Source organism: Ferdinandcohnia sp. GQ5 (assembly GCF_059759275.1).
The window spans coordinates 57672-163907 of the sequence record NZ_JCAXEW010000015.1 but is presented as its reverse complement, the minus strand read 5'-3'; the positions used below and the strand labels follow the sequence as shown (position 1 = coordinate 163907).

The following is a 106236-nucleotide window of genomic DNA, read 5'->3' as shown; positions in this document are numbered from 1 at the left end:
AGGAGCTGAGTTAGCAATGAAAAAACATATAGAAAATAGTTTATCTTCTGCTATAACGGCAATTGGTATATATGAAAAAAATAACTCTACATGGTAATTTAGTTTTCCAACTACTTTTGCTTACAAATGACTTGAAATTAAACACAATTGAGAGGGGTATAAAAAGGTATGATGAAACCATGGAAATTTAACACTCAAGCTGTTCACAATGAACAACAACCAGATGAAATGTCTGGAGCAGTATCACAGGCAATAATACCAGCCGTAGCATACTCATTTGAAAATGCAGAATCTGCAGTTGAAGTTGTTACAGGGAAAAAAGAAGGAAGATATTATGGTCGATATGGCAATCCAACTACTAGAACATTAGAGAAAAAAATAGCCTCTTTAGAAGGAGCTGAAGATGCCTTGGGAGTTAGTAGTGGCATGGCAGCGATAAGTGTGGCATTAATGGCTCATCTTTGTTCAGGTGATCATGTTATTGTAACTAAGGATGTATATGGAGGGACTCACAAATTTTTATCAACTATTGCTAGCAGGTACGGTATTGAATACGATTTTGTAGATTGTACTAATTTAGCTAACGTTGAAAGCGCTATCAGAGTAAACACACGTGCTGTTTATATTGAAACACCTTCGAACCCAAGCCTTACTATGATTGATATTAAAAAGGTCTCAGATATTACTAGAAGATACAACCTTGTTTTAATAGTAGACAATACGTTTATGACACCATATTTACAAAAACCGTTGGAACTAGGAGCAGATGTAGTTGTTCACAGTGCTACAAAATATTTAAATGGGCATGGTGATGTTATTGCAGGGATTATTTGTGGAAAAAAAGAAATGATTGATTTTATGCGAAAGGATATTATGGGAGACTTAGGACAAAATCTGAATGCTTGGGAATCATTTCTAATCTTAAGAGGAATAAAAACACTCGGAATACGTCTAAAACAACATTGTCATAATGCACAAAAAGTAGCAGAATTTCTTGAAAGCCATCCATCTGTAGAAAAAGTTTACTATCCAGGCTTAAAATCTCATCCTCAACATGAACTAGCAAAACAACAAATGAAAGGTATGGGGGGGATTGTATCATTTGAGGTTAAGGGAGGTGTTAAAGCAGGAAAAGAGTTTATTAGTACCTTGAAAATTGCCATGATCTCTTTTAGTCTAGGAGATCCGGAGACATTAGTACAACACCCAGCTTCAATGACTCATTCATCAATTCCGGAAGAAAGACTTGCAGATTTTGGTATTGCAAAAGGCCTAATTAGATTATCTGTTGGTCTAGAGGATGTCGAGGATATAATTGCAGACATAGAGCAAGCGTTAACGTCTATTACTGTTACTGTTAATAAGTAATAAATGAGAGATATGCTTTATCATAAATGAATGATATATTTTTTTATTATAAAATTTCTGAATATTCCATCTTGTGTACAGTTATTGTATACAAATCGACGCGTAAATTTCTAATGAAAGGGAGGATAACTTGATGCTAACCTTAAAAAATCTTCGGATATCATTTGATAATAACGAGATTCTAAAGGGGATAAATCTAACAGTTAATAAAGGGGATGTTGTAACTTTTATTGGACCTAGTGGAACTGGAAAAACAACATTGTTGAGATGCTTAAATTATTTAGAAAAGCCAAATGATGGGGAGGTGATTCTTTCAGGACTTCATATAGATTATAAATCAGTGCATAAAAAGGATATCCTTAAACTTCGAAGAAAAACAGCGATGGTTTTTCAACAATTTAATCTATTTAAACATAAAACAGTCATTGAAAATATAATGGATGCTCAGATAGTGGTACAAAAAAATTCTAAAAAAGATGCATATGAAAAAAGTCTTTTGGAATTAGAACGCGTAGGGTTACTCGATAAAAAGGATATGTATCCCTCACGTTTATCTGGAGGTCAGCAACAAAGAGTAAGCATTGCTAGGGCGTTAGCTTTAGAACCAGAGGTTATTTTATTTGATGAACCTACTTCTGCACTTGATCCTGAATTGGTAGATGAAGTTTTGAAGGTAATCGAAAATGTTGCGAAATCTGGTGTAACAATCCTTTTGGTAACTCATGAAATGAGGTTTGCAAAAAATATTTCTACAAAAGTTGTATTTATGGATAAGGGGCATATCGCAGAAGAAGGTCCGCCCTCCCAAATATTTGAAAACTCAAACAACATAAGAACAAGAGAATTTTTAAAGAGTTTTTATGAGGAAAATTTAATTTCAAATAATGGATGAAAAGGGGATGAAACAAGATGATTAAAAGAACGAAGTTACTTATTTTTTTAGGCTTAGTCCTATTATTAGCAGCATGTAGCGGTGAAGCCTCATCGGAAAAATCAGAATCAGGTGTTAGAACAATTGAGGTTGCTGTTCCTCCGACTTCAAAACCATTAAGTTGGGAGGAAAATGGAAAACTAGTAGGATATGAACCTGACATTCTTAGGCTTGTAGATGAAAAATTAGCAGATTATGAGTTTAACCTAGTAGGTGTTGCTGATAGTGCAGCTGAAATAGGTCTTGATACAGGTAAGTACGACATGATTGCTCAAGGATTATTTAAAAGTGCGGAACGTGAAGAAAAATATCTATTACCTTCTGAAAACAATGGTGCTAGTTTAATGAAAATATATACGAACAATAAAGATATTAAAGATATGAAGGATCTAGTTGGTAAAAAAATAGTTCCTACAACACCTACAGGAGGAGTTTTCAACTTCTTAATGGCCTGGAATGAAGAAAATCCTGAACATGAAATTAAGTTCCAGACGTCAGACGCAGGTTTATCGTATGCTGATCGTTTAAAAGAAGTTGATTCGGGAAAATACGATGCTTTAATACTTCCATCAAATTTGGGGCAAAGCAAAATTATTGAAAATGAGAACTTGAATATTCATGTAACTGATCCGGTTAAGGTTTTCCCAACATATTTTTTAATCTATAAAACAGAAGAAAATAATAAATTGGCTGAAGAAGTAGGCAATGCATTAAAGGAGCTAAAAGAAGAAGGTAAACTATCTGAAATATCAATTAAATATTATGACGAAGATGTATTTATATATGAATAAAGTAGACTTAAGGGAAAAATAACTGGACCCTATTGTGAAGAGACAAAATGAAGAACTTATTAGGAATGATATGAGGTCTATGTAACAATTTTTTAAGTTTCAAATATACCAACATAGAATCTACCATTGTTCTAATCTAAAGAGAGAAGGGTTGTAGATACAATGGATTATAAATTTATGATTGAAATACTTCCGGAATTTTTAAGTGTCCTTCATGTAACCATTTTGATCATCTTTGCATCCTCAACATTAGGATTAATTTTAAGTGTTTTTGTAACAATAATACGAATAAAAGAGATAAAATATATTAGTAAAATTATGACTTTGTATATTTCTTTTACAAGAAGTGTGCCAATCGTCCTTCAATTATTCTTGGTCTATTATGCTCTTCCAGTCCTTTTTTCACTGGTAGGAATTAATATTAGTAATATTAGTGCTGTGATAGCCACAATCATTGCGTTAACTCTGTATAATGGAGGTTATTTGGCTGAAGTTATACGTCCTGCTTATTTAGCGGTTGAACGAGGTCAACATGAAGCTGCGCTAAGCTTAGGCTATACCCCATTTCAAAAATTCATAAGAATTATTGCACCTCAAGTCGTACCAATAGCTTTACCAGGTTGGGGAAATGCTTTGATTTATCTCATTCATGATACCTCACTAATATTTGTTATCGGAGTCCTCGACATTATGGGTGTTGCAAATTTATTAATTTCTCAATCCTATGGATCTAATCAAGTAGAAATTTTCTTAACAATAGCCATATTATTTTGGATTCTATGCCTTATATCAGATAATATTGTCCGTTTCCTTGAAAAGAGAGTCAAGTATTCTCAAATAGGTAGTGGAATCAAACAGTAAGGGGGGGGATGATGTTCAAATTTGATATTCTTGTAGAGGATTTTGTAGGGATTTTAACAGTTGTCCCTAAGACATTATTATTAGCTTTAGCTATACTCCTAATCTCAACGCTCCTGGGGGGAATCATTGCAATCATTCAACAATATAAAATCCCTATAATTTCCCAGTTAATCACGGTATTTAAATCGTTTTTAAGGGGCACCCCAGCGGTGGTATTACTTTATATTATGTATTACGCCTTGCCTCAAATCAGTCATCTTCTATTATCGTTGATAGGAATAGAATTTAATCCAAATAATTTAAACCCAGTAATCACAGTTATCGTTACCTTTTCATTAACTTTATCTGCATTTCAGTCAGAAATTATTAGAGGTGCATTTCTTTCAGTAAATTATGGGCAGATCGAAGCAGCATATTCATTAGGATATAACTTTTTACAGACTCTTTGGAGAGTCATCGTCCCACAAGCATTAACCGAAGCCCTGCCAGATTTCTTGAATTCTTATATGGTTATCATTAAAGCGCTTTCGCTTGCTTTTTTGATTACTGTAGTAGACATTTTTGCTAAAGCGAAAATAGTAGGAGCAATGACATTCAGGTATTTAGAAGCATTTGTTGCTGCAGCTCTGATATATTGGTGCATTAGTGCACTATTAACTTATCTTGTAAGTAGATATGAGATTAGTCTAAGAAAGGGGCACTAATTCTATTATTCTGTAAAAAAACTATATATCAAATGGTTAAATATACTTAGTGAAGGAGATCTGTAATATGAATAAATTTGAGCGTATTAAATCAGCATTGAATTCAAAGGAAGTAGATCGAGTACCAGTTAGTTTGTGGATGCATTTGTCGAAGGATGATATCAACCCAGGTATTTTGGCAGAATCTCAAATAGAATTTACTAAGAAATACGACTTTGATTTTATAAAATTGATGCCCTTCGGTTTATATTGCGTGGAGGATTGGGGAGCTCAGGTACAATATTTTACAAGAACGAATCGTCCTCCAATCATCAAAAAATACGGAATTCACTCAATTGAAGATTGGGGGAGATTAAAGGTCTTACCAGCATTCTATGGGACCTATGGAAAACAACTTCAATTGGCACAATTTGTTAGCGATAAAGTGAAAGGTGAAATACCATTTGTTCAAACTATATTTAGTCCGTTAACTGTTGCAAGAAAACTTGCTGGGGATCGAATACTGTTGGATATGAAAGAAAGACCTGAACTAATTAAAAATGCGCTTGAAATAATAACAGAAACGACAATTAATTTTGTTAAAGCAAATATAGAAGCAGGTGTAGATGGATTCTTTTTTGCGACTCAATGTGCATCGTACGATCTTTTGACAGAAGAAGAATACAAAATATTTGGCGAACCTTTTGATTTAAAGGTAATAGAAAGCTATAACAAGGAAACGTTTTTAAATATTGTGCACATTCATGGTGATAAAATTATGTTTGACATAATTAAGGATTATCCAGTTAATTGTTTGAATTGGCACGATCGTTGGACTGCTCCTTCGTTAGCTAAAGCGCGAACACTGACTAATAAGTGCTTACTTGGTGGAGTAAGGGAAGTTCCATATTATGGTGAGAATAATAGAATGATAAGAAATAGCTTATTAATTGATGGTACTGTAAATGAAGTAGAAAACCATGTAAAAGAGGCTATAGAAGAGGTTGATGGAAAGGGGTTAATTATAGGTCCAGGTTGTGTAATAGACCAGGCTACACCAGAGAAAAGTCTTTTTGCAGTACGAAGAGCCGTTACTGCAAATCAGCGTACATTCACGTAGAGAGAAAGTTAAATATGAATAAGGGCTTCGTCCTCTTACGGAGCTCTTTCAAATTTATAAAGGAGTATTTATCTTGCAAGAGTGGAGTAATCGTATCATTTTACTACTTATTATTACCTATATTATCACCCAATTTTATTCACCTCCTGTACTTTATATTGTTACCGTAATTTTAACAACTTTAGTGATGTTAGTTAGTATGATATTTAGCAAGAATCTCCCTCGTATATTTAGTGGTATTATGGTAGGCATTGGTATTATTATTTTGTATGTACAAAAGGCTGGTTTTGAAGTTTGGGCAGAGAGCATTACAAAAAACCTACCACTTGTGTGCTTAATAATTGTCGTTCCAATTTTAATTATTCCTATTGAAATAGGGAAATACGATGACTGTATTAAACAATTTGCTTCAAAGTTTAATGGTAAACCACAATTGCTTTATATATTTTTATCAAGCACATTCTATATTTTAGGCCCAATAACCAATTTAGGATCCATCCATATTATTCATTCCATAGTAAAAAGATTGAACCTTCCAGTAGAATTTTTAGGCAGATTATATATTAGAGGGTTTTCTTCAATTAATACTTGGTCCCCTTATTTCGCATCCGTTTTTTTAGTTGTTTATTATTTGAATATACCCATGCTATATTTCTTACCATTTGGATTGTTGCTCAGCTTTTTTCAATTCTGGACAGCAAACATCGTATTTTCATATAAAGAAAAACACACTATTATTTTTGAGGCTATAGAATCGAAAGCCAATATTTATACAGAAAAACTATATGAACTACTTTTCTTCCTTCTTTTATTAAGTGGAACAATCCTTTTTCTGGAGGCTAAAAGTGCAATTAATGTAAGTGTAATAATAATAATTGCGGCAATCGTATATTCTTTCATTTGGGGAAAATATTTAAAAGAATTTAGACGATTTATAAAAGAAGCGATCCTTTTTCGTAAAAATATAATGCCATCCCAGGCAAACGAGATTTCCTTGTTTTTATCTGCTGGTTTCTTTGGAGTTGTACTGTCCAAAACAGCTATTTCCGATTTTGTTAGTGATTTGTGGACTCACATTTCTCATCTATCTATTTTGTTATTGATTCTAATTACGATCACACTCGTTGGTGTTTTATCATTTGTTGGTATTCATCAAATTGTAGTAATAACCTCAATTCTTTCTAGCGTTTCACCAACGAATTTAGGTTTGCATGATATTACGTTTGCGATGATTTTACTAAGTTCTTGGGCAGTTGCGGGTACTGTATCACCAATAACCCCTACAAATGTAGTTACTTCAAATATAATTAAAGTTGATGTATACGAAATTATCTTGAAATGGAACCTATTATATACAGCTTTAATTATATGTGTTCATACAATGGTTATATATTGTGTGCACTTGTTGTTATAAATCATGGTTATAGAATTATTAAGAAAAGCAGCTAATCCTATACTGTTACCACTTTATAAAAAAGGCGCAGCTCTTTTAATAGAGCTTGCGCCTGTTTTTTTATTAGTACACAAAATAAATCAAAATCGAAGTCACAATCCCAATCCACACACTTAGTAAAATGCAATAGCCCATAATATGGCGTATATGAAGACCAACAATACTTAAGATAGGCAATGCCCAGAATGGTTGGATGAGGTTCGTCCATGCATCTCCCCAGCCGACCGCCATCGCGATAACGGCAGGATCGGCACCTAGTTCCATCCCCGCAGGTACTTGAAGTGGACCTTGTAGTGCCCACTGTCCGCCACCTGATGGAGCTAAGATATTGACGAGTCCAGCGGTCCAATACGTAAAGACACCGAATGATTCTGCACTTGAAATAGATGTCATACCCCTAATAATTGTATCAGCAAGTCCGGAGCTACCAAGTAGTGCGATAATCCCCGCATAGAAAGGAAATTGGAGAATGATAGGTGAAATCGATCCGGCAGCTTCCTTAAATGCATTTCCATATTGCGCAAGCGAGCGATGGAAGAGCAGTCCTAAAGATAAAAATAAAATATTAATAAGGTTCAAGTTGAGGTCCACACTTTTAGCAAATTGTAATAACACATAGACGATACCAACTAAGCCAATTAAAATCCCCAAAATTGGTGTGTTTTCTAAACGTATGGCTGGTGAATTAGTGTCTTCTTTGGTAACAACTTCTGCTTGTGGTGGTTCCACTTTTGCTGTATATGGAATGATATTCTTTTTTGGAGCCATTAATAGGATAAAGATAGGAATTGTAATAAGTAGTGCAAAGAAAATGATTACAGTACCCGGATGGAAGATAGTTTCAGAGGTCGGGATAACGCCCATAACATCGGCGAGAAAGTGATCTTCTGTTGCAATCGTTAGAAGGATTGAGCTCGAAAGACCAGCTGTATAAAGTACAGTAGGAGCATAGGCACAAGCGACCAAAAGTGGGAAATGAGCGTTTTTATTCCTTTTTCCTACCTCACGAGCGACGATGGCACCAACAACAACAGCGAGCCCCCAGTTGACATAATACGCAGCAGCCGAAATTAAGAACGTGAATAAATACGCCTTTGTTGCCGTATTAGCTTTAGCTGAGATAGTCTCTAAACCCTTTCGAACAAAAGGAACCGAAGCAAGAACCATCCCTGTCATGAGCAGGAGTACCATTTGCATCGTAAACGCTAAATAAGTCCAAAATCCATCTCCATATGACTGAAACAAATTAGCCGGATCAGCAGGAGCTGTAAAAAAGGCCAAGACAAACACAAGCAAAGTCATCAACACAGCAATAACAAACGCATCAGGCAAATACCGTTGAATTACACGTGAAAAACGTTCTGACACTCTGTTTAACATTTTCATCCCTCCTTTTTACTACAAAAGGTATGAGGGGTGGAGATATTGTATGACTTGATTTCAATAAGTCTCTTTGGAGTATCTTTCTTTAACTGAAAAATGAACAAGCAAGGCCAAAGGGCCTTGCTTGTTGTTTAATTTTCTCTTATTTTAAAGACTGCTCATGATATAACTCAGGGTCTGCTTTCACTTTCGGTCCTTTTTTAGGTTTTGGCCCCATATTGTCAAAACGGGCTTGATCATAGATGGCAGAACCTACGATTTCAGCAACATCTTGGAGTTTTTCCTTACTTATTTTGTCTATGGAATCTTCAGGTGTATGATACCAAGGTTCTGTTGGACTGTGAATGAATAATGCAGCTGGGATTCCAGCTTCAGCAAATGGAACATGGTCACTTCTACCACCAGCATAATATGGAGTAGGTTCGCCATTCAGTCTTGTACTTGATGCTTGGGCAAGCTCAGTTACTAGATTTGGTTTACCATCAAGTGTCGCCATTGTTAGATTTCCGGCATCACGACTTCCGACCATATCTAGATTAAAGTTTGCGATAATACGATTGAGGTCGTCTTCAGGTAGGTTTGCTACATAGTGTGCGGAGCCAAGTAGCCCATTCTCCTCAGCACCAAATGTTATGAAACGAATTTCAGTATCTGTAGGTAGGTTTTTAAAGACACGAGCGAGCTCAAGTGTCATAGCGGTCCCTGAAGCATCGTCATTTGCTCCAGGTGCACCAGCAACGGAATCGTGGTGAGCCCCAACAACAATGACATCATCCGTATCTTTTTTCTTATTGGTTGGCTTTTTCGTTGCAATTACATTATGAGAAATACTCTCACCTGCTCTAGCACCTTCAACTTGGAGTGAAGTATGTAGGACCTCTCCACTTATAAGTGCTTCATGCAGTGCATCACCTTCTGCTTTCGTTAGCGCAACAGCAGGTACATACTTGTCGTTCGCTTCTCCAAGTGTTCCATTAACTGCTCCTGAAGTATTGTTGAAAATAATAACTCCTATTGCTCCTTTTTCAGCAGCATTTAAGACTTTCTCCCCAAACGAGATCTCGCCACGCTGAATAAGCGCAATTTTTCCAGTAAGGTCAGTGTTTTGAAGTTCAGCAACTGTCCCTAATCCTGCATAAACTAGTTCCCCTGAGACATTTCCATTTACAGTATAGGTGAAAGAACTTGGGTTGAGGGTACCATCATAGCCATTAACTGAAAGTTCAATTGCACTTGGAGGTGTATAGCCATAGAAGGTAAATGGTTGAATTTCAGTTTCGTAACCATAGGATTCGAATTGTTCTTTTATGTATTGAACAGCGTTGTGTTCTGCTTCAGTCCCTGCGACGCGTGGTGTTTCAGAAAGGTATGAAATATTGTTATAAATATTGTCTACATTAAGTTGATTAATCACCTTGTGATCAAAGAACTTCTCCTTCTGAGATTGCGTCACTTCGATTGGTTTTGCAAATACTGCAGGTGTAGCAATGGCACCAAATGCAAGTGTTGTAGTGAGTCCAAACGATACTACTAGTTTTTTCATGAAATTCCTCCTTTTACTAGATTCATAGTACAAGGTAAAGTTTATATCATTTGGAAAATTCTAATAAGTGTAGGAATCCTTAGACAAACATAGTCTTAAACTCATATTTATACTTCAAAGTGGCTAGAAAAGGACTTACTCCCTATGAGGAAAATACTTCCAAAAATAATTCGAGGTTTGGGTATTGTCACATTGAAGAAGGTAGCATGCTGGGAGGAGTTTAATGGTTTGTCAAAAATCTTCATCAGCATTCCAGCAAGTTTCCGTTTCATTTGCCTCCACCAAAATGCAGTCTGAATTAATTCTTCTAGATTAATACTGTTTTCAATCCCCATTTTTTTTATAAATCTTGTCAATATCTTCGGTACATACTTTCTACATCTTTATTGGCAAATGGACTCCTTCAAATTCATCATTTGATGAATTATAACGATGAACTCCAGCCTGTGTATCCTGCAAAAAAATTCGGTTGGAATTTGTTGGGGTGGCGATTGGACGTCATATTTGCTTAAAAAAAGAAACTAGATTTAGCTTTTCAAATTTCTAGTAGTCTTTTAATAATAATTAATGAATAAAATGGCAATACGTAAATAATTGTTAAAATCAGCGGATAGGAAATTAGGACGTGCAATTAGTTCAACCATACTCAGTAATAATAATAGGGAGGGGAAGACATGAGTTCAATATCAAGTGTTTATATGCCTAAAGCTATTTTTTATGGATCAGATTCCTTTAAACAATTAGGGATTGAAACTAGGAAACTAGGAACTAGAGCTCTTATCATTAGTGATAGGGTGATGGAGGATATTGGGTATGTTAATGAATGTAAAAATATATGCAATGAAGAAGGAATTGAGCATTCAACCTATTTGGATATTACATCCGAACCGACTGACATATTCGTTCATGAAGCTTTGAAAGTATTTAAACAAAATAATTGTGATGTCATTATTGCACTAGGTGGAGGAAGTTGTATTGACACAGCAAAAGCTGTTTCAGTAATTGCTACAAATGGGGGAAGTATTAGTGATTTTATAGGGAATAAAAAAATCGCTGATAAGAAGGCTGTTCCACTAATTGCAATTCCGACCACTGCGGGTACTGGATCTGAAGCAACAGATGTTACAGTCATAACAAATACTAAAAATGATGTTAAAATGATGATTAAACAACCGGCTTTTTTACCAGAAGTCGCTATAGTTGATCCTTTGCTTACACTTTCTTCTCCAAAACATATTACTTCAGCAACCGGGATAGATGCCCTAACACATGCAATCGAAGCATACATTTCAAGACGCTCACATCCATTCACAGATACCCTTGCATTATCGGCGATCAAAATGATTTACGATAACATTGAAGTAGCTTATAAGAATGGTAACAATATATTAGCAAGAGAAAAAATGTCTTTAGGAGCCTTAAAAGCTGGCATCGCATTTTCAAATGCATCTGTTTGTTTAGTTCATGGAATGTCCAGACCAGTTGGAGCTTTGTTTCATGTACCACACGGAGTTTCAAATGCAATGTTACTACCTGCAATATTAGAATATAGTAAATCAGCTTGCATTGATAGATTAGCTAATATCGGACTGTTTATTAGACCAGAGTTAAATGGTTACTCAAATGAAGAAATTGCAAATATCGTTGTACGAAAAATAAAGCAACTTTGTTTGAATTTGAATATCCCTAATATGAAGGGGTGGGGGATAGACAAACAAGAATTAGATAAAGTAGTTGGAAAAATGGCGAGAGATGCTATTACAAGTGGTAGTCCTGGAAACAATCCAAGAATTCCTACAGAAGAAGAAATTATTGAATTATATGAACTTTGTTTTGATTACAAGATGAATGAAGGTGTTAATGAATCAACCTTTTAATTGGTCAATTTCAATTGAAACGGAAAGCCGAAGAAGTAAGAAGGGCCAAGTAGCTCTTCTTTTTTTACAGTAATATTTTACCATATTTTTGCATTTTTTTGTAAAATATTGTGATATAATCTTGAAAAATAGGGAAAATTTGTTTTGGGAATTTACTGTATCAACTATACTTGAGGTGAAATATGCTTGAATTTTTATTAATTTTTACAGTTGCAATCCTATTCATCCTAGGAATACCAAAAGTAAAAGGGTTCCTAGGAGAAGCATCAGTGCGTCTTTATTTAAACAAACTAGATAAAGAGAAATACCAGGTGTTCAATGATGTTCTCATTCCGTTAAAAAACAGAAAATCGTCACAAATTGATCATGTTGTAGTGTCTCCTTATGGAATTTTTGTAATTGAAACGAAAAATTACAAAGGGTGGATTTATGGTGATTCTAAGAGCAAATATTGGACTCAGGTCATTTATAAACGCAAAGAGAAGCTTTATAATCCTATTTGGCAAAACTATGGCCATATTAAGGCATTGCAAGAATACTTAGGAATGGAGAACGAAGAACCCTATCATTCTATTATTTCCTTTAGTAACCGGGCTAAACTAAAAAAAATTGAAACTAGTAGTTCAAATGTAAGTGTCGTGTATTCTTCACGCCTTGTAGGTACTATCCTGGAACATAAACAAGTACATTTGTCTGCAGGAGAAACCAAGAAGATTGTTAATAAACTTGAGAAAACATTGAATGCTGATGGAGACAAGAAAAAGCAGCATGTTAAAAACATTAAAGATTCACAACGATTTTATCAATATAAAATTAACGCAAATATGTGCCCAAAATGTGGTTCGGAACTGGTCGAAAGAAAGGGAAAATACGGAACTTTTTTGGGTTGCAGCAGCTATCCAAAATGTAGGTTTGTTGAGAGTAACAAACAGGCAAATTTGTAATAGACAGCTTTTATTCGTCTTGTCTACACTGGCTACTAGTCAAAGCAGGCAAAAGGAGTTTCTATTAAATGGCAACATATTTTAGAATCCATAATAATATTTAGCCAAACATGTTATTGTAGAATGACAGGAGGTGTCCATGTGAATCAACAAAAGACGTTACATATTTTAAATGGAATGGAAATGTATACATATTTTAAAAGGACTTCATTCTTAGAAGACGAGTTAATGATCCCGTTTAACGAAGCAATGTGCTATGGAAACACCTGTGAAGAATTATTTTCTGAAAAATTTACTGAGATAAGGTCGAAAGTTCATCATGTTACACCTTCACAATATGCTGAAATTACCCTAAACCCATTGCAGCCTCTTTTTGATGGAGATTTTAATCGGATCATATTATGGTTTGATGAAGATATGTTTTGCCAGATTAATGTTCTCACCATTTTGGCTTGGTTAGACCTAACTGATTATAAAGGAGCAATCGAAATTCATATCGTCGGTGATGCTTTTCAAGCTGTGGATTCCTTTACATTAACGCCGAATGGATATTATAAACTCTACAAACAGGTAGTAATCGACAAAAAACTTCCTCAGGGTGTTTACCCAAATTCTCTACAGAAGGGGATTGGATTATATTTCAGTTATCTTACTAGTAATAGTGATCTGATGATGTATATTCAAAAGCATCAAGATATCCCAACAAATGAACTCGTTCAACTACTAATCCAACACTTTAAACATTATGGGTTGGGGGATACACAATACGTTGAAATTATTGAGGCCACTTGCAAACATTAAGCAATTTGATATGTTTTATAGATTCAATCATAAATAACGAAGGAATCTTGAATGCTAGCTGTAACTTGTTTTGATGAAAAATTTGGGTATTCTTTCCTATAATCTGGGCAGTGTATTAATAGGATTACACAAGTGGGATATTTAGAATAATTGGAGGTATAAGCATTGAGTCAGAAAAATCCTATTAATGTTTCAGAAGTAGGCACCCTTTGGCAGACATACCTAGAAAAGACGCTTATTATGAGGGTTTTGGAATACTTTATTGAAAAAGCGGATGATCATCAAGCTCGGAATATACTAGGAGGTCTGTGGCAAGAGCTAGATTTTTATGTGAAAGAGATGGAGGAAGTTTTTAAGGAACAAGGTATGGTAAAACCTGCAGGGTTTACAGCTGCAGATGTCCATTTGGATGCGCCTAAGCTGTATGACCACGGATTTGATATTATGTTTGTTCGGGTTTTAAAGGAAGTTAGCATGGGTTTATATACTTTAAATATGAACATGTCTTACAATAAAAGAGTGATGGCTATCTATGAAGGTCTTACATCGATCACCCAAAAAATTTATAAACTTGCAACTGCATATTTACTTGAAAATGGGATACTTTCTCCACCTCCATTCGTTACCATGCCGAAAGAAGTAGAATTCATTGAAACAAAGAAGTACTTAGAGGGCTTTAAGATTACCGGTGATAAACGAGCATTTAATAGCCTCGAAGTCGGATTCCTTCATCACACGCTCGAATCTAATAATATAGGGATGCAGCTGATTACAGGGTTTGCCCAATGCGCTCAAAACAAAGAGGTGAAACAATACTTTCTGAAAGGGAAGGAACTTGCAAAGAAGCAAATCAAATTCATGGAAGATATGTTACTAAAAGCAGATATTCACCTTTCTGCTAACTCTGGTGCAACGGTCACGAAGTCAACGGTACCTCCTTTTTCGGATAAGTTAATGATGCACTGCATTTATATTCTCAACGGATTTTCAATTGTTGGATCAGGAAGTGGTGTTTTTTTCAGTTTACGGAATGACATTGCCATGAAATCAATGATAATTGCTAAAGATATCTACTTATATGCAAGAGAGGGAATCGAACTTAAGATAAAAAACGGTTGGTTTGAAGAACCTCCCCAAACAGAGAACAGAGCAGAAATTATAAAGGGGAATGAATAAGTCGTAGGGGAAATAACGAACCTTGGATGATAATTAGAAAATATGTACATAAAAGTACGGAAGGCGTTGATCCAAGGAGGGATTAACGCCTTTTATGTGGAAATATTTATACTACAGAACGGGATTAAAAAGAAGCATTTTATGTTATAGGAGAATTATGATGCTTTTGGGAAAGGTTGTAGATATAGTGAGCTATGAAATTATTACATTACCAGGCTATCGGGCAGTAGGATTAAGATGGGAGGGTACATTTTCTGAGATTGTACCTAGTTTGAAAAACGTGATTCGACAAGTTGAAGAACGTGTTAAGGAGATAGATCACAAGGTGAATCCAAATGTTCAATTAGGTCTATCTTATCATGTAATTGAAAATGGATTTGTGCACTATGCAATGTATGAAGTAAGTGATAAGCAGGAACTTCCTAAAGGGATGATCGAAATAGAAGTTCCTGAACTAACGTATGTGAAGACCACACATAACAAAGGGGAAGATATAGAACAGACATATACGGATCTACATAAATGGTTATTTGATAGTGAGTATATCCCATTTAGGGAAGAGGGTGTAGATTACTATGATCCATATATGCCAATAAAACATGAACGTTATCCAGTTGATCGTGACCCTATTGATCCGCATTTTGATATCTATATTCCGATTGTCAAAGAATAATATATTCTTATTACCCGGAAATGATTCGAGTACCTAAAGGCAACAATTGAAGGTTTTTAAAAGTCTTTCGAAAAAGGCAGGGTTATTAATAGGAATCTCCTTCGAAACGCTAATCCGTAATTATAGATACCAAATACACCCAAAATGTAATCGTTCCGATCACAGTATCTACACGATAAATTAGTAAATTTTATCCAATGTCCTTAGAAAAAAGGCTTTATCAATTCATATAATATGACACGATGTCATATTTTTATTGACAAGTGACATGGTGTCATATAAAATTTTTATTGTAAATGACACTGTGTCACTACATTGTGAGTGAATATGGTTTAGAAAAGTAGCCCATAATGTACGTTAATTGAAAAATAAGAGATTAATTGGGAAAGAGGACATAATATGGAAACCAATTCTAAGCAAAGAGGAATGAAAGGGCTTAAGACGGTTGCGCGAGCATTAACCGTTATGATCGGGGCATTTATAACTGCATATGGACTGGAAGCGATATTAATCCCAAACAACGTTTCAGATGGCGGTGTAACTGGCCTAAGTATCGTTGGATCACAATTAATGGGAATTCCTTTAGGCCTATTAATTGCAGTATTAAATATTCCATTCATATTCCTAGGTTATAAACAAATTGGGAAAAGTTTTGCTATTTATTCTGTTATTGGAATTGCTTCATTAGCTTACGGGACAAGTATTATGCATCATATTCCAACCATTATTGAGGGAGATACACTGTTAGTAACTGTCTTTGGTGGTATTATCATCGGTTTCGGTATGGGATTGGCTTTACGAAATGGCGGTGCATTAGATGGCATTGATATGTTAGCTGTATTGCTATCAAGAAAATTACCTTTTGGGACAAGTGACCTCATTTTATTCTTAAATTTATTTGTATTTATCATCGTTTCGACTGTTTTTGGGCTACAAGGCGCCTTCCTATCGGGAATTGCATATTTTATTGCTTCCAAGGTGATCGAAACTGTTGAAGAGGGGTTAAGTGGTTCTAAAAGCTATAAAATTATTACAAGTGAGCCTGAATTAATGGTAGAAACCATACGTGACCGTTTAGGTCGAAGCGCAACATATAACCTAGCTGAAGGCGGTTATTCAAACGAAAAAATCAAAGAAATTACTTGTATTATTAACCGTTTAGAAGACAGTAAAATGAAAGAAATCATTTATCAAATTGATAAGCATGCCTTTGTTGTTGTATATGATGTAGCGGAAGTTAAGGGTGGCAACTTTAAGAAAAGGGACATACATTAATAAATAGTGATTCCATGTATTGTTTCGAAGGTAATGAGTGGATCCCTTTGTGAGAAAATATCGATCGAATTGAAAAGGTGAATTTTAACTAGCTAAAAAGTACCATACTTTAAAAGAAGTATGGCACTCTAATTATGAGCCTTTTCTAGGGCGAGTTTGATTCCGAATCCAATCAAGATCGTACCAGTGATTGCTTCAATGATCTTCTGTGATTTAGGTTTTTTCATAAAGGCACTGACCTGGTTGATTAGTAAGACATAGAGAAAAAACCAGATAGCGGTCAATACAGTATACGTAATTCCCATCAGGAGAAATGGAATGAACGTGTGGTTTCCTGCGTCTACGAATTGAGGTAAAAAGGTTAAGAAAAAGACAGCAACTTTGGGATTTAGGATATTGGTTAGGAACCCTTGTTTAAAACAAGATGTATTTGCAAACGGTCTTTTTGCGTTGGAATCAATGGTGGCAGCTTCTTCCTTCTTCCTCAATGACCATAACGTTTTAATCCCTAGATAAATTAAGTAAATAGCCCCTACATATTTGAATGCAGAGAATAACAATGCGGACTTCACAATGATGGCTGAAAGTCCGAATACAGCAGCAGAAGTATGGATAAGGAGGGCACAACATGTGCCTAAAGCCGTTTTTAGGCCTCCAATTCTCCCAACTGTAAGAGTATTCTTTGTAGCAACGGCAGTATCAGGACCAGGTAATATAATTAGAAAAATACACATAAGAACAAACAGATAAAAGTTTTCCATTTCCTTATCCCCATTCTTATTAAGGTCAGATATGTAATTCTTACAGTATATTATATAGAATGCGTGTTGTTTATTGAACAGAAATATTTGTTTAATTGATTTGATTTTTAAGATTTTATATAGAATTACAACCCAAAAATACAAAAACTCACCAAAAACGGTGAGTAAATTTTTTGAATCATTCCTTAATCTCAATTTTACGATTTTTAAATGAACCTGAATGCTCTAATATGATATGTGCTTCAATCGATTTTATACTATCCTCGCGAAGTAATGTATCTTGACTTTTTAGCTTTTTCCAATCAGCATTATACTTTCGGAAAAGCTGATGTTCGAAGTTTAAAAAATCGATATCATGCTCCAAACCTAATCGATATAATTGTCTGATTTCAGAAATGATGGCTTTTTGTACGTATTCTTCCATGGCATTTACATGAAGTGTGTTGTTTTTAATGCGATTGCTGACAATCGCGTTAGCCAGAAAAAGGACTGTAAAGCGAAAGTTTCCGTTTTGTTCTTCGGGAATGATATTTACCGATTGGTCTTCAAGTACCGCAATAAATTCTGGATTTCTTTCATTTGGTAAAAGTAAGGAGGCACGTACAGTTTCAGGAGCTATCCACCGCATGCCTTTTAGTTTCTCATACGGAAAATAGCCTTTATATTTCTGGTTATCGAGAAAAAATGCTCCATCAATCGCTAGTTTTGCCTCATCTTTTTTATTTTTCTTCCATTGTTGGTCATCGATCGTGAGTGATGGAATATATGTAGTACGACCAGGATCAAAAAACTCACGTGCAAATTGATTTAACTTTAGCGGCCTAATGGTCGATCTTTGTTCGTATGAACTTTCTGGACTATGAAGAATCGTATTTAATGAATTTTGATTAAAGAATCCATTTGTCGATAAAATATCCAATATGGAGTTCTTTGTCCCAAAAATCCATGGAGTTGGGCGAAACTCATAATATCGTGTTAAACCATCAAAGATACTATCCATCCCTTGTTCAAGTGCATTTTCACTCAGAACAACAGCTGTCACATGTGCCCAAAGAAACCGTTCTTGCGAAGTATGATATGCTTTGAAGAATGCATCAATAAAGGTTTTTCCGCTTGTTTGAGAGACATACACTTGAGGTGCCCCTCTATCACCGTTTTCTGTTTTTGCGACAGAGGTTAATCCAATCATCTGAATCGAGACATAATACTCCCCATCTCGGTAATCAACACCAATAGCAGTAGCAAAGTTTTGATTTTCAATTTCTCCTATGTCATTTTCACAAGCTGTTAAAACGAAAAGACATAGTACAATTTTTATTAAGCAAACTATCATTGTTTTAAGTTTCATGCTATTTTCTCCGCTTCTGAATGAATGAGATTCCAAATTTTTTTCGGTCAAGTGGATTCAAAAACAGGGCTGCTAAGTATTCTTTGAATGTTAACGAAGCAACGGGTTCAAGATAGGCTACTTTTAAAGACTCTAATGTTGATAGATAAATAAGAACGCTAAAAAATCCTATAAAAAGTCCGTATATTCCTAAAAAAATAGAAAGTAACAAGTTATACACCCTTAGGATACTGACGGTTCCAACCAATGATTGATTCACAAGTGTGTAGCTTGCGACTGCTGTTAACGCAATGACTACAATCATCGTGGGGGAAGCAAGACCAGCTCGAATCGCTGCATCACCGATAATGATACCCCCGACAATCGAAACTGTTTGTCCAAGAACAGTTGGCATCCGAACTCCTGCTTCTCTTAATATCTCAAACAACCCAAGAATAAATATTGCTTCCAGTCCAAGTGGCAATGGCAAACCTTCACGGGAGACTACGACGGTTGCTAATAGGGCAAACGGTAGTTGGTCAATATTGACAGAAGATAACGAAACCCAAAAGCCCGGTAGGAAAATAGCGACGATTAAGCCAATGATCCGAATAAGCCGTCCAAAGAGAACAAAATAGTATGGAAAATGCACATCTTCAGGTGATTTTATTAATTCAAAAACATTTATTGGACCAATCAATACAGAGGGTGAACCATTTACAATAAGAAGGAATCTTCCGCGTAACATACATTCAATGACATAGTCAGGACGTGTCACATAATCAAATAAAGGAAACAAAGAGAACGAACGATCAGATAGCCATTGCTCTAATTGACCACTGCTGACCACGCTTTCGCTTTGAAAGTCCTCGAGTCGCTTCCTGACTTCCTCAATGATTTCCGGGTTGGCTTTATCATTCAAATAAAGCAGAGAAACCTCTGTTTTACTTAGCGAACCAAGGGTGAAAGATTCGGAATAGAGCTGATCGGTCTTCATTCTTTTACGAATCAATGAGATGTTGACATTCATCTCTTCAGTAAAGCTATCTTTAGGACCCTTAATCGAAACCTCTGTCGTTGATTCTTGCGGTTTTCGTTGTGGCACATTGCTAATATCGAATACATGAAAAAACGGGGTACCTTCCCGATAAACAATTAAAGAACCAGAAAACACAAGATTGACCATTTCCTTCATGGTTTTTATATGTTGGACTGGTGGAAGATCTTCAGAATGACTGCGAGATTCTTTTTTTTGGATGCTCAGTAGAATTCGATTAAAGTATTCATTTAACTGTTTGGAATCCAGCATACCTTTACAATAAAAAGCTTGAATATACTCATTATTTTCGATTGGAATAAATTCAATATCAGCATAATGACTGAAAAAACATTTAATCACACGGCTAGTCAATATTCCGTTTTCTAACAATTCGTCTAATTGTGTCATGTTCATATCCGCAGGGTTCCTTTCTTCTTCGGCAAATAGCTAATAATGAATAAAGCAGTTAACATGAACACCGCACTAATAAAAGCAGCGGGATAAAAGTACCGTCCGATTAATGTTTGAACCCACATGTCACTTAACGGAATTAATGTCAGTAATCCTAATGAAAGCGAAGCAACGATGAATATATGCTTTTTTTTCACTGGTTGTAAATGACCTTTCACCATATCTGAAAGAAGAAATAATCCTAATGAAACACGGATGAGTTCACCGCTTAATAATTGAAACACCGCTAAAAAATCTACATGTGAAATATAATTCCCCAAGGTAATAAGTCTCCATTGTTCAAAAGCGGGGAACCGCATATCTGATGCAACTGCTGGGCCAAATGAAGACAAAGATCCCATGGTAGGGCCAAGGATCAGAATAACTAAAATGGTAATCAATAAAAAAAGGTTACCTTTTGTAAACGACTTTTTTAAGTGGTGTTGAATGAGCAACAATACAAGGAAATCTGCACTTCCTCCAAGAATAATAATGCTTCCTTTAATAACGGGTTGATATCCTTCAATAAGAACAGGGAATAGATACGAATAATCTTTTTCTTTAAGAGTAAAAGTTGCTACAAAAATTCCAAGCATCCAAACAACCGGCAATAAAACCGCGGAAGTATAAATAATTGATTTTAAGCCAGTATAGGCGGACCAAATACAAATCAAAAGGAAAGGGAGCATCACGATAAACGATGGTGTTCTCGGCAGAAAATAAATATTAATAGATTGGATCAGATCATAAAAAGAAATGGCAGTTATCGTGAAAACATAAACCCAAAGGAAGGCTATTAAGACACGAGATATAGCGGCGCCTGCACGTTCCGTAATCCAGTCATAAAGACATATTCGTTGTTCGTTTTTTTTCATAATCAAATAAAGAATATATCCCCAAAACAGTAATAAGACATAGGCAACAATTGCACATAGCCAGGCATCCCGTCTTCCCGTACTAAGCAAATGAGGCATGATGAGCACATGATTAGAAATTCCAATAAAAAGAATAAGGACAAATAATAACTGAGTACGTGAGAAATACATTCTTAACACCACCAAATTAATTCCCGATGCTGTTAGGATTTGTTTGTGTTACCAAATTATGCATATGTTAGTAAGGGATAAAACGAGTACGAAGTATATTCAACATGGTTTAACGCCTTTTTTCGTATAAATCATACAAGTCCTAAATATTATCTATTAAATGGTTGTGAAATACGGACTATAGATGAAGGGAGAAGGAACTTGTATGGGAAATGTAGGATTTCGGATTCAGGGTGAGTTTGATAGACCACCTCGTAGACTAGTTGTTGCCTTTAAAGGGATTCCGGTTTCAAATATTGCAGATAACATGAACCGGACATCCTGTATTGGTAGAAAAATAAGGCCATACAATTCAGCACCACTCATTGGATGTGCTTTTACAGTTAAAACTAGACCAGGTGATAATTTGCTGCTACATAAAGCAATTGACTTAGCCTCTCCTGGCGATGTCATTGTGGTTGATGGGCAGGGCGATATCACTAATGCCCTAATTGGTGAATTAATGATTACCTGGGCACAAAAGCGAGGAATCGCCGGGTTTATTATCAACGGAGCGATTCGCGATGTGGGAGTTATTAAACAAATGACGATTCCAGTGTACGCAGTGGGTGTAACGCCGGCTGGTCCGTATAAGGATGGCCCGGGTGAAATCAGTATTCCGATTTCTTGTGATGGTGTAACCGTCCACCCAGGTGATATTTTGGTTGGTGATGACGATGGTATTGTGGTCATCAATCCTAATGATGCACCTGAAATCCTTGAGAAAACCCGTAAAACGGTAGCAAAAGAGGCTGAAATAATGGTGGCAATCAAAAAGTACATGGGACAGAACGTGGGTGGATGCAGCGCTTCTTGAAAAGGGGTGTGAGTTTATTGATACTACTAAAAGATAAAGGCAGTTTTTGGTAACACAAGTGTATTAAATTCGAGAAAGAAGTATTAGATGTGGATCAACAAATGTAGGATTAAAGCATATAAATTCGAAATCATGATCAGTGAGTAAAATAATTTTTTTAGAACTGCTCTCAATAAGAGTAGCTTTTTTGGGGGAGGACCTTCATTTTATACTGACATATAATAGTAACCTAATCGTTTTTTTGTTCAACAAACGCACCCAGATCATTTAGAAAAATGCATCTTCATTTATTTTAGATATTCTATTGTTAGTATACTAAGACTATGAATGCAAAACACAATGGATAAAATATTTTGCATTCTCTGCGTCTTTTTTTCTTACAGAAACAATATATTGTTTTTCGTAATTTTTATTCATTCCGAAACTTCCAAAGTTTCCTCTTATGGTACCAGGACCCAACCAATTTTCTGAAGGGTCAAAAATTTTATAGGTATATTTAATGTTTTCTCTTTTAAGTATTGCTCTTATTTTTAGTAATTCTTCCATTGAAAATCCTATATAAACATCTACTAAATTAAAGAAAACCATATCCATCCCCCTTAAATACTTACAATATATACTTTGCTTTTTATAAATATTTCGCAATGTTAGCATAAGAAGTGATAGTAAGGTCAAACACTAAGAGCTAAGAAATTTCTCTCTTAAAGTAAAAAATTGTTCCATTAACACCTGTTAATTCCCAACCTTCTTTACCAAGTGAATTCAACTTTTTAGTCATTGCTGTATTAAAATCAATATCGTTATTCAACTGAATCTGGATGTTTTCGATTTTATATTCAAATTGCTTCATCTAAGAACCTCCTTAATTATTTGCTAGGGAATCTTATTTATATTACGATCCATATTAAAAATGGTTTCACCTTCAAATATCTACTTGTTAATAAAATACAAAAGCTCTTATTTGTTTCTATTTTTTGATTAGATTTCCTTTTATTTTCTAATTTTTTATTTAAAAAGTTCTTTTATTAACTTTTTCAATATTAACTTTTGTTATATTTATACATTTCCTTAGCAAATGATTGTATATGTAATTGTAAAGATATGTTTAAATAAAGTAGAGTAGACTTACAAAGTATATGTCTGAAAGGGAGGAAACTATGAAACAAGTAAATATCGGTATGATAGGTTATAAGTTTATGGGGAAAGCACATAGTCACGCCTATCGTGATCTTCCGTTGTTTTTTCCAGATCGGCTTCGTCCTGAAATGAAAGTGATATGTGGCAGAAATCAAGAAGCGGTTGCAAAGGCAGCTGCACAGTTTGGTTGGGAAGAGTATAAGAGTGATTGGCGCGCACTTGTTGAACGTGATGATATTGATTTGATCGATATTAATGCACCAAGTGATGTACATAAAGAGATTGCGATTGCTGCTGCTGAAGCGGGGAAACACGTTTTTTGCGAAAAACCGTTAGCGCTTACACTACAAGATTCTAAGGAAATGCTGGCGGCTGTAAAAGACGCGGGTGTCAAGCATATGATTGGCTTCAATTACCGTTTTACTCCGGCTGTTAGACTTGCGAAGAAACTGATTGACGAAGGTGCATTAGGGGACATTTATCATTTTCGTGCTTGGTTTCTTCAGGATTGGTTAGTGGATCCGAATTTTCCACTTGCTTGGAGACTTCAAAAAGAGATTGCGGGTTCTGGTTCACATGGAGACTTAGGCGCTCATCTCATTGATTTGTCCCATTACCTAATCGGTGATATCACTGAGGTGATTGGTATGAGTGAAACTTTTATTAAAGAAAGACCATTACCAACCAATATGACAGGGCTATCAGCAACAGGGAGTACCCAAGGGAAAAAAGGTCCAGTAACAGTCGACGATGCCACATTATTTATGGCGCGATTCGCTAATGGTGCATTAGGTAGTTTTGAGGCAACTCGTTTTGCAACAGGGCATCGCAGTACGAATTCGTTCGAAATTAATGGTAGTAAAGGGAGCGTTATTTTTGATTTTGAAAGATTGAATGAGCTTCAGGTTTATTTTACGGATGACAGAGAGGATGCTCAAGGTTTCCGTCGTGTTTTAGCAACAGAACCGAGTCACGACTATATTGACCGCTATTGGCCAGCAGGGCACACGATTGGCTATGAGCATACATTTATTCATGAAATCGTAGAATTTATGGATGCGATTCAAGAAGATCGTCAGCCAGTGCCTAATTTTGAAGATGGTGTTAAATGCCAAGCGGTCTTAGAGGCAGTGGAAAAGTCAATTGAAAAACGCCAATGGATTACAATATCTGAATGAGTAAGGAGCGTTCATCTATGCAAAAAAAAGCATTAATTGTTTGGGGTGGCTGGGATGGTCATGAGCCGGAACAGGTTGCCCAGCTTTTTAAAAACATGTTGGTAGAAGAAAACTTCCAAGTTGAGGTCTCACATTCACTAGATACATATGCTGATGCTGAAAAACTACAATCACTAGACTTATTGGTTCCTCATTGGACAATGGGGGAGATTGAGAAGAAATATGTTCTAAATATTTCTCAAGCGGTAGCCAGTGGAGTTGGCATTGCTGGTTGTCATGGGGGAATGTGTGACTCATTCCGTAATAATGTCGATTGGCAGTTTATGACGGGGGGAAATTGGGTGGCTCACCCCGGTAATGATGGGGTTGAGTATATGGTGAATATCAAACATAGTTCAAGCCCATTGCTTGAGGGCTTGTCTGATTTTAAAGTCGTGAGTGAACAATATTATCTTCACTTCGATCCAGCTGTGGAAGTATTAGCCACAACGAGATTCCCGGTTGTAGATGGACCACATGCGACTAATAAAGCAGTCGACATGCCTGTTGTTTGGACAAAACGGTGGGGGCAGGGAAGAGTTTTTTATAGTTCTTTAGGTCACCATGCCGATATCATTGAAATGCCGGAAGTGTCTCTTATTATGCGTCGTGGATTTTTATGGGCAGCAGAAGGAAAGCAACTGGCTAATGAACGAGCAGATTCAGGAGATGTGCGGACATATACAGGTATGGGAGATAGTCAGTAAAAGGGAAATCACGTACAGAGCGTAAGGGGGAAGAATATGAGTAAATTGAAACTTGGCATTATCGGATGTGGAACCATTAGTTCGATCTATTTGGAAAATCTTCAAAAATATGAACATCTTGAGCTAGTGGCTTGTGCCGATTTAGATGTGGCCCGCGCAAAGCAGCAAGCAGAAAAATTTGGAGTGCCTAATGCATTTTCTGTTGAGGAGCTATTGGCGGACGATGAAATTCAGTTGGTGGTTAATTTAACAATTCCTCGGGCGCACGCGTCAGTTAGTCTCAAGGCATTAGAAGCAGGTAAGCATGTGTATACGGAAAAGCCCCTTACTGTGTCTCGCGAAGAAGGGAAACAAATTTTAGAAGTAGCCAGAAACTATAATTTACTCGTTGGTGGTGCTCCAGATACTTTTTTAGGTGCTGGTATTCAAACTGCCATTGATCTGATTGAGAAGGGTGAAATTGGTGTTCCGATTGGGGCATCTGCATTTATGATTAACCGAGGCCACGAACATTGGCATCCCGATCCAGCATTCTACTATGATCATGGTGGCGGGCCGATGTTTGATATGGGGCCCTATTATTTAACGGCATTGGTGGCATTATTAGGTCCAATGAAGCGGATAGCGGGTACAACAAGAATCAGTTATCCGGAGCGAACGATATTAAGCGAACCTAAGAAGGGGACAACAATTGATGTTGTAACACCAACTCATATTGCAGGAACCGTTGATTTTGCTTCAGGTGCTATTGCGACGATTACGACAAGCTTTGATGCTTTTGGAGGAACGTCTTTACCACCGATTGAGGTATATGGAAGTGAGGGAACACTACTTGTCCCAAATCCAAATACATTTGGCGGTCCAGTCAAAATCAGAAGAAAAGATGAAAAGGAATTTGTAGAAATTCCACTCGCTTTTGAAAATCCTACTAATAACCGAGGCATGGGTGTCGCTGATATGGCAAACGCGATTCTACATAATGAATCTTTCCGTGCAAATGGTGAGTTAGCTTATCATGTTTTAGAAGCCATGCATGGTTTTCATGATTCTTCGGATAGTGGACAGCATTATCAACTGGAGAGCACGTGCGAGAAACCGAAAAAATTCGACTTGTCGACCTATTCGTATATCTAATTAACTGTTAAAAGAGAATTATACCAAGAACGTCATTTCCCCCCATTGTTGTCTGAAATAGTATGACAATGTCGGGGGGTGTGTTTTGTTTAAAATGTTATGTATGGAAATATATGGTGGGACAAGGGGCCTGTCCCTGTGACCCAAAATTTTTGTACCACTGTATTGACTTTTGTGATACTATAATTTTTAGTTGAATAGAAAAATCCGTTTTTTAGCGGTAGAGGTTCTAGCACCCCTCTTTAAAAAAACTAAGATGAAGCAGTACTTCTCTTGGGGTACTGTTTTTTCTTTTGTCGGAAGGAGTTTTAAACATGTTAAAAGATGAAAAGGCGGTAGTGGTATTTAGTGGTGGGCAAGACAGTACCACGTGTTTATTTTGGGCCTTAGAAACTTTTAAAGAAGTTGAGGTTGTGACTTTTAATTACAACCAACGACATAAGCAGGAGATTGAGTGTGCAAAGGCGATAGCGAGTGAGATAAGTGTTACCCAGCATATTTTGGATATGCAGCTTTTAAATCAACTTGCTCCAAATGCGTTAACTCGAAATGATCTGGAGATAAAGGAAGGAGAAGAAGGCGGGTTACCATCTACATTTGTACCTGGCCGTAATCTACTCTTTTTATCATTTGCTGCTGTTTTAGCAAGTCAAGTCGGTGCGAAACACATCATTACCGGTGTTTCCGAAACTGATTTTAGTGGGTACCCGGATTGTCGCGATTCGTTTATTAAATCTTTAAATGTAACGATTAATTTATCAATGGATCAACAGTTTGTCATCCATACTCCGTTAATGTGGTTGGATAAGGCACAAACATGGAAGCTTTCTGATGATCTCGGTGTCTTGGATTTTATTCGTGAAAAGACATTGACTTGTTATGAGGGTGTCATTGGAGACGGCTGTGGTGAATGCCCTTCCTGCAAATTAAGAAAAAATGGATTAACTCTTTACCTTGAATCACGTAAGAGAGTTGAGGAATTCAAATAATATACAATTTATGTAAAACAACAAGAATGTAACTTAGGGGGATTATCATGAGAGTCATTTTATATCTTTTATCTATTATTCTAGCGAATGTGATAACAGCAGCTTTTCAACCGATGACACTAGGTGTTTTCATCGTACCGATGGGGACACTTCTAATCGGAGCAACATTTATTTTTAGAGACTTTGTTCAAAATCGTTATGGGAGAAAGTTGACTTACGTCTTTATATGTATTGCCTTGTTATTATCAGCGCTTGTATCATTTTTATTAGGTGATACATTATTGATTGTCTTTGCATCTGCGATTTCATTTTTACTTGCAGAAACAACGGACACTGAAATTTATACACGACTTAAGTTGCCAATGAGTTGGAGAGTTTTTTACAGTGGCTTAGTGGGTGGATTACTCGACTCAGCAGTCTTTGTCATCATTGGTTTAAGTCCACTTGGTGCTAACTTTTTGCCATGGGAAGCTGTTCCAGCCGCTATTATTGGTCAAGTTCTAGTGAAAACAATTATACAAGGGATTGGTGCGTTTATTCTTCATCAAATTAACCCATCAATAGATAAAGAAATCGTATCACAATAAGAGAATTTATATTTACAGGAAAAGCTTGGATTAGAATATTATATATCCAAGCTTTTTTATGTTTGTTGTGATGTAACTTACACATTTTTTTGCACTTTCCCCATACATTATAGAATTATAGAGCATTACTGTAACACTTTAGGGCGCTAGCACATAGGGTAATAAGTCTAATAAATGGAGGAGTCTACTAAAAAACGCGGACTCCTGCTTACATTCTCGGAGGTGAATGGACAATTACTTCTATATCATTACAAGGTGAATACAAATCAGTGTTGGATATTCTTCATACACAAGCTGCCATTAATGAATTAAAGAATTATTTTGAGAATACGTTTTCGAAGTCAATGCGTTTATTAAAGGTATCAGCCCCATTGCTGGTTCAGAATGGCGAGGGAATCAACGATGATTTAAATGGGTATGAGCGTGTCCTGTCATTTGATGCGGCTGATATTAAAAATAAAAACATTGAAGTGGTTCAATCGCTTGCGAAATGGAAAAGAGTAGCTCTAAGCAGATATGGGTTTGCAAAAGGAACTGGGCTATATACTAATATGCATGCGATTCGAAGAGATGAAAAGCTAGATAATCTCCATTCGATTTTTGTGGATCAGTGGGATTGGGAGAAGGTCATTTCCAAAGAAGAGCGCAATCTGGGGACGCTGAAGCAAGAAGTTAGAAAAATTTATCAGGCAATCAAGTCGACCGAACTCCACATGTTTGGTCTGCATTCGCAACTGACCCCGAAATTACCTAATGACATTTTCTTCATTACAGCCCAAGAGCTTGAGGATATGTACCCCTATAACACAACAAAGGAACGAGAATTTATCATAGCCAAAAAACATGGTGCGGTTTTCATAATGCAAATTGGTGGAGTGTTACGTTCAGGCGAGCGACATGACGGACGTTCTCCAGATTATGATGACTGGGCCTTGAATGGGGATATGCTCTTTTGGAGTCCATTATTACAAACCGCGATTGAAATTTCTTCAATGGGGATACGAGTCGATGAAAAAGCCCTCCTCAAACAGTTAAGGTCATCTTTTTATGAAGACCGGAAAGGATTACCTTATCATAAAGCAATCCTCGAAAAGAAGCTCCCTTATACAATTGGGGGAGGAATTGGGCAGTCACGATTATCTATGTTTCTGCTAAAAAAGGCACATATAGGCGAAGTTCAAGCTTCGGTATGGAATGAAAAAATCAGAACTGAATGCAAAAAACAGAATATCTTTCTGTTGTAGAGTGCAATAAATGGTAAAAGCTTAAATGGAGGAAAGGAACATTCCCCATTTAAGCTTTATTAAATCTATCAATCATTTGTCGCCATTCTCCCAAGGGGTCCATCTTCATCAATAATATCTTGAATGTCATAGACGGATATTGGAAACATCGGGAAACCGAATACATATGGTGTCAGGTCATACAGTTGAAAATAGAGGACTAGCGTTTTGTCAGCGATATAAAATTCTTGGTTTGGGCTTATCGTTGTGAATTCAGATAGTAAATCAATATTACGCTCTTTGATTTGTTCGGAAACAAGGGTGGATAATCTTTTTACATAATCACTGCCTGGTTTAAATAGATCCTTGAGATCGCAGCGTTTCCCCTTTTTAAGATCAAATGTTAATGATCGGATAAACGTCATGCCGTGGGCGGCCCTATCATGGTAGGTATAGTTTGTTTGTGTAAGGCTTAAAACCTGTCGCTGGTTATTTTTAATTTCGTAATATCCGAGCATCTCTGCCACGGTAGAGGGCATATTTCCAACCTGAAATGAAATCAGTCCTTGGGCTTGTTGTAGAATCGACTGGTTAATTAATTGCTGGAGTTTTTGATTCCGCATCCTTTCAACTTGAGGATAATAGACTCTTTTTTGAGGGCCAAATCTGACAGCTTGTGTTCTTATACTAACTGGAAATGAAATAGGCATACATCACAGTCCTTTTTTCCATATCATATTCTTAAAGGAAAAGAGTGTGAAAAAAAGGAAATTGCCTTTTATAAACAATTTCCTCAAAAAAGTAATCTATAGCATTTTATTTTGAATAACTGTTACGACCTTACTTCCAGCTGGAATGCTCCGAGTAAGCCAGACGTTTCCGCCAATAATGGAATCTCTTCCAATCACGGTTTCTCCTCCAAGAATCGTAGCCCCTGCATAAATGGTCACATTATCTTCGATGACCGGATGACGCCTTTTGCCACCTTTGATGATTTCGCCATTTTTATCGCGGTCAAACGAAAAGGCACCGAGTGTCACACCTTGATAAAGAGTTACATCGTTACCAATCAGGGTAGTTTCCCCGACAACAATGCCAGTTCCATGGTCCATAAAAAAACTATGACCAATTGTTGCACCAGGGTGGATGTCAATTCCTGTTTTACCATGTGCATATTCAGAAATACCACGAGATACTAACGTATATCCCATTTTATGAAGTTCATGAGAAATTCGATGAACAATGATTGAGAGAACACCTGGATAAGTGAGCGCAATTTCTTCATAGCTTTTCGCTGCAGGGTCTTTTCGAAATGCTGCATCGACATCCTTCATAATGATTGATCTTAATGATGGTAATAATTCAAGAAAGGTATACGTGTCTTGATTAACGACATCCTCGTCGTTTTTATGTGATAAGATTTCCTGTAACAGGCTTTGAAGCTTTTCCAGATTGTTTAATTCGTACTCCATATTCCGTTCTTTACTTGTACAATAGTATTCTGGTAAAAGTACTTCTCTAATGGTGTCAATAAAAGTAGGAATCAGCTTTAAACTATGATTTAATCGAGAACACAAGTGTTTTTTTGTATTTCCGATTTCTGTATGCAATTTTTTATAGATATGTAATAAGTCATTTTGTTCCATCTGTATCATCCCCATTTGTATCATTAATTATAAAGTAACGTAAAATTCAAATTATTGCAAAGCTATTACCTTATTAAAATTGTATCGTTCTAATTGGTTTGATATCACATCTCTTTTTTCATTCAAATGCATGATTTGTCCATTTTTCGAATAGCTATAAACAAGGTGAAAAATGGACGTGCAATGAAGGAGGAGAATGAATGGTTGAAGCAATCTTGAGGTTGTTTGTGAGTGAGCAGCAGGCAGAGGCTGTCTTGACTAGTCCACTGATTGAATTAATTTTTATGGCGCTTTTTGTGGGATTTGTGGTGGCAATCCTGGTTCATTTTACGTTGTACAGCAAACTTAGGAGAATTCGTAATTATATCCGTGACACCAATTCGTTAGAGATTGACCCACTGAATCGAATTCAGACGGATTTTGAACAAATGAAACAAAAGGAATCGGTGAAGGTGGAGACTTTTGTTCAGAATAAAATTTCCGGCTGGCGTGTGTTTAATGTGCCAGTTATCAATCTGATTAAAATTGTTCAGATGACGGTTTCCATTTTTATTTTAATAGGTGTACTCGGGACGTTCATTGGGCTTGCAATGTCACTCGGCAGCATAGACACAACCGGTGACATGCTAGTGGAGAATGTCGCAACCGTCCTTGCAGGAATTGACGTCGCATTTTACACAAGTATTGCTGGGATGGGACTTTCGTTGATTATGACGATTGTTACTCGGGTTGCGAATACGGAATTTATGATAACCGATATTATGCTTAAGACTGAGTCCATTCTAGAAGGAAATGAACAGGATGGAATGGGGCGTCTTATTGCTGTTTCGGAAACCATTAATACCTCTATTCTTGAATTACGTAACTCGAATCAAGAATCCCTACAGAGTATTGTAAATTCGTTTAAAGGGTTTCAGGAGTATACAGTTGGTTTGCAGCAATCTGCGAAGGATTTGGCGAAATTTAATGAAGGGCTTACGGAAAATCTAAAACAGTTTTCGGCTATTTTTCATGGTGTGCAGGAATTAACGGAAGGCTTTGATCAAGGCGTGAAAAAGTTGAACCAAAACTTTGATCAATTGTTTATTTACTTTCAGAATATGGACCAGCGCAATGAAAAAATGAGAAGTGCTTTTACAGAAACCTATAAAAAGGTAGCGGAATTAACAGCTGATCAAAAGGAAACGATGAATCATTTTCAGCAGTCAGTGGTTGATATACGAGAGTATTTTTCTTCCATTGCCCAGAGGCAGGAAGCAATTTATGGTGCGTTTGATAAAATGAATGAACAAAGTGAGCACTCTATTAATTTAATGAAGGAGAACAATCTACAGTTTGAGCGAGTGTTTGGAACGGATGTAAGTTCTAAGTTAACCGATATTATTTCTTCAATACGTGACGTCCGCAATGATTTTAAGGCCCTTGGCAACTCGATAGGTCGCTTGCCTCATGCGCTTGATTCGATTAACAAAGCCCAAAGTGAATATAAAAATCTTTTAACCTACCGTTTTGATGAATTGACACAGTTTACCCATGAATTTAATTCGCATCTGCAGGTTCATTTGACAAATGCCCAGGCGATTGAAAGTTACCTGAGTGAAGCCTCGCGTTCAAATGAGCAGGTAGGCATGAAATATATGAAGTTATTAAATGAAATCAACCGGACCATTACACAAATGGGGGATTCCTTCCAATATAAAGAAAACCAGATTGACTCAAGTGTGAATGCTTTACGGGATACGCTTTCGAAATATGTAACAAATCTCGAGGGAACACTTGGAGAAAAACTCGATAAAGTAAGTCGAAATATTAATGAGTACATGCTGGAAATGAATGAGGCTGTGAAAAGAGAGTTTAAACAAATTGGTGAAATAACAGGGGATGTGGGCCAGAGAAATGCTCGCCAATTGCAGCAAACTTTGGGTGATATTGGTCAGGAATTTCAGCAGTTGAATCGGCAACTTCAATCAATTGCTCAGAGTACGGTTCAAGAAAACAGCCGGGTAAGGATTGGAACCAATGATTAGTAAATACCAAAGGCTTTTTCACCGTGAACAAGAGGAAAGTTCATTTTGGCCGTCATTCACCGATTTACTGACATCAGTACTGCTGTGTTTTATTTTGATTTTTATCATCATGATGGTAATTAAATCCTTTCAAATTCAAGAAATGAAAAAAACAATCGATCAAATCATGGGTGTCAGAGTGGGGCTTATAGAGGATCTCAATCAAAAATTCAGCGACGCTAGCATTGAAATTGATGAGAAAACTGGGGCCTTGATTTTTAATACAGATATCCTGTTTGAGTATGACTCATCTGTACTGAAACCGGAAGCTTTTACGTTTTTGGATGAATTCGTTCCAGCTTACTTAGATGTACTCCTTGAAAATGGATATGAAGAGTATATTTCAGAAATTATTATCGAGGGGCATGCAGACAGGGATGGCACATATTTGTATAACCTAGAACTTTCCCAACAGCGGGCATATAGTGTAGCAGAATATATACTAAGTAGTGAGTTTCCATATAAAAACATTCAGGAGCATCTAAAAACAAAGCTAACCGTAAATGGGAGGTCCTTTACCGATGGCCGCTCCGACTCCGATGGAAACTATAACGGCCAAGCCTCCCGGAGAGTCGAATTTAAATTCCGGTTGAAGGACCAGGAGATATTGGAGAAGACAAGAGAATTGTTGGGGAACTGAAGGGGATGCGGTATTGTGCCGTGTCCTTTTTTGTTGGGGTTGGGACACAGGAGGTCCCTTGTCCCAGATTTTTCAGTATTGGCTGCTCTCGCGATACGTCCTCTCAGAGACGAGCGTGTCCTGCTAGCTGGTTTTCGCTTGACAAGCTAGGGATAAAACAGATTAAGAACTTTATTAGAATTGCTTAATAAAATTATAGTCGTTTTCGAAATTACTTTTTCCTTTTTCTTGGATTTTAAGAATGTAAATAGACTACTGATCTATCTAAAAGCATATGCAATTCATATTTTCGTATGCTTTTATTGCATTTTTCCTTATAAAACATGCGCGAATGTATAATTTTTACAATTTATAACTCTTTTTAGTTCATTATTACCTTTATGTGGATCTTACGAATGTAATAACACTACCAATCTATCTAAAAGCATACGCAAATCATATTTCTGTATGCTTTTATTGCACTTTTCCTTATAAAACATGCACAAATGTATAATTTTTACAATTTATAACTCTTTTTAGTTCATTATTACCTTTATGTGGATCTTACGAATGTAATAACACTACCAATCTATCTAAAAGCATACGCAAATCATATTTCTGTATGTTTTTATTGCACTTTTCCTTATAAAACAAGCATAAATGGGTAATTTTCACAATTTATAACACTTTTTAGTTCATTATTACCTTTATGTGGATCTTATGAATGAAAATACACTACCGTTCTATCTAAAAGCATACGCAAATCTTTTTAAAAGCTGGGACAGACCTGTCCCCGTGACCCACAAAATCAGAAACGGGTCCTAGCATGCTCCTAGGGCTTTCCTCATGGTGAAAACTTACAACTAAATTCCCTGTGTCGATTCTTGTAAAATATAGTAGAATGGTAGGTAGAGAAAAAAACAGAGATAGACGTAGGGAAGAGGAATTATATTGAAGAAAGTCATTATCGGATTGGTACTGGTACTAGTGGCGTCCTCGATTTTTTTTACGAGGGAAGCTTTTTCTGATATTTTACAAGAAAGCTATGCCTCTATTAAAGAAGTAGTGATTGGGAAAATTGCGTTAAGCAAAGAAAACGATGGGGAAGTATTGCCGGAAAAAGTAGAGGCACCAGAAACCCAAACAGCTGGTGAGCAGACTGAAGTAGTGAAGCCAGAGGATGTAAAACCAGTCATAGATCCAAATGATCCATTTTTACTCTTAGTCAACAAAGAAGTAGGAGTATTGGATGCAACTTATGTACCGCAAAACCTTGTTGTGCCAAATGTTGATTTTTCAACTTCTGTTTCAGAACGTAAACATATGGTAAAAGAAGCAGCAGAGGCATTGGAAAAATTATTTGCACAGGCGAGCGTCGACGGAATTGAGTTACATGCACAATCGGGTTACCGCTCGTATGCAACACAACAAGTAATCTATGATTCTTATGTACGTGGATATGGTGAGACTGAGGCTTCTACCTTTAGTGCAAAGGCCGGGCAAAGTGAGCATCAAACCGGTCTTGCGATGGACGTGACAAGTGATAGTGTCGACAACCAGCTTGTACAGGAATTTGGTGAAACGGTTGAAGGCAAATGGGTTGCTGAGCACGCAGCGGAATTTGGTTTTATTGTTCGTTATACTTTAGGAAATGAAGACATCACAGGTTATATGTACGAACCATGGCATATTCGCTATGTCGGTGTCGAGCATGCAAAATATATCACGGAACATGAAATTACATTAGAAGAATATCTTGGAGTCGTAGAATATTAGATTGAAAGAGCTCATTTGGGGCTCTTTTTTCTTTGGAGAATAGACTAGGTTATTTCGTTAATAAAAATGCCAGGACCCCTAAGTAAGAAGGGACCTGACATGCTAAAATGTATGAATCTAGCTTACACTTGCCTGTAAATTTGAACTCTCTGATTTTCTTGCAGTAGTTATTTGTCTTCGCAATATCAATATATACGCAAAAAATGCGAGAATAATACTTACTGCACTGTAAAGGAAAACAGCTTTGAATCCTGAATTCAGGGAGATGAAACCTAAACAAATCGCTCCGAGTCCGCTACCTAAATCCTTTGCTGTAAAAAACGTCGAATTCCCTGCTCCTCTTCGATCAGGGGGACATAGCCTGATCATGACAGCATTTAAGGCTGGCTCAACAAAACCTAACCCTAATCCATAAAGGATACCTGTTAGAATAAAGTCTCCGAGAGAATTGGCGTATGCCAAGACCACAAATGATATCGTCATAATCACTAAACCAGGGATTACCACGATGGAACTTCCATATTTATCAGCCAATTTTCCTCCCATAATTCTCGTGAATAATAGAGCAAATGAAAACACTGTAAAATATAAACCAATGTCTTCAATGCCTAAGGAAAGGGCAAAGGTTGGAATGAAAGTTAACGATGCGCCCATTCCAACATAAACAAAAGCGGTTACTAAACCTGTTGGTAGTGCTGTTTTTTCAAAAAGCAATTCGGAGATTTTTCGATTCTTTTTTGTTGATTTTATCACAAGATTTGGATTCTTTTTTTCATACGTCATAAACAAGCTACAAATGATTGAAATCAAACCGATTAAACCGGCAACGATGAATAAAACTTGATAATTATACTGTTGAATTAAAAAGATGCTAAGTGCAGGTCCGATTGCTGTAGACAGTGTATTTGCTAAACCAAAATACCCAATCCCTTCTGCTAACCGTCTTTTTGGTACGATGTCCGAAACAACAGTACCGGAAGCATTGGTAGTAGCACTGAACCCTATACCGTGTATACTTCTCATTACAATCAGTAGACTAATCGAAAAGGCTACAACATACGAGAAAGTAATAAAAGCTGCGATCACAGCACCAATAATTAAGACGATTCTACGGCTCTTTTCATCTATCAATTTACCAAAATAAGGTCTGAAAAGAATCGCTACAAACATGAAAAAACCAAAAAGCATACCTGAAATCGAATTATCCCCGCCTAAATAAATTGCGTATAATGGCAGTCCTGTCATTAGCATGTTGTTGGAAATTTGAGTAGACATCGCATAAATAAACGCTAGAAAATAGTTTTTTGTCCATAACTTATCTGAAGTATTTTGTTGTTGCTGCAAAGTAGATCCTTCTCTCTATAAAATGCTGTAATTGATTATACAAGCAAGTATATATCAAAAATCGATTAAAAACACTTCAAAATCATCATTATTAAGTAATAACAAACTTTAAGGATAGAGGTATTTTTTTAATAAAGTATAGCGATATAATTATGTTAGAAAATTCAAAATAATGTTGAAATTCATGATTGGATACAGTATCCTATTTATAGGAGTTAAATTATAAAGTAGCTTACTGGAGGAATATATTCAATGAATGTAGTTAATCAGGTAAGTATTAATGAAGTCGGTCTAAGAGACGGTCTTCAATTAGAGCCGAAAATTCTAACAGTCGAAGAGAAAGTAGAAATTTTTCATTTACTAAAGGAATCGAAAATTCCAGAAGTTGAATTTGGGTCTTTTGTTCACCCAAAACTTGTACCTCAGATGGCAAATACTGCAGAATTCTATTCAAGATTAAAGGATCATCTTGGTAATCCCAAATTAGTTGCTCTTATTCCGAATAGTAAAGGATTAGAGTTAGCTAATGACAGTGGTGTTACATCTGTCAATTATGTGCTGTCAGCGAGTGATTCACATAATTTACAAAATGTAAGACAAACAACTGAACAATCACTAGGAGGATTTAAATACTTAGTGGATTACGCAACCCAACAAAATATGAAAATGAATGTTACAATTGGCACTTCGTTTGGCTGTCCATTTGAAGGGACGGTTCCCCCAGAACGCATTTTAACGATCATAGAAAATTTACTTCAATACAACATCAATCGAATCACACTTGCAGATACAACTGGTATGGCTAACCCAAAGCAAGTATATCTCTTAACAAAAAGGGTACTGTCTGAATGGAAGCATTTTGAATTTGGTTGCCATTTTCATAATACACGTGGTATGGGATTAGCAAATATTATTGCTTCACTTGAATCAGGGATTACCGTGTTTGATGCCTCATTAGGTGGTATAGGTGGTTGTCCTTTTGCACCGGGAGCTACTGGGAATGTTTGTACTGAGGATGTTGTACATATGTTCGAAGAAATGGGCGTGAAGACATCTATTGATCTTGATAAATTGATACAAGCGTCTCAAAGGCTGAGTGATATTTTAGAACATGAACTACCAGGTCAAGTAGCCAAAGCTGGAAAGAGTTCTAAAATGTATCCGCTTCCAAGTTGACCAAAAAATAGAGGAGTGATCTTATGTCAGTAAAAACGTTTGAAACAATCCAACTTGAAAAAAAACAAAATATTGCTATTTTAACTCTTAACAGACCTGATTCTATGAATGCAATGAATACAAAGATGGCATTAGAGTTAATCGATATTCTACAAGACTTAAAATATGATGAGAATATTCGTGTATTAGTGCTTACCGGTGCTGGTTCAAAAAGCTTCTGCGTAGGTGCAGATTTGAAAGAACGGAATGGCATGTCTCAAAAGGACTGGAAAATTCAGCATGATGCTTTTGAAAAAGTGACTGAAAGTCTAAGAGACTTTCCATTTCCGGTAATTGCTGCAATTAATGGCTATGCGCTTGGCGGTGGTTTGGAAATCTCATTGAGCTGTGACCTTAGAACAGCATCTGAAAACGCTAGCCTAGGATTGCCTGAGTCAAAACTTGGAATTATTCCCGGTATTGGAGGAACACAGTTATTATCCCGCCTTGTTCCAATTGGAATTGCGAAAGAAATTCTATATACAGGTAAAAGAATCACTTCGAATGAAGCAAAACAATGGGGCTTAGTAAATAAAGTCTGCTCAGTTAACAATCTTCTCGAAGAAACGTTAGTTCTAGCAGAAAGCATCGCTAAAAACGCGCCATTATCGTTAATTTCATTAAAAAAAGCGGTAAATAAAGGCACTGAGACGGACTTAACAACAGGAATTGCACTAGAGCTTGAAGCGTACTATAAGTGTGCGAATTCTGAAGACAGGGTGGAAGGAATACGTGCTTTTAATGAAAAACGTGCTCCGCAATGGATGGGTAAATAAAATATAGAGTCTATAAAAATATCATTTTAATAAAAACGAATATTTTTGGAGGGTACTAATATGGTAAAAACATTTGTAGCTGAAACAGATGAACAGGAATTGATTCGTAAGAGTGTTCGAGCTTTATGTGAGCGCTTTCCAGAAGACTACTGGAGAGAATTAGATGAAAGGGATGCATACCCAACTGCATTTGTTAAGGCGCTGACAGAGGAAGGATGGCTTTCAGTATTAATTCCCGAAGAATACGGTGGTGCTGGTCTTGGGATGAAGGAAGCCGGAATTATTTTAGAAGAAATCAATCGTTCTGGTGGGAATTCAGGTGCTTGTCACGCTCAAATGTATACAATGGGCGCAGTTCTTAGACATGGGAATGAGGGTCAAAAGCAACGTTATCTTCCTAAGATTGCTAGTGGTGAACTTCGCCTACAAGCCTTTGGAATTACAGAGCCAACGGCAGGAAGTGATACAACAAGCATAGAAACATTTGCAGAACGTAGAGGAGATAAGTACATTGTAAACGGTCAAAAAATATGGACATCAAGAGCAGAGCACTCAGATTTAATGCTTTTACTAGCAAGAACAACGCCAAAGGACCAGGTGAAAAAGAAAACAGATGGCTTAAGTCTCTTTTTACTAGATATGAAGGAGCAAGCTGCCAACATTGATATTCGTCCAATTGATGCCATGATTAACCATGCAACAACAGAGGTATTTTTCGAAAATGTAGAGATCCCAGTTGAGAACTTAATTGGTGAAGAAGGGAAAGGATTCAAATATGTATTAAGTGGAATGAATGCAGAACGTATTCTCATCGCTTCTGAATCTGTAGGTGATGGCCTTTACTTTATTGATAAGTCTGTACAGTATGCAAACGAACGTGTTGTATTTAATAGACCGATTGGACAAAACCAGGGTGTTCAATTCCCTATAGCTAAGGCATATATGGATATCCAAGCTGCAAAATTGATGAGAGATAAAGCGGCTGAAATGTTTGACGCTGGAATTAATTGTGGTGAAGAGGCCAATATGGCTAAATATCTTACTTCTGAAGCGACTTGGCGTGCAGCAAATGCTGCAATGGACACGTACGGTGGGTATGGCTTTGCAAAAGAATACAATATTGAGAGAAAGTTCAGGGAAGCTCGTCTCTTCATTGTTGCACCAATTTCAAATAATCTAGTCGTTAGCTTTGTTGGTCAGCATGTTCTTGGATTACCACGCTCATATTAAACCTTAAATTTACCCAGTGGGCCTAACAGGTCCACTGGATGGAGGGAGGAACTAAGAATGGCTGGGCCATTGAACGGAATAAAGGTAGTAGATGTAACAACAAATATTTCTGGTCCTACATTAACTATGATTTTGGCGGATCTAGGTGCTGAAATTATTAAAATAGAACGTCCGAATACAGGGGACGATTCTAGAGGAATGGGCCCGTTTATGGAAGGCGAAGGAGTTTATTTCCTCTACATTAACCGGAATAAGAAATCAACTGCAATCGACCTTAAACAAGAAGAAGGTCGAGAAATTGTTTATGATTTGGTAAAAGACGCGGATGTATTTGTGGAAAACTTCCGATATTCGAAGGCTGAAAAGATGGGATTAGGATATGAAAAGTTAAAGCAGATGAATCCTTCTTTAATCTATTGCTCACTTTCGGCATATGGCCAGGACGGTCCAATGCGGAACCAACCTGGATATGACGCAATTGCACAAGCGGATGCAGGTATTATTGGAATTAATGGAACAGAAGGTTCTGATTTAGCACGGGTTCCAGTTTCTGTACTCGATCAAGGTAGTGCGATGTGGGGGGCAATCGGTATTATTTCAGCTCTACTTCACAAGGAAAAAACTGGAGAAGGCCAATTAGTTACGACATCTTTATATGAAACAGGTGTTTTCTGGGTCGGATATCATATGCTTTCTTGGCTTGCAACAGGTAATGAACCTAAAAAGAATGGGGCAGGTCATACAGCTTTTGCACCATATGGAGCGTTCCTTGCAAGTGATACTCATATTATGATTGGTATTTCAAATAACTCATTGTTTGCTAAGTTATGCAAGGTTATAGGGAAAGAAAAGTGGATAACAGAACCACGGTTTTCGAGTAATTCAAAGCGTGTTGAAAACCAAGAGGAATTAAAAGAGGCTATTGAAAATATTTTACAATCTAGGTCAGCAGATGAGTGGATTGATTTATTGGCTGATGCAGGAGTTCCAAGCTCAAAAGTAAAGAAGATTTCCGAAGTTGCAGAGGATGAACAAGTGAATGCATTAAACATGTGGAGTGAAATTTCACATTCAAACATACCAGATTTAAAGCTTCCAAGATTGCCTTTTGAATTAAGTACTTCAGAGGTCAAAATCATAAAAGCTCCACCGTCATTGGGTGAAGATACAAGAAACATAATGGAGAGTCTTGGCTATAGTCAAGACAAAATAAACCAGCTATTAATGAGAGGGATTATCCAGAAAGAAAAAGATAGTAGTAAAGCACATTAACAATATCCCTTTTTGCTAAACGAAAGGTTTGAGGTGCTTAATGATGGAAAAAATGCCATTGCGATTAAGTAATCAAGACATGTTACCCACGAAGGTAGTAAATATATTGCGTAATAAAATATTAAATGGGGAATATCAACCAGATGAAAAATTGGTCCAATCGACTTTAGCAGAACAATTAGGTGTTAGTCGAATGCCTATTAGGGAGGCTTTGAAAAAGTTAGAGTTAGAGGGGTTAGTGACGATTGAACCTCACAGAGGTGCGATTGTTAAATCAATCACCATCGAGGATATAAAGGAGATTTATACACTTAGAGCAGAATTAGAAAAACTTGCTCTTTCTCTGAGTATTCCTAGATTATCAGAATCGGATCTAAATCAATTAAAAGAAAAGCTTTCAGAAATGGAACAAAGTGAAAATGTAGAAGACTTTGTTTCAGCAAATATAGAATTTCACCGTTTAATGATTAAAGGTTGTCGATGGAATAGGCTACTTTCTTTTATCGAAACGTTGTGGAATGGATTCCCACAGCACACACCTCATTTACTACCTGAACAAGTACAAAAATCCAATGCTGAGCATAAAGAAATATTAACCGCAATCCTTAATAAGGATAGCGAAAAGGCATCTATATTGCTAGGAATGCATATTGAAAGAACAGGAAACAGTCTTGTTGGAAAAATTCTTGAGAAACGCTAGCGAGGAATAGATAAATGACAATATTTCGATCATGGATGTTCATTCCTGGAAATCGGCATAGAAGGGTCAGAAAAGTAAAAGAACTAGATGCAGACGTTTACATCTATGATCTTGAGGATTCAGTCCCATACACAGAAAAGGATCGAGCACGACAGATTGTTGCAAATAGTATTCTAGAATATAGTCATTTGCAAAACTTTGTACGGGTAAATGATATAAATACAGAGTATTTTGTAAAGGATATCCAATCAGTTTTTGTAAAGGGTTTAAAAGGTATCGTCCTTCCTATAGTAAATGGTCCGGAAGATATACTACGTGTTGAAACGATTCTAGATGAATTTGAAGATATCCATGGAATTATGAAAGGCTCTACTAGTATTGTTCCACTTATTGAGTCAGCACTAGGAATTTATTATTCTGTTGAAATAGCAAAATCTTCGACAAGAATTAATCATTTAGCCTTTGGCGCAATCGATTATACACTTGATATTAACGCAACAGTAACTCCATCAGGTATGGAGTTACTATATGCCCGCTCACAATTAGTTATTGCTTCAAGAGTAGCAGGTATTGAAGCCCCAATAGATACTGTTTTTATGGATGTTAATGATAATACGTCATTAAAACATGAGTCTAAATTTGTCAAAGAGTTAGGTTTTCAAGGGAAATTGTCAATCCATCCTAACCAAATCTCAATAATAAATGAGGTATTTACTCCGAGTGAAGCTGAAATTATGGAAGCGAAAGAAGTGATTTCAGCTTTTAATAGAGCAAATAAGGAAGGAAAAGCTGCTATCCAATTAAATGGTAAAATGATAGATTATCCTGTAGTTAAAAGGGCCCAAAAGCTTTACGCAAAGGCTAAATTACTCGGATTAACAGTATAAGTGAAATGGGAGTGAAATTAAGATGCTAAGTGAAGCTTTGGCGAAGTTTATTAAGAATACCACATATGAAGATTTGTCTTCTGAAGTTGTAGAGTTTACAAAACTATGTATTCTAGATTGGTACGGTTCAGCAGTAGCGGGAAAGGATAAAGTACCGATTCAGATGATTGCTGAGTTTGTGGATGAAATGGGTGGAAAACATCAATCTTCTCTCGTAACAGGTGGAAAGTCGTCGATGGTAAATGCTGCCTTGCTTAATGGTGCCGCTAGCCATATTGTCGAATTAGATGATATTCATAAACAATCGATTGTACATGCTGGTACAGTAGTTATTCCTGCTGCATTAAGTATCGCTGAGGCGAAAGGAAAGAGCGGTAAAGACTTAATTACAGCTGTAGCATTAGGATATGATGTTTGTTACCGAATCGGGGAAGCAGTTTCTCCGTCACACTATTTTTATTGGCATAATACTGCAACTTGTGGAACTTTTGGTGCCGCTGTGGCAGCTGCGAAACTATTAGAATTAAACGAGGACCAAATTATTTATTCACTCGGTAGTGCAGGAACACAAGCTGCTGGATTGTGGGAATTCATTGAAGACGGGGCGATGTCTAAACAGCTTCACACTGCGAAGGCGGCAGCTAATGGTGTAACCGCAGCTCTATTAGCTGAGAAAGGTTTTACTTCAGCAAGTAAAATCCTAGAAGGAAAAAGAGGATTCTTTCATGCCATGTCCTCTGAATTTGATGAATCTCGAATAACTGATGGTTTAGGAGAAACTTTTAAAATTATCGAGAACTCATTCAAGATTCATGCTTCATGTCGACATACGCATCCTTCAGTCGATTTAATAATCGATTTAAAAAATGGACACCAGCTTCAATCTAAAGATATAAAGAAAATTAGAGTGAAAACGTACCAAGTTGTACTAGATATTACAGATAATCCTAATCCAACTACCATTTATGCAGCGAAATTTAGCGTGCAATATTGTGTTGCCTTAGCATTAAAAAACGGAAGTGCAGGACTATATGATTTTACTCAGGAGGCTTTAGAAGATCAGGAAATCCGTCAAATTATGGAGAAAATCGAAGTTTCCGCGGATTCTGCTATTACTGAGGCATATCCGGAAAAATGGGGTTCAAAAGTTGAAATTGAACTGAACAATGGAAACTTGTTATCTTTAGAAACGAATTATCCAAAAGGTGATCCTGAAGTGGGTATTACTGCCGACGAAATAATAAGGAAATTTCGAACGCTTGCCAGTGCATTGTCTATAAATGAACAAGAATCGATGGTTCAAAAAATAATGAATGTAAATGAAGTCCCAAATGTGGAGACGTTTTTCTCTACAAATGAGGTGCTAAGTTAAAAGATAAAAAAGAAATACAATTTTCTGCATGGAGGAAATTGTATTTCTTTTCTTTTATTGATATGGATAAAGGAAAGTAGGGCAAATATGAAGAAGATTCTTTATCAAGATATTGTCGAAAAAGTAGCTGAATTATGTATCAGCGCAAACTACGATTTAGGCAAAGATGTATTAGGTGCATTTAAAGACGCCATAAATAAAGAACGTTCAGAAATTGGGAAAGACGTGCTTAAACAACTCATTCGAAATGCAGATTTAGCTACTTCTAATCGTGTTCCAATGTGCCAAGATACTGGTGTTGCGGTATTTATTGTTGAATATGGACAAGAAGTCATCGTTGAAGGTGGAACCCTTCAAGATGCTATAAATGAGGGAGTGAAGAAGGGGTATAGAGATGGATTTTTACGAAACTCTATTGTTAGCCATCCATTAGAAAGAAAAAATACAGGTGACAACACACCTGCTGTAATCCATGTAGAATTTGTTCCAGGAAACCAATTAAAGATTATGATGACTGCCAAAGGCGGCGGTGCGGAAAATATGAGCCGGTTGGAAATGCTTATGCCCGCAGATGGCATAGAGGGAGTAAAAAAGTTTATCTTAGAAACAGTTGAGGAGGCAGGACCCAATGCGTGCCCACCTTTAGTAGTTGGTATTGGAATTGGCGGCAATTTTGAGTATTGTGCATATCTTGCTAAGAAAGCTTTATTCAGACCAATTGGTGAAAGAAGTAAACTGCCAGAGATTGCTGAATTAGAGGAATATTTAATCGTAGAAATAAATAAGTTAGGAATTGGGCCACAGGGATATGGAGGTTCTACAACAGCACTTGATGTAAAAATTGAAATTGCTCCTTGTCATATTGCTGCACTTCCAGTTGCAGTGAATCTGAATTGCCATGCGAGTCGACACAAAGAAGCTATACTTTAAGGAGAAAGCGAAAATGTCAGTCAAAAAAATAAAAGTTCCATTTGGGGATGGAGTCCTCCAAACATTAATTGCTGGTGATCGTGTTTTACTCACGGGTACATTATATACAGCCAGGGATGCCGCACATAAAAGAATGATAGAATCATTGGAAAAGAATGATCAACTGCCAATGCCCATTGAAGATCAAGTAATATATTATGTTGGTCCAACACCCGCAAAGCCCGGGCAGATAATTGGATCAGCTGGCCCAACAACCAGTGAAAGAATGGATAAATATACTCCTACATTACTAGATTTAGGATTAAAAGGCATGATCGGTAAAGGATCCCGAAATGAAGAAGTCATTCAATCAATCAAGAAAAATAAAAGTATTTACTTTGGTGCTATTGGTGGTTCTGCAGCGGTAATCTCGGAAACGATAAAAAGTGTTGAGGTAATCGCATACGACGATCTTGGCCCAGAAGCCATTCGAAAAATTGAAGTTGTTGATCTTCCAGTGATTGTGATTAATGATTCATATGGTAATGATTTGTATAAGAAGGGGAAGCAACAATTTAAATAATAAAGAATTCATATTAGTACTCGTAAGAAAGAAGGAAGTGTATATAAAGGGAACTTGGTTAGTAAGACTAACTAAGTTCTTTTTTTTCTTGTTTATTTTGTAGAAATATAAGGAAAAAAATCTAATTATGTAACTATTTGAAAAATTTTTAAAATTAAAAATAATCTGTTGACGGGCTACTGTACAATGTATACAATGTGTAATATACAAATACTTTTAATAGGAAAGGTGATATTGATGAATGAAAGATTTGAAGAAGGTTTAAAAGTAAGAAAAAGTGTATTGGGAGAAGAGTACGTAAATAATTCCATAAATAATGCGACGGATTTTACAAGACCTCTTCAACAATTAGTAACAGAGTATTGCTGGGGAGAGGTATGGACTAGGCCAGGCTTAGAAAAAAAGACTCGTAGTTTACTAAACTTAGCAATGTTATCAGCTCTAAATCGCCCACATGAATTGAAAATTCATACCGCAGGTGCTCTCCGAAATGGTTGTACACCAGAAGAAATTCAAGAGGTGTTTTTACAAGTAGCCATTTATGTAGGTGTCCCTGCAGCAGTAGATAGTTTTAGAATTGCAAAGGAAGTAATCGAAGAAGCAAAAGTCGAAAATTAAAAGGGGAGTTACAAAATTGAATACTTCGAGAATTGGATTTATCGGCTTAGGGGCAATGGGCTTCCAAATGGCTACTAGGTTAGCAAATGCCGGTCTACCACTCGCAATTTTTGATATTAATAAGGATGTCTTGCATTCTTTCCAAGGTGATGATGTATTGGTTGAGACTTCACCTCTTGAAGTTGCAAATCATGCAGAAGTCGTTTTGGTAAGTTTACCTTCACCTAATGTAGCAAAGGAAGTAGCTCTTGGGGACAATGGGATTATTTATGGTAATCGTGTAAAAGTGTATATTGATTTGTCAACGACCGGAGAAATTGTAGCAAGTGAAATTGGAGAATCCTTACTTGCAAAGGGGATACAAGTTCTTGATTCTCCAGTCAGTGGAGGCGTCATTGGTGCGAAAAATGGTACATTAGCCATAATGGTTGGTGGTGACAAAGATACTTATGACAAATGCACTTCGATCCTCTCTCATATTGGTAAGAAGATCTTTTATGTGGGAGATAAAGTAGGGCAGGGTCAGGCAATGAAGGTCATTAACAACTTACTTTCGTCTGCTGCACTAGCACTTACTTCTGAAGCATTAGTTCTTGGGGTCAAGGCAGGGTTAGATCCAAATATAATGGTAGATGTACTTAATGTAAGTAGTGGAAGAAATTCTGCTACAGAGGATAAAGTGAAAAGTTCAATCTTAAGTAGGAAATTTGATTATGGTTTTAAAACTGGCCTAGCTTACAAAGATATGAAGTTTTATCTTGATCTAGCTGAAAAGTTAAAAGTACCAACACTTGTAGGAGGACCTATCATAAATTTTTGGAATTATGTCCTATCACAAGGGGGGGAAAAAGAAGACAATACCGCTGTAATTAAATATATCGAACAATGGGCTGGTGTTGAGGTTAAGAATAAAGACAACAGTTACACACATTAAGTCTTTTATATTTTTCATTAAAATGTAAGCGTAAACAAAACTAAAACTAGATGCCAATAGAATTCTAGAGGTGGAACTTCATTACTTACATACAATACCACATACAATTCTACTTTATTTCTACTTTCTGTCGTTGCACAATCCATCTCTCTACTACCTCGCAAATATATTTTAAAATAGAAGATTCTAAATTTAGAATGGAGGAAAATGAATTGACAAAGAAAGGTCTCATTATAGGTGGTCAAGAAATATTCACAGATACTGACTTTCCGGTTTACCATAAATTTTCAGGCGAAGTAATAGCCAACATTGCAAGTGCTGAAAAACAGCATGTCGAACAAGCAGTTACTATTGCACAAGAAACATTTAAAAAGGACCAACTCACTCCTTATCAACGTTATGAGATTTTACATAACGCGGCTATGCTTCTACAGGAAAGAAAAGAAGAGTTTGCAAGAACAATTGCTTCAGAGGTTGGCAAAACGATTACGGAGGCAAGGGTAGAAACTGACCGTTCCGTTCAAATCTTAATTTTGTCTGCAGAAGAAGCAAAAAGAATTGCAGGCGAAATGGTTCCAATTGAAGCGAGTCCTGGTAATCAAAATAGAATGGGATATTATGTTAGATGCCCAATTGGTGTTATATGTGCAATCACGCCTTTCAACCTTCCATTAAGTTTATCTTGTCACAAAATTGGCCCTGCAATTGCCTCCGGAAATACAGTTGTTTGGAAGCCGGCTTCAGAGACTCCATTATCCGCTTATTTATTAATGGAAGTTTTAAAAGATGCAGGTCTTCCTGTTGGATATGTCAACTTAGTGTGTGGTTCAGGCTCAAAGGTGGGGAATTGGTTACTAGAGGATGAGAGAATTGGAAAGTATACATTTACTGGAAGTTCTGCTGTTGGCAGACATATAAAAGAAAATAGTGGACTGCGAAGTGTATCTCTTGAACTAGGAAACAACTCTCCAAATATCGTACACCATGATGCTGATTTAGACCTTGCTGCAAAAATGTGTACATTACGTGGATATACAAATGCAGGCCAAACATGCGTATCCGTTCAACGAATCTATGTTCACAAAGATGTAAAGGATGAGTTTCTCAATAAACTTGTAAAATATACGTCTGAATTCAAAGTAGGGGATCCATTAGACGATTCAACTGATATAGGGCCGCTAATCAATTTGAAAGAAGCAGAACGTGTGAAGCAATGGATTGATGAAGCAGTAGATCAAGGTGCAAAGCTAGTTTGTGGTGGGGATAGAGATGGAGCATTTATTTCGCCAACAATTTTAGACGCTGTAACATCTGAAATGAAGGTTGTTTGCCAAGAAATTTTTGGTCCTGTTCTAACAGTCTTAACATATGAGGATCTTGATCAGGCGATTGACCAATCAAATGATACTCCATATGGTCTTCAGTCTGCCATCTTCACAACAAATCTGAACACTGCGATGTATGCAGTGAAGCGATTAGAAACTGGTGGAGTTGTTATTAATGATGCATCCACATTTAGAGTAGACTTAATGCCTTATGGAGGAATTAAAGCAAGTGGTATAGGTAAAGAAGGTCCTCGTTATTCAATCGAACAAATGACAGAAATGAAGATGGTAGTTATTAATTTATAACAGATGCTGATTTGATCACTCATTTGGAACATTAAGGATTTCCTTAATGTTCCAAATGAAGTCGATATTAGAAAGGGGAAGGGAATGCCAAAGATTGAAACACTGACTTTATCTCAAAAAATAGCGAAAGATATAGCAAGCAAAATCGTAGACGGAACCCTCAAACCCGGTGAACGATTAATTGAAACCGAATTAACAGAACAATACGGTATAAGTCGCTCTCCAGTAAGGGAAGCCTTGTATTTACTTGAAAACCAAGGAATTGCGGAACGAATCCCGCGAAAAGGTGTGATGGTAAAGAGGCACACAAAAAAGGAAATCTTTGATTTATATGATACCGTGTATGGCATTCAAGAATTTGTCTTAAAATGTGGGATTTTAACATGTACGAAAGAGCAGATTGCAAAACTAAAATTTATTATCGCAGAGACGGAAGAGTCGTTTAATGATCAAAACTTTAAGTCTTGTTTTCATTTAATTGAAGAACTCCAGCTTAACATCTTCCAATTATCGAATAATACGGTTATAGAGGATTTGTATGATCGATTAAATAAGCAGTGGACAACGTTTAGATATCTAACGTTATCTCATCCTGATAGTTTAATCCAATCCATTCAAGAATATAAGGAAATAATTAAAGGGATTGAAGAAAAAGACATTGATTTAGTACTTGAAAAATTAAATATAAAAAAATATAGAGGCTTAGCAATCTTAGAAAAAATTGTCCGAAATATGTAAGTGTTAATAGGTGTTATGGGGGGATTAGATGGGAAGTTTTGGCCATTTAGGTATTGTTGGTGTTGGAAATATGGGCTATCACTTTGCTAAACGTATGTTGGATCATGGACATAAACTTGTAATTTATGATAAAAACCAAACTGCTTTGAGTTCATTTATAGATTATGACAATGCATATATTGTTAACTCACCTAGGGAGGTAGCAGACCTTGCGGAGATTGTATTCGTATCACTGCCCACTCCTCCTATCGTAAAGGCTGTTATTAATGGTGAAAATGGCCTCAAATGGGGAAGGAAAATTGAAATATTTGTGGATTTATCAACTACGGGGCAAAAAGTCGCTATTGAAAATGCTAACAGCTTACAAGAAAAAGGGATTAAGGTATTGGATTCACCTGTTAGCGGTGGTATCCAAGGTGCTGAAAAGGGCTCCCTGGCTATTATGGCCTCCGGTAAAAAAGAAGTATTTGAATATGTACTTCCAATTTTGGAGCTGCTCGGCAAAAATATTTTTTATGTGGGAGAAGAGATTGGTCAAGGACAAATTGTAAAACTATTAAATAATTTATTATCAGGTACAGCAGTTGCAATAACATCGGAAGCAGTTGTATTTGGTCAGAAGGCGGGGATTGACCCCGAAGTATTAATCACAATTTTTAATGCTAGTAGCGGAAGGAATACGGCTACAACTGATAAATTTCCTAAATCGGTGTTACCTAGAACATTTGATTATGGTTTTACAACTGAACTTATGTATAAGGACTTAAAGCTTTGTATGGAATTAGCTGAAAATAATCGTGTTCCAATGTTTCTTGGTTCAAGTGTAATGCAATTGTGGAAGTATGTTGTGACAAAGGGTGGCGAAAAGAGAGATTTTACAACCATCATTCAATATTTAGAAGATATGGTTGACATCCCAAATGAAATGAATAGAAAGAAAAATGAAGAACAAAATGTTAATTCAAAAATAGGGGATTAAATCGACAAATATAGTAGTTACATTAAGATATGAGTAACGTTATCTAGCTACAATGTGTTGAATTAGAAACTATGAAAACATGAAATACGAATAATTAATATTCATTTTTAATCAGTTATTTCGAAGGAGGATGAACAATTTAATGAAGACAATCACGAAAACAATTATTCCAAATTGGGAACAAAAGCTTCAACAAGACGAAGAACTACAATCACTTATTGGTACGCATTCGTTCTCAGTTCTGCTGAAATTGGCAGATGAAAAACTATTATGTAGCGTACAAGATAAGTCAGTAAAATTTAAGAATGAGATTACAATTGATGATGTTTGGGATTTTTCGATTACAATTCCTGAACAAGCTTGGGAGAACTTTTTATCACCTGTTGCACCAGCATTTCATAACACCCTTCAAGCTATGATTTTTACACAAGAAGGAGTTTCGATTGAAGGGAACCGACTAGTTTGGGCACAATCTATTAATATTATTGAGAGAATCCTATTATTAGCACGAGAATTCGAGGTTGAAGCTGTTGATGGTGAAATTGACTTCTATCCCGAAACGATCAATGGCCACTATGTCACGATGAACGTAGATGGTGAAGAATATGTGACCTATTATGAAGTTGCAGGTCAGGGTCAACCTGTTATCTTTTTACATACAGCTGGTTCAGACTCACGTCAATATAAGCATTTATTAGGGAATAAAGACCTTCAAAAGAAATGGCAGATGTTTGCGTTTGATTTACCCTATCACGGAAACTCAGAACCTCCTAAAGGCTGGTGGAAAAAGCAATATAAACTAACAACAGATTTATATACAAAATGGATCCTTGAGTTCATGAAGGCTACAAATTTATATGATAAAAAGCCAATTATCTCGGGTTCTTCTATGGGTGGAGCTATCGTATTATTTCTAGCTGACAAGTATGGAGATCTCTTTAAAGGAGTTATTTCGTTAGAAGGGGGTTTTGGAAGAGAAGGTAGAAAGGTATCGTGGACAAATCATCCTCAAGTTCATGCAGGCCAATTCCTCCCATCATGGGTTAATGGGTTGATGTCTCCAGAAAGTCCTGAATATTATCGTCGCCTAACACTTTGGGAGTATTCTCAAGGCGGACCTGGTGTGTATCAAGGCGACACCTATTTTTATAGTGTTGATTTCCCTGAGGTATCGAAAACGATTGGAAAAGCGAATTGTCCACTTTGGATATTATGTGGTGAATATGATTATTCTTGTACACCAGAAATGAGCGAAGAAGCTGCGAAACGAATGGGTGGTAAATTTATAAAAATGGAAAGAATGGGACATTTTCCAATGTCTGAAAATCCGATTGGATTTTTAAGATATTTTCAGCCTGTTTTAGAGGATGCAAGCAAGTAATCTTTGTAAAGGAGGACAGGACATGACACACGATACTTATGAAGTGTATGCGATAAAGTATGCAACGAGAGATGCAAAGGCATTTGAGCATTTTCATGGAAGTAATGATCCGCATGAAGATTATTCGATGCCAATGGATTACTTTATTTGGGTCGCAAAAAATGATAAGCATACGGTTGTGATTGATGTCGGATTTAATGAACAGGTTTCTAATCAAAGAGGTCGCACATTCCTACGATGTCCGATTGAAATGTTAAAAAAAATCGATGTACATGCAAATGACGTATCGCACGTCATAATTACACACATGCATTATGACCATGTTGGCAACCTTGATAAACTTCCAAATTCAACATTTGTTTTACAGGAAACAGAAATGTCATTCTGGACCGGAAAATTTGCTTCACGAAAGGCGTACCGTCATTTGATAGAGGTGGAGGATGTCGTTCATTTGGTGAAAGAAAACTTTGAAGGCCGTATTGACTTTGTATCTGGTGATAAAGAAATCTTAGATGGTATCACTGTATATGAAACAGGTGGCCATTCCCCTGGTTTACAATTTGTAAAAGTAAAGACAAAGAAAGGGAATGTAATTCTAACGTCAGATGTTAGCCATTATTATCAAAATCTTGAAGAAGATCGTCCGTTTTCGGTTGTACACGACTTAAAGAATATGTATCATGCATTTGATCGAGTGAGAGACGTAAGTGATGGTAATTCGGTTATTGTTCCAGGTCATGATCCAAAAGTTATGGAGTATTTCCCACCGGTAAGTGATGAAGTAGAAGGAGTCATAGTAAAACTATCTTAAAAGTAGTTAAGATAAATAGCCATAGTATTATATTTAAGCACAAGAAATGAGGTGGTTTTGGTTGATAAAAGCCAATAATTTAAGTGTTACCTTTGGTGCTATTAAGGCACTAAGTAATGTGACACTGACGATTGAAAATGACTCTGAGATTTGTGGAATAATCGGTCCGAACGGTGCGGGAAAATCAACCTTTCTATCGGTTATTGCCGGAGAGGTAAATATGACAGAAGGTTCATTAGAAATAATGGGGAATCAAATGACGAAACGGCTTACACCAGACGTTGTTAGTAATATGGGAATCGCTAGAACATTCCAGATACCTCGTCCATTTTACGGATTGTCGGTTCAAGATAATGTAATAACAAGTGGTTTAAGTAATCTGAAACTAAAGGAATCAAAGGAAAAATCGAAAGAAATTCTTGAATTATTAGATTTACAGCGATTTGCAGATGCAACTGCAGGTCAGTTAAATCTGGCTGGTCGTAAAAGGCTAGAATTAGCCAAGGCTTTAATGACAAATCCAAAACTGTTATTACTGGATGAACTGTTTGAGGGTTTAAATGAACATGAGGTCGACGGTTTAGTAAATATCATCCACAATATTGCTGCATCTTCTATAAAGATAGTTCTTGTTGAGCATGTATTGAGTGCGCTCCGAAAATTGGCTACAAAATTATTTGTATTAAACCAAGGTCAATTAATCGCCCAAGGTGATACAGAAGATGTTCTATCTAATGAGGTCGTTATAGAAGCGTATCTGGGTAAAGCAAAAGTATAATAAATTCGATAAAATTATCTGTATATTTTGAATTTATCGTCATTTGGAAAAACTACTATTTAATTGGAGGAGTCTTAACATGGAAAAAAGTATTAGAAAAGTTGTCACGTATATTGAAAAGACCTTAGTAGAAGGTGAAAAAAATGTTGACACACCATGGATAATTGCTACTGCTGCAGCGGTTATACATGACCCATATGCTTCACAATATCAAGAGGACTTACAACCACTCATTGATAAGTATAGCAATCATTTATCTGAGTTATTGATCAATGAAATAGAAAATGCAACAGGTTGGGATTTACAATCTACTGAAGGAGTTGGAAAGGCTGCTGTAGTTGGCTTAGATATAGAAGTAGAGCATGGCTGTGCGATTGTCCATCATCTTCGATTCGGAAATCCAATTCGGAAAAAAATGAATGGTAAAGAAGGACTTGTATCTACAGAATATCGTGGTGCACCTGGTGCGACGGTTACCGTACCACTTAAACATAAAGATGATCATAAACTACGTGGACATCACATGAGCGTTTCATTTACCATTCCAGATGCTCCAAAATCAAATGAAATTGTCATTGCATTATCTATCGCTAATACAGGAAGACCGTTTGCAAGGATTGGTCATCCAAGCACGGATATCTAATTTTATAATAAGAGGGGGATGAAAGTATGAAGAAAAAGTTTAAATTTTTATTAGTGTTGACTTTAATTTCTGTCATGCTACTGGTAACAGCATGTAGTGGCGGTAAATCAAGTAATGGAAGTGAAGATGCAGGAGATGATGAGGTTGAAACGATTAAAGTAGCTGCAATCGCACCTTTAACTGGTCCATTTGCTCAAAATGGTGAGAATGTAATCAAAGGTACAGAACTAGCTATTGATGAAATCAATGCAAATGGTGGTGTTGAAGCTCTTGGTGGTGCAAAATTTGAACTGGTGACTGCTGACGCGGGTAGTGCGGATCCATCTCATGCTGCTTCTGTAACACGAAGGGTATTACAAGAAAACAAAGACCTTGTAGCAGTTATAGGATTATGGGCAAGTGCATATACAGTTGCAGCTAGTACAGTTACTGAGCAAGCAAAGGTACCTATGCTTACACAATCATTTACCGATGAAATTACAGATAGAGGATATAAATATATCTTCCAATTCCCCGAAAAGGCAAGTGTAATGGGAGAGCTTGCTGTAGATGCATTAGTAGAATTAGCTGAAGAACAAGGTAGAAACTTAGATACAGTTGCAATTGTCGCAGATAACCAATCTTCCAACAAAACAGTTGGGCAGGCGACAGCGGCTCAATTTAAAGAATATGGTGTAAATGTTCCTGTTGAAGAATACTATCAACCTGGTATTACAGATGCAACAAGTATGAGTACAAAGATATTAAATGTGGAGCCTGATTTAGTTTATGTTGGTGGTGCGATATCTGACGTAGCGATGATTATGAAAACACTTCGGGGAATGGGTTACGAGGGAACATTCTTAGGAAACGGTGGAGCTTATGTAATCAAAGAATTTAAAGAAGCAACTGGAGATGCTGGAAATCTATCATTTGCAACTGTTGGTTGGAACTGGGATTTCCCATACGAAGGAGCTGAAGAATTTAACAAAAAGTACATGGAAAAGTATAATGAGCCATTCGCCCCACAGGAAGCTGGAGAAGATTATGCGATGATGTATGCATTGAAAGAGGCCTTAGAAATTGCAGGCTCTACTGATCATGACAAAGTTCGTGATGCATTAGCAAAACTAGATATCCCTTCTATTATGACTGGTGGAAATGTAAGCTTTGATGAAACTGGAATGAATGCGGATGTTATTCCAGTACTAGTCGAATGGATTGATGGTTTACCTAGAACTGTATATCCGAAAGACGTAGCGAGTCAAGAGCCTGTTTTCGAACTGAAATAAAGCTAGTTAACAAAAAAAATGTCACTTTGAAGACTTGTTCTTCAAAGTGACGAAAGAATAGGAAGGTGGGGAAACAATGACAGCAATACTTGAAGCACAAAATGTAAGGATTCAATACGGAGAAGTCGTGGCAGTAGAAAATCTATCACTTTCTGTACCTAAAGGGGAAGCAATAGGCCTAATTGGTCCCAATGGTGCTGGTAAAACAACATTACTAAAGGCATTATCAGGTGTACTTCCTATTGTCAGCGGTGCAATGACATATCTTAGTGAGGATGTATCAAAGAGAAAATCTCATGAGCTATCAAAAATGGGTGTTTGTTTAATACCAGAAGGAAGATTACCATTTGCTTCTCTAACCGTAAAAGAAAATCTGCTTCTACCCGCATATTCTATTAAAATGAGCAAAAGTGAGATTGAGGAACAATTAGAGTTTGTTTACAGTCTTTTTCCAAAATTAAAAGAGCGGTATAAACAAAAGGCTGGTAGTTTAAGTGGCGGTGAGCAACAAATGATGGTAATAGCAAGAGCACTGATGATGAGGCCCAAAGTTCTTCTTATCGATGAGCCATCTTTAGGATTAGCACCTATTATAGTAGAACAAATCTATGAGTCAATTCCAAAACTACTTGAGTCTGGTCTTTCGATTTTATTAGTCGAACAATCCTCCGAATTAGCACTATCAGTATGTTCGAAAGTTTATGTTATGAGAGAAGGTGAGGTCATCTTTTCTGGTAATACGAGTGAGCTAAGCAAATCTAAATTAGCAGAATACTACTTAAAATAGGGCAGGTGATAATATGGATATGCTATTGCAGGTCATAACGAATTCAATCATGTTAGGTTTTGTTCTTGTTATTGTTTCACTAGGATTATCATTGATATTCGGAATCTTGGATATCGTTAACTTTGCTCACGGTGGTTTGTTGATTTCAGGTAGTTACTTAACCTATGTGTTTTGGTCAGTGATGGGGGGGCAATCATTTCTAGCTATAATCCCTGCCATGGCTGTGTTAACTATAATCGGGGTTTTACTCTATTACTGTTATCTTCGGTTTATTCCGCCAGATGATGCGACAAGACAGATCCTCGGACTAATAGGATTTAATATTGTACTTGAAAACTTAATCTTAATGATTTTCGGTCCTGAATCAATCAGTATGAACAATAAAATGGAATTTATCAATCTTGGTCCTGTTACAATTAATCAATCTTATTTAATTGCGGCAGGTTTATCATTAGTAATTGTATCAATAACATTTTATTTATTATACAGAACTACTCTTGGTACAAAGATCAGAGCGGTTGCTGATAACCCTGTTGCAGCTGGGATTGTCGGAATCAATCGATCAATGGTTTATTTAATTGCACTTTGTATTGGTTTTGCACTTACTGGAGCAGCTGGTGGTGTAATTTCAACTTACTATACGTTTACACCAGTTGGTGGATTACCATTTGTAATCTTGGCCTTTACTGCTGTTGTACTCGGTGGATTAGGAAATCTAACAGGCACTATTTTGGGTGCATTTATCGTTTCTTTCGTTCAAAATTTCACCTCGGTCTATTTAGCCCCTGAATTAGAATTTGTAATGTTATTCTTAGTATTTATGACAATAGTTGTAGTAAGACCACAGGGTCTGATGGGGGGAAGGATATGAAACTAAATAAAATGAAAATTAGTACAATTTTAATTTCATTAGGGTTTATTGCCGCCATTATCTTGCCATTTGTCTACCAATCAAACGGTTACATGCTCGATATTTTTATTTCAATCATGATTTGGGCAGCTGTTGCTCAAAGTTGGATCTTACTCGCAGGTAATGGAGGTATGTACTCTCTAGGCCATATTGCTTTTTTCGGATTAGGAGCCTATACGACAGCCTATTTTGCTGCTTGGGGTGTTCCAACGATATTAGGGTTTCCAGCAGGTATGATTGTGGCTATGATCGTCGCATTTGCATTTGGCTTTTTTGTATGTCGATTATCTGGACATTATTTCTCATTAGTTACATTTGTATTTACACTAGGGATGGGAGTATTATTCAGGTATTTTGACAAATATACAGGTGGAGATTATGGGTTAACAATCCCACTAATGATGGAGCCATCTGGAATTCTAAATATGACATTTGACAGCCAATTACCATATTACTTTTTAGCATTATTGATTACGATCATTTGTACAGTTGTAATTTGGTTTATTTCGAAATCAGGATTTGGTTATAAATTGGCTGCAATTCGTGAAGATATGAGAGCAGCAAAAGCAGTTGGAATTAATGTTTTCAAAATAAAACTTTATACATTCATTATTAGTGCGGGACTAGCTTCCTTAGCTGGAACAGTATATGTATCCTATTACAAACTAATTGAACCTAACACGGCATTCAGTTTCCATACTGCTTTAAACCCAATCATCTACTCGATTGCTGGTGGGGTTGGAAACTTATTTGGAGGCATTGTAGGTTCCACAATCTTAGTACCACTTTCATCCTATCTAAATAAGTATGCTGGTGAATTTCCTGGTATTGATCGTGTAGCATATGGTGCGATTCTTATGCTAATCATTCTCTTCTTACCAAAAGGAATTCTAGGATTATCAAAGAATTTTAAAACAAAAAAAGAAAACGCTTCAAAGGCTAAAGTTGAAAACATGAAGATTGAAAGAGGAGCTTAATGTTAATTAGATAAAAATAATTATACACTTGTGCAAATAATAATGAACACAATTGTTCACTTAATAGTGTCGCCGGCCCTTAAGTGTTTTTGGATAAGGGATTGGCGTTTATTTTTTTCAAGCGTAACTGAAATAGGTGGAAGTCGTTAATAAAAAAGAACCTCCATAGCATTTTGGTTTTAGAATTGGAATAGGTGGAAACTGGGAGTATTTTGTATATCTGTTACATACATAAAAAATATTCATTAATCAATCCATGATTTTGACTAAAAATCATGGATTTTTTTTTTATTTTTAAAAGCAATTTATGATTAATAATTAAGAAGTCATATTATCAAATAATATTTCCTTATATTATTTCAATATTAATTGTCTTATTGCTGCTTTTATTATGATAACGCTTTCAAAAAAACAAGCAAAAAAACACTTTGCTGGTATAATATTTTTTGAATATTGATAATAGAATAAATAATTTGACAATTATAAAAACTCGTGATAAATTACAGGTAAATCGTTACACTACAACGTTTCACTGAAACGATTTACTAACTGTCTAAAAGTACTTTTATCTGGAGGAGCTAATGTCTACGTTAAAAAATGTGGCTAAAGAAGCGGGTGTGGGCATAACAACTGTTTCACGATTTTTAAATAAAGATCCTACATTGGTAATTGCTGAAGAAACAAAAGAAAGAATCCTACAGGCTGTAAAGAAGCTAAATTATAAACCAAATGCATACGCAAGGGCATTGAAATTAGGTAAAACTTCAACCTTTGGTTTGGTTATTGGAAATTTTTATAACCCTGCCTATAGTCAAATGATTAAGGGTGTGGAAGAAGTGTTGGATCAGCATGGATACCACTTAATTGTAACAAGTGCTGGGGAGTACAGATCGAATAAATCTTACTTTAATTTAATAAACGAAGGTCGAGTAGATGGAATAATAATAGCTATTACAAATATAGATGAACAGGATATTAAAAGGCTTGATGCTTTCGATATTCCATATGTTTTAATGAACAGTTTACATAACAAAGCGAAATATTGTGTTGGTAGTGATGATGAATCGGCTGCAAAAAGCGCAGTTAGTTACCTAATTGAAAATGGTCACCGACAAATTGCTCATCTAGCTGGTAAATTCTATTCCGATATTGGATTTAGAAGGCTAAGCGGTTATAAAAATGCATTAATAGAACATGGTATTCCGGTAAACGAAAGTTTAATAGTCGAAACCGACTTTACGGAAGACAGCGCTTATGAAGGTATTGAAAAACTGTTAGAACAAAATGAAAACCCTTTCACAGCGGTGTTTACTGCTAATACTAGAACCGCATTTGGAGCAATGGCGTGTTTTAGAGATAAAAATATAAGAGTTCCTGATGATTTATCAATAATAGGATTTAATGATATACATTTTAACTCGATTTTAAATCCACCCCTTACAACTGTGAAATTTTCACTCGAAGATATGGGTAGAAAAGCTGCCAGTACTTTGCTGAAATTGATTAATAAACAAGAGGTAAATAAAAGTACCATTCTGAAAGATCACCAATTGATTATCAGAAAGAGTGTAAAATCAATCAACTAACCAATGATTGTAGGTGAATCTTTAACGAATAAGTATTGAAACTATTTATACAACAAGTTTTCTCATAGATAGTCTTTGTATTGCTTCGTTTTACAAAAAACAATAGAGGTGATGGAAAATGAAATTTGAAACAAGTATTGGTGCATCAGAGAAGGACGCAGTATATAATCATGGATTTAATCTAGCAGAAGATTTAATTGGAACTGCTACTCTTGCAGATATGGCCTTCGTAGGTGCAACCCATAGGATGCCAACAAAAAACGAATCAGATATGATAAATGCGGTAATGGTCGCAATTGCTGAACACGGTTTCACCCCTAGCTCTGTATCAACCAGACTTACATACCTAGGTGCTCCTGAATCAGTACAAGGGGCAATCGCTGCTGGGCTCCTCGGTGCAGGGACAGTATACCTTGGAGCGATGGAATATGTTGCAGAAATGGTGCAAAAAGCCGTTCAAAAACATGAAGGAAAATCAATTCCTGAAATTGCAGCACTAACATTAGATGAGTACACTGCTGCTGGTAAAGCATTACCTGGATTTGGACATCCAATCCATAAGCCTAAGGATCCCAGAACCATTAAACTCTATCAATTAGCAGAAGAGTATCAGGTTAAAGGAATTCACCTAGAATTACTTCAGGAAATCAGTAGACAATTTAATGAAAGAAAAGGAAAGGAAATCACAGTAAATGTAGTTGGAGCTATCGGAGCTATCCTCTCTGATATGAATATTCATTATGGAATCGTGAAAACGTTTGGGGTTGGTGCTCGTGCAATTGGATTAATTTCTCATATTACGGAGGAAATCGAGCATGGAAGAAAAAATAGTATTGGCCAACGACTTTTTGAGTACATTGAGGAAAATACAGATTATCAGCCTCGCGAACAAACTAGCTTAAAAAACAGATAACTAGCTAGATTCATATTATTTGGGGGTGGTTATTTCAAGCGATAAATAGGAAATTTCACCATTCAATTTTAGAAATTACATTTACATTAAAAAAGGGAGTTGAAAAAATGTTAAAAAAATTAAAGGTTATTGCAATTCTGTCTTGTATCTTATTACTATTCGCCGCTTGTTCTTCAGGACAACAATCAGCTAAGGAAGGCGATGAAGGATCTAGCTCAAACGAAAAATCAGGTGAAAAAATCACGTTAAAATTAGCTACTATACAACCAGAGACACATACGTTGACACAAAATTTCTTTAAACCTTTCATGGAAAGAGTTGAAGAATTAACAGATGGTCAAGTTGAATTTGAATTTTATCCAGCTGAGCAACTAGGAAAAGCAGCTGACTATCTTGACCTAACAAGAGATGGCGTTATGGACGTTGCTTACTATCTCTCAACATATTATCCAAGTAACATGCCAATCAATGCAAATATGTTCGGATTACCAGGTATGTATCAATCGGCCGAAGATGGTGTAGCATTACATACGATTTCTCAACAAGAACCAATGCTGACAATTGACTACTTAAATAATGGTGTTAGACCAGTTGCAAACTTTTTAGTTTCTCCTTATCAATTTTTTACAACTGGTAAAGAAGTTAGAGTACCTGAAGATTTGAAAGGTGAAAAAGTTAGAGCACCTGGTGGAATCGCTACAAAAGCAATTGAAGCTCTTGGTGCAACTCCAGTAAGTACATCATCAACGGAAGTTTATGAAGCTGTTGAACGTGGTGTTATTGATGTTGTTAACTGGTATGGCCAAGGTGTACGCGATTATGGGGTAAGTGAATTAATCAAGTACGGAATTCAAAATGTTAATTTTGGTGGACTTTCAGGCGGTCTTGTAATCAATGAGCAGGTCTATCAAAGCTTTCCACAAAACGTAAAAGATGCATTTAAACAAGCTGGTGATGAAGTTTCCGCAAGCTTTGCAAAGATTTATGAAGAAGATGAAGTAGCAGTTTTCGAAGAGTTTAAGGCTACTGGAAATATTAAAGTAGTTGAGTTATCAGAATATGAATTGGCTAAGTGGGAAAAATTTTATGAAGAATTTACTGAACCAGCAATTAATGAACTAAAAGATGTTGATAAACTGAAAGAAGCTATTGATCAGTTTAATACTGAGCTTGAAAAAATACGATAATTGTAAGGTAATATGAATGTTTGAAAATTGATTTAACACTTGATGGAAGTGCCACTTCCGATATACCAATATACCGGACGTGGCATTTTCATTATATATGAAGGGAGTGGAATAATGGAATTTTTAAATAAATGGCTTAATCGAATTGATACGTATTTGAATTATATTTCAGCTGCAGCAATTTTTGTCATGATGCTATTAATTGTTCTCGATGTCGCTTTACGTGCAGCATTCAATAAACCATTAGTGGGTGTTCTCGAATTCACTGGTGAATATTTACTTGTCACAATTGTATTCTTTGGTATTAGCTATGCGTACCTTCATAAAGAGCACGTACGAGTAGAAATAATAGTAGATCGTTTGTCAAAGTCTGTTCAAAGAATTCTTCAATTAATTTCAAATGTGATTGGAATCGTTGTCATCGCTGCATTAGGTGTGACAAACTTTCAAAAAGGGTTAGATATGTTCGAAAGGGATATACGTTCAGTAAGTCTACTGGAGTACCCATTAGCACCAGCCTACATGATTATTACGGTCGGCATTGCAATGCTAATCATTCGTTTACTTTTTGAAACCCTAACTATTCTCTTAGAAATGAAGGGAAGTAAATCACATTAATAATGTTGGAAGTGAGGTGACCTTATGGTTGCAGGAGTTTTTATTCTATTATTACTAGTTTTACTTTTTATTGGAATGCCAATTGGATTTGTATTGTTAGCTGTTGGAGCGTTAGGATTGATTTATCAATCCGGACTAGACACTGCTTTAGGTATTTTATCCGCAACAGCATTTAGTAGTGTTAATAGTTTTACCTTTAGTACGATTCCATTGTTTATATTGATGGCACATTTTATTTCGAAAAGTAATATTGCTGCCGAGTTATTTGAAAGCATTATTAAATGGGTAGGCCATAAACCTGGTGGACCAGGAATGGCAACCGTCTTAGCAGCGGCTGGATTTGGAACTTTATCTGGTTCAAGTGTTGCAGGAACTGCAGTAATGTCTCAAATAGCCGTACCTCAAATGGTGAAAGCCAAATATTCCCCTTCACTCGCTTCAGGTCTTGTTGCGTCAAGTACGGGTACATTGGCTGCTCTGATACCGCCGAGTATCCCTTTAATTTTGTACGGAATTCAAACTGATAATTCAATCGGAAAACTGCTTATAGCGGGTGTTGTACCTGGTATAATCGTAGCTTTCTTGTATTGTATGTACATTGTATTTGTTGGAATTAGAGATAATACAAAAGGTGAAAGATATTCTTGGGGTGAAAGGTTTCGCTCGTTGAAGAATATTTGGCCGGTTGTACTACTGGTGGTCATAATCGTAACTGTAATCTACATGGGAATTGGTACTGCAACAGAGGCTGCAGCATTTGGTGCCTTCGGGGCTCTATTAATTGGCATCTTTATGAAACGATTAAATTTCAAAACAGTAGTAGATTCTTTGGTTGAAACAACGAAACAAACTGCAATGATTTTTACTATTATAATTGGTGCTCACGTTTTTGCCTATTTTATCGCCGTTACAAGAATTGGTAATCAGTTAATTACTGCAATTGAACAAAGTGGATTGCCAGCATGGGGAGTATTAATTTTAGTTATTTTTCTTTATCTAGCAATTGGTATGTTTGTAGACTTAGTTGGAGCAATGCTGTTAACGCTTCCACTTATTTACCCATTAATGATGGGATTTGGATTTGATCCAATATGGTTTGGAATAATAGTGGTACTGCTATTAGAAATAGGGTTAGTTACTCCACCGGTAGGATTGAACCTATTTATTGCAAGTAATTCATCTGGGGTACCAGTTAAAAAAGTATTCTTTGGAACGCTACCGTTTATTGGAATATTGTTATTTACCATATTACTTTTTGTTCTCTTCCCACAACTAGTATTATTTTTACCAAATGGAGCGGGATCGTAATCTAGAAATCTATGAATACTTTCATAGCTGACAAAAAGGAGATATAAGAATGAAAGAATTTATTTATCATGCACAACCAAGCAAAGTGTATTTTGGTGCGGGTGTTGTTAATAAGGTTGAAGAATGCGTTAATGATTTAGGCTTAAAGAATTTTCTTATTATTACCACTCCTGGTCAAAGTGGCAAAGCAATTGCAGAAAAGATTTCGAATGAACTTGGTGATCGCTGCTTTGGAGTCTATCCAAAAGCAATCCAGCATGTGCCAAATGAAATAGTCTCAGAAGCCTTAACGTTTTTACAAGATAAAGAGATTGATGGTTTAATTTCAATCGGAGGTGGCTCATCTGTTGGATTAGCAAAAGCGATTGCACTAAATACAAATCTACCAATCATTGCGATTCCGACAAACTACTCGGGCTCAGAATTGACCCATGTGTGGGGGATAACAACGGATGGAGTTAAAACTACTGGTCGTAATCCAATTGTCAAACCTAAAGTTGTCTTATTTGATCCGGATTTAACAATGCATATGCCAATTAAACTAACTGTGGTAAGTGCAATTAACGCCATGGCCCATTGTGTAGAAGCTCTTTATTCTGAAGATTCAAATCCAATTTCATCTATCATGGCCGAAGAAGGAATCAGAGCTATTGCAGAGGGTCTACCAAAGTTATATGAGAATCCACTGGATATTGAAGCACGTACACAGGTGCTATATGGTGCATGGCTTTCAGGAACGGTGCTAGATACTGTGCCAATGGGTGTGCATCATCGTATTTGCCATACGCTTGGTGGAACATGTAATCTATCGCATGCAGATACACATACAATGATCCTTCCCTATGCGATTGCTTACATTAAGGATCATGCGCCTGAAGCAATAAAGGCAATTGCTCGAGCGATAGGGACTGAAAGTGATGATGTTGCTGGATTCCTATTTGATTCTATCCAAGACCTAGGTGGACCCAAATCACTTAAGGAACTTGATTTGAAAGAAGAGGATATAAAGAAAGCAGCTGCGGTTGCATGCAGAAAACCATTAACCTATCCCCGTCCTATAGATGAGGAGTCAATTGAGAATCTAATTCGCAATGCTTTCTTAGGTAAGCGACCATCACGGGAAATGGTCTATTAAAGTAAAAATGGGCTATCAAAAAAATAAGAGCTGGGGGATATCGGGAGAATGATTAATAAAGTTGCCAATTCAATTGAAGAGGTTATAAGTACGATTGAAAATGGAAGTACAATTATGTTTGGTGGTTTTGGTGGTGCAGGAGTACCTTACGAATTAATTAATGGATTATTAAATCAAGGTGCTAAAGATTTAATCGCTGTAAGTAATAACCCAGGATATCATTACGAAGGAATTGCTGCACTAATTGAAAATGACCGTATTGCTAAAATTATGTGTTCATTCCCTATTTCTAAAGATAGTTATGTATTTTTGGAGAAATTCAAGGAGAGAAAGATTGATTTAGAGTTAATCCCTCAAGGGACGCTGGCAGAGCGATTACGAGCAGGTGGTTCAGGAATTGAAGCCTTTTATACTCCAACTGGCGTAGGTACAGAAATTTCCGAAGGAAAGGAAGAAAGAGTCATCGACGGTGTTCCATGTGTTTTGGAGAAAGCTATCAAAGGTGATTATGCTTTTGTAAAAGCGAAAAAGGCAGATCGATGGGGAAATCTTGTTTACAATAAGTCGGGTCGTAACTTTAATCCTTTAATGGCTATGGCTGGAAAAATAACCATTGCAGAAGTGGATGAAATTGTTGAGGTAGGGGAATTAGATCCAGAATGTATAGTAACACCCGGAATATTTGTTCAACATGTTGTGAAAAGGAGAGGATTGTAATGTCGAACAGCTTGAATGTTAGGGAACAAATTGCAAAACGAATAGCACAGGACCTCCACGAAGGATTTGTTGTCAACTTGGGTATCGGTATTCCGGTTTTGGTAAGTAACTTTGTATCTAAGGATAAAGAAATTATTTACCACAGTGAGCAAGGCGTTTTGGGTATGGGATCTGTAGCATCTGAGGAAGAAGCAGATCCTGATCTAGTAAATGCGTCTAAAGAGCCCGTAACCCTTGTTCCGGGTGGAAGCTTCTGTCACTCAGCAGATTCTTTTGCTATGACGAGAGGTAAGCATATTGATGTTGCGATTTTAGGTGGAATGCAGGTTTCAGAAAAAGGTGACCTAGCTAACTGGAAAGTAAAAGGTGCTAAACTGGGGAGCATTGGTGGGGCGATGGATATTTCAATCGGCGCAAAGAAGCTTTTTATTGCAATGACACATACAACGAAAGATGGCCAACCCAAAATTGTTAATGAGTTAGACTATGCAGTAACTGCGTTAAATTGTGTTGACCGAATATATACGGATATGGCTGTAATTGACGTAACTCAAGATGGCCTAATTTTAAGAGAGGTTAGTCCTGGTTACACAGTAGAAGATGTACAGAATGCGACAGAGCCTAAGCTTATTGTTTCGCTACAATAAAATTGTCACGTTGGAAGAAGGGGTAAGATGAGGAATCATATTCTAAGCTCAGTAATATTTCAGGATATAGTATCTACTAATGAAATGCGGAACGTATTTTCTGAAGAAACAATGGTACAAAAATGGATTGATGTTGAAGTTGCCCTTGCTCTAACACAGGCAGAATTAGGGATTATTCCTAGAAATGCAGCAATTGAAATTAAAGATAAAGGGAATGTAAAATACTTTAATCTTGAAAATATAAAAAAAGGTGTCGATACAACTTGGCATCCTTTACTCCCGTTTATTAGAGAATATAAGGCACTTTGCCAAGGAGATAGTGGTGAATATATTCATTGGGGTGCAACCACTCAAGATATCATTGATACAGGACTCATATTACAAATTAAGGAAGCAATGAATATTGTTGAAAAAGAATTGAAAAGCATCGAATCCATTTTATGTGATTTAGCAGAGAAATATAAAAATACGATTATGCCTGGCAGGACTCATGGTCAGCATGCTCTACCTATTACATTTGGTTATAAAGTGGCTGTTTGGGCCGATGAAATAAATAGACATTTAGAGAGAATTACTCAAATGAAGAGTCGTATATTTGCAGGCAATCTAACGGGTGCAGTTGGAACTTTAGCGTCTATGGGTAATCAAGGACAAGAAGTTCTCGATGCGGTAATGAAAAAATTAGACCTACTAACCCCAACGATTTCATGGCATGTTGCGCGAGACCGGATAGCAGATATTACGGTAATACTAGGGATGGTAGGAGCTACGATTGGAAAGATTGCAAAAGAAATCATTAATTTACAAAAGACAGAAATCAATGAGCTAGAAGAACCCTTTGAATTTGGAAAAGTGGGTAGTAGCACAATGCCTCAAAAAAGAAACCCTATGGCAAGTGAGTTTGTCTTGGGTAATAGCTTGTTACTGAGACAAAGAGCTGCCTTTGGAATCGAATATATGGTACAGGAACACGAACGTGATATGGGACCATGGACGGCTGAATGGGAAACAATTTCAGAGATGTTCCAATTATCATCAGGATTACTACATCATATTAAAGGGATTCTTTTAGGACTTAAGGTAAATGAAGACGTGATGGCTGATAATCTAAACAAGTCCAATCAATTGATCATGGCTGAAGCTGTCATGATGAAACTTGCTGAAAAAGTTGGTAGGCAAGAAGCACATGATATTGTTTATAGAATATCCATGAAAACATTTGAGGAGGGCAAGTTGTTTTCTAATGCTTTAAAGGATGATGAAGTTATCAAGAGTGTATTCACGATTGATGATATCGATAAAATCCTAAATCCTATAAATTATGTTGGTCTTTCTCAAAAATTTGTAGAAGGTGTAATTTTTAAAATCAGAGGTTCAATGGAGAAAATTCTTTAGTTTAAAAAAAGTCCTTGTAGTTTATACAAGGACATTTCTATATGAATTATACGAATATGCAGGTAGAGGTGGAACAGTGGAAAAGAATCTAATATGTAGTACAGATGAAGAACGAATACAAACAATAGGAAGAATCGAAGAAATGCTTCATGATTTATCTCCTAGTAAACTTGTACATCTGGAAAATGTATTAAAGAGGGAAAAAGAAAAGTTTCCATATATGCACTATATAGGTAAATGGTTAGGAATATCAGAAAGAGAAGATGGCATGATCATGGAACTTGGTCCTCAAAATGATAATACATCTGGGGTTGCTCACGGTGGAGCATTATATTCATTAGCAGACACTGCCATCGGGTTTGCGATTCGTAAGCAACTACCTCCAGATAAGGCTGTTTTTACACTCGAAATGAAAATGACTTACATTAAAAAAGGTGAGGGTGAAAAATTAACCGCAAAACCAACTATATTACAGTTTGGTAATAGGATCGTATATTCTGAATGTACAATATTTGATGATGAAGGAGACACAGTTGCAAAAGCAAATGGGACCTTTTATATAACTAAAAAAAGTAGTAAATAAATTAGAAATGTGGTGAATGAAGTGAAAGAAACATATATTGTGGATTCTGTTCGAACCGCTGTTGGGAAAATGGGTGGAACATTAAAGGATGTAACCGTTGATTTATTGGCTGAAAAAGTGATTCGAGAAATCTTATTGAGAACTAATCCTGCTATTGAAGTTGATGAAGTTATTTTAGGGCAGGCCAAACAAAGTGCTGACACATCAAATTTAGCTAGGTTGGCAGCATTACGCGCTGATCTACCAGTGGAAGTTGCTGGGTATACAGTACACCGACAATGTGGGTCTGGCTTGCAAGCCATTAATAATGCGGATATGCAAATTAAGCTTGGGGTTTCGGATGTTATCATTGCAGGAGGTGCAGAAAGTATGAGTACTGCCCCTTATTACATAAGAGATGCTCGGTTCGGTTACAGAGCAGGAAATGGACTATTGTTAGATCCCAACACAGAAAGCCAACCCTCCTCACAGCCTCGTGAAAAGTATGGCGAACTTACGATGGGACTAACAGCTGAGAATCTTGCGGAAAAATATCATATTACTCGTAATGAACAGGATCAATTCGCCCATAGAAGTCAGGAATTAGCAAATAATGCGATTGAGTCTGGCCGTTTTGATAACGAAATAGTTCCAATTGAAATTAGGAATAAAAAGGAGATAATATCTTTTAAAGAAGATGAACATCCATTCCTTAGCTCTGTAGAAAAACTTGCAAGATTACGACCGGTCTTTAAAGAAAATGGTACGGTAACAGCAGGAAATTCTAGTGGTCGGAATGATGGTGCTGCAGCATTAATGTTAATGAATGAACAAAAATTAAAGGAATATGACTTAAAGCCAAAAGCAAAGATTATTTCACATGCCGTTAGTGGTGTATCACCAGAAATTATGGGGATTGGTCCAGTTACCTCAACATTTAAAGCATTAAAAAATAGTAGATTGAAGATAGAGGATATTGGATTAATAGAACTTAATGAAGCCTTTGCAGCACAAGCATTATCCGTTATAAAGGAAACCAATATGGATTTAAACAAGGTAAATGTAAACGGGGGTGCAATTGCATTAGGTCATCCTATTGGAGCAACTGGTGCTATTTTAATGACTAAACTGTTACACGAAATGGAAAAACGCGGAGAAAAATATGGATTGGTTACATTATGTATTGGTGGTGGACAGGGGATATCAACTATTATTGAGCTTTTAGAACAATAGTATTCTTTCTATATATAAGAATATGATGATTTCCTTACCTTTCAATAGAAAGCTGGGGTTATATGTTTCACTTTTGTATGGTAATATCCATGTGCTTATTGTACATACTTTCAAATATTTTCAAAATCTCTATTATTAATCAGGGTTTTATGATTAGTTGTATTATTGTTTTTTTTATTGCGTTTTTTAATTTAGACAAGAGAGGGAAAGTATTTACAGGAACATTATTTACTCTCGGTTTTTTGATTCATTTTTATTATGGATATACCGGTTTAGGACTTTTCAATGGAATCTCACAAAATATGGCAATCTTAGCTATTGTGTTGCTTGCTCCTTTATTATCAATTCCATTAAAACTAGAAGGAGTTACTAAGTTTGTTGTTTCTGGGTTGAATAGACTTAAAGATGATAGTCGAAAGCTATACTATAGTGTCACTAGTTTCATGCTTATTCTTTCTCCAATCCTAAATGTAGGTTCAATCCGTATGGTAAACGAATTTGTAACGGACCTACATGTAAAACAAAAACTGCTATCAAATGCCTATTTCGGTGGAATATCACCAACTTTTATTTGGTCACCATTTTTCGCGTCTCTCGGGATTATTTTATATTATACTGGTCTCACCTATCTTGAGTATTTTCCAGTTGGGATTATCTTTGTGCTATTACAAGTTATAGTTGCCTTTTTGTTAGTGGGACCAATAAGAAAAAGAACGACCGCTTTAAAAATTGAAAGGAAGAAGAATCAAGGATTTAGCCCGTTTTATCTGCTAATTATCTACGTTTTTTTACTAGTTTGTATTCTTATCCTTTTAGAAGAAATAACAAATAAGCCAATGACTTTACTAGTTACAGTTATTTGTATACTTTTACCTATTATTTACACGATTCTGCGAAGAAAATGGTCTGAAATAAAAACAGAAGTGATCCTTTTTAAAAAGCAACTTACGACAAATTCTAATTTTGAAATAGCTTTATTTCTGAGTGCAGGATTACTGGGAAATGCACTACTTAGTACAAAATTAGATGGTGTACTAAAAAGTATAATACTATGGTCTTCTGAGATTTCGATTATGCTCCTGTTTTTCTTAGTTATTTGCTTTGTAACATTAATGTCTATTATGGGAATTCACCAAATAGTGGTCATTCCCATCATATTAACGTTATTAATATCTCCAGATGTTAACATTGGTCTGTTTGTATCTGCATTTATGTGCATCTTTACTTGGATGCTTTCAGCTTCATTAAGTCCTTTGAATGTATTGAATGTCATTATTAGTAGATGTGTTAAAACAAATGGTGTAAGAGTAGCGTATCACTGGAACGGTAAGTATTTCTTATCAATTACCATATTAGCATTCGTCTATGTTTTCGTTTTGGATATTTTAGACTAGCGTATGTACGCTGCTACCTTAATTGTTGTTCTTGAGTCATATCATATAAGGAGGATATGTTTATGAAAGTTGGTCTAATCTCGGCAACAAAGGTATCACTCGAACCAATTGAGAGTGCGTTTCATAAAGAATCTCCTGAAATAGAGGTCTTTCATTATCTGGATTCTAGTTTGCTGCCCATGCTAAAGGATGAGGGATATCTCTCCCCGAAAATTATGAAGCGCTTTATTCGACTCATTGACTCCGCTGTGGATTCTGAGGTTGATGTGATCCTACTTACTTGTTCAGCATTTAATGATTTAGTAGAAATCTTAAAACCACTTTATCAAACACGAATCTTTCGTTCCGATGAAGCAGTGTTAGATAGCGCTCTTGCATATGAGCGCATCGGCCTCTTATCGACTGTTCATGAAACATCAATCGTATTGATGAATTATTTAAAGAAAAAGAACCCAAATGTATCCGTAGTACCATTGGTTGAAGATGGCCTAATCTTCTATTTAAATCAGGGCATGAAAAAAGAACATGACGAAAGAGTAATAGAAATGATTACTGAAATTAGTAAAGAAGTAGATGCTGTCGTTTTAACACAATTTAGCATGGAGCACGTAGCAGACCAAGTCAATTGTAATATTCCAATATTAACTGCTCCACGTTTGGCAGCCAAAAGATGCATAGATTATATAACGGAATTGCATAAGCAAGAAACATCATGATGACTAAAGAAGGTCCGCCTCAAAACACTAATTGAGGTGGACCTTCTAATATAATTTGCCACTGTCATTTTATCCACTAACTCATTTTTAGAATCCAATTTAAAAATTTCTTTTTAATTAAACAAAACAAAACTATACAGAATCCTCTATAAAATAATAAATCCGGGCATAATTTTTTGATAGCTGAATGAATGAACCTTTTGTATCATCGGAAAAAGAATTTTCACTAATTCCTATCCTTACAAATATATTTTATTGCAAAAGTTCATAATTATATTAGGAAAACTTAGAATAATTTGACAAATTAAATAATTCGTGATAAATTACCTATAAATAAATCGGGACACACGTTCAGATATCGGGACACTTAAAAATGATTGCGTAATCCCGAATTATGTGTATTTACAATAATAAGGGGGATGAAAATGGAGTTTGAAACTAGAACAGCCATTTCCACAAAAGATAAAATTACAGTCTATGGTTATGACTTAACGGAAGAGTTAGTTGGAAAAATCAACCTCGCTGATATGATTTTTTTAGGGGTAAAAAATCGTAAGCCATCGGAAAATGAATCGATTATGTTGAATGCAGTCATGGTCTCTATTTCAGAACATGGTTTTACTCCAAGTTCAATAGCTACTCGATTGACTTATCTAGGAGCACCCGAAGCAACTCAGGCAGCTGTTGCAGCAGGTCTTTTAGGTGCAGGAACTGTATATCTCGGTGCTATGGAGTCTACGGCCAAAATGTTACAAGAGGCTTATTCGAAATATAAGGTGGTTACACCAGATATTAAAGAGATTGCTAGTAAATTATTTTTAGAGATGTCTAGTAAGCGCTTACAAATACCTGGTTTTGGTCATCCAATTCATAGACCCGTTGATCCCCGAACAGTAAAGTTATTTTCTCTTGCAGAAGAGTATGGATTTCGAGGTGCACACATTCAACTATTAGAAGAAGTACATAAATTGTTATGTGAAGATAAAGGAAAGCAAATTACGTTAAATGCAGCAGGAGCTGTTGGTGCTGTTTTGTCAGATATGGATATCGATTGGCGTGTAGTAAAACCAATTATGGTTGCCGCTCGTGCGGTTGGTCTAGTTGGTCATATAACTGAAGAAATGAAATTGGGTAGAAAAGAAAGTGTAGGTCAAAGAGTTTTTGATTATTTTGATGAACATACAACTTATGCAGAATTCTAGTTAAATACAAAAACAATAAAAAATCGAAAGAGGGGACGTTATGAAAAGGTTGAAGTATCAAAGAAATTTATTTCTTGTTGTTGTTTTTTTTGTCTCTATACTTCTTGCTGCATGCAGTGCCGAAAAGGAAACAGGATCACAAACAGGTGACACAGAGAATAATGAAAATGGAAAGGCTGAAACGTTTGAACTAACATTCTCAAGTTACCTAGGTGAAAATTCACCACCAAATCCAGTAGTAGTTTGGTTTATTGAAGAGGTTGAAAAACGAACAGAAGCAAGAGTAAAAATTGAGCCTTTTTGGGCAGGCTCATTACTTGGAGGACCTGATACTTTAGCGGGTTTAAAAGATGGAAGAGCAGATATGGCTTATGTTAATCCTGCAGCTTTCCCTTCAGAGTTGCCATTAACGAATGTAGTTGCCGTACCATTTATTAATGCGAATCCGGAAGTAACTCTAAAAACCTTCTATGATCTGTATCAAAATAATGAAACGTATAAAACTGAGTGGGAGAACCAAGGTGTACATGTGTTAAATTTCTTCCCATTTGGAACTAATGTGATTGGTACACAAGATCCAGTCGATAGTATTGAGTGGTTCGATGGGAAAATGGTGCGTGGGTTAGGATATGTAAATCAAGCATTAGAAGCTGTAGGTGCAAATCCAATTGCCATCGATGCCGCAGAGGTATATGAGGCTTTAAATCGTAAAACCATAGAAGCAGTTTCCGGTATGACATTAGAAGCATATAGCACTCTTAAGTTTCAAGAGGTTGCTCCGCATATTGTAGATACTGGATTGGGAAGTTATATCACTGCAACGATGAGTATAAGAAAAGAAGTTTGGGATAAAATGCCTTCAGATATTCAGCAAATTATTTCGGAAGTAGCGTTAGAAGCACAGGAAAAATCCTTGGAATCTTTAAATGAGTGGCAAGAGAGTAGTGCTAAACAAATTGTTGATGCTGGGGGAACTATAAAAGTATTACCAGAAGATGAGGTACAGAAATGGAAGGATGCTATTGGCGATAAAATTATTAACCAATGGATTAAAGAGAACGAGGAGAAAGGGCTTCCGGCAAAGGATTTCTTTGATCAATATACAGAATTAATTAATAAATATCAAGAAAGCTCTACTTATACATCAGGTGCTGAGAGATGGTCAACTGAGTAATATTTTTTCAGTTAAGGATAAGGATTGTATTCATTTTGGGTTTATTCATAAAATGAAAGATTACAATAAATGATGCAATCCTTTTTCAGTCTAGTAAAGTAGGTGAAATGATTGAGAAAAGGAATTGAAAAGATATCAAAATGGAGTGCTATCTTATCAGCAATACTGATAGGTATTTTAATGTTAAGTACTACATTCGATGTGATAAGTCGCAGTTTAACTAATAAATCACTTAGAGGAGTAGTTGAAATTAGTGATGTATTACTCGTAGCGATTGTTTTTCTAGGAATGGCGTATACTCAACAAACAAAAGCACATGTGAAGATGGAAGTACTTGGGTTTTTGCCGAGGAATCGATTTAGTGCTTTAATGCGTATTATTGGATTGACGGTACTTTGTTTTGTTGCCGTCCTACTAATATATACAACAGGTCAAGGATTTATATCTTCTTTTACTTCAGGTGAATTTCGTACCGGGCTTTTGTCCATACCTCTATGGCCATCAAAATTCTTTATTGTATTTGGGTTTACCCTCTTTTTTTTCATAGTCTTATATGAACTTATTGATACGATTAAGAACATTTTTACAGATATAAAGCGTGATAAGTCTGACTCTACTAAAGAAGGGGGGATATCAGCAAAATGACTTCTGGATTTATCGTTGCATTAGTAATTATTCTTTTATTTGTGCTTTTATTTTTTGATATTCCCATTGCTTTTGCATTGTTGGCAAGTGGTTTGGTAGGTATTGTTTTATTAAAGGATTGGGATGTTGCCGCCGGAGCATTAGCGAATATACCATTTCAATCAACAGCAAAATATACACTAATTGTGATCCCCTTATTTCTCTTCATGGGACTCTTAGCTCAACATGGACGAATTGCAGAGGATGTTTTTAATTTTGCTCATCGATTTTTACGTAAATTGCCAGGAAGCCTTGGGATAGCTACTGTCGCAGCTTGTGCTGGTTTTGCAGCTGTATCCGGATCAAGTGTAGCTACTGCGGCAACAGTTGGCAAACTGACAATAGGGGAAATGAGAAAGCATGGGTATAATGCAACGTTTGCCACAGGAATTGTTGGTGCTGCCGGTACATTGGGAATTCTTATTCCTCCTAGTCTAGTATTAATAATTTATGGAACAATTACAAATGAATCAATTGGCAAACTACTATTAGCAGGTATTATTCCTGGACTTTTAACAGCAGCTATTTTTATGATTGCCATAGTTATAATTGCTCGATTTAGGCCTAGTATGGTGGAGGCACCGCAAGGCAGTTCGTTACAAGGTCTATCTCCCAGCCAACTTAAGAACCAAAGCTATTGGGGAGTTTTGAAAATTGGAATATTGTTTGTGATTGTTATGGGAGGAATTTATAGTGGTATTTTTACAGCAACCGAATCTGCGGCAATCGGTGCTTTGGTAGCTCTTATTATGCTTATCTTACAATATCGGAAACAAAGGAAAGAATTAAGTGAAAAACTAGTCGACTCTCTTTTAGAAACGGCTAAAACCACATGTATGGTTTTTGCTATTTTAGTAGGTGCTAGTTTACTAACCTATTTTTTTACAGTTTCCCTTGTTCCAACTAGATTTGCTGAATGGATAACAGGGTTAGGTGTATCACCTGTTATTACAGTGGCCCTCCTTTTGGTTATTTTTATACCGCTCGGTATGTTCCTAGATGGTATGTCCATTTTATTGATTACAATTCCATTAGTTTATCCGGTAGTAACCCACTTGGGTTTTGATGGTATATGGTTCGGTATTCTTGCAGTAAAGATGATTGAATTAGGATTGATTACACCACCTTTAGGTGTTAATGCCTTTGTTGTTGCTGGAAGTGCAAAGGATGTATCAATAGTAAGGATATTTAAAGGCTTAGGGTTGTTTATGGTACTTGACCTCATCGTCATTACAATACTTTTTATGTTCCCAGAAATTACAACCTGGCTGCCAAACTTAGCAGATAAATAGAGGAGGATTTATATGTCTAAATGGGGAGAAGAGGTTCAAAAGGTTCAAAAAATCGTTCATGCTTCCGAGGAAGGTAGAATTATCGTTATGGATTCTATCACATGGACGGATGAAAGAAACAATAATGGAGATGTGATGATAGGTGCTTCTTTTGCAGGGATTATTTCCGTTCGATTTCCACTGAGAGTAGTACCAAAGGCAGTAATATGCCATGATGCCGGAATTGGAAAGAATAATGCAGGAATAAATGGACTATTGCTCTTGGAAGGAAAGGGTATTCCTGGAGCTGCTGTTGAAACTATGTCAGCGAGACTTGGCGATGGCCAAAGTATGTATGAAGATGGAGTCATTTCAGTTGTAAATGATCTTGCTAAAGAAATGGGAGTATATCCTGGAATGACGGTAAAAGAGGCAGCTCACATTTTATTGAAGTATAAAAAGGTTATTGAAGAAATACCGAAATATCAAGAAGTTATGTTTGAAAGTGAAAGAGGAAAGATTGTTGCGATGGAAACAGTTACTTTTACGAATGATAGTAATCATTATGATGTTGTATGTGCTGGCTCACACAGTGGGGTTACCTCGGCAGCATACTCGTCAAGATTTTCTCCGCGAGGAGTTATATGTAATGACGGTGGTATGGCAAAAGATAACTCAGGTATTGCAGGTCTTCCTATTTTGGATAGTAAAGGAATCGCTGGAGCGGCAGTTGATTCAATGAGTGCAGAAATAGGAAGTGGAAGGAGTACCTATGAAGATGGAATTATTTCTGCTCGTAACGAAACAGCTAAGCAATGTGGTGTAGAAGTGGGGATGACTGCCAAAGAAGCAGCAATGTTAATGCTTGAAGGGGTTCGATAAGTTTAGGAGTTTATCTAAATACATTGTATGAAGGGTGATTATATTGACAAAGTGGCCTCAACATGTTGTTTATCAATCTAATCGAGGAAAAATCATTTATATGGATTCAATGGGCTACATTGATGAAAGAAACGATGTAACTGATGTATTAATATGTGGTTCACATAGTGCTTCATGTGCGGTTGAATTGGTTTCATGGGTTCGTCCAAGAGGATTAATTGGACATGATGCGGGAATTGGTTTAAGAGATGGCGGTATTTCAGGTTTAAAACTTCTCGAAGAATTGGGTATTCCTGGTGCTGCTTGCGGTGGAGAATTCGCACAAATTGGTAATGGTGAAAGTTTATATCATGAAGGAATAATTACAGCCGTTAATAAACCTGCCAAAGACAAAGGAATAAAATTAGGTATGACTACTAAAGAAGCAGCAATGATCATGTTGGAATGGGTTTATACTTCACCCCCAATAAAGAAATTGCAGAAGATACTTTTAGATTCGGAACATGGAAAAGTAATCGGGATAGATACGATAAAATATGGTGATGAGAATATAAACAATACAGTTATTTGTATGGGTTCCCATGCAGGCGAATCAATGGCAAAATATGTCTTGGATTTAAAGGTGAACTTATATGGAATTATTACAAATGATGTAGGTCTACCTAAGGGAGATTCAGGAATTGCTGGGTTGCCTATCCTTGATAAATACGGTATTCCTGTTGCAACGGTTTCGGTTAATTCAGCAGAGGTCGGAAATGCAGAAAGTACTTATCTAGAAGGAATCATATCAACGGTAAATGAAACTGCTGAAAAAATCGGGGTTAAAAAGGGAATGGATGCATCTGCCGCAGCTAAGATAATGCTAAAAAAGGGAGTTAAATAGTCTTTATATTAATTAACATACCTTTAAAAAAGTTTAGAGCTAACTATGTGATAAAGGAGGAAAGTTATTGCGGATAATTGTTAAGCTCGAAGAATGGATTCTAGTATTGTTAATGTCTATCTTGTGTTTATTAACATTTGGCAATGTTTTGGCAAGATATATTTTTCATTCATCTTTCTCTTTTACTGAAGAACTTACAACAAATCTATTTCCTTTTATCATATTTATAGGTGCTGCCCTTTTGGCTAGGGAAAAAGGGCATCTTGGGTTTGCCTTACTCAATGATATACTGCCAAAGCGATTTTCAATTGTACTAATAATAATTGTTGGGTGCTTAACATCTATCTTTTTTATAGCATTGGTATGGTATGGAATAGATATGGTAATTCAACAATACCAATTTAATCAAAAAACTCCAGCTATGGGAATGCCTGCATGGATAATGGGTTTAGCTATTCCGTTAGGATCGTTTCTATGTATCTATCGTTTTTGGGAAGGATATATCAAGTCCATTCATGATCTATTGAAAGAGGAGGAAAGAAAATGAGTACAATCACACTTGCGTTGTTTGGATTGTTTTTTCTATTCCTTCTCATGAACATGCCAATTGCGGTAGCTTTGGGTTTATCCACTGTTATCACTATGTTTTTATTTGATTTACCAATACAATCTTTACCGGCAACATTATCATCATCTCTTACGAAATTTTCTTTATTAGCTATTCCTTTTTTCTTTCTGGCTGGTCTCATTTTAGAAAGGGCAGGAATCTCGAGGAGACTTATTAATCTAGCTCAAACTTTAACTGGCCATTTAACAGGGGGATTAGCAATTGTAGCGGTTGTAGCTGCATGTTTCTTTGCTGCCATCTCTGGTTCTGGGCCAGCAACAATGGCTGCAGTAGGTACCATTATAATCCCTGCGATGGTTAAGGCGGGTTATAAAAAGAAGATGTCAGCTGGTTTGTTGGCAACAGCAGGAGGAATAGGGATTATTATACCTCCAAGTATCGGCTATATTGTTTACGGAGTTGTTGCACAGGTATCAATTGGCGAGTTATTTATAGCTGGAATAGTACCAGGATTATTAATGGGATTATCTTTATCTATTATGAGTTACTTTATAGCAAAAAGAGAAAAAATTCCAACTTTACCACGGGCAAGTTTAAACGAAGTATGGAAAGCTTTTAAGGATGCTATTTGGGGTTTAATAGCACCAATTATTATATTAGGTGGTATTTATTCGGGAGTATTTACCCCTACCGAATCTGCAGTAGTTGCCGTTTTTTATGGATTAATTGTAGGACTATTTGTTTATAAAGAATTTAAGATTAAGGATTTACCACGAATCCTCCTAGATTCAGCAAAGACAACCGCTATGATTATGTTTATAGTTGCATCTGCAGCTTCATTCGGTTGGCTGATCACGATTGAAGGAATTGCTTTAGAAGTAGCAAATGCACTAATGAGTATCGCGCCGGAGAAATTTACGATGTTATTAATGATAACTATTATTCTTCTAATCGCCGGTATGTTCGTTGATGCAATTTCTGCATATTATATTTTTTTACCAATTTTTATGCCTATTTTGTTAAGTATGGGGATAGATCCCGTACATTTTGGAATTTTGATGACAATGAACTTAGCGATTGGTTTAATAACACCTCCTGTTGGAATTGATTTATATGTTGCGAGCGGATTGACAGGTCTACCTCTAAAGGAAATCTCTATTGGGATAATACCATTTCTTTTAGTATCACTTTTTGCATTGCTTTTAGTTACCTATATTCCAGAAATTAGTTTATGGCTGCCTCAACTACTTGATATGCGATAGATTGATAACTTGATTACTAAATAAAAATTATAAATAAATGGAGGGTATTTAGATGGAGAAACAAAATGAGATTCGAAATTGGCGTGAGGTTGTAAAAGAATATGATGAAGAAATGCATGAAAAATTAGTAAGTTACATAGGTCATATACTCGAGCGAGAATCTACAATTCCAAGAAAATATAAGGAGCTTATCCTTGTTGCTGTTTCTACAGGAATTAGATTTGAAAGCAGTATTGAATCTCATGCCAAAGGTGCATTAAATCATGGAGCAACAAAAGAAGAAGTATTTGAAGCCATGTCATTATCAGCCTTGTCAGCTGGTTTTACAGCCATGATAGAAGGAACAAAGGTATTAGATAGGTTATAACAATATTAAAAAAATAAGGGGGATAAAACATGAAAAATTTTCTTAAATTTATCACTGTTATAACAATATTTATACTATTATTCGCTTGTTCCACTTCTAACTCAAATACAAGTAATGAAGCAACAAATGAAACAGCTAAAGAAGAACAACAACAAGTTAGAGAACTTAAGTTTAGTATGTCAGTTGGGGAAACTTCACCTTGGACAAAAGGGGCTTATAAATTTGCAGAATTAGTAGAAGAAAAAAGTGATGGAAAAATAAAGGTTACAGTCTATCCTAATGGTCAATTAGCTGGAGGTAACCAAATCACTGAACTGGAATTATTACAAAATGGTTCAATAGATATAACTTGGCATTCAAGTATTATCCTTAGCTCTATTGATGAACGATTTATAGGATTTTCAATGCCATGGATTGCGTCTTCATTTGAAGATATGGAAAAAATTATGGATGGTCCGGGTAAGCAAGTATGGGAAGACCTTAGTTCTAAAGGTGTTGTCCCTTTAGACGGGTACAGCAGTAGTGGTTTTAGACAAATAACTACTAAAAATCAACCAATTGAAAAGCCTGAGGACCTAGAGAAATTAAAAATTCGGGTACCCGGTATAAGCATGTATACATCCATTTTTAACGAACTAGGAGCGAATCCAACGACAATGTCTTTTGGAGAGTTATTTGTTGCATTGCAGCAAGGAGCAGTTGATGGTCAAGAAAATCCAATAAGTTTAATAGAAGCTTCTGGTTACGATGAGGTTCAAAAATATCTATCTATTTGGAATTATTCGGCGGATGTAATTGGTATGCTGATTAACAAGGAATTGTGGGAGAGTTTAGATTCCGAAACACAATCTATTTTAAATGAAGCAGCTCAAGAAGCCGCACGAGAACATAGAAAAATGCAACAGGAAGCCGATCAAACATCCTTAGACGAACTATCAAAAACAATGGAGATTACAGAACTAAATCAAGAACAAATTAATGAATTTAGAAAAGTCATGGAACCGGTATATGAGGAATACAAGAGTATTGTCGGTGAAGATCTAATAAAGGAATTCCAGGATGCAGTAAGTGCGAACTAATTAAGTTCAAATGGGGGTGGACCGTTCAAAATATGTGAGTTGGTAAATGTCTACCCCCTCATTCTATAACCAATCCTCAACTTTATCAAAAGTGTAAGGAGGTAACCTAAGTGAAAAATAGTTATTACCCAGATTGGTATATAAATACACAAAAGACATGGGTACAGGTTTTGGAAGAAACTTGTACAAGATTCCCGAATAATGAATACATTGTTTTTAATGATGAAAGAATTACATACGGCAAGTTTTATGAAAAAGTAAATCAAATTGCAGGTGGCCTTTTGGAGTTAGGGGTAAAAAAAGGTGACGTTGTAGCCATTTGGATGCCGAATTGTCCAGAATGGATGCAAATACAATTTGCCATTTATAAAATAGGAGGCATTCTTCTACCCTTATACACTTACTACCGCACAATGGAAGTAGAATATGCCCTTAAGCAATCTGAAGCAAAGGTTCTATTTATGAAGGATATTTTTTTAGGAAAAATCGATGCTTTAGAAATTATGAAAAATATTTGTCCAGAAATTGACTCAAAGGAAAAAGAAGACTTTCATTCTGAGAAGCTACCAAATTTAAAAACGATTATTGGTTTGGACGGAAAAGAATTAATTGGAAGATACGACTTTTCTGAAGTTGTATCAACAAATGAGAATTGTATTCGTGAAGTAAATCGTATTGCAAAAGATATTAGTCCTTTTGATGTTATGAACATCATGTATACCTCTGGAACAACTGGATTCCCTAAAGGTGGCATGTCCATGCACCGAACAAACTTAGCAACTGTATATCACTGGACGACAATTGCTAATGTTTCGGAGCAGACAGTCATACTTGGCCAGGTACCATTATTTACGAACTTTGGAGGACTATATGTTGGGCCGCTAGCGATGCTCAGAGGGGCAAAGGTTATATTAACTGAGTATTTTAATGCGGAAAACTCGTTAAGGCTAATTGAACAAGAAGGTGTAACGTATATCCCTGGGTCACCAAGTATGTTTATTATGCTACTTGAGCATCGAGATTTTAGAGTTAGGGATGTAAGCACCTTAACTACTGGTCATGTGGCAGGTGCGCCTCTATCTCCCGAGCTTATGAACGACATTATCCATAAGATGGGTGTAAAGAATATTATGCAGGCGTATGGCCTTAGCGAGTGTGGTGGAATAGCAACAGTTACTTCTTCGGAAGATGAAATGGATAAAAGACTCGAGACAGTTGGTAAACCACTCCCGTCTGCTCAAGTGAAAGTTGTTGATATAGAGAGCAAAGCAACAATAAAAAATAAACCTGGTGAAATTTGGCTACATGATGTGCTTCCAGGATCTTGCGTTGGAAAAGGATATTGGAGAATGCCTGATAAAACGGAAGAGACCATCACGGAGGATGGTTGGTTTAAGACTGGTGATATCGGCATAATGGGTACCGATGGCTATCTTAGATTTGTAGGAAGACTTAAGGAGATGTTTACCGTCGGAGGTTTTAATATTTATCCAGCTGAAATTGAAAACTTTATTCAAACACATCCCGATGTTCAAGAAGTACATGTTATTGGAGTTCCAGATCATCGTTTAGGCGAGGTGCCAATGGCATGGATTCGTTTGAAACAAGGTGTATCTTTAAGTGAAGAAAGCATGATTGAATTTGTTAAAAAGAACCTATCAAGCCAAAAAGTTCCTAGATATGTTAAGTTTTTTGGTGAAGGTGAGCTTCCCATGACAGGCTCTGGGAAAATTCAAAAATATAAGCTTCGTGAAAAAGCGATAAACGATTATCAGTTGTTTAATGAAAAACAAGCGTGATAGAAGGGAAAAGCCTCTTATGAATCGTGAAAATGTAGAGTTAGTCCAAACAGTAGAACGCGCAATTCGAATAATGAATTGTTTCACAAAAGAAAATCCTGAATGGGGCGTTAGAGAATTAGAAAAAGAGCTTGAAATAGGTAAGAGTACCGTTCATCGGATTCTTCAAACTCTTCAAATATGTGGTTTTTTAACTCGAAGCAACCATACTGGAAAATACAAATTAAGTTTACGTATCTATGAATTGGGGCAAGTTGCTTTTGAGAGTTTTGACTTATTGACTGAGTCTACTGAAAACATGAAGAGACTTGTCAAAAGATGTAATGAAACCGTCTACCTTAGTGTGCGAAATGGAACGGAAATCACATATATAGGACGTGAAGATTGCGAACATCCGTTACGTTACATCTTGGAAATAGGATCAAATTCAGTCATGCATGTCAGTGCAGCAGGTCAAGCAATTATGGCATTCCTAAAAAAGAATGAAATAGAAGAAGTAATTAAAAAACATGGTTTACCACGTTTTTCAAATGGTCAAACGCTTACACGTACAGAGTTAGATGAAAAGTTACTAACGATTAGAGAAGAAGGCTTTGCATTAAGTTATGGTGGGAAAATCGAAGGAATTTATGGAATCGCAGTACCCATTTTTTCATCAGACTATATTATTGGCTCACTAGCATTCTCAATTCCAGAACAAAGATTTATAAAAGAGAAATTACACTCATTAGTGGATGTGTTAAAGGAAGAAGCGAGTAATATCTCAAATCGTTTGGGTTACCGATAGTAGAAGTAGAAGGGGAGTGGAATAGTGGAGAAAGAATATGGAATTATTGATTGTTGGACGAATGTTTTTACCCCAGAAGCATTGCATAAGATGTATATCGAAACAGAAGAGCTGTTTCAGATTGTTAACTGGTGGGGAATGCATGAAAAAGTGAAGGGGCACAAGGTTAATGATTTTATCTCAATCCTTGATGAAGCTGGAATTGAAAAGGTCCTAATACCTGCTTTTAGAATGCAATCCTTCCAAACAAAACAAATGTTATGGGATTTTGACAATAAAAAGATATATGATTTGGTACAAATGCAGCCAGATCGATTTGTCGGATTAGCAGGTATTAACCCACTTTTAAAGATGGACGGAGTTAGAGAGCTTGAAATGGCAGTAAAGGAATATGGGTTTAAGGGTGCTCATTTACATGCTAATGGTTTCGGTATTCCCCTCAATCATAAAGACTTATATCCATTTTACGCAAAATGCGTAGAGTTAGATATCCCTGTGATGATTCAAACAGGTCATTCAGCAGAACGTATGCCAAGTGAAATGGCAAGACCTATTCATCTAGACGAAGTTGCATTATATTTTCCGGAATTACGGATTGTCGCCGCACATACTGGATGGCCATGGGTAGAGGAATTAATCGCTCTTGCTTGGAAGCATCCAAATCTATATATTGCCACCACAGCTCATGCTCCAAAATATTGGTCTGAATCACTGAATCACTTTATTAATAGTAGGGGTAGAGGAAAAGTGATGTTTGGAACAGACTTCCCAGTATTAAAACATAAGGAAAGTCTAGAACAAATATACGAAAAAAACTATAGAGAAGAATCATTAAAAGCTCTGCTAAGAGATGTAGCAGTAAAAGTATTCAAATTAGACTAAGGAGGTAAGGCAAATGATAAATCAGGATGAAATTAAGTTTGATTTGCCTCTAAATGAAGGTAAAAGTAAAGTCATGCCATTATCAGAAGCTATTGCAAATTATGTAAAACCCAGGATGATGATTGATATTGGTTATAGCTATGGTAGACCAAATGCAGCGATAAATGAAATTGTAAGACAGTTTGAAGGGAAAGACCCAAAATTTTCAATCGTAACTGCAGGATTAGTAGCTAATCAAGCAGCACTCGTTAGTCGGGGGTTAGTTAAAAAAATAATTGCCTCATTTTGTGGGGATAATTTTCCGACTGCAGGCCCAAATCCTATTTTTCAACGTGCTTATAAAAACGGACAGATAGAAATTGAAAACTGGTCACTCCTTTCTTTAAATCAAAGATTATTTGCTGGTGCGATGGGTATACCGTTTGTTCCAACTAATTCGTTAATAGATAGTGGTATGTCTGCTAACGACGATTTCCAGGAGTTAACCAACCCTTTTGATGAAAACCAATCTGTTGGGATAGTAAAAGCGCTAAGACCGGATATTGTCGTTGTACATGGGTTAATGGCTGATGAGAATGGTAATGTCATACTTTCACCGCCATATGGGGAAGGTTTGTATGGTGCAATGGCAAGTAAGGAAGGAGTAATTGTTACAGTTGAAAAAATTGTTTCAACGGATTTTATTCGTAAACATGCAGCTCATGTAAAAATTCCAGGCTACTTAGTTAAAAGTGTATCAGAGGTTCCATTTGGAGCTCATCCTTATGGAGTGTTTAATCCTGGTATTGAGGGGCCAAGTTCATATGTTGAGGATCATGATTTTATTGTGACCGTCAGAAATAAAGCAAAGAATGAAATGGAATTTGATGATTGGACAAAGGAATGGATTTTAGAATGTAAAGACCATAGTCAATATCTAGAAAAAATAGGGAAAGAGAAATTACGGGCAATAAAACATGGAAGTCTTGCAGAATCGTGGAGAGAAGATTTACCACTTGACTTTTATAGTAGAGTTAATAAACCAGAATATACAGATGAAGAAATGATGGTTGTTGTTACTGCTAGAAAAATCAGTGAAAAGATGCGTGAAAATAATTATAATACTATTTTAGCAGGCGTAGGCTTTGCTAATCTTGCATCTTGGCTTGCAACGAGCGTATTAAAGGAAGAAAATTTTGACGTTGAATTGATGGCGGAAATTGGAATGTTTGGTTACCTTCCAAGGCCAGGAGAACCATTTATATTTAGTAATCGAAATCTACCAACATGTAAAATGTACTCCGATGTCCTTACAACATTAGGAATAATGGTTGGTGGCTCGAATAACCCATGTTTAGGAGCAATAGGCGCTGGTCAAATCGATAAATTTGGTAATATAAATTCAACTTTCACTGCAAATGGAGAATTTATGGTAGGGTCTGGAGGCGCGAATGATATAGCTTCCGCTTCACAGGAACTTGTGGTAACAGTAAAACAATCGCAGCACAGATTTATTGAAAAGGTGCCATATGTGACAAGTCCCGGAAGAAATATAAAAACTGTAGTTTCAACTTTAGGAGTCTTTGAAAAAGATGACAGTAATAATGAACTTATTCTAACTAGTTATTTTTATAAAAAAGGAGAAACAACAGAACAATCTGTTCAAAAAATCAAAAATAAGTGTGGTTGGGATTTACAAGTAAGTTCAGAACTAAAGGTAATCGAACCTCCAACAATAGAAGAATTAGAAATGATAAGATATTTTGATCCAAATAGGGTGTTCCTAAAATAGAAATATAGTTTATTCAATTTCTTGGTTTCTCATCAATAATCCTGAAAATATAGTGTTATAAATACAGTCGAGGAGGATTAATGAGTGAGCAATTTAGGTCTGGTTTTAAAGGATATGTACAATAAAGTTTTTCCATTATACGGAGATAAAACTGCAATCAATTTTAACGATGAGAGAATAACCTACAAAGAATTAGATAAACAAAGTAATCAACTTGCTCATGCATTTATTCAAAATGGAATTAAATTAGAAACTCCAATTGCATTATTAATGTCAAATTGCATAGAGTTTGCTATAGTTGACGTTGCTATTATGAAAATTGGCGCAACTAAGATACCAATAAATCATATGTTAAATAAAAATGAAATTTTATATATGCTAGAACAATCAAATGCCAAGGCTATAATTTGTGGACCGGAATGCAATTCGATTATTTCAGCCATTCGTGAAAAATTACCGTTTTTAGAAGTGATTATCGCATTATCTAATTCCATACCTCATGGCTTCATCAGCATGAAAAGTTTTATTCAAAATATGCCAGAAACTGCACCAGTTATTGATGTTGGACCTAGTAATATTGCATCTATTCAATTTACTGGGGGTACAACAGGTGTGCCCAAAGGAATTGTACAGACTCAAGAGAAAATAGCGCTTAATTTGCTTTGTGAAATCATTGAGTTAGAGCTTGTAGAACAAGATGAAATTTTATTGATGACCCCGCTAGTTCATGGGGCTGGAAAATTTTTAGAAAGTGGCTTATTAAAAGGGGCATCCCACATAATATTTGAAAAATTTGATCCTTTGCTTGCATTAAATGTTATTAAACAAAAAGGAAACATAGTGACTTTTATGGTGCCTACAATGATATACCGTCTGCTTGATGCCATTGATCAATATCAGATAAAAATATCGCCGAATGATATAAAAACGATTGCATATGCTGCATCACCTATCATGGAAGAGAGATTAAAACAAGGACTTAAGAAGTTTGGTCCTGTTTTCTATCAATTCTATGGACAATCCGAATGCCCGAATTTTATTACAAGATTGCGTAAATCAGATCACAGCCTTGATTTGGATAAGGTGCATCGATTACGTAGTTGTGGAACTCCTTCTTTTATGGCCAACGTAAAAATTTTTGATGAGAATGGAAAAGAAGTATCAAAAGGAGAGCAGGGGGAAATTGTTGTTAAAGCACCTTATGTTATGGAAAAATACCATAACATGCCTGAGAAGACGAATGAAACGATTGTCAACGGGTGGTTACATACAGGCGATATTGGGAAAATGGATGAAGATGGATATGTTTATTTACTAGATAGAAAGAATGATATGATTGTTACGGGCGGATTAAATGTATACAGTACGGAAGTGGAAAACATTATTCAAAAATTCCCTGGAATAAAACAAGTTGCTGTTATTGGAGTCCCTCATTTTGACTGGGGTGAACAAATTATAGCATTGGTGGTGCCTGATTCTAATAAACAGCCTATAAAGGAAGAACTTATCTCTTATTGTAAAAAATATTTGGCAAAATATAAACAACCCAAGGAAATCAAATTTGTATCAGAACTACCACTTACATCATATGGAAAACTAGATAAAAAGAAAATGAGAGAACCGTATTGGCGAAAAGAAAAGAGGTTAATAAATTAATAAAATTGTAAAACAAGCATTTGTATATATTAGCAAATGCTTGTTTTTTTGTAATTGTATTAATAAATGTTTGGTAGTGAATATTACGAAATGGTTACACCAATCACATCTTTCTGAAAACAATGTTTATAATTATTAGATTCATTTATGAGAAAAATTCTTTGAATTTATTGATTAGTTGATGACAGTCTAACTTAACTTTCAAAATCTTGCTATAATAATACTAATCAATCAAATGAGGTGACAGCATTGGATATCACACTATCACAGAAAATGAATGAATTTGGGGAATCGATTTTTAACGAACTAGCAAACTATAAGAAACAAAAACTGAGTGAGGGGCATGATATTATTGACCTAAGTGTGGGTAGCCCAGATTTGCCGCCACCACCGTATGTCATCGAAGCGTTGACTGGTCATGTACAAGATCCTTCATTATACGGATATTCATTAACAGGAACCGATGAGTTATATGAAGCCATTTCAGCATACTATTCAAACAGTTTTGATGTTTCGGTCCATAAGGATAATGAAGTCTTAATGGTTATGGGTTCCCAAGATGGACTTGTCCACTTTCCAATGGTTTTTGCTAACCCAGGTGATGTAGTTCTTGTTCCAGACCCTGGCTACACGGCATATGCAGCTGGTATCGCACTTTCAGGAGCAACTCCAATTGGAATGCCTCTTAAAGAAGAAAATGGATTCCTACCTGACTTGGATGCGATTCCTAAGGATGTTTGCCAAAAGGCGAAATTGATGATCTTAAACTTTCCTGGCAACCCTGTACCCGCACTTGCTTCGGAATTCTTTTTTAAGAAGGTGATTGAATTCGCGAAAAAACATCAGATTATTGTCCTACATGATTTTGCCTATTCGGAGCTATATTATGAAGAAAAACCGATAAGCTTCTTATCAGTAGAAGGTGCGAAAGAAGTCGGAGTTGAATTCAACTCGCTTTCGAAAAGCTTTAATATGGCGGGGTGTCGAATTGGATATATACTCGGTAACCCGGAAATCATTGCAGCTGTAAACCGACTTAAATCAAATCTTGATTATGGTGTTTTTTTACCAATCCAAAAAGCTGCGATTGCTGCTTTACGTGAGACGTCAAGTTTTAGTGAAAAACTTAGACAAACGTATAAAAAACGACGCGATATTTTGATTAATGGCCTGGATGAAATAGGTTGGCAAGTTGATTCACCAAAAGCCTCAATGTTTATTTGGGCGAAGGTACCGTCTGGGTTTACCTCCACTGATTTTACGTATCAGTTAATCAATGAAGCAGGAATTGTAGTCACTCCAGGAAATGCTTTTGGTCCAAGTGGCGAAGGCTATGTTCGAATTGGACTTGTTCAAAACGAAGAAACATTAGAAAAGACAGTCCATCGATTAAAAGAAATCTCACTGTTAAAATAGAGAAGGGTACGAATTAAGACTCCCTACGAGGCGAATCGAATTGAGGATTCGTCTTATTTTTATGTAAAATATTGGGTAATATAAATGTATAACTAACTCAGGAGTGTATTAGATGCACCTAATATATAATGCCTTACTTCTTTCGGCTGCAATCAAATGGGGGGATTGGAGAGGATGGCGAGAATATTACCCAACGATTCTATTCTTTATTATGGGTGATCTTTTAAAAAATTTCTTGTTCCATGATTACTTGATCTGGACCTACCAGGAAACGCTGTTTGCTCAAAACATCTTATCGAATCATACATTTATTTCATTATTAATTATGTTTGTTTCTTATCCTGCTACTACTCTCATTTATTTAGGGCGCTTTCCTGAACAGAAATGGAAACAGTTTTTTTGGATTGGACTGTGGGTATTAATATATGTAGTTATGGAATACATCAATTTGGAGTATTTGCATTTAATCAATCATCATCATGGTTGGACGATGGAATGGTCCATTCTTTTTAATCTCGTTATGTTTCCAATGCTAAGACTTCATCAAAAACGACCACTTATCGCATTGGGGTTATCATTTATTTGGATTATTTTTCTATTAACTAGGTTCCCAATTCCATTGGAATACATTAAATAAAAATTACATACAACTTTAAGAAAATATGGCACCGGTAGCCTTGCAGGAACAAAAATTAAGGAAAAGCTATTTTAAGCTTCTCCTTTTTTACATTTTTACGTCCACCACATCTCTCCAATTGACTCCTTTACCATAACCGGATTGAGGGTTTGAATCGCTTTTTTAAAACCTTCGTCAATGGACATTAATCCGTCCTCATGTTCAATGCTTACGACATAATCATAGCCAAAAAGACGAAGAGTGCTAATAATGTCAGCCCAAACCTTTGTATCATGACCGAAACCAACTGTTCGGAAATACCAGGAACGGTTCTGCATTTCATGATAAGGAGTCATATCCGTTAACCCGTTACGGTTTGTATTTGGTTGATCGATAATCGTATCTTTAGCGTGGAAATGATGGATTGCGTTCTCACGTCCAAGTATTTTTATAGATTCAACAGGGTCTATTCCTTGCCACCACATATGACTTGGGTCAAGGTTTGCACCGATTTCCGGACCACATGCTTCCCTTAAGCGTAAGAGAGTTGCAGGTGTATGGACGGAAAATCCGCCATGTAATTCGAGCCCAATCTTCACATTATGCTCTTTTGCGAATGCTGCTTTTTCCTTCCAATAAGGAATGATTTTTTCTTCCCATTGCCATTTTAGAATTTCTTGGTACTCATTTGGCCATGGGGAGACAGGCCAATTCGGATATTTTGCATGTTCATGGTCACCTGGACAGCCAGAAAACGTATTTACAACAGGGACACCAAGCTGACTTGCTAATTTAACCGTTTTCAAAATAAGAGAATCTGCTTCGTTTGCGATGTGTTTTTGAGGATGAAGAGGGTTGCTGTGACAACTTAAGGCGCTAATAATTAGTCCTCTACTAGAAATTTTTTCTAAGAATTCCTTTTGTTTTTGTTCATTATCTACTAATTCATCAACGTTACAGTGGGCATTACCAGGATAACCACCGGTGCCTAATTCGACTGCTTCAATACCTTCTGCTGCGACATGGTCAAGCATATCGTCAAGACTTTTATCTGAGAATAGAACTGTAAAAACCCCTAACTTCATAAAAAAACCTCCCCAATTTAAAGTATTGTAATCCGTTACAACCAATTATAGCAAAGAAAATAAAAAATTAAATATAAAAAATTGTTAAAATATAGGTTAAAGTTTAAATATTGACAAAAAATTTCAGAGTACCTACAATCATAATTGTAATCGATTACATTTTTTAAACTTTATTCGGTAGAAGTCCTCCGCTTCTATAAGTGGGTTAATACAATATGAGCAACTAATTTTAGTGGGAGGGGCAAACCCTGACTTAATAAAGTTAAAGCCTTGCAGATGCCACAGATATTCAAAGATAAATTTTCGAGCAATAAGATCAAAGACTAAAAGCACCACGTCCTGCGGCAACGTCCTTATTACCCACTTCCTGTGGGCCAAATAATCTGGGCGCAAATACGCCAAGGCGCATTTGATTATTTAGTTTGAAAGTGGGGACCAAAAATGGCAAATATTCAACAGGTAGCTCAAAAAGCAGGTGTTTCCGTCGCAACGGTTTCAAGGGTCCTTAATAATGCTACGTCTGTAAGTCCGAAAACAAGGCTAAAAGTTGAAAATGCAATTAAAGATCTAAATTATGAACCTAGTATGCTAGGAAGAAATCTTCGGAACTCCGAAAGTCGACTGTTATTAGTATTACTTCCAAGTATTTCAAATCCCTTTTACACAGAAATTATCAACGGAATCCAAAATACAGCCATTATCAACAACTACAATATACTTCTATGCGAAACGGATTCCAATCCACAACGAGAAAACATATATTTTAACATGATTAAGAATAAATTAGCTGATGGTGTTATTTCGATGGATCCGACAGTTAATATGAACAAGCTAAATGAATTAGCGGAGAATTATTCTGTTATTCTCTGTAGTGAATATGAAGAGGGAGGTAGTATCCCTTATGTCACGATAGACAATGAATTGGCGGCTTATCAAGCTGTTAAGCATTTAATTAAGTTAGGCCATGAAAGAATAGCGCTCATCAATTCTGATGAAAAGTTTTTATATGCTAGACAACGTCGAAATGGGTATGAGCGAGCTTTAAAAGAATTTAATCTTCCAATCCGTGATGAATGGATCTACCACTCAAAAGAACTTGAATTTCAAAATGGTGTTCAGGCGATGAGGGTCATGTTTCAATTAGCAGAAAAACCGACAGCTTGTTTTGCTGTTTCTGACACACTGGCTATTGGAGCTCTAAAAGGAATTAATGGAAATGGCTTACGTGTTCCAAATGACATTGCTTTAGTAGGTTTTGATAATATTAGTTTCTCAAACATGACGAATCCAACCTTAACCACAATATCACAGCCGATGTATAAAATGGGGAGTATTGCAGCAAACATGCTGATTAGTAGTATTCAAGGAGAAAGGGTGGAAAGTGTGATTCTAGACCATGAATTAATAATTCGTGAGTCAACAATGGGGTAGGAATCTTACATTTTTAAAAAATAGGGAGGTTTTCAATCATGGGTATTAAGGTGGGCATTATCGGGTGTGGTTCCATTACTAGGCATAGACACGCACCAGAGTATAAAGCAAATCCACATGTTGAGGAAATTATTTTTTTTGACCGTAAAATTGAAAGAGCCCAGAGCTTGGCTAAAGAATTTAGTGGGCGAGCTGTAAAGACAGTTGAGGAACTATTCAACGATCCATCCATTATTGCCATTAGCGATTGTTCTTCTAATGAAGCCCATCATATTAATACTTCAAATGCGTTATTAAGCGGGAAGCATGTATTGTGTGAAAAGCCATTAGCTATTAATGTGAAATATGCTGAGGTAATCCTAGAAGCACAACGGAAATCTGGGAAAAAATTAATGGTCGACCATAACCAACGTTTCACAAATGCACATCAGAAAGCAAAAGAAATAATAGATAAAAAGGAACTAGGTGAGGTATTAACTTTCAAAACCTCTTTTGGTCATCAAGGTCCTGAGAATTGGGGAGTAAACAAATCAAACTCTACTTGGTTTTTTAAAAAGAATCGCTCTTATTCAGGTGTTGCAGGTGATTTAGGAATTCATAAAATTGATTTAATTCACTATCTGCTAGATGACGAAATTGTGGATGTTCACTCCTTCTATGGTGCGTTAGATAAGGTAGATGAAAATGGTAAACCAATAGAAGTATGTGACAATGTTGTCTGTGCATTAAAAACGCAGAAAGGCCGTTTGGGAACAGCTTCGTTTTCATGGACATATTATGGTTCAGAAGATAATTCAACGATTATCTACTGTCAATTGGGAATCCTAAAAATTTATCATGATCCAAGTGCGCCGTTACTAATTGAGAAAAGGGATGGCTCGATTAAGAGGTATGAACTAGAATCCATTCAGACAAATGACAACCAAACGAATTCAGGTGTTATCGATTCATTTATTGATTCAATCATTAATGAAATAGAGCCTCCAGTTACTGGTGAGCAAGCGGTTGCTTCTCTTAGGGTTGTTGAAAAAATTCTTGGTTCAAAAGATGATACGTTAGAACTGTAAAAAAAAGCAAACAACCCTTAATTGGTAAAAATGATAATTAATACCTAAAAATAATTGACTGAATATTGTTTATCTTATACTATAAATGTAACGGATTACAAATTGGTAATTCTTTACTAATATAATTAGTAACGTAGAGCTTGTACGATGAGTTGAGATTGCGATATGTAATCAATTACATGTTTGATAGAAGGCTACTATGTTAAAGCAGCTATCCATAAACCCAATACATATCGCGGCTTTTCGCTGGAGATTGTTGTCAAAGGAGCAAGCAAAGCAGGTTCACTCAAATTGAATTAGACGTTTCTGTCAAAAATCCTTTTAGATTAATAGGTTAAGAGGGGGAAACATGAAGCATATCGGGCTAGTTGGTTTGGGATTCATTGGTAAAGCACATCTAGACGTTTACCAACATATTGAAAATTGTCAGGTAACGGCAATATGTACCCGGAATAAAGTAGAAGACGTTGACATTATTCAAAGTTTTAATGGGTCTTTTGTCACGGATTACGAATATTTATTAAATAGTAAGGAAATAGACATCATTGATATATGTGTACCAACCTTTCTACATGAAGACTATATCATCAAGGCAGCTAGAGCTGGGAAACATATTATTTGTGAAAAACCACTAACACTTACACCTGAATCTGCAGATCGAATAATGGATGAAGTTCATAAAAATGGTGTCAAACTCTTTGTCGGTCATGTGCTTCGCTTTTGGCCTGAATACAAGGCAATCAAATCGTTAAGTGAAACTGACAAACTGAAAGATATTGAGATTGTCCATGCTAAGAGATTGGGGCAGATTCCTACATGGAGTGATTGGTTTTTGCACCCCGAAAAGAGTGGTGGAGCCCTATTTGATCTTCACTTACATGATATAGATTTCGTCCATTATTTAGTAGGCGAAGTTGAATCTGTATATGCTGTTGGAAACCAAAACAAATATGGTGCTTGGGACCATGTCATGACAACACTAATCTTTAAGAATAAAAGTAAAGCATTCGTTGAAGCCTCTCAACGTATGCCAATTGGCTATCCTTTTACCATGTCATTACGTGCACAATCGGCTCAAGGGACGCTAGATTTTAATCTAACAGCCGGTGAAAATATCGAAAACATAGAAAAGGGTACGAAACAATTTATCTACTACAATCACGAGGGAAAGTCAGCAGTAACCTTTGAAAAGAGCGATGCCTTTCAAAATGAATTATCGTATTTTATAAATTGTTTGGATAAGAACCAAGAAAATACAATTATACCTTTAAAAGACGTACTCTACACAATACAACTACTTAAAAATATAGAAGAATCCTTAGAATCTGGAAAACAAGTATATATGTAGTTGCCCACTTTACATACATTCGAGGTCCTCACAATAAACCACAACATGATTTTAACTCCTAGAAAAGAAAGCGCTTATATTTACTAGTAAAAACTATTTATTTACTTAGGTTTCAATTTATTCATGAAATAGATTACTAGCCAAAAACGAGGGGGTTATTTACTTATGAAAAAAATTTTACGTGTAGTGTCACTGCTAATTTTACTATTCATTCCTGTATTGAGTGCTTGTAGTAGTTCAGAACAAACAGGTGATAAAACAAGCGGGGATACTGGAAATGACTCAAGTGAAAAGCATAAGATTGGTATTTTGGCGCCAGCTGTAACACATGGATGGGTTGCTGCAGTAGCATATCATGCCGAAGCCCGTGCAAAGGAACTTTCCGGTGAAATCGAGTACCAAATTCAAACAAGTAGCAACGCAGCTGAAATGACTTCACAATTAGATGATTTAATGACTTGGGGTGCAGAGGCTATTGTAGCGTTCCCACAATGGGAAGGGATGGAAGTACCTATTCAACGAGCATTAGATGAAGGAATCAAGGTTGTAAACTTTGACATTGTCATTGATGCAGAAGGTGTTTATCGAGTAGCTGGAGACAATGAGGACATGGGTGTTCAAGGTGCCAATTACGTTGTTGAAAAAATCGGTAAAGAAGGAAATGTTGTTATTCTAGAAGTACCATCCTCAGGCTCCGTTTCTGAATTGCGTAAGAAGGGATTTGTTGAAACAATTGGGGAAATCGCTCCAGATATTGAACTCCACACATATGCGACACAGTTTACAAGAGAAGATGGATTGAAAGATTTTGCAGATATTTTGACAAGCTTAGATAAAATTGATGCAGTCTATTCCCTAGATGATGAAACTTCAATCGGTGTATTACAAGCAATCAAAGAAGCAGGAAGAACAGATATTAAAGTAGTTACCGGTGGCGGTGGAATGCAAGAGTACTTTAAAATGATGCCTGAAAACGAAGATATCTGGATTCAGTCAGCTCTTTACAGCCCAGCAATGGTAAAGGATGCTGTTGATGTTGCACTTAAGGTATTAGGTGAAGAGGTTGAAATGGAAACCATTATTCCTACAACCATTGTTGACAGAGATAATTATAAAGACTTCCTCGATGAGGGTTCACCGTACTAAAGATTGGAGCTCGTAGACTTTGAGGGCTATGGCAACACTGCTATAGCCTCTCTTTTTACCTTTTTTTAAAGATAAGTAAATATAAAATTTTGCACGTAGTTTTTGGTGTCTAGCCCTAGGAGCTTTTGAAGGCAAACAGCGCTTGTCTTATGCTTGTCGCCTATAGGCGGGCGCCTTGTGTTTTTCTTATGAATAATGTAGTGATTTTACAGGTTTGGAAGTGATGAGATGCGTATTGAAATGAAAAAAATCCGAAAATCCTTTGGAAGCAATCATGTTCTTAAGGATGTATCTTTTTCCTTAAAAGGCGGTGAAATCTGCGCATTGCTTGGAGAAAATGGTGCAGGAAAATCCACTTTGATGAACATATTGGGTGGAGTTTTGCAAATGGATCATGGCTCCATACTCATTGACGGGAAACAAGTGGAATTTGCTACACCAGCACATTCTCAGGATGCCGGAATTGCCTTCATCCATCAAGAACTTAACTTAATCAACGATTTACCAATCTATGAAAATATGTTTCTTGGTAGAGAGTTAAAAACCAAAAGAGGCACTCTGGATTTAGAAAAGATGTATCAAGAAACAAAAGAGATGTTTACCAAAATGAACGTAGATCTTAATCCAAATAAATTGGTGCGAGAACTTGATGCTTCTTATAAACAAATCATCGAAATATGCCGGGCTATGATGACAAATGCGTCTATTATTATTATGGATGAACCGACTACTTCCCTAACAGACCAGGAAATTGAGCGAGTCTTCGCGATGATGAGGACATTAATGGAACATAATGTCGGCATTATCTTTATTTCTCATAAATTAAATGAGGTAATGGAGATCTGTAATCGCTATCTTGTGCTTCGTGATGGTAACTTGGTGTCTGAAGGAAGTGTCAGCGAAGTGAACACGAATGATCTTGCACGTTTTATGGTGGGACACGATGTGAGAACAGAATCGCTTATCAGGGAAAAAAAGCTAGGAAATGAGATATTACGGGTTGAAGGATTAACCTCTGGTCATATCTTTCGAGATATAAATTTTTCAGTTCGAGCGGGTGAAATTGTCGGTTTTACAGGGCTCCTTGGAGATGGACGAAGTGAACTTTTTCAATCCATTTTTGGAGCCGACCAGATTTCATCAGGGAAAATATTCCTGAATGGTAAGGTAGTGAAAATAACGAGTACTACGAAAGCAATCAAGGAAGGAATTGCGTATCTGCCACGAAACCGAAAAGAAAATGCGATTATCAAGGACATGAACATCATCGAGAATGCGTCAATCGTTACTTGGCCAACGTTTTCAAAGCGGGGCACGATTAATACGAAAAAGCATCAGGAAATTTTTGAAAAGCATCGAAAAGCTTTGCAATTAAAAATGGGTGACCTTTCTGACAGTATTACAAGTCTCTCTGGTGGAAATCAGCAAAAGGTTGTCCTAGCAAAATGGTTGGCGGCTAATCCAAAACTTCTTATTCTGGACAATCCTACCCAAGGTGTTGATGTGGGGGCAAAGGAAGATATCTATGATATTATTCTCAAACTAGCTGAAGAAAATATTGCAGTTGTTGTTCTTTCAAGTGAAGCGAATGAAATCATTCGTGTCTGTGACCGAGCAATCGTCATGTATCACGGTACCATCCAAGGGGAGGTCGCTGGAGAAAATATGAATGAGCATTCCATCATGAGTCTTGCTACGGGTGGGGACTTAAGTGAGGGTGAGGTAAGCTAACATGAAGCCAAATATCGATCAAACAACAATCAAAAATAAGAAAGATTTTTTTGGGTGGTTTAAATATAAATGGTCAAATGACCCATTATTCAGTATCGCGATTGCATTAATTATTATGATTATTTTACAAACATTGGTGTTGGGCTTTGATTATGATTCATTTGGAGGATGGTTTCAGTCATGGATTAATAACTGGATCAATATTTTACGAAATAATGCAGGGACAGCCATTGTTGCTTTAGGGATGACTTTTGTTATCATGACAGGGGGAATTGATTTAGCTGTTGGTTCTACCTTGGTTGTCACTGGTGCCTTTTCAATGATGCTCCTAGATACCGGGACAAAAGGGTTTCTGGCAATGATGGGAATATCAGGTGCACCAGCATTTATCATTACAATTCTATTGGTTTTACTTGCAGGCTATCTTTTAGGTTCACTAATTGGAGTTAGTATTACGAAGGGGAATGTTCCTCCATTTATCGCAACATTAGGAGCGATGATGATTTTTAGAAGTGTGACACAGCACTTCATGCAAGGATATAATCCTACTGTTCCAGTTGAATTTTTACAAATTGCAAGCTTTAAAATTGGAAACTATATGATTATGCCAATTGTCTATTGGGCAGTCATTGCCTATATACTTTATTATGTTTCGAAAAGAACAACCTTCGGAAGACATATCATCGCGGTTGGATCGAATGAAAGGGCAGCTAAGCTTTCTGGGATAAATGTAGAGAAAGTGAAATTAAGGGTATACGCTCTTATGGGGCTGCTCGTGTCAATAGCCGCTATTATCCAAGTTTCGCGAATTGGTTCTATGGACTTTTCTAATGCGGGTAGAGGAATGGAAATGGATGCAATCGCTGCAGCGGTTGTTGGAGGAACAAACATGATGGGTGGAAGAGGTTTCATTCTGGGAACTGTCTACGGTATGCTAATCATTGCCGTTATGAACAACCTTCTTAACCTATTCGGGGTTCCGCCATTTTTAAGGGAAGCATTTAAAGGGGTTATTGTAATCGCAGCTGTTTTATTGCAGAAGAAAGAGAAAACTTCATAAGATCTCCGGACACAAAAAGCATTTCTTTTTAAAGGAGAAATGCTTTTTATATTGAAATATTTTAATATGGGAAGTTTAGGAAATGAGAGGTTTCTTATGAAGACGAAAAATAAGTTGGTTCGCATGACCAAGGTTCTTTCGATGGCTTTAATGATTTTTAGTAAAATTTACTGGTATAAACTTCGTAGAAAGCCACAGGCTGAATGGGATAAACTTTGGGTGCAGATAGGTACAAATTTTCGAAATACGCTTTTTGAATTAGAAGGTTTATTGATTAAGGTTGGACAAATCTTAAGTACTAGAACAGATCTTCTTCCAAAACCTTTTATTAAGCAAATCGAAGATCTAACAGATAAGGTTCCTTCTTCACATTGGAGTGATATTGAGAGTATTCTTAACGACGAGTGGGATCGTCCTATTTATAGCCTTTTTCAATCAATTGAGAAAGAGGCAATTGCTTCTGCGTCCATTGGTGAAGTATATCAGGGGGTTCTTAAAAATGGAGCGAAGGTTGCAATCAAAGTCCAAAGGCCAGATATTCAGTCGATTTTAAAAACGGATTTTCGGTCGTTAGCAATCATTATTTGGTTTGCTGATCATTTTGTACCAGTTCCGAAGGGGTTTATTAATTTCAAGGTACTATTTAAGGAAATAAAACAAGTAATTGAGAGAGAGTTAGATTATACAAAGGAACGACAAACTCTTGGGTCCTTTTCCGAGCGGTTTAAGGATATGAACGATCTCAAAATTCCTATGGTCTACCAAGAATACTGTACTTCAAAGGTTCTTGTAATGGAATGGGTTGATGGAATAAAAATATCAAGTATCGAGGGTATCCAATCCATTGACCGGAGAAAGATTGCCCAGAGTTTAATAGAACTATTCCTTCCACAATGGCTGGAACCAGGTATGTTTCATGCTGACCCACACCCAGGTAACATTCTGCTATCAAAGGAAGGGAAAATCATCTTACTTGATTTCGGGATGGTTGGGGAAATCTCGAAAAAGGATGCGAAACATTTTCAAGGGTTAATTGAAAGCTTTCTTACCAAGAATTATTCGAAAACGGTTGATTGCTTATCACAATTAGGATTTTTATTACCTGAGGCTGATCATCGAACAATGGAAAAACTGTTAGAGGAATTAATGTCGTTTGAACTGTCTCAATTAAAGGAAATAGACCTTATTGCCTTTAAACGCGACCTGAATGATATCATTCAAGCACTACCAATCCAAGTCCCAACACGATATATCTTTTTAGGGCGATCCTTTGTAGCAATTGAAGGAATTATTCTTAATCTAATCTCTGAGGATGATGTATTAGAATTAGTAAAACCAGTGTTCACGAACTGGTTGAACAAGGAAGGCAATCAGAAATGGTCATTGGTCTGGCAATGGATTCAGGCACAGCCGATTTTTAAGATTTTCCATTCAATCCAACAGTTTTTACAGTTACCTCACAAATTAGAGGATTTGAAGGAAATTGAACAAAGAAGAGAATTTCAATTTACGGTTTATGAAACATATAAAAAGCATCTATTTCAGTTGTCATTACTTGGCATTATAGGAATTGCGGCCAGTATTTTTACTTCGCATTTAATCTTGCTTTACTTTTCTGGTGGGCTAACATCAATTTCTTGTATTGGATATTTTAATGTGACACATAAACAGAAAAAATGGATGAGGTACATGCATGAAAAACGGAGATGAAAAAGGAGTGTTTATTTTGGCTGAAATTGATGAGTTGAAATTGAGCAAACCAGCATTACGTGCGTTGCATGGTGCGGGGTACATCATGTTAGAACAGTTCACAAAACTAACTGAGAGAGAAGTATTGGCTTTACATGGTGTGGGTCCTACTGCAATTAGGGAACTTCGAGCAGCCCTAGGGGAAAGAGGACTTGCTTTTAAAACAGATGAGTAAAGTAGAATCGCGGGGGTTTATTCCCCGCGATTCTCATGTTCTCCACGCTGTTTATTTTGATTGTAAATATATCGAATCATCTTCATCGTTTTACTTCCTTGGATCATGATGATAATCGTATAGATTGTTGTTAATATCACTCCAAGAATCGCAATATAAAACAATGTTGTGATTTTGGTTGCTCTACTAATCATTTCATACCTCCAATTAGTTTAGGTTATTTGTAGTTTTTACGACTTAGATGAGATTATCCGTTTTCATTGTATTGGACTTCAACCGCCCTAATTGTTTGTGTGATAAACTGTTAGCATTAGGCTAAAAGGGGAATTCAAATGTCTGACACTATAAAAAAACCTACATTAGTAATCATTGCAATCGCATTGGGTGCGATTTTAAATCCGCTTAATACCACGATGATCACGGTTGCCTTACCTTCGATTCAGCAAGATTTCATGCTTTCTTCAAAGGAGGTTTCGTGGTTGATCGCCTCCTATTTTATTGTTAGTGCTATTTTTTTACCAATTATCGGTAGACTCAGCGATCATTATGGTAGGAAAAAAATCTTTCTCATCGGTTTATTACTCGTTTTACTATCATCAGTTTTAGCTCCGTTGTCACAAAATATGATGACATTACTTAGCCTGAGATTGATTCAAGCCATTGGCACTTCAGCTCTCTATCCTGCAGGGATTGGAATGGTCCGCTTATATATTAAACAAAATCAAAATCGGGTAATCGGAACATTAGCGGTGTTCGCAACAACATCCGCAGCGTTTGGACCAACCATTAGTGGACTGCTTATTCAATATGGGGGCTGGCCGGTTATTTTTTATGTGAATCTTCCAGTCATTTTCCTTTCGGCATTTTTAACAGTATTATATATTCCAAAAGACGAGCCAACCAAAGGGACTGTTTTTAAATGGGACGTCATTGGAATGCTGTTATTTAGTGCCTTCATCACAAGTTGGATGGTCTTTTTGCTATCATTGGAAGGCGGATTTACTATAGGTTTCTTCGTCCTTGCACTAGGATTATCCTTTCTTTTTTATACATACGAAAAAAAGAAGGCAGATCCGTTAATCAATGTTGTATTTTTGGGAAAGAATCCGACTATTTCTGTTGTTTATGCACAGTACATTCTTTCAACTTTGATATTCTTTTCTATCTTGTTGTTCACACCAACTTATTTACAGGAAGTGATCGGTTTAGGTTCGGAATATACAGGTTTGATGATGTTGGCGCTATCCGTATGCGCAATGATCACAACGCCAATTGTAACAAGGTGGGCAGAAAGAGTGGGATACCGAGTTCCATTGCTTGTAGGGGCTGCAGTAGGCATTGTGGGAGTAGGATTCCTGTTTACGACAACGAAAAATTCTTCATTGCTCTGGATAATCATCGTTTTAGCGTTGTTTGGAATCAGTAATGGACTGATGAACATTAGCCTCCAAAACCTATTGTATAGTTTTATCAGCGTTGCCCAGTCGGGGATCGCATCAGGTCTTTTAATGACCTCAAGGTTTATTGGGAATATTTTAGCCTCAAGCATATACGGTGTTGTGTTTGCCGTTGGACTACATGATAGTAGCAAAAATTCAATGACAATCGCATTATTGGCCGTTTCACTTGTTATCATACCTGGAATGCTCTACGTAACGAATCAAAAAATTAAGACGGAACAGTGGTAAAGAAAAAGCCATCATGCAATTGGTGCATGTTGGCTTGTTATTGTGTTACAAAATAATACCAAAAATTAAGAAGGATTCTCTCTTTTTTCCACGAACTATTCAGTTAGACTTTTTTTCAATTCTAAAAATGCTTCAACTGAGTCATCAAGCAGCCTTTCACGATTCTTATCTTCATTGACATCTGTATCCACTTCCATCTCAGAATTAAAAATGCCATATGTATCTTTTGGATCGAAAGATTTTTGTTTCTCTTTTGGCATATACACTTCACCTCTTAAAGGTAGTGTAGGCAATCTAATGAAAAATACTCTACCTTCTTATGGGGCGTTCAAGTGTTAAAATTTCGTCGTCAAGTGAGGCGAACTGTTGGTCCACCACTGCTTTAACGTCATGTACAGCAGCATTATAAATATGTGGTGCTAGTTTTTCTTTTACAAAATGTAAGACCTGTTCAGCAGCAAACTCACTGATTTCCTCGTCTCTTTCTAGCGAGAAAAAGGATTGTATGTCCGAAATCATCATTTGCTGTTGTTCTTTCGATAGCTTTATAAACAATCAAAACACTCCTAATCTAATAAAGGTGGAAGCATAATGAAATTAAAAACAATTTTAATTCTAATAACACTTCTTATTGTTTTACTATACTGTTTTACGTACGTACCTCACAAGATTTTTGATATTAATCCCGATGAGGTTTCAAAAATACATATTGTAGACGGAAATTCTGGATACAGAACGGATATTACATCCGAAAAAGATATCAACCGTATTATTACGAGTCTAAATGAAGTGACATTTAAGAAAGGAAAGCTTTCGGCTGGTTATATGGGATATCGATTTGACACAACGATTTACGATACGAACGGCGAGACCATGAAGGAGTTAATCATTAATTCAAGTGACACCATTAGGTATAAAGGGTTCTTTTATACATCTACTGGTACGCAACTTGAATATGAGTTCATCGACGAGCTAGTAGAAAAATCAGTGAGTAAACAAGAAAATCAAAATCAAAACTAAGTTGTAATACGAAAAGGATGAGCCTTTGGTATTCGAGTTTCGTTTTGAGTTGAAAACAGACCACCTATCATATCAAACGATACGATTTTTAATGAAAAAAATTAAAGTTACAAAATCTAATATAAAATAATAACAAAATAATTTCGGACAAGGAAAGGTAGAATGAACGAGGTTGAGTCCGAAGAAGAGATATCTTCAGACAAGGAAAGGTAGAATGAACAAGGTTGAGTCCGAAGATGAGGTATCTTCGGACAAGGAAAGGGTGAATGAACGAGGTTGAGTCCGAAGATGAGGTATCTTCGGACAAGGAAAGGTAGAATGAACGAGGTTGAGTCCGGAGATGAAGTATCTTCGGACAAGGAAAGGTAGAATGAACAGGGTCGAGTCCGAAGATGAGGTATCTTCGGACAAGGAAAGGTAGAATGAACAAGGTTGAGTCTGAAGATGAGGTATCTTCGGACAAGGAAAGGTAGAATGAACGAGGTTGAGTCCGAAGAAGAGATATCTTCAGACAAGGAAAGGTAGAATGAACAAGGTTGAGTCTGAAGATGAGGTATCTTCGGACAAGGAAAGGGTGAATGAACAAGGTTGAGTCCGAAGATGAGGTATCTTCGGACAAGGAAAGGTAGAATGAACGAGGTTGAGTCCGAAGATGAAGTATCTTCGGACAAGGAAAGGTAGAATGAACAAGGTTGAGTCTGAAGATGAGGTATCTTTGGACAAGGGAAGGTAGAATGAACAACGTTGAGTCTGAAGATGAGGTATCTTCGGACACGGGACATAAAAAACATCGTGGTTGAGTCCGAAGTCTAGTAATTTGAATTTTTTATAAGATGAAATCCGTATTAGGCGTTAATTTATCAAATAAAAGCGTGAATTCATATGTGAATTCACGCTAAAAATGTACTGTGATTTACTGTTTGGAACCTTGGAGCGGAACCCTTAGCTCATCCTTTTAAAATTAGTAGATTCGGTCACCATTAAAGATTGAGTTCTTAACGATCACATAATCAACGTGGCGGATGGAATCTAGTTTCGTTCCACCAGCATAAGAGATAGAGGACTGAAGGTCTTGTTCCATTTCTTTTAGTGTATCTTTTAATGAGCCTTTGTGCTCCACATAGATTTTCTTACCTTCAACATTCTTCTTTTCACCTTTTTGGAATTCAGAAGCTGAACCGAAGTATTCCTTAACTAACTTACCTTCGACTTCTGTTGTTTCACCTGGGGACTCTTCATGTCCTGCGAAAAGGGATCCAATCATCACCATTTTTGCACCGAAACGTATTGATTTTGCGATATCACCATGAGTACGGATACCACCGTCAGCAATAATTGGCTTAGTTGCAGCCTTCGCACACCAACGAAGTGCAGCTAGTTGCCAGCCGCCAGTTCCAAATCCAGTTTTAATTTTTGTGATACACACTTTACCAGGCCCGATTCCAACCTTTGTAGCATCAGCTCCAGCATTCTCTAGTTCTCTTACTGCTTCTGGTGTACCAACGTTACCCGCAATTACGAAGCTTTTTGGTAAATGTGCTTTAATATGTTTAATCATTTCGATAACTGAATTTGAATGTCCATGTGCAATGTCAATTGTAATAAATTCAGGTACAAGATTTTCTTCAGCAAGTTGTTCCACGAAAGTGTATTCCTCAGGCTTTACTCCAACACTGATAGAAGCAATTAAACCGCGAGATTGCATATCCTTAATAAAATCAACACGTTTTTCTGGGTTGAAACGGTGCATGATATAGAAATAGCCATTTTCAGCTAAAAATAGTGCAATGTTCTCGTCTATAATAGTCTGCATGTTTGCAGGGACAACCGGAAGTTTAAATGTGTGGCCGCCAAATTCGACTGTAGTGTCACACTCTGAACGACTGTTAACAATACATTTTGCAGGGATTAACTGAATATCTTCATAATCAAATACATTTTCCATTCAAAAAACACTCCTAAAACCGAATATTATTTTCTTGGTTGTTTAATAATGTTCGTACATTAGATAATTTACATGATTTTTAAACCGTTGTCAAAGCATTTTTAGTATTGACCTACGAAATAAGGAATAACCAAGAAAAAAAGCCTGCGTTGTTCGCAAGCTTGCACTATAAAATATCATTCAATTCTGAATCAGAATAAACGGAGATTAAGATTACAGCCTTTGTATCTCCAATGTTTTTAACGAAATGAGGGACGCTTGCATTCCAGCTGAAAGAATCTCCCTCTTCAACTATAACTGAATCTTCCCCTTGTTCAGCAAGAATTTTCCCTTGTAAGACCAAGTGGCATTCCTCCCCTTCATGGGCGTTAGGTTCTCCCATTGAAGCACCAGGTGGACATTCTACAATCATCATACGTAGCCCACCCTTAGAGGTGAGGTGTTCCACTTTTAAATTGTTAAAGGAGGTAGTTGTTCTATCATCTTTACGGATGACACGCATATGTTCTTTCTTTTCCAATAACAAGTAGGGAAGTGGAATCTCAAGAAAATCAGCGATTGTTTTTAGTGTATTTATGGATGGAGATGTATTATTGTTTTCTACATTACTAATGAATCCTTTTGATAGACCAGTGCCTTCACACATTTGGGCGATTGTGATCTTTTTTCGGTTTCGTATCGCACGAATTTTTGTACCAATATCCATATCTGTACCTCACATGTTTTCTAGTATGAAACTTAATTTAATAGTAGCAAAAAAAGTGTTGACAAGCTACTAAGTATATTGTTATCTTATAAACAACAAATATTCATATTAGAAAACAACAAGAACCGTTTAAGGTTTTTCTTTTTTTGGTCTCTCGGTTCACTAATATG

102 protein-coding genes are annotated in these 106236 nt (G+C 36.5%); 85 read left to right on the top strand and 17 right to left on the bottom strand.

What is annotated here, in order from left to right:
• Positions 1-168: 168 nt before the first annotated feature.
• The 7 genes from AC6CHV_RS18365 to AC6CHV_RS18335 all read left to right on the top strand — a co-directional run bounded on the left by AC6CHV_RS18365 (position 169) and on the right by AC6CHV_RS18335 (position 7168).
• On the top strand, positions 169-1368 hold the full coding sequence (locus AC6CHV_RS18365; RefSeq protein WP_498079431.1) for an aminotransferase class I/II-fold pyridoxal phosphate-dependent enzyme: 1200 nt from the start codon (positions 169-171) through the stop codon (positions 1366-1368).
• Positions 1369-1501: 133 nt separating this feature from the next.
• The gene (locus tag AC6CHV_RS18360; RefSeq protein ID WP_498079430.1) at positions 1502-2260 is read left to right on the top strand and encodes an ATP-binding cassette domain-containing protein; all 759 of its coding nucleotides are present in this window, start codon (positions 1502-1504) and stop codon (positions 2258-2260) included.
• A 17-nt stretch (positions 2261-2277) separates the two neighbouring features.
• On the top strand, positions 2278-3090 hold the full coding sequence (locus AC6CHV_RS18355) for a transporter substrate-binding domain-containing protein (protein WP_498079429.1): 813 nt from the start codon (positions 2278-2280) through the stop codon (positions 3088-3090).
• A gap of 162 nt (positions 3091-3252) precedes the next feature.
• Complete coding sequence (locus tag AC6CHV_RS18350; RefSeq protein WP_498079428.1) at positions 3253-3951, top strand: ABC transporter permease subunit; 699 nt, start codon at positions 3253-3255, stop codon at positions 3949-3951.
• Between the two features lie 11 nt (positions 3952-3962).
• Positions 3963-4655: an ABC transporter permease subunit gene (locus AC6CHV_RS18345; protein WP_498079427.1), complete on the top strand. Its 693-nt coding sequence runs from the start codon at positions 3963-3965 to the stop codon at positions 4653-4655.
• A 67-nt stretch (positions 4656-4722) separates the two neighbouring features.
• A complete protein-coding gene (locus tag AC6CHV_RS18340) occupies positions 4723-5754 on the top strand; it encodes a uroporphyrinogen decarboxylase family protein (RefSeq protein ID WP_498079426.1) in 1032 nt (343 codons plus the stop codon).
• Between the two features lie 73 nt (positions 5755-5827).
• Complete coding sequence (locus tag AC6CHV_RS18335; protein WP_498079425.1) at positions 5828-7168, top strand: hypothetical protein; 1341 nt, start codon at positions 5828-5830, stop codon at positions 7166-7168.
• Between the two features lie 102 nt (positions 7169-7270).
• Here AC6CHV_RS18335 and AC6CHV_RS18330 read toward each other — a convergent pair whose 3' ends face one another.
• Together AC6CHV_RS18330 and AC6CHV_RS18325 are read right to left on the bottom strand one after the other, a co-directional pair.
• Entirely contained in the window at positions 7271-8587 is a 1317-nt protein-coding gene (locus tag AC6CHV_RS18330) for a TIGR00366 family protein (protein WP_498079424.1), read from the bottom strand.
• Positions 8588-8732: 145 nt separating this feature from the next.
• Positions 8733-10133, bottom strand: coding sequence for a M20/M25/M40 family metallo-hydrolase (locus AC6CHV_RS18325; protein ID WP_498079423.1), 1401 nt, complete (start codon positions 10131-10133; stop codon positions 8733-8735).
• Positions 10134-10807: 674 nt separating this feature from the next.
• Here AC6CHV_RS18325 and AC6CHV_RS18320 point away from each other — a divergent pair.
• The 6 genes from AC6CHV_RS18320 to AC6CHV_RS18295 all read left to right on the top strand — a co-directional run bounded on the left by AC6CHV_RS18320 (position 10808) and on the right by AC6CHV_RS18295 (position 16879).
• On the top strand, positions 10808-12010 hold the full coding sequence (locus AC6CHV_RS18320) for an iron-containing alcohol dehydrogenase (RefSeq protein ID WP_498079422.1): 1203 nt from the start codon (positions 10808-10810) through the stop codon (positions 12008-12010).
• Positions 12011-12192: 182 nt separating this feature from the next.
• Positions 12193-12954: an NERD domain-containing protein gene (locus tag AC6CHV_RS18315; RefSeq protein ID WP_498079421.1), complete on the top strand. Its 762-nt coding sequence runs from the start codon at positions 12193-12195 to the stop codon at positions 12952-12954.
• Between the two features lie 141 nt (positions 12955-13095).
• On the top strand, positions 13096-13755 hold the full coding sequence (locus tag AC6CHV_RS18310) for a hypothetical protein (RefSeq protein ID WP_121445137.1): 660 nt from the start codon (positions 13096-13098) through the stop codon (positions 13753-13755).
• A gap of 165 nt (positions 13756-13920) precedes the next feature.
• Complete coding sequence (locus AC6CHV_RS18305) at positions 13921-14931, top strand: DUF3231 family protein (protein ID WP_498079420.1); 1011 nt, start codon at positions 13921-13923, stop codon at positions 14929-14931.
• 160 nt (positions 14932-15091) lie between these two features.
• On the top strand, positions 15092-15604 hold the full coding sequence (locus AC6CHV_RS18300; protein WP_246006328.1) for a GyrI-like domain-containing protein: 513 nt from the start codon (positions 15092-15094) through the stop codon (positions 15602-15604).
• Positions 15605-16003: 399 nt separating this feature from the next.
• On the top strand, positions 16004-16879 hold the full coding sequence (locus AC6CHV_RS18295; protein ID WP_121445135.1) for a YitT family protein: 876 nt from the start codon (positions 16004-16006) through the stop codon (positions 16877-16879).
• 128 nt (positions 16880-17007) lie between these two features.
• Here the strand turns inward: AC6CHV_RS18295 and AC6CHV_RS18290 are convergent, their stop codons facing one another.
• From AC6CHV_RS18290 to AC6CHV_RS18275, 4 genes are all read right to left on the bottom strand, one after another.
• A complete protein-coding gene (locus tag AC6CHV_RS18290) occupies positions 17008-17640 on the bottom strand; it encodes a LysE family transporter (RefSeq protein WP_498079419.1) in 633 nt (210 codons plus the stop codon).
• 178 nt (positions 17641-17818) lie between these two features.
• Complete coding sequence (locus tag AC6CHV_RS18285) at positions 17819-18988, bottom strand: Ger(x)C family spore germination protein (RefSeq protein WP_498079418.1); 1170 nt, start codon at positions 18986-18988, stop codon at positions 17819-17821.
• Position 18989: 1 nt separating this feature from the next.
• The gene (locus tag AC6CHV_RS18280) at positions 18990-20420 is read right to left on the bottom strand and encodes a spore germination protein (protein WP_498079417.1); all 1431 of its coding nucleotides are present in this window, start codon (positions 20418-20420) and stop codon (positions 18990-18992) included.
• Positions 20417-21502 (bottom strand): endospore germination permease, encoded by a 1086-nt coding sequence (locus AC6CHV_RS18275; RefSeq protein ID WP_498079416.1) that lies wholly within the window; start codon positions 21500-21502, stop codon positions 20417-20419. The genes AC6CHV_RS18280 and AC6CHV_RS18275 overlap by 4 nt, the downstream gene beginning before the upstream one ends.
• A 205-nt stretch (positions 21503-21707) precedes the next feature.
• On the opposite strand from AC6CHV_RS18275, the gene AC6CHV_RS18270 reads away from it, so the two are divergent.
• Positions 21708-22358, top strand: a complete 651-nt coding sequence (locus AC6CHV_RS18270; RefSeq protein ID WP_498079415.1) for an RraA family protein — start codon at positions 21708-21710, stop codon at positions 22356-22358.
• 321 nt (positions 22359-22679) lie between these two features.
• Here AC6CHV_RS18270 and AC6CHV_RS18265 read toward each other — a convergent pair whose 3' ends face one another.
• Entirely contained in the window at positions 22680-22946 is a 267-nt protein-coding gene (locus AC6CHV_RS18265) for a hypothetical protein (RefSeq protein WP_121445131.1), read from the bottom strand.
• A gap of 97 nt (positions 22947-23043) precedes the next feature.
• Positions 23044-23208, bottom strand: coding sequence for a DUF4177 domain-containing protein (locus AC6CHV_RS18260; protein ID WP_121445130.1), 165 nt, complete (start codon positions 23206-23208; stop codon positions 23044-23046).
• A 307-nt stretch (positions 23209-23515) separates the two neighbouring features.
• Between AC6CHV_RS18260 and AC6CHV_RS18255 the strand changes: the two genes are divergently transcribed.
• From AC6CHV_RS18255 to asnA, 6 genes are all read left to right on the top strand, one after another.
• Complete coding sequence (locus AC6CHV_RS18255; protein WP_121445129.1) at positions 23516-24673, top strand: Gfo/Idh/MocA family protein; 1158 nt, start codon at positions 23516-23518, stop codon at positions 24671-24673.
• A gap of 17 nt (positions 24674-24690) precedes the next feature.
• Complete coding sequence (locus AC6CHV_RS18250; RefSeq protein WP_498079414.1) at positions 24691-25419, top strand: ThuA domain-containing protein; 729 nt, start codon at positions 24691-24693, stop codon at positions 25417-25419.
• A gap of 36 nt (positions 25420-25455) precedes the next feature.
• Positions 25456-26553 carry a Gfo/Idh/MocA family oxidoreductase gene (locus AC6CHV_RS18245; RefSeq protein ID WP_498079413.1) on the top strand — a complete coding sequence of 366 codons (1098 nt, stop codon included), beginning with the start codon at positions 25456-25458 and terminating at the stop codon, positions 26551-26553.
• Between the two features lie 314 nt (positions 26554-26867).
• The gene (gene queC, locus AC6CHV_RS18240; protein ID WP_498079412.1) at positions 26868-27542 is read left to right on the top strand and encodes a 7-cyano-7-deazaguanine synthase QueC; all 675 of its coding nucleotides are present in this window, start codon (positions 26868-26870) and stop codon (positions 27540-27542) included.
• Positions 27543-27589: 47 nt separating this feature from the next.
• Positions 27590-28129, top strand: a complete 540-nt coding sequence (locus AC6CHV_RS18235) for a VUT family protein (protein ID WP_498079411.1) — start codon at positions 27590-27592, stop codon at positions 28127-28129.
• Positions 28130-28371: 242 nt separating this feature from the next.
• Positions 28372-29373 carry an aspartate--ammonia ligase gene (gene asnA / locus AC6CHV_RS18230; protein ID WP_207899820.1) on the top strand — a complete coding sequence of 334 codons (1002 nt, stop codon included), beginning with the start codon at positions 28372-28374 and terminating at the stop codon, positions 29371-29373.
• Between the two features lie 68 nt (positions 29374-29441).
• Here asnA and AC6CHV_RS18225 read toward each other — a convergent pair whose 3' ends face one another.
• On the bottom strand, positions 29442-30062 hold the full coding sequence (locus tag AC6CHV_RS18225) for a DUF3298 domain-containing protein (protein ID WP_121445123.1): 621 nt from the start codon (positions 30060-30062) through the stop codon (positions 29442-29444).
• A gap of 96 nt (positions 30063-30158) precedes the next feature.
• Positions 30159-30998 (bottom strand): serine O-acetyltransferase, encoded by an 840-nt coding sequence (locus AC6CHV_RS18220; protein WP_498079410.1) that lies wholly within the window; start codon positions 30996-30998, stop codon positions 30159-30161.
• Positions 30999-31198: 200 nt separating this feature from the next.
• On the opposite strand from AC6CHV_RS18220, the gene AC6CHV_RS18215 reads away from it, so the two are divergent.
• The 3 genes from AC6CHV_RS18215 to AC6CHV_RS18205 all read left to right on the top strand — a co-directional run bounded on the left by AC6CHV_RS18215 (position 31199) and on the right by AC6CHV_RS18205 (position 35459).
• Complete coding sequence (locus AC6CHV_RS18215; protein ID WP_498079409.1) at positions 31199-33025, top strand: MotA/TolQ/ExbB proton channel family protein; 1827 nt, start codon at positions 31199-31201, stop codon at positions 33023-33025.
• A complete protein-coding gene (locus tag AC6CHV_RS18210; protein ID WP_121445120.1) occupies positions 33018-33704 on the top strand; it encodes an OmpA family protein in 687 nt (228 codons plus the stop codon). Before AC6CHV_RS18215 ends, AC6CHV_RS18210 begins: the two co-directional genes overlap by 8 nt.
• Before the next feature lie 930 nt (positions 33705-34634).
• Positions 34635-35459, top strand: coding sequence for a D-alanyl-D-alanine carboxypeptidase family protein (locus tag AC6CHV_RS18205; protein WP_498079408.1), 825 nt, complete (start codon positions 34635-34637; stop codon positions 35457-35459).
• A gap of 117 nt (positions 35460-35576) precedes the next feature.
• Here the strand turns inward: AC6CHV_RS18205 and AC6CHV_RS18200 are convergent, their stop codons facing one another.
• Positions 35577-36803, bottom strand: coding sequence for an MFS transporter (locus tag AC6CHV_RS18200; RefSeq protein ID WP_498079407.1), 1227 nt, complete (start codon positions 36801-36803; stop codon positions 35577-35579).
• Between the two features lie 252 nt (positions 36804-37055).
• Between AC6CHV_RS18200 and AC6CHV_RS18195 the strand changes: the two genes are divergently transcribed.
• The 52 genes from AC6CHV_RS18195 to AC6CHV_RS17940 all read left to right on the top strand — a co-directional run bounded on the left by AC6CHV_RS18195 (position 37056) and on the right by AC6CHV_RS17940 (position 89936).
• A complete protein-coding gene (locus AC6CHV_RS18195) occupies positions 37056-37979 on the top strand; it encodes a hydroxymethylglutaryl-CoA lyase (RefSeq protein WP_498079406.1) in 924 nt (307 codons plus the stop codon).
• Positions 37980-38002: 23 nt separating this feature from the next.
• Positions 38003-38794 carry an enoyl-CoA hydratase-related protein gene (locus AC6CHV_RS18190; protein WP_498079405.1) on the top strand — a complete coding sequence of 264 codons (792 nt, stop codon included), beginning with the start codon at positions 38003-38005 and terminating at the stop codon, positions 38792-38794.
• 60 nt (positions 38795-38854) lie between these two features.
• Complete coding sequence (locus tag AC6CHV_RS18185) at positions 38855-40024, top strand: acyl-CoA dehydrogenase family protein (protein ID WP_498079404.1); 1170 nt, start codon at positions 38855-38857, stop codon at positions 40022-40024.
• 57 nt (positions 40025-40081) lie between these two features.
• Positions 40082-41296 carry a CoA transferase gene (locus AC6CHV_RS18180; protein ID WP_498079403.1) on the top strand — a complete coding sequence of 405 codons (1215 nt, stop codon included), beginning with the start codon at positions 40082-40084 and terminating at the stop codon, positions 41294-41296.
• A 40-nt stretch (positions 41297-41336) separates the two neighbouring features.
• Positions 41337-41996, top strand: a complete 660-nt coding sequence (locus AC6CHV_RS18175) for an FCD domain-containing protein (RefSeq protein WP_498079402.1) — start codon at positions 41337-41339, stop codon at positions 41994-41996.
• A 14-nt stretch (positions 41997-42010) separates the two neighbouring features.
• The gene (locus AC6CHV_RS18170; protein ID WP_498079401.1) at positions 42011-42883 is read left to right on the top strand and encodes an aldolase/citrate lyase family protein; all 873 of its coding nucleotides are present in this window, start codon (positions 42011-42013) and stop codon (positions 42881-42883) included.
• A gap of 22 nt (positions 42884-42905) precedes the next feature.
• A complete protein-coding gene (locus AC6CHV_RS18165; RefSeq protein ID WP_498079400.1) occupies positions 42906-44255 on the top strand; it encodes an MmgE/PrpD family protein in 1350 nt (449 codons plus the stop codon).
• An 87-nt stretch (positions 44256-44342) separates the two neighbouring features.
• On the top strand, positions 44343-45185 hold the full coding sequence (locus AC6CHV_RS18160) for a fumarate hydratase (protein WP_498079399.1): 843 nt from the start codon (positions 44343-44345) through the stop codon (positions 45183-45185).
• Positions 45186-45198: 13 nt separating this feature from the next.
• A complete protein-coding gene (locus AC6CHV_RS18155; RefSeq protein ID WP_498079398.1) occupies positions 45199-45747 on the top strand; it encodes a Fe-S-containing hydro-lyase in 549 nt (182 codons plus the stop codon).
• Positions 45748-45984: 237 nt separating this feature from the next.
• Complete coding sequence (locus AC6CHV_RS18150; protein WP_498079397.1) at positions 45985-46365, top strand: carboxymuconolactone decarboxylase family protein; 381 nt, start codon at positions 45985-45987, stop codon at positions 46363-46365.
• A gap of 16 nt (positions 46366-46381) precedes the next feature.
• Positions 46382-47299 (top strand): NAD(P)-binding domain-containing protein, encoded by a 918-nt coding sequence (locus AC6CHV_RS18145; RefSeq protein WP_498079396.1) that lies wholly within the window; start codon positions 46382-46384, stop codon positions 47297-47299.
• Between the two features lie 197 nt (positions 47300-47496).
• On the top strand, positions 47497-48930 hold the full coding sequence (locus AC6CHV_RS18140) for an aldehyde dehydrogenase family protein (protein ID WP_498079395.1): 1434 nt from the start codon (positions 47497-47499) through the stop codon (positions 48928-48930).
• An 84-nt stretch (positions 48931-49014) separates the two neighbouring features.
• Positions 49015-49668, top strand: a complete 654-nt coding sequence (locus AC6CHV_RS18135; RefSeq protein ID WP_498079394.1) for a GntR family transcriptional regulator — start codon at positions 49015-49017, stop codon at positions 49666-49668.
• A gap of 28 nt (positions 49669-49696) precedes the next feature.
• Entirely contained in the window at positions 49697-50647 is a 951-nt protein-coding gene (locus AC6CHV_RS18130; protein WP_498079393.1) for an NAD(P)-binding domain-containing protein, read from the top strand.
• Between the two features lie 142 nt (positions 50648-50789).
• Positions 50790-52028 (top strand): alpha/beta fold hydrolase, encoded by a 1239-nt coding sequence (locus AC6CHV_RS18125; RefSeq protein WP_498079392.1) that lies wholly within the window; start codon positions 50790-50792, stop codon positions 52026-52028.
• A gap of 22 nt (positions 52029-52050) precedes the next feature.
• A complete protein-coding gene (locus tag AC6CHV_RS18120) occupies positions 52051-52839 on the top strand; it encodes an MBL fold metallo-hydrolase (protein ID WP_498079391.1) in 789 nt (262 codons plus the stop codon).
• 61 nt (positions 52840-52900) lie between these two features.
• A complete protein-coding gene (locus tag AC6CHV_RS18115; protein ID WP_498079390.1) occupies positions 52901-53617 on the top strand; it encodes an ATP-binding cassette domain-containing protein in 717 nt (238 codons plus the stop codon).
• Between the two features lie 79 nt (positions 53618-53696).
• Entirely contained in the window at positions 53697-54260 is a 564-nt protein-coding gene (locus AC6CHV_RS18110; protein ID WP_498079389.1) for an amino acid synthesis family protein, read from the top strand.
• A gap of 26 nt (positions 54261-54286) precedes the next feature.
• Positions 54287-55531 carry an ABC transporter substrate-binding protein gene (locus tag AC6CHV_RS18105; RefSeq protein WP_498079388.1) on the top strand — a complete coding sequence of 415 codons (1245 nt, stop codon included), beginning with the start codon at positions 54287-54289 and terminating at the stop codon, positions 55529-55531.
• 76 nt (positions 55532-55607) lie between these two features.
• A complete protein-coding gene (locus tag AC6CHV_RS18100; protein WP_498079387.1) occupies positions 55608-56318 on the top strand; it encodes an ATP-binding cassette domain-containing protein in 711 nt (236 codons plus the stop codon).
• A gap of 13 nt (positions 56319-56331) precedes the next feature.
• Positions 56332-57189 carry an ABC transporter permease subunit gene (locus AC6CHV_RS18095; RefSeq protein ID WP_498079386.1) on the top strand — a complete coding sequence of 286 codons (858 nt, stop codon included), beginning with the start codon at positions 56332-56334 and terminating at the stop codon, positions 57187-57189.
• A complete protein-coding gene (locus AC6CHV_RS18090) occupies positions 57186-58205 on the top strand; it encodes an ABC transporter permease subunit (protein WP_498079385.1) in 1020 nt (339 codons plus the stop codon). Before AC6CHV_RS18095 ends, AC6CHV_RS18090 begins: the two co-directional genes overlap by 4 nt.
• 581 nt (positions 58206-58786) lie before the next feature.
• Complete coding sequence (locus tag AC6CHV_RS18085) at positions 58787-59791, top strand: substrate-binding domain-containing protein (RefSeq protein WP_498079384.1); 1005 nt, start codon at positions 58787-58789, stop codon at positions 59789-59791.
• A 118-nt stretch (positions 59792-59909) separates the two neighbouring features.
• Positions 59910-60704 carry a citryl-CoA lyase gene (locus AC6CHV_RS18080; protein ID WP_498079383.1) on the top strand — a complete coding sequence of 265 codons (795 nt, stop codon included), beginning with the start codon at positions 59910-59912 and terminating at the stop codon, positions 60702-60704.
• A 107-nt stretch (positions 60705-60811) separates the two neighbouring features.
• Positions 60812-61891, top strand: a complete 1080-nt coding sequence (locus AC6CHV_RS18075) for a TRAP transporter substrate-binding protein DctP (protein ID WP_498079382.1) — start codon at positions 60812-60814, stop codon at positions 61889-61891.
• Positions 61892-62005: 114 nt separating this feature from the next.
• Entirely contained in the window at positions 62006-62509 is a 504-nt protein-coding gene (locus AC6CHV_RS18070; RefSeq protein WP_498079381.1) for a TRAP transporter small permease subunit, read from the top strand.
• 24 nt (positions 62510-62533) lie between these two features.
• Positions 62534-63817, top strand: a complete 1284-nt coding sequence (locus tag AC6CHV_RS18065; RefSeq protein WP_498079380.1) for a TRAP transporter large permease subunit — start codon at positions 62534-62536, stop codon at positions 63815-63817.
• 49 nt (positions 63818-63866) lie between these two features.
• The gene (locus AC6CHV_RS18060; protein ID WP_498079379.1) at positions 63867-64952 is read left to right on the top strand and encodes an iron-containing alcohol dehydrogenase; all 1086 of its coding nucleotides are present in this window, start codon (positions 63867-63869) and stop codon (positions 64950-64952) included.
• Between the two features lie 48 nt (positions 64953-65000).
• Positions 65001-65669, top strand: coding sequence for a 3-oxoacid CoA-transferase subunit A (locus tag AC6CHV_RS18055; protein WP_498079378.1), 669 nt, complete (start codon positions 65001-65003; stop codon positions 65667-65669).
• The gene (locus tag AC6CHV_RS18050; protein WP_498079377.1) at positions 65669-66316 is read left to right on the top strand and encodes a 3-oxoacid CoA-transferase subunit B; all 648 of its coding nucleotides are present in this window, start codon (positions 65669-65671) and stop codon (positions 66314-66316) included. The genes AC6CHV_RS18055 and AC6CHV_RS18050 overlap by 1 nt, the downstream gene beginning before the upstream one ends.
• Before the next feature lie 27 nt (positions 66317-66343).
• Positions 66344-67711 (top strand): adenylosuccinate lyase, encoded by a 1368-nt coding sequence (purB, locus tag AC6CHV_RS18045; protein ID WP_498079376.1) that lies wholly within the window; start codon positions 66344-66346, stop codon positions 67709-67711.
• 76 nt (positions 67712-67787) lie between these two features.
• A complete protein-coding gene (locus AC6CHV_RS18040) occupies positions 67788-68294 on the top strand; it encodes a hotdog fold thioesterase (RefSeq protein WP_498079375.1) in 507 nt (168 codons plus the stop codon).
• 21 nt (positions 68295-68315) lie between these two features.
• Positions 68316-69506: an acetyl-CoA C-acyltransferase gene (locus tag AC6CHV_RS18035; protein ID WP_498079374.1), complete on the top strand. Its 1191-nt coding sequence runs from the start codon at positions 68316-68318 to the stop codon at positions 69504-69506.
• 149 nt (positions 69507-69655) lie between these two features.
• Entirely contained in the window at positions 69656-70900 is a 1245-nt protein-coding gene (locus AC6CHV_RS18030) for a hypothetical protein (protein WP_498079373.1), read from the top strand.
• A 62-nt stretch (positions 70901-70962) separates the two neighbouring features.
• Positions 70963-71616 carry a hypothetical protein gene (locus AC6CHV_RS18025; protein WP_498079372.1) on the top strand — a complete coding sequence of 218 codons (654 nt, stop codon included), beginning with the start codon at positions 70963-70965 and terminating at the stop codon, positions 71614-71616.
• 425 nt (positions 71617-72041) lie between these two features.
• Positions 72042-72818: a citryl-CoA lyase gene (locus tag AC6CHV_RS18020; RefSeq protein WP_498079371.1), complete on the top strand. Its 777-nt coding sequence runs from the start codon at positions 72042-72044 to the stop codon at positions 72816-72818.
• A 40-nt stretch (positions 72819-72858) separates the two neighbouring features.
• Positions 72859-73992 carry a TRAP transporter substrate-binding protein DctP gene (locus AC6CHV_RS18015; protein WP_498079370.1) on the top strand — a complete coding sequence of 378 codons (1134 nt, stop codon included), beginning with the start codon at positions 72859-72861 and terminating at the stop codon, positions 73990-73992.
• Positions 73993-74103: 111 nt separating this feature from the next.
• Complete coding sequence (locus tag AC6CHV_RS18010) at positions 74104-74637, top strand: TRAP transporter small permease subunit (RefSeq protein ID WP_498079369.1); 534 nt, start codon at positions 74104-74106, stop codon at positions 74635-74637.
• Complete coding sequence (locus AC6CHV_RS18005) at positions 74634-75968, top strand: TRAP transporter large permease subunit (protein ID WP_498079368.1); 1335 nt, start codon at positions 74634-74636, stop codon at positions 75966-75968. The genes AC6CHV_RS18010 and AC6CHV_RS18005 overlap by 4 nt, the downstream gene beginning before the upstream one ends.
• A gap of 12 nt (positions 75969-75980) precedes the next feature.
• Complete coding sequence (locus AC6CHV_RS18000) at positions 75981-76829, top strand: hypothetical protein (RefSeq protein ID WP_498079367.1); 849 nt, start codon at positions 75981-75983, stop codon at positions 76827-76829.
• Between the two features lie 43 nt (positions 76830-76872).
• Positions 76873-77712 (top strand): hypothetical protein, encoded by an 840-nt coding sequence (locus AC6CHV_RS17995; RefSeq protein WP_498079366.1) that lies wholly within the window; start codon positions 76873-76875, stop codon positions 77710-77712.
• A gap of 67 nt (positions 77713-77779) precedes the next feature.
• The gene (locus AC6CHV_RS17990) at positions 77780-78259 is read left to right on the top strand and encodes a TRAP transporter small permease subunit (protein ID WP_498079365.1); all 480 of its coding nucleotides are present in this window, start codon (positions 77780-77782) and stop codon (positions 78257-78259) included.
• On the top strand, positions 78256-79542 hold the full coding sequence (locus tag AC6CHV_RS17985) for a TRAP transporter large permease subunit (RefSeq protein ID WP_498079364.1): 1287 nt from the start codon (positions 78256-78258) through the stop codon (positions 79540-79542). Before AC6CHV_RS17990 ends, AC6CHV_RS17985 begins: the two co-directional genes overlap by 4 nt.
• Before the next feature lie 52 nt (positions 79543-79594).
• Entirely contained in the window at positions 79595-79909 is a 315-nt protein-coding gene (locus AC6CHV_RS17980; protein ID WP_412898399.1) for a carboxymuconolactone decarboxylase family protein, read from the top strand.
• A gap of 29 nt (positions 79910-79938) precedes the next feature.
• Entirely contained in the window at positions 79939-80988 is a 1050-nt protein-coding gene (locus AC6CHV_RS17975) for a DctP family TRAP transporter solute-binding subunit (RefSeq protein ID WP_498079363.1), read from the top strand.
• A gap of 110 nt (positions 80989-81098) precedes the next feature.
• Positions 81099-82787 (top strand): AMP-binding protein, encoded by a 1689-nt coding sequence (locus AC6CHV_RS17970; RefSeq protein WP_498079362.1) that lies wholly within the window; start codon positions 81099-81101, stop codon positions 82785-82787.
• A 19-nt stretch (positions 82788-82806) separates the two neighbouring features.
• Complete coding sequence (locus tag AC6CHV_RS17965) at positions 82807-83574, top strand: IclR family transcriptional regulator domain-containing protein (RefSeq protein ID WP_498079361.1); 768 nt, start codon at positions 82807-82809, stop codon at positions 83572-83574.
• A gap of 24 nt (positions 83575-83598) precedes the next feature.
• Positions 83599-84456 (top strand): amidohydrolase family protein, encoded by an 858-nt coding sequence (locus AC6CHV_RS17960; RefSeq protein WP_498079360.1) that lies wholly within the window; start codon positions 83599-83601, stop codon positions 84454-84456.
• A gap of 13 nt (positions 84457-84469) precedes the next feature.
• Positions 84470-86227 (top strand): CoA-transferase, encoded by a 1758-nt coding sequence (locus AC6CHV_RS17955; protein WP_498079359.1) that lies wholly within the window; start codon positions 84470-84472, stop codon positions 86225-86227.
• Positions 86228-86311: 84 nt separating this feature from the next.
• Positions 86312-87883 (top strand): AMP-binding protein, encoded by a 1572-nt coding sequence (locus tag AC6CHV_RS17950; protein ID WP_498079358.1) that lies wholly within the window; start codon positions 86312-86314, stop codon positions 87881-87883.
• A 249-nt stretch (positions 87884-88132) separates the two neighbouring features.
• A complete protein-coding gene (locus tag AC6CHV_RS17945) occupies positions 88133-89299 on the top strand; it encodes an LL-diaminopimelate aminotransferase (RefSeq protein ID WP_498079357.1) in 1167 nt (388 codons plus the stop codon).
• Positions 89300-89411: 112 nt separating this feature from the next.
• Complete coding sequence (locus AC6CHV_RS17940) at positions 89412-89936, top strand: CBO0543 family protein (RefSeq protein ID WP_498079356.1); 525 nt, start codon at positions 89412-89414, stop codon at positions 89934-89936.
• 95 nt (positions 89937-90031) lie between these two features.
• On the opposite strand, the gene AC6CHV_RS17935 is transcribed toward AC6CHV_RS17940, so the two are convergent.
• A complete protein-coding gene (locus AC6CHV_RS17935) occupies positions 90032-91000 on the bottom strand; it encodes a sugar phosphate isomerase/epimerase family protein (protein ID WP_121445115.1) in 969 nt (322 codons plus the stop codon).
• A 441-nt stretch (positions 91001-91441) separates the two neighbouring features.
• Between AC6CHV_RS17935 and AC6CHV_RS17930 the strand changes: the two genes are divergently transcribed.
• The 8 genes from AC6CHV_RS17930 (at position 91442) to AC6CHV_RS17895 (ending at position 100707) form a co-directional block, all read left to right on the top strand.
• The gene (locus AC6CHV_RS17930) at positions 91442-92431 is read left to right on the top strand and encodes a substrate-binding domain-containing protein (RefSeq protein WP_498079355.1); all 990 of its coding nucleotides are present in this window, start codon (positions 91442-91444) and stop codon (positions 92429-92431) included.
• 38 nt (positions 92432-92469) lie between these two features.
• A complete protein-coding gene (locus tag AC6CHV_RS17925; protein WP_498079354.1) occupies positions 92470-93498 on the top strand; it encodes a Gfo/Idh/MocA family protein in 1029 nt (342 codons plus the stop codon).
• A gap of 349 nt (positions 93499-93847) precedes the next feature.
• Positions 93848-94846 carry a Gfo/Idh/MocA family protein gene (locus AC6CHV_RS17920; protein WP_341332095.1) on the top strand — a complete coding sequence of 333 codons (999 nt, stop codon included), beginning with the start codon at positions 93848-93850 and terminating at the stop codon, positions 94844-94846.
• Between the two features lie 165 nt (positions 94847-95011).
• Positions 95012-95992 carry a substrate-binding domain-containing protein gene (locus AC6CHV_RS17915; RefSeq protein WP_498079353.1) on the top strand — a complete coding sequence of 327 codons (981 nt, stop codon included), beginning with the start codon at positions 95012-95014 and terminating at the stop codon, positions 95990-95992.
• Positions 95993-96220: 228 nt separating this feature from the next.
• A complete protein-coding gene (locus AC6CHV_RS17910; RefSeq protein ID WP_498079352.1) occupies positions 96221-97723 on the top strand; it encodes an ATP-binding cassette domain-containing protein in 1503 nt (500 codons plus the stop codon).
• Position 97724: 1 nt separating this feature from the next.
• Positions 97725-98783, top strand: coding sequence for an ABC transporter permease subunit (locus AC6CHV_RS17905; protein WP_498079351.1), 1059 nt, complete (start codon positions 97725-97727; stop codon positions 98781-98783).
• Positions 98784-98879: 96 nt separating this feature from the next.
• On the top strand, positions 98880-100493 hold the full coding sequence (locus tag AC6CHV_RS17900) for a lipopolysaccharide core heptose(II) kinase RfaY (protein WP_498079350.1): 1614 nt from the start codon (positions 98880-98882) through the stop codon (positions 100491-100493).
• Positions 100477-100707, top strand: a complete 231-nt coding sequence (locus AC6CHV_RS17895) for a helix-hairpin-helix domain-containing protein (protein WP_121445108.1) — start codon at positions 100477-100479, stop codon at positions 100705-100707. Before AC6CHV_RS17900 ends, AC6CHV_RS17895 begins: the two co-directional genes overlap by 17 nt.
• A gap of 17 nt (positions 100708-100724) precedes the next feature.
• On the opposite strand, the gene AC6CHV_RS17890 is transcribed toward AC6CHV_RS17895, so the two are convergent.
• Complete coding sequence (locus tag AC6CHV_RS17890) at positions 100725-100901, bottom strand: hypothetical protein (RefSeq protein ID WP_165918080.1); 177 nt, start codon at positions 100899-100901, stop codon at positions 100725-100727.
• A 138-nt stretch (positions 100902-101039) separates the two neighbouring features.
• Here AC6CHV_RS17890 and AC6CHV_RS17885 point away from each other — a divergent pair, with 138 nt between their 5' ends.
• On the top strand, positions 101040-102395 hold the full coding sequence (locus AC6CHV_RS17885) for an MFS transporter (protein ID WP_121445107.1): 1356 nt from the start codon (positions 101040-101042) through the stop codon (positions 102393-102395).
• Positions 102396-102490: 95 nt separating this feature from the next.
• On the opposite strand, the gene AC6CHV_RS17880 is transcribed toward AC6CHV_RS17885, so the two are convergent.
• The gene (locus tag AC6CHV_RS17880; RefSeq protein ID WP_498079349.1) at positions 102491-102655 is read right to left on the bottom strand and encodes a hypothetical protein; all 165 of its coding nucleotides are present in this window, start codon (positions 102653-102655) and stop codon (positions 102491-102493) included.
• Positions 102656-102704: 49 nt separating this feature from the next.
• Positions 102705-102950, bottom strand: a complete 246-nt coding sequence (locus AC6CHV_RS17875) for a DUF2164 domain-containing protein (RefSeq protein WP_341332090.1) — start codon at positions 102948-102950, stop codon at positions 102705-102707.
• Between the two features lie 36 nt (positions 102951-102986).
• Between AC6CHV_RS17875 and AC6CHV_RS17870 the strand changes: the two genes are divergently transcribed.
• Positions 102987-103415 (top strand): hypothetical protein, encoded by a 429-nt coding sequence (locus AC6CHV_RS17870; protein ID WP_498079348.1) that lies wholly within the window; start codon positions 102987-102989, stop codon positions 103413-103415.
• 961 nt (positions 103416-104376) lie between these two features.
• On the opposite strand, the gene guaC is transcribed toward AC6CHV_RS17870, so the two are convergent.
• Both guaC and AC6CHV_RS17860 read right to left on the bottom strand, forming a co-directional pair.
• A complete protein-coding gene (guaC, locus tag AC6CHV_RS17865) occupies positions 104377-105360 on the bottom strand; it encodes a GMP reductase (protein ID WP_341332088.1) in 984 nt (327 codons plus the stop codon).
• A gap of 166 nt (positions 105361-105526) precedes the next feature.
• Complete coding sequence (locus AC6CHV_RS17860) at positions 105527-106066, bottom strand: helix-turn-helix domain-containing protein (RefSeq protein WP_341332087.1); 540 nt, start codon at positions 106064-106066, stop codon at positions 105527-105529.
• Positions 106067-106236: the final 170 nt, after the last annotated feature.

Bases quoted from the DNA above. Each gene is read 5' to 3' on its own strand.
- AC6CHV_RS18365 (WP_498079431.1), top strand. From the start codon at position 169: ATGATGAAACCATGGAAATTTAACACTCAAGCTGTTCACAATGAACAA.
- AC6CHV_RS18360 (WP_498079430.1), top strand. From the start codon at position 1,502: ATGCTAACCTTAAAAAATCTTCGGATATCATTTGATAATAACGAGATT.
- AC6CHV_RS18355 (WP_498079429.1), top strand. From the start codon at position 2,278: ATGATTAAAAGAACGAAGTTACTTATTTTTTTAGGCTTAGTCCTATTA.
- AC6CHV_RS18350 (WP_498079428.1), top strand. From the start codon at position 3,253: ATGGATTATAAATTTATGATTGAAATACTTCCGGAATTTTTAAGTGTC.
- AC6CHV_RS18345 (WP_498079427.1), top strand. From the start codon at position 3,963: ATGTTCAAATTTGATATTCTTGTAGAGGATTTTGTAGGGATTTTAACA.
- AC6CHV_RS18340 (WP_498079426.1), top strand. From the start codon at position 4,723: ATGAATAAATTTGAGCGTATTAAATCAGCATTGAATTCAAAGGAAGTA.
- AC6CHV_RS18330 (WP_498079424.1), bottom strand. From the start codon at position 8,587: ATGTTAAACAGAGTGTCAGAACGTTTTTCACGTGTAATTCAACGGTAT.
- AC6CHV_RS18325 (WP_498079423.1), bottom strand. From the start codon at position 10,133: ATGAAAAAACTAGTAGTATCGTTTGGACTCACTACAACACTTGCATTT.
- AC6CHV_RS18320 (WP_498079422.1), top strand. From the start codon at position 10,808: ATGAGTTCAATATCAAGTGTTTATATGCCTAAAGCTATTTTTTATGGA.
- AC6CHV_RS18315 (WP_498079421.1), top strand. From the start codon at position 12,193: ATGCTTGAATTTTTATTAATTTTTACAGTTGCAATCCTATTCATCCTA.
- AC6CHV_RS18300 (WP_246006328.1), top strand. From the start codon at position 15,092: ATGCTTTTGGGAAAGGTTGTAGATATAGTGAGCTATGAAATTATTACA.
- AC6CHV_RS18295 (WP_121445135.1), top strand. From the start codon at position 16,004: ATGGAAACCAATTCTAAGCAAAGAGGAATGAAAGGGCTTAAGACGGTT.
- AC6CHV_RS18290 (WP_498079419.1), bottom strand. From the start codon at position 17,640: ATGGAAAACTTTTATCTGTTTGTTCTTATGTGTATTTTTCTAATTATA.
- AC6CHV_RS18285 (WP_498079418.1), bottom strand. From the start codon at position 18,988: ATGAAACTTAAAACAATGATAGTTTGCTTAATAAAAATTGTACTATGT.
- AC6CHV_RS18280 (WP_498079417.1), bottom strand. From the start codon at position 20,420: ATGAACATGACACAATTAGACGAATTGTTAGAAAACGGAATATTGACT.
- AC6CHV_RS18275 (WP_498079416.1), bottom strand. From the start codon at position 21,502: ATGTATTTCTCACGTACTCAGTTATTATTTGTCCTTATTCTTTTTATT.
- AC6CHV_RS18270 (WP_498079415.1), top strand. From the start codon at position 21,708: ATGGGAAATGTAGGATTTCGGATTCAGGGTGAGTTTGATAGACCACCT.
- AC6CHV_RS18265 (WP_121445131.1), bottom strand. From the start codon at position 22,946: ATGGTTTTCTTTAATTTAGTAGATGTTTATATAGGATTTTCAATGGAA.
- AC6CHV_RS18260 (WP_121445130.1), bottom strand. From the start codon at position 23,208: ATGAAGCAATTTGAATATAAAATCGAAAACATCCAGATTCAGTTGAAT.
- AC6CHV_RS18255 (WP_121445129.1), top strand. From the start codon at position 23,516: ATGAAACAAGTAAATATCGGTATGATAGGTTATAAGTTTATGGGGAAA.
- AC6CHV_RS18250 (WP_498079414.1), top strand. From the start codon at position 24,691: ATGCAAAAAAAAGCATTAATTGTTTGGGGTGGCTGGGATGGTCATGAG.
- AC6CHV_RS18245 (WP_498079413.1), top strand. From the start codon at position 25,456: ATGAGTAAATTGAAACTTGGCATTATCGGATGTGGAACCATTAGTTCG.
- queC (WP_498079412.1), top strand. From the start codon at position 26,868: ATGTTAAAAGATGAAAAGGCGGTAGTGGTATTTAGTGGTGGGCAAGAC.
- AC6CHV_RS18235 (WP_498079411.1), top strand. From the start codon at position 27,590: ATGAGAGTCATTTTATATCTTTTATCTATTATTCTAGCGAATGTGATA.
- AC6CHV_RS18225 (WP_121445123.1), bottom strand. From the start codon at position 30,062: ATGCCTATTTCATTTCCAGTTAGTATAAGAACACAAGCTGTCAGATTT.
- AC6CHV_RS18220 (WP_498079410.1), bottom strand. From the start codon at position 30,998: ATGGAACAAAATGACTTATTACATATCTATAAAAAATTGCATACAGAA.
- AC6CHV_RS18215 (WP_498079409.1), top strand. From the start codon at position 31,199: ATGGTTGAAGCAATCTTGAGGTTGTTTGTGAGTGAGCAGCAGGCAGAG.
- AC6CHV_RS18210 (WP_121445120.1), top strand. From the start codon at position 33,018: ATGATTAGTAAATACCAAAGGCTTTTTCACCGTGAACAAGAGGAAAGT.
- AC6CHV_RS18195 (WP_498079406.1), top strand. From the start codon at position 37,056: ATGAATGTAGTTAATCAGGTAAGTATTAATGAAGTCGGTCTAAGAGAC.
- AC6CHV_RS18190 (WP_498079405.1), top strand. From the start codon at position 38,003: ATGTCAGTAAAAACGTTTGAAACAATCCAACTTGAAAAAAAACAAAAT.
- AC6CHV_RS18185 (WP_498079404.1), top strand. From the start codon at position 38,855: ATGGTAAAAACATTTGTAGCTGAAACAGATGAACAGGAATTGATTCGT.
- AC6CHV_RS18180 (WP_498079403.1), top strand. From the start codon at position 40,082: ATGGCTGGGCCATTGAACGGAATAAAGGTAGTAGATGTAACAACAAAT.
- AC6CHV_RS18175 (WP_498079402.1), top strand. From the start codon at position 41,337: ATGATGGAAAAAATGCCATTGCGATTAAGTAATCAAGACATGTTACCC.
- AC6CHV_RS18170 (WP_498079401.1), top strand. From the start codon at position 42,011: ATGACAATATTTCGATCATGGATGTTCATTCCTGGAAATCGGCATAGA.
- AC6CHV_RS18165 (WP_498079400.1), top strand. From the start codon at position 42,906: ATGCTAAGTGAAGCTTTGGCGAAGTTTATTAAGAATACCACATATGAA.
- AC6CHV_RS18160 (WP_498079399.1), top strand. From the start codon at position 44,343: ATGAAGAAGATTCTTTATCAAGATATTGTCGAAAAAGTAGCTGAATTA.
- AC6CHV_RS18155 (WP_498079398.1), top strand. From the start codon at position 45,199: ATGTCAGTCAAAAAAATAAAAGTTCCATTTGGGGATGGAGTCCTCCAA.
- AC6CHV_RS18150 (WP_498079397.1), top strand. From the start codon at position 45,985: ATGAATGAAAGATTTGAAGAAGGTTTAAAAGTAAGAAAAAGTGTATTG.
- AC6CHV_RS18140 (WP_498079395.1), top strand. From the start codon at position 47,497: ATGGAGGAAAATGAATTGACAAAGAAAGGTCTCATTATAGGTGGTCAA.
- AC6CHV_RS18135 (WP_498079394.1), top strand. From the start codon at position 49,015: ATGCCAAAGATTGAAACACTGACTTTATCTCAAAAAATAGCGAAAGAT.
- AC6CHV_RS18130 (WP_498079393.1), top strand. From the start codon at position 49,697: ATGGGAAGTTTTGGCCATTTAGGTATTGTTGGTGTTGGAAATATGGGC.
- AC6CHV_RS18125 (WP_498079392.1), top strand. From the start codon at position 50,790: ATGAAGACAATCACGAAAACAATTATTCCAAATTGGGAACAAAAGCTT.
- AC6CHV_RS18120 (WP_498079391.1), top strand. From the start codon at position 52,051: ATGACACACGATACTTATGAAGTGTATGCGATAAAGTATGCAACGAGA.
- AC6CHV_RS18110 (WP_498079389.1), top strand. From the start codon at position 53,697: ATGGAAAAAAGTATTAGAAAAGTTGTCACGTATATTGAAAAGACCTTA.
- AC6CHV_RS18105 (WP_498079388.1), top strand. From the start codon at position 54,287: ATGAAGAAAAAGTTTAAATTTTTATTAGTGTTGACTTTAATTTCTGTC.
- AC6CHV_RS18100 (WP_498079387.1), top strand. From the start codon at position 55,608: ATGACAGCAATACTTGAAGCACAAAATGTAAGGATTCAATACGGAGAA.
- AC6CHV_RS18095 (WP_498079386.1), top strand. From the start codon at position 56,332: ATGGATATGCTATTGCAGGTCATAACGAATTCAATCATGTTAGGTTTT.
- AC6CHV_RS18090 (WP_498079385.1), top strand. From the start codon at position 57,186: ATGAAACTAAATAAAATGAAAATTAGTACAATTTTAATTTCATTAGGG.
- AC6CHV_RS18085 (WP_498079384.1), top strand. From the start codon at position 58,787: ATGTCTACGTTAAAAAATGTGGCTAAAGAAGCGGGTGTGGGCATAACA.
- AC6CHV_RS18080 (WP_498079383.1), top strand. From the start codon at position 59,910: ATGAAATTTGAAACAAGTATTGGTGCATCAGAGAAGGACGCAGTATAT.
- AC6CHV_RS18075 (WP_498079382.1), top strand. From the start codon at position 60,812: ATGTTAAAAAAATTAAAGGTTATTGCAATTCTGTCTTGTATCTTATTA.
- AC6CHV_RS18070 (WP_498079381.1), top strand. From the start codon at position 62,006: ATGGAATTTTTAAATAAATGGCTTAATCGAATTGATACGTATTTGAAT.
- AC6CHV_RS18065 (WP_498079380.1), top strand. From the start codon at position 62,534: ATGGTTGCAGGAGTTTTTATTCTATTATTACTAGTTTTACTTTTTATT.
- AC6CHV_RS18060 (WP_498079379.1), top strand. From the start codon at position 63,867: ATGAAAGAATTTATTTATCATGCACAACCAAGCAAAGTGTATTTTGGT.
- AC6CHV_RS18055 (WP_498079378.1), top strand. From the start codon at position 65,001: ATGATTAATAAAGTTGCCAATTCAATTGAAGAGGTTATAAGTACGATT.
- AC6CHV_RS18050 (WP_498079377.1), top strand. From the start codon at position 65,669: ATGTCGAACAGCTTGAATGTTAGGGAACAAATTGCAAAACGAATAGCA.
- purB (WP_498079376.1), top strand. From the start codon at position 66,344: ATGAGGAATCATATTCTAAGCTCAGTAATATTTCAGGATATAGTATCT.
- AC6CHV_RS18030 (WP_498079373.1), top strand. From the start codon at position 69,656: ATGATTAGTTGTATTATTGTTTTTTTTATTGCGTTTTTTAATTTAGAC.
- AC6CHV_RS18025 (WP_498079372.1), top strand. From the start codon at position 70,963: ATGAAAGTTGGTCTAATCTCGGCAACAAAGGTATCACTCGAACCAATT.
- AC6CHV_RS18020 (WP_498079371.1), top strand. From the start codon at position 72,042: ATGGAGTTTGAAACTAGAACAGCCATTTCCACAAAAGATAAAATTACA.
- AC6CHV_RS18015 (WP_498079370.1), top strand. From the start codon at position 72,859: ATGAAAAGGTTGAAGTATCAAAGAAATTTATTTCTTGTTGTTGTTTTT.
- AC6CHV_RS18005 (WP_498079368.1), top strand. From the start codon at position 74,634: ATGACTTCTGGATTTATCGTTGCATTAGTAATTATTCTTTTATTTGTG.
- AC6CHV_RS18000 (WP_498079367.1), top strand. From the start codon at position 75,981: ATGTCTAAATGGGGAGAAGAGGTTCAAAAGGTTCAAAAAATCGTTCAT.
- AC6CHV_RS17985 (WP_498079364.1), top strand. From the start codon at position 78,256: ATGAGTACAATCACACTTGCGTTGTTTGGATTGTTTTTTCTATTCCTT.
- AC6CHV_RS17980 (WP_412898399.1), top strand. From the start codon at position 79,595: ATGGAGAAACAAAATGAGATTCGAAATTGGCGTGAGGTTGTAAAAGAA.
- AC6CHV_RS17975 (WP_498079363.1), top strand. From the start codon at position 79,939: ATGAAAAATTTTCTTAAATTTATCACTGTTATAACAATATTTATACTA.
- AC6CHV_RS17965 (WP_498079361.1), top strand. From the start codon at position 82,807: ATGAATCGTGAAAATGTAGAGTTAGTCCAAACAGTAGAACGCGCAATT.
- AC6CHV_RS17955 (WP_498079359.1), top strand. From the start codon at position 84,470: ATGATAAATCAGGATGAAATTAAGTTTGATTTGCCTCTAAATGAAGGT.
- AC6CHV_RS17940 (WP_498079356.1), top strand. From the start codon at position 89,412: ATGCACCTAATATATAATGCCTTACTTCTTTCGGCTGCAATCAAATGG.
- AC6CHV_RS17935 (WP_121445115.1), bottom strand. From the start codon at position 91,000: ATGAAGTTAGGGGTTTTTACAGTTCTATTCTCAGATAAAAGTCTTGAC.
- AC6CHV_RS17930 (WP_498079355.1), top strand. From the start codon at position 91,442: ATGGCAAATATTCAACAGGTAGCTCAAAAAGCAGGTGTTTCCGTCGCA.
- AC6CHV_RS17925 (WP_498079354.1), top strand. From the start codon at position 92,470: ATGGGTATTAAGGTGGGCATTATCGGGTGTGGTTCCATTACTAGGCAT.
- AC6CHV_RS17920 (WP_341332095.1), top strand. From the start codon at position 93,848: ATGAAGCATATCGGGCTAGTTGGTTTGGGATTCATTGGTAAAGCACAT.
- AC6CHV_RS17915 (WP_498079353.1), top strand. From the start codon at position 95,012: ATGAAAAAAATTTTACGTGTAGTGTCACTGCTAATTTTACTATTCATT.
- AC6CHV_RS17910 (WP_498079352.1), top strand. From the start codon at position 96,221: ATGCGTATTGAAATGAAAAAAATCCGAAAATCCTTTGGAAGCAATCAT.
- AC6CHV_RS17905 (WP_498079351.1), top strand. From the start codon at position 97,725: ATGAAGCCAAATATCGATCAAACAACAATCAAAAATAAGAAAGATTTT.
- AC6CHV_RS17900 (WP_498079350.1), top strand. From the start codon at position 98,880: ATGAAGACGAAAAATAAGTTGGTTCGCATGACCAAGGTTCTTTCGATG.
- AC6CHV_RS17895 (WP_121445108.1), top strand. From the start codon at position 100,477: ATGAAAAACGGAGATGAAAAAGGAGTGTTTATTTTGGCTGAAATTGAT.
- AC6CHV_RS17890 (WP_165918080.1), bottom strand. From the start codon at position 100,901: ATGATTAGTAGAGCAACCAAAATCACAACATTGTTTTATATTGCGATT.
- AC6CHV_RS17885 (WP_121445107.1), top strand. From the start codon at position 101,040: ATGTCTGACACTATAAAAAAACCTACATTAGTAATCATTGCAATCGCA.
- AC6CHV_RS17880 (WP_498079349.1), bottom strand. From the start codon at position 102,655: ATGCCAAAAGAGAAACAAAAATCTTTCGATCCAAAAGATACATATGGC.
- AC6CHV_RS17870 (WP_498079348.1), top strand. From the start codon at position 102,987: ATGAAATTAAAAACAATTTTAATTCTAATAACACTTCTTATTGTTTTA.
- guaC (WP_341332088.1), bottom strand. From the start codon at position 105,360: ATGGAAAATGTATTTGATTATGAAGATATTCAGTTAATCCCTGCAAAA.
- AC6CHV_RS17860 (WP_341332087.1), bottom strand. From the start codon at position 106,066: ATGGATATTGGTACAAAAATTCGTGCGATACGAAACCGAAAAAAGATC.